Raw genomic sequence first — 115,343 nt, forward strand, 5'->3', positions numbered from 1 at the left:
GTCCCGGTGAGCGTATTGCGATCGAGCTCCAGCGGCTTGCGCGTGTGCACGATCACGGTGCCGCCGATCGAACCTTCGTCGATGCGCGCTTCGGGGGTCTTGTAGACCTCCATCAGCCCCACCACTTCCGGTGCCAGGGTGCTGTAGTTGAACGAGCGGCTATCCGGGTCGTTGGGATCGCCGCCCCAGCTGGTGGAGGCAATGGTCTGGCCGTTGAGCAGCACGCGGTTGAGCGCCGGATCGGTTCCCAGGATGCTGACCTTCTCGCCTTCACCGAATTGGCGATCCACGGTAATGCCGGAGAGCCGCGACAGGGATTCGGCCACATTGGTATCGGGGAACTTGCCGATGTCTTCGGCACTGATCGCATCCACGATCGCATCGGCATTGCGCTTGACGTTGAGCGCCTTGCCCAGGCTGGCCTGGTAGCCAACGACCTTGATTTCGTCCAGCGTGGACACCGATGGATTGGTCGGCGGCTGTTGCTGCGTGGATGCGGAAACGGGCGGTTGCTGGGCGGCGGAGGATGCCGGCGACTGTTGCGCAAGTGCCGGAAACGCCGCCGCGCCAGTCAGGGCAGCGCCACCGAGCAGCAGCGTGCGCACCGCCGCGCTCAAGCGGGCGTGTCGTGGCGAGCGCCGCCACGCGACCTCGCCCGACCGGGCATTGCATGGCTGTACCGTGCTGGCGACAACGTTGCCCGGCGAGCGCCGTGCAGGGGCGCGCTGTGTCGCGGCACAGAGGCGACCGGATGCAGCGCAAAGGATGGAGTTTGCAGAGACAGACAGCGGTAGCAGGCAGGGAAGCGGCATTGCATTGACCTCGTGGCAAAGACGTCAGGTCGCAACCGTCCGGTTGCGCTGGCGCGCGCGTTGCGCGCCACGCTGCGATCCGCCCCCTGTGCCAGACCGCAAGCAACGATCCGCATGACCCCATCGGTACACGGATCCAAACGCAAGGCCGATCATGGTCGGCCAGCGAGATGTGATCGAACGGAAGAGATTTCCTATTCGTTGACAACGTTATCAGCGAAGGTGCCTTCCGCCAGTGCGGCTGTCAACCCGGAAACGAGCGCGTATCCACGTTGTGCGGAAAACGCCGTCCTGCACGACGACAATGGAATGACCACGTGATCGCGATCGCATTCACTGACACAGGTGTGCAGTGCACTGCGCCTGAAACGTCGCCCCCGTAAGGCTGCGCACTGAAATGTTTCGCCGCGTGGTGCAGACAATCCCTTCTTCACGAGGTCCCTTCCGTTCCCCATGCCCAGCGCACACCTTGCCTGCGTCAGCTGCTCTCAGTCGCGCTGCCCGGCCACCCAGGTGTTCAAGACCTGCACGTCGTCATCCACCAGCACCAGATCGGCCTGATAGCCGGGCGCGATGCGGCCCAGGCGCTTGCCCAGGCCAATGCATTGCGCCGGATACGTGGACGCCATGCGCGCGGCTTCGGCCAGGTCCACGCCCAGCCAGCGCACGCTGTTGCGCACGGCGGTGGCCATGTCCAGCGCCGAGCCGGCCAGAGCGCCGTCGGCATTGCGTACCACGCCATCGACGGCGGTGATGGTTTCGCCGTACAGATCGAAGCTGGGGCTGTCGCTGCCGACCATCGGCATGGCATCGGTGACCAGCAACAGCTTGCCGCGCGGCTTGGCCGCCAGGGCCACGCGCAGGCTGGCCGGATGCACGTGCACGCCATCGACGATGACGCCGCACCACACATTGGGATCTTCCAGCGCCGCGCCCACGGCGTTGGGCTCACGCCCGGCCAGCTGTGACATCGCGTTGAAAAGATGCGTGAAGCCGCATACGCCGGCGGCGATGCCATCGCGCGCCTGTTCGTAGCTCGCAGCGGTATGCCCGGCGAACACGATCGCGCCGCCAGCGACGAAGGCACGGATATCGTCCAGAGGCACGCGCTCGGGCGCCAGCGTGATCAGGGTGACGCCGTTGTCCAGCGAGGTATCCACCGCGATTTCGTGCGCATCCGGCAGGCGAAACTTGCGCGCATCGTGCGTGCCCTTGCGTGCAGGACTCAGGTAGGGCCCTTCCAGATGGATGCCAAGCACGCCGGGCACGCCTTGTGCGATGGCCTGCCGCGTCGCCTCGATCGCTTCGGCCATCACCTGCGCGGTATCGCTGATCAGGGTCGGCAGCAGGCCGGTGGTGCCGAAGCGGCGGTGGGCCGCTGCGATCGTGGCCAGCGCCTGCGGATCGCGTGCGTTGTTGAACAACACCCCGCCGCCGCCGTTGACCTGGATGTCGATGAAACCCGGCAGCAAGGTGGCACCGCCCAGATCCACGCGCGTGTGCGCCTGCGCCACGCATGCATCGTCGGCTGCCACGACGGCCTGGATCTGCGCACCGTCCAGCAACACGGCCAGACCGTCCTGCAGACCATCGTCGGTCAATACGCGCGCATTGCACAGCGCCTGAATCGGGGAAGCATCCATGTTCAAACGGTTTCCGTGACCTTGTTCAAGTGCGGCGGCAGATCGGGATTATGGCCGCGCTGCAGGGCCAATGCATTGATCGCGCGGTAGAAGCTCTGCACGGTCAGCAGCGGTGCGCAGGCCGGATGCGTGGCATCGACCAACGGCAGATCGCCATCGGGAGCCGCCAGCCACACCCGCGCACCACGCGCGCGGAATTCGGCCGCCAGGGCACGCGTGCCGGCACCGGTTTCGTCCGGCTGCGCGAACGCCAGCACCGGAAAGCCCGGGCCCACCAGCGCCATCGGGCCGTGCTTGACCTCGGCCGAGCTGTAGGCTTCGGCATGCAGGCCACAGGTTTCCTTGAACTTCAATGCCGCTTCCTGCGCCGCGCCCAGGCCCAGGCCGCGGCCGAGCACGAACAGGTTGTGCGCGGGCACCAGACCCGCAGTGAGTGCGGACCAATCGGCCTGCCAGGCGCTGCGCAACTGCTGCGGCAAGGCCTCCACTGCGGCGAGCAGTGCGGGGTCGTTCTTCCACACTGCACCCAGCTGCAGCACTGCCGCCAGCGAAGCGAGATAGCTCTTGGTCGCGGCCACGCTCTGTTCCGGACCTGCGCCGAGCGGAATCACCACCTCGGCCAGCTGCGCCAGTGGCGAATCTTCCACGTTGACCAGCGCCACCACGCGCGCGCCGGCAGCCTTGGCGGCTTCGGCATTGCGCAACAGGTCCGGGCTCTTGCCCGATTGCGAGATCACGATGTACAGCGCCCCGCGCAACTGCAGCGGCGCCGCATACACCGAGCCCACCGACGGTGAGGCGGAGGCGGTGACGATGCCTAGCTGCGTTTCGAACAGGTATTTGGCATAGGTGGCCGCGTGGTCGGAACTGCCGCGCGCGCAGGTCACCACGAACGGCGGCGGGTTCTCGCGCAGCGACTGCGCCAGCGCGGCGATGGTGTCGGCGTTGCGTGCGAACTGTGCGGCGACCACGTCGGCGGTCTGTGCCGCCTCGCGGAACATCAGGGTCTCGGTTTCGAGGGGGAGGCTCATCTGGACTCAGGCGGATTCGGGGGGAAGGGGTTTGCCGGTGGACGCGGGTGCCGGCGCAGTGGAGCCACGCACTACCAGCTGCGGCACGAAACCGCGGTTCTGCAGTTGCGCCGGCTGGTCGTCGTAGGCATCGCTGCGCAGCTGGCTGATCAACAGGCGTGCGGCGTGCCGTGCGATGTCGTCGGTGGCCTGCTTGGCGGTGGTCAGCGCCGGCCACGACTGGCGCGAGAACGGGCTGTCTTCGAAACCGGCGATCGACAGCTGATACGGCACGTTCATACCGGTGGACTTGGCCGCTGCCAGCACGCCGGCGGCGATCTCATCGTTGCTACCGAAGATGGCGGTGGGCGGTTCGCGCAGCGACAACAACCGGCGCGCGCCACGGAAACCGTCGTCGAAGGTGTAGTCGCCGGGGATCACCAGATGCTTGTCCAGGGTGATGCCGTAATCCTTCAACGCCGCCTCGTAGCCGGCATAGCGTTCGCCACTGGAGCGATGCTGCGGACCGCCCCACAGGAAGCCGATGCGCTGGTGGCCGAGCTGGATCAGATGCTCGGTGATCTCATAGGCCGCATCGCGGTCGTCGATGTAGACGCACGGGCCATCGCCGGGATCGTCGGTGGCGGCGATGATGCGCACGCTCTTGATGCCGCGCGCAGCCAGGCCGGCCAGCAATTCGGGGCGTTCGGACATCGGCGCGGTCAGCACCACCCCGGCCAGACGCGAGCGCTGCACCCATTCGGCCAGTTCTTCGGCCAGCAACGGCGAGGTGGAATCGCAGGGATGGATCTGCAGACCGAAGCCGGTTTCACGGCACGCGGCCAGCACGCCGTTCTGGATGCCGATGATGTGGTACGGATTGGGGTTGTCGTACACCAGGCCGATCACGAACGGCGTGCCGCTGCGTAGATTGCGTGCGGAAGGATCGGGTTCGTAGTCGAGATCGGCGATGGCGCGCAGCACGCGCGCGCGCGTGGCCTGCATGACCGAGGGCTCGTTGTTGATCACCCGCGACACGGTCTTCAACGAGACCTTGGCGCGCTCGGCGACGTCTTTGATGGTGGGCCTGCGCATGGAAGTGCCTTGGTCGTCGGATCGCGTCATGCCGGCGCGCTCACTTGGCCTGGGCCGGCAGGCCCACGCGGTGACCGCGCAGCGAATAGAACAGGATGTACAGATAGCACGGCACCATCAGCGCAGCGAACACGACCTGGAAGTCGTAATGCTGCTTGAGGATGGCGAACAGCTGCGGAATGATCGCGCCGCCTGCAATGCCCATCACCAAGAGTGCCGAGCCGATTTCGGTGAACCGGCCCAGTCCGCGAATGGCCAGCGGAAAGATCGCCGGCCACATCATTGCATTGGCGAAGCCAAGCGCGGCGACGAAGCCCACCGACACGTAGCCAGGCCACATCATTGGGTTGGCGATGCCGAAAGAGGCGACAAGGTCCACCGACACGTAGCTTGGGGCGAACAAGGCACCCAGCGAGAACAGCACGCCCAGCACCGCCGACACGCTCAGGTAGCGCGCCTGCGAAATGACGCGCGGAATCAACACCAGGCCGGCGATGTAGCCCAGCAGCATCGCGCCCAGGGTGTAGGAGGTGAAGATCTTGGTGCTGTCCAACGGCAGATTGAGGCTGTGGCCATAGGTACCGATGGCATCGCCGGCCATCACCTCCACGCCGACATAGACGAACAGGCACAACACGCCCAGCCACAGGTGCGGGAACTGGAAGATGCTGGATTTCTGCACGCCACCGGTCGCGCCCGGCGTGGCGTTGGCCTCGGAGGGCTTGAGCTCGGGCAACGGCGAGAACAGCACGCCAATGGCCAGCAGCAGCAGGACGCCCGACATCACCAGATACGGCGCGTGAATCTTGGCGGCGAAGGCGGTGAGCAAGGCTTCCTTGGTCGCCGCATCGGCGCTGGCCACCTGTTCGGACAGGTCACCAATGCCGTGCAGCACCAGCGAGCCGATCAGGATCGGCGCCAGGATGCCTGCAATCTTGTTGCAGATGCCCATCAAGGCGATGCGGCGCGCGGCGCTTTCGATCGGCCCAAGAATGCTGATGTACGGGTTGATCGCCGTCTGCAGCAAGGCCAGGCCGCTGCCGATGACAAACAGGCCGCCCAACGCGCCCGGATACCAGCGCTGCGTGGCGAACTGGCCAAAGCCTGCTGCGCCCACGGCCATCACCACCAGGCTCAGCGCCAGGCCTTTCTTCATGCCGGTGCGCTTGAGAATCCACGACGAGGGCAAGGCCAGAAAGAAGTACGACAGGTAGAACACCATCAGCACCAGGAACGCGTTGACCTCGTTGAGGTCGAACGCCAGCCGCACGAAGGTGATCAGCGGCCCGTTGATCCAGGTAAAAAAACCGATGATGAAGAACAGCACGCCGACGATGGCGATCGAGACAACGGGATTTGCGGGCCTGGCGGTAGTCATGAATCGGCGGGCTCTGAGGTTGTCGTAAGGAATGCCGTCGGCGTCAGCGGCGCAGTTCGGCGACGAAGTCGTAGAAGTCGTTATGGCAATAGGTGTCGGTCAGCTCGATCGCACTGCCGTCGCGGGCGTAGCCCACGCGCACCACGTGCAGGATCGCCTCGCCGGTCTTCATGCGCAGATGTTCGGCCAGCCGCGCGGGAAGATTGATGGCGCGGAAGTACTGCAGTGCGCGCACCACCGGCGTGCCCTGCGCATCCAGGTAGCTGTAGAGCGAATCGCCCACCTGCTGGGGGTCGGAGACGATACGCTGCGGCAGCACGGCGTGTTCGTAAGCCATGACGCGGTCATCGGCGCTGCGCAGACGCGTCAGCGAGGCCACCGCCGCATCCGGCGACAACCCCAGCCGCAGGATCTCCTCGCCATGTGCCGGGCGCAGACGCCGCTCAAGCCAGCGCGTGCCGGGCTCGTAGCCCTTGATGCGCAGCGTCTCGCTGAAGCTGGTAAGCCCGCTGAGCTGGTGCTGGATCTGGGTGGTGACGAAGGTGCCGGCGCCCTGCCGGCGCGACACCAGACCCTGTTCGACCAGCACGTCCACCGCCTGGCGCAGAGTCACCCGCGAAATCTGCAGCCGCTCGCACAACTGGCGCTCGGCCGGCAGGGCTTCGCCGGCCTTCCACTGACCACCGCGGATGGCATCGGTGAGCTTGGCGGCCAGTTGCAGGTACAGCGGGGTTGGCGCGGAGGCGTCCAGGTGCAGCTCGTCCAGTCGCTTGTCGGCGTCTGCCTTGGCCTTGGCCATCGTTGTCTCCGCCAGCCCAGATTCGATAGGTCCAATATAGTACCAATCGGCGGCCCTGCACCAGCCCCTGCCGCGTCGAACCAGCTGAAGCCGCGAATCGGCGGGTGCATGGCCGGCCGGAAGCGGGCGAACTGGTATGCATCGCCGCGACCGGCCGGCAGTGGTCTGCTTCGACGAGCGCAAGCACCTGCGGCGCGATCGTCCACCAAAACGCGGGCGCGAGCCGCGTGGCAGTACAGCCAGACCAATTCGGGTGCGGCAGGGACGCGCGCGTCGGGGTCGGCGCGCGGCGCGTCGTGGCCGCCATGCGGCGCCGCGGCTATAGCCGGCCTTCGTCGTGCCTGACCAGCCAGCGCTCGGGCGTCTGCGCAAAGCCCAGCAACTGCAGGCCCAGTCGCAAGCCGGTGTCGCTGCCCGGTTCGACCTGGGTACGCCATTGCCAATGGCCGCTGCGCTGCAGGCGCAGTTCGGCACGCAGTTGCACCCCATCCGGCAGTCCGCCATCGGGCACGAGTGCCAGCACCATCGCATCGTCCACGCAACGCGGGCTGCCGCGCAGCCGCAACGGCAGCAATCCCGCAGCCTCGCCCGCTTCGCTGGGCAGCACCTGCACGACCACATTGCCGCCCGCCTGCCTGCACCGCGTGGCGTCGAAGATCGTCTGTACATCGCGCAGGTCGATCGACAGATCCATCAGCGTCGCTCCGCCAGGCTGGCGTAGCAACAAGCGGCCGCTGGCCTGCTCCACTCCCTGTCGTGCGCCTTGCACGGCGATGGCCTGCACGTCGGCCGAGCGCAATTGCACCTGGCGTTCGCCACGCAACAGCGGCAAGGCCCGCAGGCGCACGCCGACATCGCCCAGCTGCAGGCTGTTCCAGCGCACGTCGCGCAGGGTGCCGTTCCAGATCGAACCCTGCGCTTCCAGTGCGGAAAACGGCAGGTCCTCCGTCGACAACAGCAGACGCAGCGGAAAGGTGGCGATCACGCCAGTGGCGAGCAGCAGCATGCCCAGCAGCGCCAAGCGCAAGGCCCTCATGGCGCGACACCCGTCATCGTGCAGCGCACCTGCAGCTGGCCGTCGCGACGGCTGATCTCGAGCCGGCTCGGCGCCAGGTTCTCGCGCCGATCCAACTGCTCCAGCCAGGCGAACAGGCTGGCACTGGCAACGGCATCGATCTGCAGCTCGAGCGTTCCTGCCGGATTGCGGCGGTGATGGGTGATGGCGATATTGGCCTCGCGCGCACTGCGCAGGATGCGATCCAGCGGAACCGCCGCCACTGTACTGGCGCGTTGTGAAGCGCGCGCAGTCAGCAGCGCGTCGGCGGCCTGGTCATAGCGGGCCTGTGCGCTGGACGTCCAGTGCCGCAAGGGCACCCACAGGGCGTACCACGCAACGAAGGCGGCCACTGCCACCGACATGGTCGCCAGCATGATCCGCTCACGCGACGCGCGCGCCTGCCACCAGGTCCGCAAGGCGTGGTTCATCGCGGCGGCTCCAGCTGCACGATGGTGCGTATGCGCGCGTCGTCGGGCTGGCTCGGCGAAGGCCGCGGCTGCCAGCCGGCGTCGCGCAAGCGCGCGGCCAGGTGCTGCAGCTGTGCCGCATCGGCATGCAGCAAGGTGAGCCGCATCGCGCCGCTTTGCTGGTACGTCAGCGCATCCAGCTCCACGCCAGGCGTCGCTTCGACGGCGGAAAAGACGGCCGCCAGGCGCGGGGCGAACGCGTCCGGGATCGCGCCAGCAGGTGCCGCGGCCGCATCGGATGCGCCGCGCGCGTCGCGGGCGCCGGGCAGCGCGGCGGTGCGCCGTTGCAGCAGCTGCGCAGCGATCTCGTAGCGCAGGGTCTGCGCCAGCGACAGCACTACCGGCGACAGCAGCAACAACGCAAACAGCAGTGTCAACCGGCGTGTCGGCATGCCGGCGCGTGGGCGGGAAGTTGGCGCGAACGCCTTCTGGCGCAGGTCGAGGGGCGCGGCAACGGCCTGCCGGGCGAACTGCGCGATTGCCTGTTGCGGATCCGGATCCGGCGGCAGTGCCGGCGCCATGGGGAGCGTGGCGATCAACAGCTGCGCGAGCGGCGGCTCCAGGCTGCAGGCGATCTGCGAGCCGCGCAGCAGCCAGCGCCCATCCCATTGCAGCAGTGCGGGCGGCTGGTCGGCGGCCGGCTCGGGCAGCAACAGACAGTCCGGCACCACGGCATCGGGCACGATGCCCAGGCTCGCCGCACGTTCCAGCCACCGTTGCATCACTGCCGTGTCCACCGCCGCCACCAGCCGCGTGCCGTCGGCATCGGCGTGCGTGGCGATCGCCACGTGCAGGGTCTGCACAGCCACGGCCAGGTGTTCGGCCAGCTGCAGCCGCGCAGCGGCCACCGATTGCGCCATGCTGCGCCCGGGCAATGCCATCCAGCGCAGGTGCACATCGACCCCGGGCACCACCAGCACGTTGCGCGCATCCGGCACGGTCCGCGCGCTGCAATCGCCTCGCCACACCACCTGCCCCTGCGCATCCACGCGCACGGCTGTCGGTGGCGTTGTGGTCTCGGCCGGCAACAGCACCAGCGTGGTCATCATGTATCCGAACTCCATTGACTTGCCACCAGCCGCACGCGGCCGGCCGGGTCTTGCTGCAACAAGGCTTCCAGCAAGACCTGCGCACCGGCATGCTCGACCTCGCTGTAGAGGGAAAAATACCCGGTGCGTAACTGCACCTGCTGCAACATCGCATCCGATGGCGCGGCCTGCAGCAGGGCCGGCGTGTTGAAGAACACCGCCGGATCGCGCCACCCGCCTGCCGGGCGCGCGGCGATCACCCGGCGTGCCGAGGGCAGCTGCAGCCTGCCTTCGGTCAGCGCCACCAATACCGGCGCATCCTGCAGGCGCAACGTGTTGATATTCACCGGCGACAGCCGCCCTTCCGGCAATGCGCAGACATACGGCTGCAGCAAGGCGATGCGTTCGCCCGTGTAACCGGCGATGGCGCGTAACTCGCTGACGCCGGCCAGCAGGGTGGCGCCGGTCCGCGAGGGCAGCGCCGATTGCAGATACCGATCGTCTTCGGCGCCGTGTGCGCCGGGTCGGTCGTCGCTGTCGATCCAATCCACCAGCGCATCGGTCAATGCCTGCGCCTGTGGCGACGCGATGCCCAGTGCCTCGAGCAATGCCTGGTACTGGCGCGCACCGTCGTCGCTGCGCTGCCATTGCTCGGGCGCTCCGGCGACCACGCTATTGAGGTTGAAGCAGCTACCGCGATCGCGCAGCCGCACGCTGACCATGCCATCGTCCAACGGGAACGCCACCGGCCGATCGTTCCATCCCCCGTCCAGCGTGGTGCGCAACGGGTCGCGCCTGGCCAGCGCCTGCAGCCGCTGACGTGCCACCGTCTCGCTGCCCAGCGCATACCACTGCGCCTGCGTCATCGCCTCGCCATTGCCGCTGCGGCGCAGGCCAAAGCGCAGATCGTCCAGCACCGCGACCATCAGCAAGGTCATCACCGCCACCAGCAACATCACCGTCAACAGCGCGGCGCCGCATTGCCGCGGGGGTGCATGCACCGGTTTCATGCACGGCCCTCCGGCAGCAGGAACAACTGACGCACGCGCCCCCATTGCTCCAGGTCCAGTTCCAGCGCGATCGCATCCGGCAACGCTTCCAGCCCGCCGCTCCAGCCATCGCTCCACTGCGCGCGGTAGTGAAACGCCACCACGGCCGAGCGCACGCCACGCATCAGCACCTGCGGCGCGCCGGCCGCGGCGCCATCCAGTGCCGGGCGGGCGCTGCGCTCCAGGCGCCCTTCCACCACGCGGTACTCCACATACTGCAGCGCCGCGCGTGGTGCCTGATCCGGATTGCTCCAGCCGCGCCGTACGAATCCGAACAACGGCCCCTGCGTCCCCGGCGCAGTGGCGATGAAGGCTGCGCGCGCGGCGCTGCCTTCGCCGTTGCGCGTGCGCCGCACCGCGGCCTGTTGCAGATCGCTGCGCAGCAGGCCATGGGCCAGCTGGAACTCGCGCACCTGCTGCAGCCGCTCGCGGACGGCAGTGCGCTGATCGATGCTCTGGCGCATCGCCACCACCGCGGCGGCCGCCACCAACGCGAACACCGACAGCGCGACCAGCAGTTCGATCAGGGTGAAACCGGCTGCGCGGCGCGAAGGAGTCATTGCACGCTCCGCAACGCGCTCAGGCCGGCGATCTGCTGGCTCTGGCCGGCCGCATGCACGCGCACCTCGATGCGCACCATGCCGGCGCTGGCCGGAACGGCCTGGCGCTGCCAGTCCCAGCGGCGGCCGCCGAGCGTCTCCTGCCCGCGCGCCGGTGCCAATGCTGCGGCAGTGGGCGCCAGCATGGCGTCGATCATCTGGTTCTCCGCCACCACCGCGGCCAGCGCACGTTCTTCCAGTACCGCTGTCGTGCGCGCACTCTCGCCCGAAAGATTCAGCAGGCCGACCACCGCCATGCCGAAGATTGCCAATGCGACCATCAACTCCAGCAGCGAAAAACCGGCGACGACCTGGCGGTTACGGACGCGGTGCATCGACCCGTACTCCACCGGCGGCATCCACCAGCACCTGCACCTGTTGCTGCTCATCGGCCAACGCAATACGTTGCGGCGTGGCCGCGCCGGTGGGGTCGAAGCGCACGCTGAGCTGTGTGCTGCCAGCCGGCAATACGGTCTGCACACCGCCCGGCCAGAGCGTTGCGGAAAATGGCGTTTCTTCCAGCGCCACCCACTGCTGCCGCGCCTGGCGCCGAAACCTGTAGCCCCTCGTATCGATGATCACCTCGACCATGCGCAGGCTCAGGATCGCCTCGTCGCGTGCATGGATCAACGCACTGGCCAGCGTATCGGCCTGATCGTGCAGATCGCGCCGCGCATCGGGCAGGGTCATCGCCACCAGCGTGCTGGCCAGCGCGGTGATCACCAGCACCGCCAGGACTTCCAGCAAGGTGAACCCACGCATGCCCGCGCGCGGGTGGCGTGGTGCGCATCGCGGCGCACTGGCGGGGACGGCCGGCACGCTCCGGACTCAGCGCCAGTTGCCGATATCGGCGTTGTCGGCATCGCCGCCTTCGCCACCATCGGCACCGAAGGAATAGACATCGAAGCCGCCGTTACGTCCTGGACGCCGATATTGGTAGGCGTGACCCCACGGATCTTCCGGCAGACGCCGAATATAGCCGCCCTGCCGGTAGCGCTCGGGCCGTGCCAGGCCGGTTGGTGGGTTGAGCAAGGCCTGCAAGCCTTGCTCGGTGCTGGGATAAGTGAGGTTGTCCAGGCGATAGGTTTCCAGCGCCTGCTCCAGCACCGCGACATCGGCACGGGCCTTCTCGGCCATCGCGCGATCCTGGCTGGGCATGACGTTGATCATCACCACGGTGGCGAGCAGGCCGATGATGACGATGACCACCATCAGTTCGACCAGGGTGAAACCGCGGCTGCGTCGAGAGGCGGTGCGCGAGCCGGCGCAGCTGCGAGCGTGGGTGGACTGCATGATGATCTCCGGGAAACGGCTGCGCTCAACCAAGCGCCAGGGTGTTGAATTGCAGGATGGGCAACAGGATCGACAACACGATCACCGCCACCACGCCACCGAGCAGCACGATGATGGCCGGCTCCAGCAGGCTCATCGCGGCGGTGGTGAAGGATTCGAACTCGCGCTCCAGATAGTCGGCAGCGCGCTCCAGCATCGGCGCCAGCTGCCCGCTGTTCTCGCCGCTGGACGCCATGTACAGCAACGTCGGCGGAAACACCCCCGCACGCCGCAGCGCCGCCGCCAGGCTGCCGCCTTCGCGGATCGCGGTGACCATGCTGTCGGTGGCCAGCCGCAGGGCGCGGTTGTCCACGGTACGCGCGGCGATCATCAGCCCTTCCATCAACGGCAGGCCGCTGTTGACCATGATCGCCAGCGTGCGTGCCATGCGTGCGGCATGCAGGTCGCGAATCAGCCGGCCCAGCAGGGGTGCACGCAGGATGGCGCGATCTACCGCCAGCCGCGGCGTCGGTCGCCTGAGCAGGCGCACCGCAACCAGTACACCGATCACCGCGACGATCAGCAGCGGAATGCCTGCATGCAGCAGGCCGTTGGACACGCCGATCACCACACGCGTCAGCCAGGGCAAGGCGCGGCCCATCGAATCGAATTGGTCCACCACCTTGGGCACCACGAAGGTCATCAGCACGATGACCACGGCACCGGCGGTCAACGCCAACGCCGCCGGATAGACCAGCGCGGACTGCAGCTTGCTGCGCACCTGCGCCTGACGTTCGAGCAGATCGGCCAGCCGCTCCAGTACCTGTGGCAGGGCCCCCGCACTTTCGCCGGCGGCCACCATGGCGCGATACAGCGGCGGGAACGCGTTGCCCTGCCGCGCCATGGCATCGGACAGGCGGAACCCTTCCACCACCAACGCATGGGTCTGGCCGGTGACGCGACGCACGCCACGCCGCTCGGACTGGCTGCCGATGGTGCGCAACGCCTCTTCCAGCGGCGCGGTTTCGACCAGCGTGGCAAGCTGGCGGGTGAACAGCACCAGATCCTTGCCGCTGAAGCGCGCAGCGCGCACCGCGACCGTGGTTGCCCTGGCGGCATCGATGCGCACCGGCAGCCACTGGCGCTGCTCCAGCTGCGCACGCGCGCCCTGCGCACTGTCGGCGCTGATCGTGCCCTGCCGGCTGCGCCCGTGCAGGTCGAGCACCGTGTAGTCAAATCGCGGCATGCGCATCGTCCTGCTGGCGGGTGACGCGCAGCGCTTCTTCCAGCGTGGTCAGGCCTTGCAGCACGGCAGTGCGCGCGGCATCGCCCAGCCGCGGCGCGCGTGCGAAGGCGACTGCTGCCAAGGCGTCCTCGTCGGCGTTTTCACCGATCAACCGGCGCATGGCATCGTCCACCGCAATGGCTTCGTAGATGCCCACGCGCCCGGCGTAGCCGCTGTGATGGCAGGCGCTGCAACCCACGGCCGCATACACGGTGGCGGTGTCCTCGCCCTGCGTCAGCGCGCGCGTGGTCGCGTCCAAGGGGCGCGGCGTGCGGCAGTGCGTGCACAGCCGCCGCACCAGCCGTTGCGCCAGGATCAGCCGCAGGCTGGAAGCGAGCAGAAACGGCTCGATGCCCATGTCACGCAGACGGGTGACCGCGCCGACCGCATCGTTGGTGTGCACGGTGGACAGCACCAGATGGCCGGTGAGGCTGGCCTGCACCGCGATCTGCGCGGTCTCGGTGTCGCGGATCTCGCCGATCATCACCACGTCCGGGTCCTGGCGCAGGATGGCGCGCAGGCCGGCCGCGAAGGTCATGCCCACGCGCGCATTGACCTGGGTCTGGCCAACGCCATCGATGGCATATTCCACCGGATCCTCGACGGTGAGGATGTTGCGCGAGCCGTCGTTGAGCAGGCTCAGCGCTGCATACAACGTGGTGGTCTTGCCAGAGCCGGTGGGGCCGGTGACCAGCACGATGCCGTTGGGCACCTGCAAGGCCCGCTGCACGGTGTGCATCGCCGCCGGCGGCATGCCCAACTGCGCCAACGACAGGCTGCCCTGCTCCTTGTCCAGCAGACGCAGCACCACCCGCTCGCTGCCACGGGTGGGCAAGGTGGAGACGCGTACGTCCAGCGCCCTGGCGCCCATCACCAGTGACACGCGGCCGTCCTGCGGGATGCGCTTTTCGGCGATATCCAGCCGCGCCATCACCTTGACCCGCGACACCAGCAATGGCGCGATGCGGCCAGGCAGCGTGGCGGCCTCGCGCATCACCCCATCCACGCGCAGGCGCACGCGCAGGCGCGATTCATAGGATTCCAGGTGCACGTCCGAGGCACCCAGCCGCGCGGCCTCGGCGATGATGCCGTTGATCAGGCGGATGATCGGTGCATCGTCCTGGCTGTCGAGCAGATCGGCGGTAGGGATGTCGTCGATCAACGCGTCCAGGCTGCCGTGCAGGTCCAGCGCCTCGACCTGCATGCCCTGCTCCAGCCCGGCGTCGGCATAGATCTCCGACATCCGCCGATCGAACACCGCCGGCGCCAGGGTGCGCACCTGCAGCGGCATGCCCAGCGCACGACGCAATTCGATCAGCGCCTGCACGTCGCCGCCTTCGCGCAGACCGATCTGCGCGATGCCGTCGGTTTCGAGCAGCACGGCGCCATGGCGCTTGGCGAATGCGTACGAGATCGTGGTGCGTGGCGTGCTCATGGCCTCAGCGCTGCACGGGACGGGTGGCGGGCATGGGCGTGGCGGCCGGTGTCGGCGGCACGGACGTTGCGGCCGGCAGCCGTGGCGGCTGCGTGCGCAGGTAGTCGCGCACCAGCGCATCCAGCGCCGCTTCCGGGTCGCCATCGGCCAGCTGGCGATCGCGCAGGTAGCTGTAGCGCGGTGCGGTCATCCGCTGGGCGTCGGCCGCATCGCGAATGATGGTGGGGCGAATGAACACCATCAGGTTGGTCTTGTCGCGGTTGCGCGACCTGTGCCGGAACAACGCACCCAACCCTGGCACATCGCCAAGCAAGGGCACCTTCTCCACGGTCTGGCGATCGTTCTGATCCAGCAGCCCACCGAGCGCGACGATCGCGCCGTTTTCCACCACCACGCGCGTTTCGATCTGGCGCTTGTTGAACACCAGCTCGGAGGACTGCGCGCTCACCGGCCCGGCGATGGCCGAGACTTCCTGCTTGATCGCCAGCGTGATGCCGCCGGCGGTGTTGATCTGCGGGCGCACTTCCAGCTCCACACCCACGTCCTGACGCTGGATGGTGCGGAAGGGATTGTCGTTGGCCGCGCCCAGCACTTCGCCGGTGGTGATCGGCACTTCCTGCCCTACCAGGATCCGCGCCTGTTCGTTGTCCAGGGTCATGATCGACGGGGTGGACAGCAGATTGGAGCCGGTGTCGCTCTTGACCGCGTCGATGATCATGCCGAACACCGCATCGTTGCTTTGCCCGGCCAGGCCGATCAGGCCACCGCTGAGGCCCAGCAAGGATTGCGCGGCCGCGTTGCGTGCCTGTTCCAACACCGAATCGTCATCGTCTTCGCCGCTGCGCGCACCGGCCGCTGCCGCCGCCAGCGGTACGATGCCCGGCGCTGCTCCCCGGTATTGGGTGGCGATCAAGGGCACGGTGCCGTTGCGGCCGGCCAGCAACAGCTGCACACCCAGCCGCTTGGCGGCGTTGTCGGAAATCTCCACCACGATCGCCTCCACCAGCACCTGTTCGCGGTGTACATCCAGTTGCCGGATCACCTCCATCAGGGCGCGCTGGGTTTCCGGATCGGCATTGATGATCAAGGCATTGGAGCCGGGATAGCGCACGATCACCGGGCGCTTGCCTGTAGCCGGTGTGATCACCTGCGTCTGCGCAGCGCCGGCAGCTGCGGCCACGTCTACCGCGTTGGAGCGCGTGTCCTGTGCTGCCTGCACCTCGGTTCCCGGGCTTTGGCCGACCAATTGCTGCAGCACCGGCAGCAGCTGTTCGGCACTGGCGTGCTGCAAGCGCACCACACTGACATCGCCACGGCGCTCGGCCCGCCCATCGAGATCGACCGCCGTGCGCACCACGCGCTGCACCAACGCAGGATCGCCGCGCACGATCAACGAATTGCTGCTCTCCACCGGCAGCACCGACAGCACATTGCTGCGTTCGCCACCTTGCCCGAACAGCGAGGTCAGGGTGCGCGCCAGCTCCTGCGCCGAGCTGTTGCGCAGCGTCACCGTATCGATCGCCGCGCGGTCGGTATCGATCTGCGCGACCAACGTGCGGATACGGCGCAGGTTATCGGCATAGTCGGCGATCAACAGGCTATTGCCTTGCGGCATCGCCATGATCACGCCGCCGCGCCCAACCAGCGGCTTGAGGATCTCTGCCGCGCTGCGTGCATCCACGCGCTGCAGCGTGAATACCTGGGTCGCAAACCCCAGGTTGGCGTTGGCAGCGCTGCCGGGCTGTTGCGCGGCGGTATCGTCGGGAACGATGCGATAGGTGGATGGCCCGCTGGAGACGGCAATCAATCCGTTGGCCCGCAGCACTGCCAACAGCATGCCCAGCAAGTCGGCCTCGGACATCGCCTGCGCGCGTGCCACGTTCACCGTGCCCTGCACGCGCGTGTCCACGATGAAGGTGATGCCGGTGGCCCGCGAGACATCCTGGATGAAGGCGCGCAGCTCCACGTCCTGCAACCGTACCGCCGGAGCATCGGCCGCATGCAGCGATGCGGCAGGCATGACCGGAAGCACAAACAGCACTGCGGCCCAGATCAGCCAGAGAGGACGGACGGAACTCATTGCGGGCGCTTCAGTGTCATGGTGTGGGTCTGGCCATTGCGGCGATAGGTCAACGTGGCCGCCTGGCCATCGCGCAGTTCGTCCTGCAGCTCGCGCAGGTGTTCGGCATCGAGCGTGCGGCCATTGATCTGGGTCAGCACATCGCCGGGAGCCAGACCGGCTTGCCGCAGCAGCGCGCCATCGCCGCGCGGCATCACGGTCAAGCCGCTGCCGTCCTCGCTTGCGCGCAAGCCGGCAGTGCTCAGCAACTGTTGCGGATCGACAGCCGCCGCAGCAGTCGCCTCACTCGCGCTCGCCACGTTCGACACCGCTGCCGCCGCGCCTGCGGTTCGAGTGCCCGCCGCTGGCGGCGCAGGTGCCTGCGGCGCGGCGTCGGCCAGCACCAGACGGCGCACCCCGCTGCCGGCACGCAGCAGCACATGATCGGCGGCGATCGCCTGGACCAGCACACCTGGCAGCACCGCGTCGCCAACGCGGTAGGCGCCTTGCCCAGCATCGCCATCACTCAGATAGGCCGCAGCGTGGTCACCGCCGGCACGCACACCATGCAGCATGATCCCGTCGCTGCGGGCGTCGTCGACGTTGCGATAGAACACATCGCGGCGGAGCGCGGACACCTCCGCGTTCGCATCGATCACCGGCTGGCGTGTGCCCAGCGGCCCGATCGGCGTGACGACCAGCCACACCAGGCGTAGCGCCTGCACGACCAGCAACACGGCCAGCACACCGAGCCCGACCGCGCGTGCAACGCGCAGTGACATGAAGGCAGGCAACGAGGGCGACACGTGCAGCAAAGCGGTTGTCCGTCCGAGGAATTGCGATCGGATGACAGAATGCGGCAGCAATGTGTCAGTTCGGAGAAACGCATGACACAAGGCGACATGAAGCGATCTGCGGCAGAACGCAAACGCCCGCCATGCGCGGCATGGCGGGCGTTTGCAGCGGTTCCTGAGGCCGATGGATCAGAAGCGCGCTGTCACACTGATGTCATAACTGATACCGGGCTGGTAGCTGTAGAGGTCCACCCGGTTGCTGCCCACCTTCTGGAATTCCTGGTACCTGGTCTTGAGCAGGTTGCGTGCAGCGAAGTTCACCGACAAGGTATCGCCAGACCACACCAGGCCCTTCCTGATCACCAGATCCAGCGAAGTCCCTGGCTTGTCGACGTAGTCCGGCTGGCCTGGGCGGCCGCGCGCGGAGATTCGCTCGCCGACGTAGTTGGCGATCAAGGTCGCCTGGCTGTTGGTGCTCTGGCTTTCCACACCGATCTGCAGATTGGCGATGTCGTCCGACTGCCCCTGCAGCGCAGACCCATCACGAATGAACAGATTGGCCTGTACCGGGGCACTGAAGCCGAACGGTTGCACGGTGTCACTGGCGCTGGCACTCACCTCGGACTTGGCCCGGGTGTAGTTGCCGGACACGAACAGGCGCTTGTCGCCCCACCAGTCGGCGGCGATCGGCAGATCCAGGTATTTCTTGGCCTCCAGTTCGACACCATAGAGCGTGGCCTTGGGTGCGTTGATGAAACTCTGCACGATGCCGCCACCGGGTGCATCGTTGACGATGGCTTCGATCGGCTTGTCGATGTCCTTGTAGAACGCACCGACGGTGACGTACTGGCCCGGTTCGAAGAACCATTCGTAACGTGCATCCAGATTGACCAGCTCGCTGTCGACCAGGAACGGGTTGCCGAAGAACTGGCGGTCGATGTCCGGATCCAGATACTGCTGGGGCGCCATCTCGCGGAACTGCGGGCGCGCGATGGTCTTGGATGCGCCGAAGCGCAGCTGCTGGTTGTCGGCGAAGTTCCAGGTCATGGTGGCCGACGGTAGCGCGTAGCTGTTGTCCAACGGTGCCACGCTGTCCTGGCGCGTACCGCTGAAGATGTCGTACGGGTGCACCGCCTGGGTGGCATCTTCGTACCGCACGCCGACCGTGGCACGCAGGGTCGGCACGATCTCGCCCTCCATCTGCAGATACGCCGCCTTGACCTTCAAGGTCGCGTCGTAAGCGGCCGCACCGAAGCTGCCGGTGGTCTCGCGCAAGCGCAACAGGTCGTTGCTGAGGTTGTAGTCGGAGAGCAGATAATCCACGCGCTGGTACTGGTTGAGGAACGGCAGCGGACCGTCCAGCGCCAGGAAGCGGAACTCGCGGCTCCACGCGGTGCGGTCGTTGTCCAGGTACGCCAGGCCGCCCTTGACGGTGAGGTCGCGCTCAATCGGCAGGCGCCAGGTCACATCCACGCCACCGCTGGCGACGGTGTCGTCGACCTTGCTGAAACGGGTGTAGTTCTGCACACGCGAGGCATCGTGCGCCCAGTAACCATCCAGCAGCTCGTAGCGAATGCCGGTCTCGTACGGTACATCGCGGCTGGCGTTGGCCACCGCAGCACGCCACTCCACCTTGAGATCGTCGTACTCACCGAAGGCATGCGAGCCCAGCAGCTGGTTGTTGATCAGCTGGCGCTCGTACCACTCGGTGTTGTCGTCGCGCACGTCGAAACCGGCCAGCTCGTCGCGCCCGGCACGGCTGCGCGCCACCTTCAATGCATCGTGCACGTACAAGGTTGTCCAACCAATCTTGTGGCGACCATACTCCCAACCCAGCCCCAACATGCCGTTGGTACGCACATTGTTGCGGGTGGTGGCGAAATCGTAGTTCGAATTGAACTCCACGCTATCGCCGACGAAGATGCCGTCCTGCTGCTTGCCGGTGCGCGTACGCCATTCGTTGTCGTAACTGGCTACCGCAAGAATGCCGAGTTTGGCCTCGCCGATCTCCAGGCCGTAGCCGGCGCTGCCGCCGACATTGACGTCCGGGGCGATGCTGTCCCTTTCCTGCAGCACGTACAGGTTCGCGTTGTTCATGCTGCGGCCGATGCGGCGGATGTCCTCGCGCGAGAAATTCCCCAGATCCACGCGGCGCCCGCTGGCGATGGCATCGCGCAATGCACCCGGCTGCTTGCGGGTGCCATCATCAACGCCCCATTCGTCGTCGCCCGAGCCATAGTAGGTCAGGCCCTTCTCGCCGGTGCTGACGCTGTTGGCGCCACCGCCCAGAGTGAGCGAGAAGAACGGCTTTTCCGGAACGATCATCGATTGCAGATCGATCACGCCGCCGCCGAATTCGCCCGGATAATCGGCCGAATAGGTCTTCTGCACGGTCACGCTGGCCAGCACGTCGCTGGGAAACAGATCCAGCGGCACCACGCGCTGCATCGGCTCGGGGCTGGGCAATGGCGAGCCATTGAACAGCGCCGACGAATAGCGCTCGCCCAGCCCGCGTACATAAACATACTTGCCACGCGACAGGCTCAAGCCGGTCACGCGCGTCAGCGCCACCGCCGCGCTGCTGTCGCCGGTGCGCTCCATGTCCTCACGGGTGACGAACGAGGCTACCTCCGAGGTCTGCAGCATCGGTTCGGGAATGTACTCGCCACGCACCACGACCTGGTCGAGTTGTTTGGGCGCACTGGTGGCGGCGCTGGAGCTGATGCCACCGCTGGCATCGTTGCTGGCCGACTGTGCCAACGCGGTGCCGGACATCAGCAAGGTGGAAATGGAAAGAGACAGGCCCGTCCGCGAGAGACGGGCAACAGTGGAGGTTCGCATCGTGGGAGCCCTGGCAACAGAAAGATGAAGCGGGACGCATCGCGCGGCGGCATCGGGCCGCCGCGCGATGCCGTGCCTCAGCAGGGACGATCGGCGGTCAGACCGCAGGTCCAGCCCTGCCACCAGGTGTCGTTGGCATCACGCACGCCACCGATGTAGTTCACCTGCTGGAAGAAGCTGCTCACCCCGTTCAAGCCCTGGAACGCCGGCACGGCGCTTTCATTGGCACCATTGACGAAGGTGTTCTGCAGCGTGGACACGCCGTTGGCGACGTTGTTGGTACCGGCCGCAAACTGGCTGGCCGCGCGCGGGTCGCTACCGAATGCGGTCGGACAGGCGAAGAACACCGAGTTGAAGGTACCGAGCGTGTCGGTATCGGCCAGGTTGAAGCACACCAGACCATCACCGGTGCCTCCGGCCGGACGCGTGACCACCGAATTGTAGAACGCTGCCTGCGTGCCCTGGTTGAGCATGATCGCTGCACCGGCGCGGGCATTGCCCACATAGGTGAAGTTGGCCACCTTCGGACGCGAATACGGCTGGCGACGCAGGCTGCTCCACTCGTTCATGCGATCGCCGCCACCGGCGCGCTGCACCACGATGCCGAACTGCAGTGCACCGCTCCAGCCGGCGTCGGTATCCAGCGAATCGTCGTCGGCACCGGTGATGACAATGTGGCCGCCGTTGACGGTACCGCCGAACCATTCGATACCATCGTCGGAGCTGTTGTGGATCTGCACGTAATCCAGGCGCATGCCGCTGCCCACGCCGGCAAGCGTGATGCCCTGCAGTTCGTTGTTGGGCGAGATTTCGAAGCCCGAGTACATCACACGCAGGTAGCGCAGCGCGCCGCTGTTGTCGGTGGCGCTGTTGCCGCCGTAGAACGCGTTGGTGCCCTCCACCTGCGCCTGGCATTCCGGCGTGCCGGACACCGTGGCGCCCGGGCAGTTGTTGATCGCCGCACGCCCCAGCACCACGATGCCGCCCCACAGGCCGATGGTGTTGGCGCTGACCTGGCCTTCCAGTGCCTGCCGCGCGGTGAACACGATCGGTGCGGTGGCACTACCCTCGGCGAAGATCTGCGAACCGCGGTTGACCACGATGTAGTCGCTGCCCGACGAGCCGTACAGGGTCACGCCCGGCTCGACGGTCAGGATGCCCTGGGTGCTGCCTGCGGCCGGCGCGCTGGCATTGCCGCCGCGGTCGGTCCCCACGTTGACGCGCCCGCTGATCGAATACGCGGTGCCCGCGCGTGCGGGCACCACCAGATTGCCGGTGATGGTTTCCGGCAACTGGCAGGCACGCAGCGTGTTGTTGGCGATGGTGCCGACGTTGGAAAAGCCGGTCGGGCAATCGGCGGCCGGGCCGCTTGGTGCAGGCGCCGGCGTCGGAGCGGGCGTGGGCGCTGGTGTCGGCACGGGCGCTGGCGCCGGCGGAAACGCGCCTTCGCCCGGCGAAGCGACACGATCGGCACCGCCACCGCAGGCCGACAGCGCCAGTGCGGTTCCAAACGTCATCAGAAGTGTCTTGCTGCTATTGCGAACGGACATGCGGCTGATCTCCAGGTCAAAAGGTCCGGTATGAAGAGGAGTCGTCAAGAATGGTTGCGTTCCGCTCACTGCAGTGGCGAGCACGTTCAAGATCCCCGTCACCTTTATAGGGAGCGTCTGTTGCATTTGTCTTACCGCGACACATTTGACACATCACTGACACACGTCCGCATGCACTGTAGAGCGATGACATCCATCGCTATCCCCGACACGTTGGCCGACTGGATCGTGGCGCAAGCCATGGCCGGACGCCCGCCCGAGCAGGCGCTACAGCCGCTGCTGGAGCGAGGCTGGAACGAGCAGGACGCCATCGACGCAGTCGAAGCGCTGCTGCGCGACCACATCGAGCGGCATGCACGAGCGAACGACTTGCCGCTGCCGGTGCGCGTGCCCGCGGTGCTGCAACACGACGATGCCTCGCTGCTGGACCTGGGTGATCGTCAGGTGCGCGTGCTGGTCAGCCTGTTGTTGCCCCGCGTCGTGGTGCTGGGCAGCTTTCTCTCCGAGGCCGAATGCGATGCATTGATCGCCATGGCGTATCCATACCTGGCGCGCTCGCGCACCGTGGACAACGGCAGCGGCGCGCAGATCGTCCATGCCGCGCGCACCAGCGACAGCATGTGCCTGCGAGTTGGGCAGGACACGCTATGCCAACGGATCGAAGCGCGCATCGCACGCCTGCTCGACTGGCCGGTGGAGCACGGCGAGGGCCTGCAGGTCCTGCGCTACGCCACCGGCGCCGAGTATCAACCCCATTACGATTACTTCGACCCGGATGCGGCCGGCACGCCCGTGCTGCTGCGCGCTGGCGGCCAGCGCGTGGCCTCGTTGGTGATGTACCTCAACACGCCCGAACGTGGCGGCGCCACGCGCTTTCCGGAGGCGCACCTGGACGTGGCCGCGGTGAAAGGCAATGCGGTGTTTTTCAGCTACGACCGCCCACACCCGATGACGCGCAGCCTGCACGCCGGCGCACCGGTGCTGGCCGGGGAAAAGTGGGTGGCCACCAAGTGGCTGCGCGAGCGCGCAGTGCATATGCCCGGCTGAACGCGGAGCTCAATGCTTACGCAGCCCCCAGGTGCACGACGATCGTCCTGGATGACCCACCCAACTGGTCGGATCGGCTCCTCGCGACAGGGGCGTTGCGTCGTGGCGGGGTTCGGATACCGTCTAAAGCCGAGCGGGCCGGGCGCGGGGTGCCCTCGCCACTCGCGGGACACGCCGTGAACCCATCCATGGGGCTCGATGGCGGCATCCATGCCGCCAACGGTCCCGCAAGCGGCAAGGACACCGCACCAGAAAGTTGAATGGTCGTTTTATTGAAGAGCGAGGACACCGCGTCACGCGACTTTCTGGCTGCTGCATAGCGATCGGTGCACACGATGAACTCGACTGGTCCTTGCCCGCCCACCGTCGCGAGACCTTACGCGGCACGGATGCCGCATAAGAGCTACAAGGACGTACTTGCAGCGTGTCCCGCGATGGTGGGCGGGCAATGGCCCTGCAGTGAATCTGCAGTCCCAATCGCACCGCGTTGCCAAACAATCAGCGCGACCCAAACAAGCGCTTATCCATGCGCAACATCACCAATCGCAGCGGCGTCCACGCCAGGCACAGGCCGGCCAGGATCCCCAGCGTATCGGCCAGCGCATCGTACGGATCGGCGCTGCGATTGGTGGTCAGTGCATCCTGCGCGATCTCGATCCCGATACCCAGCAACACCAGACCGAATGCAGCCAGCAGCAGTGCGCGGCGGGTCGCGAACAATTGCACCGCCCCCCAGCTCAGCAGCGCGAAACTCAGGAAGTGCTCGGCCTTGTCGCTATTGGACGGCAGCTCGGGGAACTCCGGCGGCGGCCCCAGGCATACCGCTATCAGCGCCACGATTGCGGCGATCCACAGCCCCACCCACACGCTCGGCCGATGGAACGGCCGCAGCGCCGCGGTCACAGCCGCCACGTGAGATCGCCGGCCAGAAAGGCCGGGGCGAAATCCACATCGCGCGCAAACCCCATCACCTGGAAGCGCTCGCCCATCTCGCTGGGCAAGGTGAGCTGCTTGACCTGCTGCCGCAGACGCATGCGGCCGACCTCGTCGGTACGCGCATCGGCCTGCGTCAGCAACGCATCCATGCCATTGCCGAGCAGGAAGCTGGCCTGCGTGCAGTAACCCGCCAACTCGAAGCCAGCCCCGGTACCGGCTTCGGCCAGCGCGGTGAAGTCCACCGAGGCAGTGAGATCCTGCAAACCGGGCCACAGGTACAGGTCCTCGTGCATGCGATGCCGGTAGAACGCGCGCAAGGTGCCGTCTTCGCGCTGCGGGCGGTAGAACTCGCCACGCGGGTAGCCGTAATCGACGAACAGCATCGCACCACGCTTCAACCCGCCGGCCACCGCCTGCACCCAGTACGGCAGTTGCGGCAGCAACTCGGAGCGATAGCCTTCGGCGAACGGCTGCTCCAGATAGCGCTCCAGATGCCGCACGGCCGCGCTCAACAAGGCATCGGCAGGCTGCTCGCCGCGCGCGAACCGCTGCTGTGCATCCAGCACCACCGTCTCTTCGTAGACCTGCCCGTCGCGTATCGCAAAACGCGGCGTCGGCAAGGCATCGATGACCTCGTTGGCGAACAGCACGCCGTCCCAATCGTCCGGGAACGGTGCATCCAGCCACTCGACCAGATCGAACACCGGCGGAATCAGACTACGGCCCAGCCGCTCGCGCTGACGCTCGCGCAGATCCGCACTGGGCTCGAGAATGGCATAGCGCTCCGGCAACGCATCCAGCTCCAGCAGCCGCTTGAGCATGACTTCGGCGAACGCGCCGCTGCCGCCGCCCACCTCCAGCACCCGCGCCTGTGGCCCAAGCTGCTGCAGCACCGGCGCCAGCGCGCCGGAGACGGTGGCCGCGAACAGCGGCCCGAGTTCGGGCGCGGTGACGAAATCGCCGCTGTCGCCGAACTTGCTCGATCCGGCGCTGTAATAGCCCAGGCCCGGCGCATACAACGCCAGCTCCATGAAGCGCGAGAACGGGATCGCCCCGCCGGCCGCCTGGATTTCGGCGCGCAGGTGAGCGGCCAACCGATCGCTATGCGCCAGTGCGTCCGAATCGGGGGTGGGAAGGTCGGCGTGCATGCGGGCACCGGTTGCGAAGACAATGCACAGCATAGCCGAGCCCTCCGCGACGCCGAGCGAGTACGCCATGACAGACAGTTCCAAGGTGGTGCTGATCACCGGTGCAGGCCGCCGCATCGGCGCACAGATTGCCACCACCCTGCACGCCGCCGGCTACCGCGTCGCGCTGCATGCGCACAGCTCCGGCCAGGCGCTGAGCGCGCGCGTGGCCGAGCTGTGCGCGCAACGCCCCGCCAGCGCACACGCCCTGCACGCGGACCTGCGTCTGCCGCAGGCGCCGGCGCAACTGGTCGCCGACTGTCTTGCCGCCTTCGGCCGCCTGGACGCCGTGGTCAACAATGCCTCGGCGTTCTATCCCACCGCGCTGGGCGAGGCCACGCCGGCGCAGTGGGACGACTTGTTCGCGGTCAATGCGCGAGCCCCGTTCTTCATCGCCCAGGCCGCCGCCGCGCAACTGCGCCAGCACCGCGGCGCCATCGTCAACCTCACCGACCTGCATGCGCAGCAGCCGATGCGCCATCATCCGTTGTATGGCGCCTCCAAGAGCGCGCTGGAAATGCTGACCCGTTCGCTCGCGCTGGAACTGGCGCCGGATGTGCGCGTCAACGCGGTGGCGCCCGGCGCGATCCTGTGGCCGGAAGAAGGCAAGGCCGCCGATGCCAAGCAGGCGCTGCTCGCACGCACCCCATTGGCGCGCACCGGCACGCCGGAAGAGATCGCCGAAGCGGTGCGCTGGTTGCTGGCCGATGCCGGTTTCGTCACCGGGCAGACCCTGCACGTGGATGGCGGCCGCCAACTGAGCTAGCGCGTCCATGCACGGAAGGCCGCGCCGTTTTTGCGCCGCCAACGCGACGTCCCCGGTCGTGTCCGGACAGCGTCCCGCAGGTGCAGAGCCCAGCGGCGCAACACGAGGCGCTACTGCGCCATACCCAGCGCTGCGGGCGCAGCGGCCAGTTCCACCGTCGTGAACGCGTCGGCGTGCTGCGGGTGCGCCTTCCATAGCGCGGCCAGCGTCTGGCCGCTCAACGGGTCGACGAACTCCGGCGCGATATCGGCCAGCGGCTTGAGCACGAAGGCATGCTTGAGCTCGGGGCGCGGAATACGCAACTGCCCCGGCCCTTGGACGATGCGATCGCCGAAGAACACCACGTCCACGTCCAGCGTGCGGTCGCTGAAGCGCGGCCCGCTACGATCGCGCCCGTGCGCATCTTCCAGCGCGTGCAGCCAACGGTCCAGCGCATGCAGGTCCAGCTCGGTCTGCAAGGCGACCGCATTGTTGACGAAGTCCGGCCCATCGAACCCGACGGCCGGCGTTCGATAGGCAGGGGATACCAGGAGCGGGCCGAAGCGCGCGCGCAAGGCCGCCACGGCCAGGTGCAGATAGTGGGTCGGCTGGACGTTGCTGCCCAGGCTGAGGAGCACGGTGGTCATGCGGTATTCGCGCATGCAGCCGGCATCAGCGTCAACTGTTGCAGATGCGCCGGTCCGCGCCTGCACGTTCCGGCAGGGGCGTCAGGCCGCTTCCAGCGCGTGCGCCACCGCGCGGAACACCCGCCGCATTTCCAGCGGTTTGCGCAGCACGTGCACCGGGATATCCGGCGGAAAATGCGCACGCTGGAGCGGCGAGCCGACATCTTCCAGCACGATCGCCGGTCCCTGGTAGCCCAGCTCCTGCATGCTCAGCAGCACGCTCACTGCAGACAGCATGATGATGTCGCTGTCGATGATCACCAGGTCCGGCATGGCGTGCTGCTGCACCAGCTGCAGCGCCGCCGCGCCATCGGTCGCCAACTGCGGCTGGTAGCCCTGGCTGGACAAGGCATTGCCGAGCAGCGACAGCCGCGTGGCCTCGCCATCCACCAGCAGGATGCGCTGGCCATGACCCAGCGCGAGCGGCAGTTCGGCATCGGCGACCGGCGCCGGTGCCGCGCGCATCGGCACGATCATGTCGAAACGCGTGCCCTTGCCCAGCTGGCTGTCCACCTGGATGCTGCCGCCGTAGCTTTCCACGATGCGCTTGCACGAGATCAAGCCCAGGCCGGTGCCATCGGCCTTGGTGGTGAAGAACGGACTGAACAGACGTGCGCGGGTCTCATCGCTCATGCCCATGCCGGTGTCGGCCACGCTCATGCGCACGCGTGTGGAATCGTAGCGATCGGCGGCCAGCAGCAGGCTGCCGCCGCCGGGCATCGCCTGGATCGCGTTCAGCCCCAGATTGAGCAGACATTGCTGCAGCTCGGTGTAATTGGCTTCGATGGTCAGATCCGCCGGGATCGGATCCATCTGCAGGCGCACGCCATCGGGCAGGCTGCTCCTGAGCAGCATCTGCACCGCCTGGAAAAGGTTGGCGATGGAGACCTGTTCGCGCGGCTTGTTGGAACCGCGCACGAACGACAGCATCGACTCGGCCATCTCGTGCCCGCGGCGGCCGCATTCGGCCACCACATTGGCGAGCTGACGCAACTGCGGGTCGTCGGTGCGCCCGGCCAGCAGGTCGGGAACGATCAGCAATGGCTGCAGGATGTTGCGCAGGTCGTGGCTCAACCCGGCCGCCAGCATGGCCAGGCTCTCCAACCGCTGCGCCCGCATCAGTTCGCTTTCCACCCGCTGGCGCTCCAGCTCGGCGCGCGCTTCGCGGATTGCCCGCGTCACCGCGCTCGGGAGGCGGGTGGGGTTGTGCTTGATGATGTAATCGTTGGCGCCATCCTGCAGCGCCTTGACCGCGGTTTCTTCGCCCATGGTGCCGGAGACGAAGATGAAGGGGGTTGCACCGTTCTGGCGCACCAGGCGTAACGCCTGATGCCCGGAAAAGCCGGGCATGCTCAGGTCCGACAGCACGATATCCGGCGCAAACGTCTCCAGCGCACTGCGCAGCGACGGCTCGCTGTCCACGCGCTCGAATGCCGCGTCGATGCCGGCATCCAGCAACTGATCGGACAACAGCTCGGCGTCCTCCGGTGAATCTTCCACCAGAAGGATCTTCAGCTGCTCCAGTTTGCCCCCCTCATGCGGCATGGTTCAGTCCAGCTCCGGTGCCTGGTTGATGACTGCCCAGAAGGTACCCAGCGTCTTGACCGCGTTGAAGAACTGATCCACATCCACCGGCTTGACGACATAGGCATTGACGCCCAGATCCCAGCTGCGCGCAAGATCGCTCTCTTCGCGCGAAGAGGACAGGATCACCACCGGCAGGCGTTTGAGCGCCTCGTCGCTGCGCACCTGCTTGAGCACCTCGAGCCCGTCCAGGCGCGGCATCTTGATGTCCAGCAGCAGGACGGCGGGCAGCCCTTCCTCGCGGTCGGCGAACGCGCCACGGCGCAACAGATAGTCCATCGCCTCCACGCCGTCCTCGACATGCACGATGGGATTGGCCAGGCGGGCTTCGCGCAGCGCGTCGACGGCCATTTCCGCGTCGGCCGGGCTGTCTTCTGCCAGAAGGATGGTACGAATGGCGGTCATACGGTGAACTCTTGGTTGGGCGCTTCAGGCGCAGGGGGAAGCTCGAAATAGAACGTAGCACCTTCATCGACGGCGCCTTCGGCCCAGATGCGGCCGCCATGACGCGCCAGCACGCGGCGCACGCTGGCCAGGCCGATGCCGGTACCGGCGTACTCGCTGGCCTTGTGCAGCCGCTGGAACACGCCGAACAGCTTGGCGCTGTACTCCATGTCGAAGCCGGCACCGTTGTCGCTCACGCTGAACTGGTGGCCGCCTTCCTGGGTCAGCGTATAGGTGACCTCGATCCGGGCCACCTCGCGCCTGGCGCTGTACTTGACCGCATTGCCCAGCAGGTTCATCCACAGCTGGCGCATCATGTTCTCGTCGGCCACCAGCACCGGCAGCGGTGCGATATGCCAGTCCACACGGTGGCCGGTGTTTTCGCTCTGCACGTTCGAATCCAGGATCGCACGCGTTTCGGCCACCAGCGACTGCATGTCCACCGCCTGCAGGCGCAGCGCACTGCGGCCCAGGCGCGAATACACCAGCAGATCGTCGATCAGCGACGCCATGCGCCGCGCCGAGCTGCTGATGACTTCCATGTAATGGCGCGATTTCTCGTCCGCCGCATCGCCCAGATGGCGCGCCAGCTTGTCCGAGAAACCGGCCACATGGCGCAAGGGAGCGCGCAGGTCGTGCGAGACCGAATAGCTGAAGGCTTCCAGCTCGCGGTTGACCTCCGACACCTGCTCCACCTTGCCTTCCATCTGCCGGTTGAGTTCCTGGATGCGCAGCTGCGTAGCCTTCTGCACGCTGATATCGCTGACCGTCATCAGCACCACATCCTCATCGACCGTATCGGGCAAGGGCATGCGCCGCGCGTTGATCAACATGGTGCGCAGCACGCCATCGGCTGCGCGCTGTTCGTGCTCGAAATCCCAAAGCTCACGGTCGCGCAGCAGCACGTCGGCCAGCCGCTGGTGAATCTGCGCATCGCGCCAGACCCCGTCGCCCACGTCCTCCAGCGCCATCAGCTCGTTGCCGCGCTCCTCCAGTCCGTACAGATCGGCGAACGCAGGGTTGTGCAGCACGATGCGCCTGCGCGAATCCAGCAGCACGATCGGTTCGCGCACGGTCTGCAGCACCGAGCCGGCGCGGCCGTTGGCACGCAGGTACTCCTGCTCGGCCGCCAGGCGACGCCGGATCTGACGTTGCAACAGCCAGATCACCGAGGTGAGCAGCAGCAGCTGTACTGCCAGCGCCGCCCAGCTCAGCACCGCGAAATGCACGCGTTCGGTCTCCGCCCGCGCATTGCGAAACTCCAGCATCCGGCCTTCGGCGCCCTGCAGTTCGTCGATCAACACCCGGATCGGGTTGTTCACGGTCATATCTTCGATCAGCGCGCGGATCTGCGCCGGCTCGGTGGTTGCGGCGATGCGTTCGGCCAGCAGCAGGCGGCGCTCGATGGTGCTCTGGATGCGCCCCATGCGCACCTGCTGGGCCGGGTTGTCGCTGGTCAGTTCGATCAGTTGCCTTACCGCGGCCAGGGCCTCGCGTCGGCCGCGGCGCATGCGTTCATCCAGCGCCGGATGGTGCATCCCGTGCGAGCGCATCAGTGCGGCCGACTCGGTGTCGCGCATCGCCGCTTCCAGGCGCTGCGCAGTCTCCTGCACCTCGTGACTATGGGTAACCCGCACCGCCGCCTGGTTGGCGTTGCGCGCCATCTGCTGCAACAGCAACGCCGGCACCACCACGATCAGGAACACGGCAGCCGCCAACGATGGCAGTCTCCAGCGATCCCATCTGTCTGCTTGGGACGTTGTCTGCATTGCTAGGTCTGTATCCGCTCGCTGCGTGTCGGGGCGAGCCGGCATTGTCTCCGATCGCGCCAACGATGAGATGAATGATTCAGGCCAGTCCATCCAACCATGACATGCCTGAATAGGCATATGATACGTGCAACGCTGGTGAAAACGGCGAGAGCGAACCTGCTCAGGTTGTCGCTCTCGGGCTGACGGTCTGGACCCAGCATCCATAAAAAAAGACGCACCCGCTAGGGTGCGCCTCGTGTCGGACCTGCCGCCTCGCCTCGGCAGGTCCGGCATTCGCAACGGCGTCAGGACCTCACTGCTTGGCAGTGACTTTCAGCCCGGTGGCCTTGACGCTCTTGACGCCTTCGATGCCCTTGGCCACGGCCACCGCCTTGTCATGCTCGGCCTGGGTGGCGACCGTACCGGTCAGCATGACGATGCCGTTCTTGGTTTCGACCTTGACGTCGGTGCCGGACACGTTGTCGGTGGCCAGCAGGTCGGCCTTCACCTTGGTGGTGATCCAGGTGTCGGTCACCGGCTTCTTGGACTCGTTCATGCCGGCCGCGTGATCCTTGGCCGCGTGATCCTTGTGCGCTCCCATGTCCTGCGGCGCGGCAAACGCCTGCGTGGCGCCCAGGGTCAGGCCCAGCGACAACGACAGCGCGAGCAATTTACGTGCATGCATCATCTTCTTCATCTCAGCCACTCCTGTTGAACGTGGCGGCAAGCTTGCGGCCGCGCCCGTCGAGCAGACGTGACCGCAGCATGCAAGAGCTGTGAACCCGGCGCACACAGGTGGGTGCAATACCATGCAGGCCTCCTCCGTCGTTGCAATGAACCGTTTTCAATGCCTAAACCGTTCAATCTGGCCGTCGTCGGCTACGGCTATGTCGGCCGCACCTTCCATGCACCCCTGATCGCGGCCACGCCCGGCCTGCATTTGCACAGCGTGGTGTCGTCCAAGCCACAACTGGCGCAGGCCGATTTTCCCGACGTCACCGTCATCGCCGATCTCGACACTGCGCTGGCCGATCCCGCGCTGGACGCGGTGGTGCTGGCCACTCCCAACCAGACCCACGCGCCTTTCGCATTGCAGGCCCTGGCGGCCGGCAAACATGTGCTGGTGGACAAGCCATTCACGCTGGATGCCGATCAGGCGCGTGCAGTGATGCAGGCGGCAGCAACCGCCGGGCGCATCGTCAGCGTGTTCCAGAATCGTCGCTGGGACGCGGACTTCCTGACCGTGCGCCGATTGATCGACGAAGGCCTGCTGGGCGAGGTGGTGGAATTCCATTCGCACTTCGATCGGTATCGCCCACAGGTACGCGACCGTTGGCGCGAAAGCGATATTCCCGGCGCCGGGCTGTGGTACGACCTCGGCCCGCATCTGCTCGACCAGGCAGTGCAGCTGTTCGGAGCACCACAGGCGATCGCTGCCGACCTGCTGCCTCAACGCAGCCAGGCGCGTAGCGACGATTATTTCCACGTCACCCTGCACTACCCGCGGTTACGGGCGATCCTGCACGCCGGCTCCCTGGTGGCCGACAACCGGCTGCGCTTTGCGGTGCACGGCAGCCGCGGCAGCTATCTCAAGCACGGACTGGATACGCAGGAAGACCAGCTGCGTGCGGGCCGCCGACCCGGCACCGTCGGCTGGGGCGTGGATCCGTTGCCCGGCACGCTGACCCGCGTGGATGAGGAAGGCCGCATGCACACCCACCAGCCGGACAATCAGCCCGGCGACTACCGGCAGTGCTATGCCGCATTCCGCGATGCGCTGGCCGGCAATGGCCCCGCACCGGTCAGCGCGACCGATGCCGTGCAGCTGATGCAGTTACTGGAGTTGGCCCGACGCAGCGCCACCACCGGCCAGGTGCAGTGGCTGGGTGATTCACCTGGCCGATAACGGCTGACAGCCGTATCCGTTGCGCAAGCCGCGCCTGTACGCTGCACACTTGCGTGCCGGTGCGCTGGCCATCCCCTGACGCAGCCGCCTCCGCGGGACGTGCAAGCGGGCCAGGCACGCGCATTGCCGCGTGCCCGATGACAGTGCTGTTGCGAGCCGACAGCGGAATATCCCTGCGCGAACCTTCGCTCGCCGCTGTCCTGCCATCGCTGTTCGCGGCGGGGCAGCGTCGAACTCCGATCACAAGCCCCGCCCCACGCGACGCACGCGCTCACGCGCGCGCGCGCAGCTGCCAGCCGCGCTCAGGCGTCCTTGCTGCCGCTCGCCGGCGCCGTTGTGACGGCCGACATCACCGCGTGACCACCGAACTGGTTGCGCATCGCCGCCAGCAGCTTGTCGGTGAACGAATCCTTGTCGCGCGAGCGCAGGCGTTCCATCAACGACAACGTGATGACCGGCGCCGAGACTTCCAGATCGATCGCCTCGGCCACCGTCCAGCGCCCTTCGCCGGAATCGGCCACGAAGGGCGCGATACCTCCCATGGTCGGGTTGTGTAGCAGCGCATCGGCCGTCAGGTCCAGCAGCCAGGAGCGCACCACGCTGCCGTCGCGCCAGATCTCCGAGACCTGATGCAGATCCAGCGCAAAATCGGTCTTGTGCTGCAGCAGCGCGAAGCCCTCGGCATAGGCCTGCATCATTCCGTATTCGATGCCGTTGTGGACCATCTTGGTGAAGTGACCGGCGCCGCTCGGGCCCACCCGCCCCCACCCCTTGTCCGGAGCAGGCGCCAGCGTGGCCAGGATCGGATGCAACGTGGTCACCACCGCCTCGTCGCCACCGACCATCAGGCTGTAGCCTTCCTGCAGGCCCCAGACGCCCCCACTGGTGCCGCAGTCGACGAAGGCGATGCCGCTGGCCTGCAGCTGCTCGGCGCGGCGCTGCGAATCCTTGTAATACGAGTTGCCGCCATCGATCACGATGTCGCCGGCCTGCAGCAGCGGTACCAGTTGCGCCAGGGTGTCATCGACGATCTTGCCGGCGGGCACCATCAACCACACCACCTTTGGCTGCGGCAATGCGGACACCAGCGTTTCCAGCGCCTCGGAGGTGACGATGCCCTTGGCCTGTGCGCTGCTGCGCGCGCTCGCGCCCGGATCGTAACCATGCACACGATGCCCGCCACGCACCAGACGCTCGGCCATGTTGGCGCCCATCCGGCCCAAGCCCACCATACCCAGTTCCATGAATCGCTCCTCGTGTTCTGATCAGTGCAGGGTGCCATGCCCGCTGTAGATTGGTGTGTTGGAATTCTCAATGGATTGTTCCGTCACGGCGTTGCCGCTGCACTGCTGCAGCTGCCAGTCGATCCATCGCCGGTACAGGCTGCTGTGCAGGTTGTGCAGGGTCAGATCGATCGCGTACGGCGTGCGTGGGTTGCGGTCGAGCAACCGCGCCACGTGGTAGCCGATCGGCTTGACTCCCTTGGGATGCACGTAGACCTGGAATTGGCGATAGAACGGATCGTCCAGCAGCTCCTGCACCTGTTGCAGTCGTGTCTGCTGCTGCGGATCGAGACTGACGCGCAGGCGCGCATCGCGCTCGTAGAGCAGCCGCTCGAATCTGCGCTTGCCCGGCCCGCGCAACGACCTGGCCAGTTCCCAGATCCTGCGGTTGAGTGCGTCGTAGTAGGCGAACCCGCCATGCCGCGCCAGCGCCTGTGCCGCCGCATCGCCCACATCCACCACCACGAAGTTCTCGGCCTGGTTATGGATATCGTCCAGATAGCGCTTGTCGAAGACGTGCGCGATGAAACCCGGTGCGCCTACGAAGGCTTGCCGCCCCAGTTGCGAGGTCTTGACCGCCTTGCCGTCGGCGAAGAATTCGCCAGCGTGCGCGCCGAGCAGGATGCTGTCGGTGTCGTGCAAGGTCAGGAACGTGCCGATCGACAGCTCGCCAGGCGTGAACGCGCGATCGAATCCCGCATCGCCATACAGCTCGCGCTGGGTGGCGAGCTGGGCCACTTGCCGCCCCACCCCGCACTCGGAACGCACGTGACCGCGATAGAACGCATCCAGCGCCCGCGCATTGCTGGCGGCCGGCTGATAGCCTCGGCCGAAGCTACGGAATCGGCTCCATCCCTGTGCGGCAGCACCGCGCCAGCCGAAGCCGATCCAGCCCAGTTGCAGCGCGGAGAAACGGTAATGCGGATTGTCCTGCAGCCGGTTGACGGCGCGGCGGGTGGCCGCGCCGAGTTCGAACCCGTAAGCGCACAGCGTTGCGGGGTCGTCCAGCAACCTCTCGAACATCACATGGCGCTGCCCGGCGCTCCAGCCGACGGGCAGGCTGATCTGCAGATCGCCAGCCGCCTGCGCCTGCGCGAGCGAGGCGCGCGTGCATGGCGCTCCGCGCTGGATCGCCACGGTGTCGATCGCGGCATGCTGGATCCGCCAACCCAGCCGGCGCAGCAACAGCTCCACGCAGTCGCTCCCTGCGGCATCGGTCACCGGCGCCGACGTGATGGCAGCCGCGTGCGGAACCTGCACGATGAGCAGGAGCGTGGCGCACAGCAGTGCCTGGACGCGAGGCCGCATCGCGGCAGCGGGCCTCACCACCGCACCGCATGCCGGATCCATCCATCCGACAAGGTGCAATTGCTGATTGCCATGGACTTGCTGTGACGCATCGTTATGTCGTGGACAGGGCAGCGGTGCTGCCGGCTGGATTGAAAAAGCCCCGGCATGGCCGGGGCTCGCAGACATCGGTGCAGACCGCTCTTCAGCGGCGGATCGGCGCTCAGCGGCGTTCGCAGACGCGCTCGACCTGGCGGTTGCCGTTGGCCTGTTGGCGATTGCCCTGAATGGCGCGCCCCGCCATGCCGCCGCCCACTGCACCCGCCACCGTGGCGAGCTTCTTGCCGTTGCCGCCGCCGACCTGGTTACCGAGCAAGCCGCCGATGGCAGCACCGGCCAGCGTACCGCCGATCCGGTTCGGGTCGGTGGAATTCTTCTGCACTTCGACGTTTCTGCAACGCACGCGCGTGCCGTCGGAGAACCTGCGGCCTTCGTCGGCTTCCGAGTAGCGGCCCTGGTCCGAATACCGCTGCGCCTGCGCAAACGTGCTCGTGGCCATCAGGCCGATCATGGTCATGCCCAGCAGGGAAGTACGCATCTTCATCGTCGATCTCCATCATCCTCGCCCACTCGGCGAGCCATGGCCGGCACTCTGTTCGCGGGTTCGAGAACGTAACGTGAAACGTGCCGATCGTTATTCAGCCCACGGAGCGATGCATGAACTCCGCGTCACGGCGTGGCGGGTTCGCTGCGCGGCTCCTGGGCCGGCGCAGGCGGCGGGTCCTGCGCCTCCACTGGCAGCGGCGCTACCGGCGGCTGCGCCACGGCCGCAGGGGTGGGCGCTGCGGCAGGCGGCGCGGCGGGTGCAGGAGTAGGCGAGGCTGCCGGACGCGCCACCGGTGCCGGTGCCGGTGCAGCGGTCGCCGAGGGCGGCGCCTCGGTCACCTTCGGCAGATACGAATTCAGGCGTTCGAAGAAGCGCTTGTAGAAGGCCGCATCCTGCACGGTGGTGCTGGAGACGCGCACCAGCGAATCGCCGCTGCTACCCACCGGCAGCGACAACGACCCCAGCACGCCCACCCCGACGCTGGCCGACGTCGAACTCTTCTTGAGCGCATAGCGGTCCTGCAGCGCGCTGACGAACACCTGCGCCTTGCCGTCGTCCTGGCTGGCGCAGGAAATGCGCAGGTTGAGCTGCTCACTCTGCTCGGCTTCCTTGAGCTGGAAGTTCTTGCTGCCTTCCACACCGGCCGCATCCGCGCGCGTCACCGCGTAACCCTGACTCAACAGGACGCGCCGGGCCGCTTCGCAGGCCTGCGGCGAGGTTGCGGCAACATTGCGCGAATAGGTGTCGTCGGAATTGAACGACTCGCGCATCAGCATGCTGTCGCCCTTGCTGCCGCCGCAGCCGGCCAGGGTCGCGAGGGTGCCGAGCAGCGCGCCGCGCGCAATCAGGGAAATACGAGACATGGCAAGATTCCATCATCCAGAACCGCGCAGAGGATAGCCGCAACCCATGTGGCCGCGGCGTCGCGCCGCCGCTCAGGGCATCGGCGGTTCATCCCCCGGCAGTTGCAGGTCCACCTGCAGCCGGCTGCCATCGGCACCGATGCGTTCGGCGCGCAGATAGTGATGCGCACGCACCGCCGCCAGCGCCACCGGCGCCTGGCAGGGCTCGCCCCACAGGCTCAGGGCGAAGCCCTGCGCCTGCAGCCAACTGGTCAGGCGGTCCCACACTGGCTGCTCCGGACCCAGCATCAGGTCCAGGTCGGCCGGCCCGTCCGGCACCGACGCGGGCAACTGCAGCCAGCGCGCGTAGCTGCCGTGCACCACCACCGGCAACCCCAGCGCCTGCACGGCCTGCAGCAGCTGCGCCGCCTGCGCCGGATCCAGACGCGCCCGGCAGTGCTGGAAGATCAGCGCGTATTCGTGGCTACGGTTGCTGTCGGTGCATGCGTGCTCCACGCCGCCAGCCGGGCGCTGGTAGCACAGCACGCGCTCCTCGCGCAGCGTGAACAGGCTGCCCAGGATCCGGCCCAGATCCCAGGCCTGCGGAATCATGCGTCCGCCCAGCTGGACGTTCTCGATCATGACCACGCCGAATCCATCCGGCTTCAAGCGCCGCCGCAAGGCATGGAACACTGCGCGCATGCCTGCCAGATAGCCGGCGTAATCGGCGCTGTCGTACAACTGGCCCTGGGTTGCCGCGCCACGCCACTGGCAGCCGAAGTACGGCACGTTGGTCAGGCACAGATCGATCGCGGCGGCCGGTGACGTGTGCGCCAGACTGCCGACCCTGACCGGCGCATCCACTCCCAGCCGCCGCAGACGCGTGCGCGCCGTCCGCGCCCGCTCCGCATCGACCTCCATGCCGTGCGCGTGGCGACCTTCGATGGCAGCGGCCAGCAGTGTGGTGCCGAAGCCACAGAACGGATCGAACACCTGCTCGCCGGGCGAACTGAAGTGGCGCACGAACGGGCGCATCTGGTTGACCCACCCGCGGTCGCGGCCATGCAGAGGATCGGTGGCGCGCAGATCGTCCGGCAGGACCCAGCGCGCATCGTCGACACTGGGCACCCACCAGCTACGCCGATCGAACTCATCCACCGTCCGCCTCCCACAGCACGTCGGCATCCGGATCCCAACCGGCGCACAGACGGCCGTTGGCGAAGAACACCAGCTTGTAGATATCGCCGGTGGCATGACGCGCATGCATGGCCGCATAGTCGGCGCTTTCGAACACCACCTGCATGCCGTCGTCGGCGCGCAGGCGTACATTCCAGAAGTAATACCCTTCGGTCATGCCGTCGAGCTGCCAGTGCGTCCACCACGGCTGCTGCATGCAGTCGGCCAGCAACGGCTCCACCCCGACGCGCTGCTGTTCGATGTAGCGCCACGTGCCGTTGCTGCGATATGCCTCGTCCAGGCGCGACAGCTCGCGGAAGATCACCTGGCTGGCACCGCAGCGGCGTGCCCACCCGATGTACTGTGCGATGTCCTCGGCGCTGCAGATGCCATCGCGCTGCACGATGCAGACCAGCCGCACCGGCAGGCGTTCGGCGATGCGGCGCGCGGTGTGCTCGAAGGTCGCCGCATCGGCGATGGGCTCGTCCGCTCGAAAGCGCATGATGGCATCGTTGCGCGCCTGCAGCGGATGGTGGCGCGACAACTCGATCCACGAAAGTCCAAAATCGCTCAGCGCATCGAGCAGGCGCACTCCCTGCGCACGCGCCAGACCGGCACCGTTGCTGTAGAGCACACGCTGCTCGACCTGCGGGCCAGCAGCGGTAGCCGACAAGGTCTGCAGCAGGGCCTGCAGCCACTGCGCGTCGTCGGTCATCTCCAGGCCGGACAACGAATACGACAACGGCACCGCATGCAGCACCTGCAACGCAGCACGCAGCTGGTCGAAGTAGGCTGGGCCTGGCCGCAGCATGGACCCAGTCGGACCGCCGCCGTGCTGACGCAGGTTTTCCGAACAGAACCCGCAGCGCGCCGAGCATGGCCGCACCGACGCATAGGGAGTGAACGTGACCGGCAGCGCGACGCGGTAGCCGCGTTCGCCGATCTGCAACCGATGCCAGCGGCCGCACTCGTCCTGCAGTGGTACCCGACGCTGCAGGCTGGGCACTGTGGCACGCAACCGCGCCAACAGCGGCGACGTGGACAGCGACGATGCGTCGTCGATGGAGGCGGACACGGTCATGCCGGCCTGCTGCCGATCAACGGCGCGCGGCATCGGCGCGCGCACGCACCTGCTCCAGCGTCCATTCCCGCTGCATGACGCCGTTCTCCCACACCGTCACCAGGGCATCCTCGCAGCCGCTGCTTGCGGCCGCCTCGTCGAGCAAGGCACTGCGGTAACTGCCGTCGCGTCGATCGCGCAGCAAGGTCAGGCGGCCGCGCTTGCTCTGCTTGCCCTGGTCGGTGATCGGATCCTTGTAGACATCGATCCACTGCCCGTCCACGCGCACTGCCGAGCACTTGAGCGCGAACTTCTGCGTGTCGCGATCCACCTTCTGCAGCAACGCACCGCCCATGCCGAAAGCGACGTTGTCGGTGGCGTAACCGGCAGCGGTGATGCGCTCCAGAATCGCGCGCAGCGATAGCGGGTTGATGCCATCGCCCTGGATCACGCGCACGTGGTTGAGCACCTTGTAGCCCTTGCCGTTGAGCCGGTGGCCGAACGCCTCGTCCAGCAGCACCAGGCACTGTTCGACCACGTCCACCGGATCGCCCGAATCGGGGCGGACCACCACCGTGGCGCCGGAGGCGATGATCTGCTCGCGCAAGCTGGTGCCCCAATGCTCGCGGATGGCGCGATAGATGTCGTAGCTGTCAGACACCACCGCCACCACGGAGCCGGGGCGCGCGAACTGGGTCAGCATGTTGCGATACGCATCGACCTCGCGCTCGCGGCCCCAGCTGGTGATGGTGCTGTGCTCGGCCGCCGGAATCGAAAAGCCTGCCACCGGTGTGTGGTAATGCGCACGTGCCAGCAACAGCGCCGACAAGGTATCGGTACCGAGGAAATTGACCAGGTGCGCCGCGCCGCCCAAGGCTGCGGAGCCGAGGCTGGACACGCCGCGCGCACCGAAGTCGTGCAGCTTGAACGGCAGCTGCCCTTCCGGATCGTCGCTGGTGAGCTCCAGGTAATCGCGCACGGTCTGCTTCACCTGCCAGCTCACCGTGGCCACCGTCACCGGATACCACACGCGCAGCAGCAGGGTCTCCAGATACGATGGCACCCAGAATGCCCTGGCGTCGGTCGATTCGATCGTCATCAACACGTTATGCGTGGGCACCACCGTGCCTTCAGGCACCGCGCGGATGCGGATCGGCAACTGCCCGCCCAGGCGATCGACGATGTCGCGCCAACCGGCTTCGTTGAAGGGCTCGCCGTGCGCGGCCAGCAAGGCCTTCGCATCGTCGATGTCGGCATGCGTCACCGGCCGGTTGATCGCTTCCTTCAGGATCGACTGCAACCCGAAGAACACGGTCTGGTCGTAGAGGCCGCCACGCGATTCGACGTAGAAGAACGAGGCGTCGGTACCGGGCGGGTATTGCAGCCAGTGGCTGGCCTTGTAGCTGTCGGTATTGAGCAGCAGGTTATCGAGGTAATGCATGACGGAAGCTCCTTCGCGTCGAGTGAACCGGCGGTCTGTCCGCCGGTGGAAGGTCACACTGCAGGCAAGGGATGGACGGGCGGCCGTTCTGCATCGGTGGCGACCCGCACGCGCCCTCGCTCTCAGCCGCGACCCAGGAAGAATTCGAGAATATGCAGGTGGTCTTCGTACAGGCGTGGGCCCATCGCCATGACTTCGGCGATCGGAATCCAGCGCGCCTTGTCGGCGTCGTCGCCGCCGCGTACTGCAGGCAACTCGCCGGCGGGGAATTCGAAGTGGAAGGCATGGGTAATGGTGCGCCCGCGCAGGCTACGCTCGGGGTGATCGAACACCTGACGACCGCGCAGCGAGCCCTTGAGTACCGGCACCGGCACCTTGAGCCGGGTTTCCTCGCGCAGCTCGCGCAGACAGCCATCCAGCAGGCCCTCGTCCTGGCCAACGAAGCCGCCCGGCAGTGCCCATAGCCCCTTGCCCGGCTCGGCACGCCGCCGCACCAGCAGCACGTGCCCCGAATGCACGACCACTGCATCGGTGGTGACGAAGGTCGGTGGATACGGCGCGTCCTTCCACGCCGCACGGTAGTGCTCGATGAAGCGGTATTCGGCCACCAGCTGCGCGTAGCTGGGCGAATTGCGCCGGAACGCTTCCAGCATGTCGTACACCGGCGTCGGCACATTGCCGCGCAACATCAACAGTCCGCCATGGAAACCGATGTCGCCCGCCTCGAACAGATAACGGCGCAGTTCGGTGGCCGACAAGGTCGCGGTGTGCTGCACGTCTTCCAGTGGCCACTGCGGAAACTCGCGCAGGTAATAGCTGCTGGCATCCTTGTCCATGCCGATCAGGCCGATGCGCGCGTCGGTTGCGCCCCCGTCGGCCTGTATCGCCTCGGCGACCTGGCGCTGCACCTCGGCGATCCACAGGCTTTCGTTGTAGAGGTGATCGCGCAGCGGGCGCAGGATCAGTCGCTGACGTTGCTCGGGCAACGCGGACTCGATCATCACCGCGCGCTCTGCGACGGTCCAGGGATTGCGGATGGTACGCGGCGTGTCGGCGGAGCCGATCAGCACGATGAGTTTGTTGGCCAGACCCAGCGCGTGTTGGGCAACGGCGGCGTGGCCGTTATGAAAGGGCTCGAAACGCCCGATGAACACGAGATAGTCGTACGGTACTGCCATGAGAATCCCTCACGGTTGATTGGTTCGCCAACGGTCTGTCCGAAGGCTTGATGCGCATGCTACGCCGATGCACAGCGACGTCAAGCCGGCGCGCAGTCGTCAACATCCCGGTCATCCGCACGCCTTAGACTGGCGCGCAGGCCACCTGTGTGCTGCCCACATGTCTCGTCTATCGCTCCGTGTCGTCATGCACTTCCTGTGCGCTGCCGTCGTCGCGCTATGCATCGCACTGCCGACATCGGCAGCACCTGCTCCAGCACCGCTGCGGGCGATGTCGTTCAATGTCCGCGTACCGGTCGACACCGACGGCGACAAGCGTTGGACGGCACGCCGCGACGCGATGGTCGCACTGATCAGACAGACCCACCCCGATGTGATCGGCACACAGGAATTGGTGCGCGAACAGGCGAACTATCTCGCATCGCAGTTGCCCGACTATCGCTGGTTCGGCAGAGGGCGTCGCGCCGACGGCAGCGACGAACACATGGGGGTGTTCTATGACACCCGCGCGCTATCGGTGGTCGAATCGGGCGACTTCTGGCTGTCGGAAACGCCCGAGGTGCCGGGCAGCAGCAGTTGGGAGACGGACCTGCCACGCATGGTGACCTGGGCGCTGTTCGAGCGTCGGCGCGACAAACGCCGCTTCTACCTGTTGAACACGCACCTGCCGCACCGCGATCAGGACGAGCCAGCACGCGAACAGGGCGCACGACTGATCCTGTCGCGCATCGCACGGTTGCCTGCGGACATTCCGGTGGTGCTGACCGGCGACTTCAACAGCGATCCGGCCCATGGCACCTACGCATTGCTCACGGCGGTGCTGGACGATGCGCGCGTCAAGGCGCCCAGGCGCAACGGTCCGGACAATACCTTCCAGGACTTCAGCACCGCGCCCACTCGCCGTATCGACTGGATCCTGTCTCGCGGGCTGACACCCACGCAGTTCAGCACCCTGGATTCCCGGCCCGGCGGCGTACTGCCGTCCGATCATTACCCGGTGCTGGCCGAATTCGTCTGGCCTCGCTGAGCGGCGGCGCATGGCCACGACGCCGTGCCGGGCCTGCCATCACACCGCCGGGAGATCCGCCCCGACCGCGCTGGCCTGCAACCAGTCCAGCAATGACTGCAGGGTCGGAGAGCAGTCGCGCCAGACGATGGACAAGCTGCGGCTGGCCCAGGCTTCGTCCAGCGGAATCGCCACCAGCGCCTGCCCGACACTGGAACGCACCAACGCGACCTGCGGCACGATCGCCGCGCCCACGCCACGGGCCAGCATGCGGCAAAGCGTCTCGATGCCGGGCACACGCGCACGCACCCGCAACTGCACACCGGCCCTGGCCAGATGCGTGCGCAAGTGGCGTTGCAAGGCGTTGTCGGCCGACAGCGCCAACAGCTGCAGATCGGCGATATCGGCCAGACGCACGCTGTCCGCAGCGGCCAGCGGATGCCCGGCCGACACCGCCACGACCAGGCGATCGGCGCGGAACGGGCGTCGCTGCAGGCCGGTGAAATCGGCATGTCCGGCCACCATGGCCAGATCCGCACGCTCGTCGCGCACCGCATCCGCCGCCTCTTCGCTGCCCTGCTCGGCCAGGGTGAGATCCACCCGTGGATGGGCGACCAGGAAATCGGCCAGACATTCGGGCAAGCCTTCCGACAACGCGGCGGTATTGGCGGCCAGGCGCAAGGTGACCTGCCCGCCCGGCCCGTAGTCGCCCAGTTCGCTGCGCATCGCCTGCTCTTGCCGCGCCAGCACCCGCGCGTGCCGCAGCAGCACCTGGCCGGCAGCGGTCAGCGTCACGCCCCGCCGACCGCGCTCGAACAGGGCCGCCCCGACCTGCAGCTCAAGCGCGCGAATGCGCGCGCTGACCGCCGCCAGCGACAGTGACGCCCGATCGGCGCCAGCGGTGATGCTGCCGGCCTCGGCCACCGCCACGAAGATCCGCAGATCGACCAGCTCCACCTGCATGTTTATCCCTCAGCCTTCGGCCTGGCCGAAGTCTGCCTCAAACAAACACAGCTTGTCCGGAAGCCGGTGGCCGCCGGATCCTGGCCGGCATGCATGCACACATGTCTCAGTGGATCCTGGTCGCCGCGGTGTTTCTGCTGGCCGGCGCGGTCAAGGGCGTTGCCGGAATGGGGCTGCCGACGGTCGCCATGGGCCTGCTCGGGCTCTGGCTGCCGCCGACCCAGGCCGCCGCGCTGCTGGTGTTGCCTTCGCTGGTGACGAATCTGCAGCAGGCCTGGGGGCCCGCACCCGGCGCCCTGCTGCGGCGGCTCTGGCCGCTGCTGACCATGATCGTGGTCGGCACCTGGCTCAGCGTGGACGTGATGATCGGCGGCGACCCCAGGCACCTGCGCGCCGGCCTGGGCATCTTGCTGGTGCTGTACGCCTTTCTGGGACTCGCGCGCTGGCAGTGGACGCTGCCCGCGCGCCACGAGCGCTGGGCCGGACCGCTGGCGGGACTGGCCAGCGGCCTGCTCAGCGGCGCGACCGGCGTGCTGGTACTGCCGGCGCTGCCGTACCTGTCCTCGCTCGCGTTGCCGCGCGACATCCTGATCCGCGCACTGGCGTGTTGCTTCGGAACCGCCACGCTGGCGCTGGCGATCGCACTGGTCTGGCGCGGCGGTGCGCCGTTGTCGGCCGGCCTGCCGTCGCTGCTGGCGCTGCTCCCGACCGCGCTGGGGCTGTGGGCAGGCACCCGGGTGCGTCGCCGCATCTCTGCCGAGACGTTCCGGCGGGTATTCTTCGGCACCTTGCTGGCGCTTGGCCTGCAGGCCTGCTGGCAGGCGCTGGGGTGAGGGTCCGACCGCAGCGATGCCCGGCACAGGCATCGCCAGCCGGCGCTTGCCCGATCGGGCCCCGGCGCACGCTCCTGGCCCTACGAAAAACGCCACCGGCAAGCGGTGGCGTCGACGTCGAGCGCAGCGCGGGGATCAGTCCGCCCAGCTTCCCGGCGCAGTGGACTGCGGCAGCACCTGCGCCGACAACGGCCGGTCCTGCGACAGCAGCCCCAGCGCATCGGCCAGGATCGCCGCCGATTCGTGCAACAGTGGATCGGGGCGCTTCTCGGCAGCCTTCTCGCGTGCGGTGTCCTTGACGATGTCGCGCTCGTTGCCGGTCAGCCCGTCGTCGGCGTCATCGGCCAGCGGATCCAGCGGCAGCCCCAATTGCTTGCGGATCTGCTGACGGTCCTTGCGCTGCTGATCCTGCTTCTTGCGCTCGGCCACGCGCTCGGCCTCGTTCAACGAAATGTACTTCTTGGCCTTCTCGTCACGGAACTGTTTGACGTCCTCCTCCCACCACTGGAACTCCTTGTCGTTGGCAATGCGCGTGGAGTGCAGCATCTGCAGCTTGGGCAGCAAGGGGGCGAAATTGCCATATTGGGTATGCGGCACGGCAGCGATGCGCGTCCACGGCAAGGCATTGTCGTAGGTGCTTTCGCCGAACTCGGTGGCATCCACGCTGGCCGGGAACGCGATGTCGGGCACCACGCCCTTGTGCTGGGTACTGGAACCGCTGATCCGGAAGAACTGCGCAATCGTCAGCTTGACCTGCCCATAGCGCTGACCTTCGGCGGCCGGCCAACGGTCCAGATCGACGATGTTCTGTACGGTGCCCTTGCCGAAGCTGGTTTCACCGATCACCAGGCCACGACCGTAATCCTGGATGGCGCCGGCGAAGATCTCCGACGCCGAGGCCGAGCCACGATTGATCAACACGCCCAATGGGCCATCCCAGGCGACCTTGGGATTGCTGTCGCCGTTGACGGTGACACGGCCGCCGGATTCGCGCACCTGCACCACCGGACCCTGCTCGATGAACAGGCCGGTCAGCTCGATGGCTTCGTCCAGCGAGCCGCCACCGTTGTTGCGCAGGTCCAGCACCACGCCGTCGACCTTGTCGGTCTTGAAGCCGGCCAGCAGCTTGGCGACATCGCGCGTTGCCGAGGCGTAATCGGCCGCGTTGCGGCGACGCCCCTCGAAATCCTGGTAGAAGCCCGGCAACTTGATGATGCCGATGCGGCGTTCCGGCTCGCTGCCCTTGGCAGGCAAGGTGATGGTTTCGCCCTTGGCAGCCTGTTCGGCCAGGCGGACCTTCTGCCGGGTCAAGGTCAGGGTGCGGTGCGCGCCATCGATGCCCAGCTCGGCCGGAATGTATTCCAGGCGCACCTGGGTGTCCTTGCTGCCCTTGATCTTCTCGACCACGTCATCGATGCGCCAACCGATGACGTCTTCGATCACGCCATTCTTGCCCTGCCCCACGCCCACGATGCGGTCGCCGGGCTTGAGCGTCCCGTTCACGGCAGCCGGACCGCCCGGTATCACCTCGCGGATCACCACCATGTCTTCCTGCTTCTGCAGCTGCGCGCCGATTCCTTCCAGCGACAGCGACATCTGCTGGTTGAACCGTTCGGCGGTACGCGGGGTGAAGTAATCGGTGTGCGGGTCCACCGCATTGGTATAGGCGTTGACGAAGAACTGGAACACGTCCTCGCCCTTGAGCTCGTTGACCGAGTCGGCGAGCGTGGCGTACCGCTTGTCCAGGGTCTTGCGAATGTCTTCCGGCTTCTTGCCAGCCAGCTTCAGACGCAGCCAGTCGTTCATCACCGACTGCCGCCACAGCACATCGAGCTGCTTGTCGTCTGCCGCCCACGGCACGTCCTTGCGGTCGTACTCGAACTTGTCGCTGCCGGTGAAATCGAAATCCTGCTTGAGCAGGTCGCGCGCGTACTTGACGCGCTGGTCGACGCGCTTCTTGTACACCGAGAACACCTGGAACGCCGGTTCCAGCTTGCCGCCCCGCAAGGCATCGCTCACGCCGGCCTTCAGCGGTGCGAAACTGTCGACATCGGCCTGGGTGAAAAACTGCTTGCCGCCATCGAGCGTTTCCAGATACCGCTTGAACACGTCCTGGGCCATCGCCTCGTCCAGCGTACGCGGACGGTAGGCGTAACGGCTGTCCGACAGCAGCCCGTAGACGAGTTTGGTCGCGGTCGCCTGCTCGGGCGTGGCAGCCGCGGGCAACGCGGTATCGGCACGGGCGAGCAACGCCATCGGAGTGGTCAACACCAGCGCCAGCAGGCCGGCCTTCATGGACGCAGAAACGTTGTAGGTCATCGAATGGCTCTCGGCGCAAGGCCGACGAAAAGGCGGTGAACGGATCGGACAGCATGACAGTGCCGAAAGTTGCTGGCGTTGTCATCCACTGGCTGAATCAGCCTAGCGCCGGGCCTGTAGCGGATTGTGAACGCGGCCGTACCCTGGGCAACGGAAGCCGCCGGCAGATACGACACGGCCCCGCGCTGGGCGGGGCCGTGTTCCGATCCATTAGCTGACGCACAGACCGCTTTGCGTACGCGCGGGCTCGATGTCTCAGGCAGCGACGCCGGCGCCGGCTGCCTGCCGGTCGGCGTGATACGACGAGCGCACCATCGGGCCCGACGCCACATGGCTGAAGCCCAGCGCGTTACCGTACTCCTCCAGCGCCTTGTATTCCTCCGGCGTCCAGTAGCGCATCACCGGGTGGTGGTGCGGCGTCGGCTGCAGATACTGGCCGATGGTGATCATGTCCACGTCGTGCGCTCGCAGGTCGCGCAAGGTGGCCTGCACCTGCTCCATGGTTTCGCCCAAGCCAAGCATGATGCCGGACTTGGTGGCGATGGACGGGTGCTGCGCCTTGAAGCGCTGCAGCAGGGTCAGCGACCACTGGTAATCCGCGCCGGGACGCACGTTGGGGTACAGGTCCGGCACCGTTTCGATGTTGTGATTGAACACGTCCGGCGGGCTCAGCGCCAGGATCTCCAGCGCGCGGTCCATGCGGCCCTTGCCGCGGAAATCCGGGGTCAGGATCTCGATGCGGGTCTTGGGCGAACTGGCGCGAATGGCCGAAATGCAGTCGACGAAGTGCTGGGCACCGCCGTCGCGCAGGTCGTCGCGGTCCACGCTGGTCACCACCACGTATTTCAGGCCCATGTCGGCCACGGTGGTGGCCAGGCTGGCGGGCTCGTTGGCATCGGGCGGCTTGGGCCGGCCGTGCGCCACATCGCAGAACGAGCAGCGCCGCGTACACACCTCGCCCAGGATCATGAAGGTGGCGGTGCCGTGGCTGAAGCACTCGTGGATGTTCGGGCAGCTGGCCTCCTCGCACACCGTGACCAGGCGGTTTTCGCGCAGCTTGGCCTTGAGGTTCTGCACCGCATTGCCGGACGGAATGCGCACGCGGATCCACGACGGCTTGCGCAGCACCGGGGCATCGACGAACTGCACCGGCGAGCGATTGATCTTGTCGCCGCCGATCTGCTTGACGCCGGTCTGCAGCGGCGCAGGCGCGGCGGTGTCGCCGGAGACGACCTGCAGGGGAATGGAACGGGCGATAGGCTGGGTCATGACGGTACGGGCGCTCAGGCCGGAAGCGAAAGGTCGGGCAATGCGGAAGTGTGCTGCAACACGAGGCCGAACTGGCGCGCCAGCTGATCGAGCAGCACCGCCTTGACGGCGTCCATCCCGGAAGGGCCGCCCAAGTCTAGCACCGAGGTCACCTGCAGACCCTGGTAGCCGCACGGGTTGATGCGCTGGAACGGTTCCAGGTCCATCGCCACGTTGAACGAGAGCCCATGGAAGGTGCAGCCCCGCCGCACCCGGATGCCCAGTGCGGCGATCTTGGCCCCGCCGACGTAGACGCCGGGCGCGCCGTCGCGGCGTTCGGCGCCGATGTTCCACTCATCCAGCGTGTCGATCAGCGCCTGCTCGATCTTGCAGACGTAGTCGCGCACGCCGATCTTGAGCCGACGCAGATCCAGCAGCGGGTAGACCACCAGTTGCCCGGGGCCGTGATAGGTCACCTGCCCGCCGCGATCGACCTGCAGCACCGGAATATCGCCCGGCGCCAAGACGTGCTCGGGCTTGCCGGCCTGGCCCAGGGTGAAGACCGGCGCGTGCTCGACCACCCAGAGCTGATCGGCGCTGTGTTCATCGCGCGCATCGGTGAAACGCTGCATTGCACGCCACACCGGCACGTAGTCCTGCCGACCGAGTTCGCACAGCTGTGCCGGCGGGATGGCGACGGGCACCGCAGCGGATTCGGCCACTACAGCGTCCACTTCACTTCCGGGTGCTCGCGCAGCGCCTGATGCGCAGCGTCGAACTGCGCGCGGTTCTCGGCACGGAATCCGATCTTGACCGACACGTATTTGCCGCTGGAGGAATGCTTCCAGCTGATGCTTTCCTGCAGCAGCTCCACACCGGTGGCGGCGAGCAGGCGCGGCAATTCCACCTCCAGGCCACGATCGGCGGCGCCCATGGCGCTGAGCTCGAAGGTGCCGGGGAATTGAAAGCCGTGGTCGGGATTGTCAGAGCTGATGTCCATGCGCCCATTATCGGGTCGGCCGCAGGCAAACCCAAGTGCGCAGTGCCCGAACTGCACCCACACAGCCCCGACGCGTGCGCACGGTTCGCGCGATCGAACGCCGCTCGCAACGCCGAAGCAGGCTCGGCAATCGTTCTGTCACAGGCCGGGAATGTTCACGCGGCGCAGCGCCGCACCAGGGCATCTTTGACGGACAAGATACCTTTACCCACAGGCCTCCCATGCTCCGACCGCGTGCCTTGTCCGCAGCCCTGCTGCTTTCTCTCACCGGGCTGTCGGCGTCGGCCGTCGCGGCGGACCAATGCGATTCCAGCCGACTTGGGCGCACGCCGCCGGCGGTCAACTTCCGGGTCGACAATGACCTGTTCGGCGGCGAGGACCAGGACCAGGGATATTCCAACGGCGCGGTGCTGACCCTGGTATCGCCCAACCTGGTGGACTACACCGACGATCCCTGCCTGCCGCGCACGGCGCGCTGGGTCAACAGCTATCTGGAACGCCTGCATCCGGGCGAGTTCGATCAGCAGAACATGGTGTTTTCGATCGGGCAGGCGATCTTCACCCCAACCGACTTCACCCGCCGCGATGTGATCCCCGACGACCGGCCCTACGCCGGCATCCTGCTGGCGAGCTTCGGCTACAACGCGCGTAACGACGCGCATTTGCGCACGACCCAGCTGCAGATCGGCGTGGTCGGTCCGTGGGCGTTCGCGCAGGAGGCCCAGGATGCGATCCACGATGTGCTGGGCGACGAGAAATTCCAGGGTTGGGACAACCAGTTGCACAACGAACCGCTGATCAACCTGGTGCACGAGCGCATGCACCGCTGGCCAGCCGATGCCAGCGGCAACGCCGATGGGTTCGGTTGGGACGTCATTTCGCACTGGGGCGGCGCGCTAGGCAACATGGCCACGCATCTGAACGCGGGCGGCGAGGCCCGCTTCGGCTGGAAACTGCCGGACGATTTCGGCAGCACCCCGACCCGCCCGGCGGGCGAGAACACCGCTCCGAGCCGGTTGAGCCGCGCCCGCGGCTGGTCGGGACACCTGTTCGTGACCTCCGACGCACGTTGGGTGCTGCGCGACATCACCCTGGACGGCAATACCTTCCGCAACAGCCATAGCGTGGACAAGCGGCCGTTCGTGGCCGATGTCGGCTACGGGCTCGCGGTGATGTACGGCCGCTGGAAATTCGCGCTCGCCCGCTACCACCGCACCCGCGAATTCGACACCCAGCGCGAGACACCGGTGTATGGGAGTTTCACCATTAGCCGGATGCTTTGAGGGCTGGGATTGGGGATGGGGGATGGGGGATTCGTGAGCGGGCTGTTGGGGCTTTGCAGCTGCAGTGGCTGTTGCGAATCCCTAATCCCAAATTTCCAATCCCCGCCAATAAAAAAGCCGGCTTTCGCCGGCTTTTTTGTTACTCCGATTCCCACCACATCCAGAAGGAATCCCAGAGGCGCTTGAAGAAACCGCCTTCTTCCACTGCATTGATGGCCACCAGCGGCGCCTGGGCGATGATCTTGCCGTCCAGGCTGACCTTCACGGTGCCGACCTGCTGGCCCTTCTTGATCGGCGCCTGCAGGTTCTTGGCCACGTCCATGCTGGGCTTGAGGTCGTTGTAGCGACCGCGCTGCAGGCTGACCGACAGCGGCTGGGCCACGCCCAGCTGCACTTCGTCCTGCGCGCCCTTCCAGACCTTCTGCTTGGTGACGACCTTGCCCGGCGCATACAGGCTGTGGGTCTCGAAGAAACGGAACCCCCAGTTGAGCAGCGCCAGGCTGTCGTCGGCGCGCTGGCGCTCGGAGCTGTCGCCCATGACCACCGCAACCAGACGCTGGTCGCCACGCTTGGCCGAGCTCAGCAGGCAATAACCGGCTTCGGAAGTGTGGCCGGTCTTGATGCCATCCACGGCAGGGTCGCGCCACAACAGCAGGTTGCGGTTGTTCTGCTTGATGCTGCCGACCTGGAATTCCTTGATCTTGTTGTAGGCGTAGGTTTCCGGGTAATCGCGCACCATCGCGCGACCCAGCAGGGCCAGATCGTAGGCGGTGGAGTGGTGGCCTTCGGCGCTGAGACCGTGTGCGTTGACGAAGTACGAGTTCTTCATGCCGATCTTGGCAGCGTAGCTGTTCATCAGCGAGGCGAAGGCCTCTTCGCTGCCGGCCACATGCTCGGCCAGGGCAATCGCGGCATCGTTGCCGGACTGGATCGCCATGCCCTTTTCCATGTCTTCCAGACGCGCGGTCTGGTTGACCGGGAAGCCGCTATAGCTGCCGTCGGTGCCGGCTCCGCCCTCGCGCCAGGCGCGCTCGCTCATCATGACCTGGTCGTCGCGGGTGACCTTGCCGTTCTTGATCTCGGCGGCCACCACGTAGGAGGTCATCACTTTGGTGATGGAGGCCGGCGCCAGTTGCTGATGGATGTTCTCGCCGGCCAGTACCTGGCCGGTGGCGTAGTCCATCAGGATCCAGGACTTGGACACGGCCGGTGCGGGCGCGGGCGGAACCGGCAATGCCGCCGGGGCAGCGGGCGCGGCGGCCGCAGCAGGCGTGGGCTGCGGCGCGGGTGTCTGGGCGCAGACCAGGCCGAAGGCGAACGTGGCCACGGCAGCGGCGGCGAAGCGGAATTTCATCGAAGAACGACTCCTGACAGGCCCGAAGGCTGGGTGATCGGAAATTGTAAAGTGCGACGGCGATCGGGGCGACGTACACCGCCGGGCGCGCAGCCGTGCAGTTCAGCGACCGCGGCGCGCAGGCGGCCGCGGCCCTCGCTGCGCGATGCCTGCATGGCGCCGACCGTGCCTGACCGACCTTGCCCGGAGCAGCCGCCGGGACAAGGCAGCCGGCGGGCAGGTCAGACCCTAGTTTGCGGCTCCGCCCCTGCCGTCCACAGCTGCTCGTGCGTGGCTGCATCTGGCCGACGGTGGCGCATCCGCCGCTGCAGACTCTCGTCAGTTGGCAACGATCTGCGGGTTGCCGAACCCGAGCCCGGCGATCCGTTGTGCGATCTCGGAGGCATTGGCGTGATCGCGTGCATTCACGCGCAGCCGCCATAGCGTGCGCCCGCCGCTGACGATATCGCTGACGCTGGCGCCGGCGATGCCGGCCGATGCCAGTTGCGACAGCGCGCGGTTGGCATTTTCGCGGCTGGCGAAACTGGCGACCTGCAGCAGGATGTTGCCAAGTGCCGTTTCGGCCGCGCTCGGGGCCTTGGCCGGTGCCGGATCGGCCGCAGGCGGGCGTGCCGGGGCGCGATCGGCAGTCTTGATTGCGGCAACCGCCGGCGAAGCAGGCCGGGGAGCCACGGCCGCCGGCTTGCCGGTGGCCACGCGCACGCCCTGCGTCTTCATCCAGGCATCGAAGTTGTCGGCATTACCGGGCTGGCGCGAATCGGCCACCCGGTAGCGCCAGCGCTCGCCCGCCGTATTGATCGCTACGCCTGTGGTCGCCACTGCGGCCGTGGCCGCCGGCGTACCCACGCTCGCCGCCGCACGTGGCGGCACGGTGCGCGTGGGCAGTCGCTGCACCAGGCCGTCGATCTGGCTGCCGGCGACAGGCCGCGCCGTGGCAACGGACGTGGTGACCGGCTGGCCACTGCGGCGCTTGGCCAGCAAGGTGCCGTTGTCGGCTTCGGTCAACCCACGCACTTCGACATTGCCGGTGCCCCTGCCGGTGATGCCCAACTTGACCGCAGCGGCGTAGCTCAGATCGATCACGCGCCCATCGTGGAACGGGCCGCGGTCGTTGACGCGCACGACGACCGAATCGCCGGTATCGGTATTGGTCACCAGCGCGAAGCTCGGCAGCGGCAAGGTCTTGTGCGCGGCGGTGAAGGCGTACATGTCGTAGACCTCCTTGTTGGAGGTCAGCCGGCCATGGAACTTGCTGCCGTAGTAGGAGGCGGTGCCGCGTTCGACATAGTCGCCGGGGCTGTCCATCACCACGTAGCGCTTGCCCAGCACTTCGTAGGGCGAGCGATTGCCGACGGCAGAGCGCGGCTCGTCGGTGACCAAGGGCTCGGGAATGCAGGCCACGTTGGGCACGTGATCGGGCGTGCTGTCCTTGATGCCGGGCTTGTACAGACCGCCGGCGGTGTAGTCGCCGCGCGTGGACGGGTCTTCCCTGGCCGGCGCATAAGGCGATGTCGAGGGGCATCCGGTGGCGACGTGCGCAGGCCCCCTTCCCTCGACCTTGATGCCCTTGACGGCACCGCTGCCATTGCCGCCTGCACTCTTCTTCGGCGCGCTGCTGCAGGCCGCCAGGCCCAGCATCAGCGCCATCGGGATCAGCCACTTGGGGCCTGTCATAGTGTTCATGCCGGAGGTAACTCCTTGCCGGCAATGGCCTCGGACAGCTGGAACACGGCCATCGCGTACATCTTGGAAATGTTGTATCGGGTGATCGCGTAGTAGTTCTGGAAGCCGAGCCAGTACTGCTTGCCGTTGGCATCGTCCAGGTTGATCGGGGTGGCCGTGCTGCCGGCCACGACTGGCGCGCTGGGGTGATAGCCACGCGCGGACAGATCGGCCAGCGTGTACACCGGCGTCCAGTCGGTGGGATTGAATTCTTCGTGCCCGGCGGCCAGCGTGGCCGGCACCGCGACCTGCCCGCCGCGCACCCAGCCACCTTTCTTGACGAAGTAGTTGGCGATCGAGGCGAACACGTCGTTGTAGTCGGTGAACAGATTGCGCTTGCCGTCGGCATCGCCGTCAACGCCGAACTGGCGATAACTGGACGGCATGAACTGGCCCATGCCCATCGCACCGGCGTAGCTGCCGATCAGCGTGGTGACATCCAGTTGCTCTTCCTTGCCTAGCGCGAACAGCTGGCCGAGTTCATCGCGGAAGAACAGCTCGCGCCGCACCTCGCGTTCGAGCTTGGCCGGATCGCCGCTGCGCGGATAGCGGAACGCCAGCGTGTACAGCGCATCCAGCACGCGGTGCTTGCCGGCGTTGCTGCCGTAACTGGTCTCCACCCCGATGATGGCCACGATCACCTGCGCCGGCACGCCGGTGGCCGCTTCGACCTTGCTGAGTTCGGCACGGTGTTCGGCCAGGAACGTGCGGCCGCCATCGATGCGCGCCTGGGTGATGAACATCGGCCGGTATTCGTTCCACGGCTTGACCCGCTCGGCCGGGCGCGACATCGCGGTGATGATCGCGTCCTTGAATTGCGCCTGCGCCAGGGTCGCCTCGATCTGCGCCGCATCGATGCCGTACCTGGCGGCGGTGTCGCGCACGAAGTTGGCGCGGGCGATCTCGAACGGCACCGGAGTCAGATCCACCGGCGGCAAGGTCGGCGCTTCGGCAGCGGCACTGGCAGGCGTGGCGGACGCTGCCGGCGAGCCCGGCGGTTTGGCCGGCGGGGCGCTGGCGGCCGGCGGCGGGGACGGAGGGCTGGGCTGGGTCGCGCAGGCGACAAGGCCGAGGGTGAGCAGGCAGGTCAGGGTGCGTCGAATCATCGGCCGAGGGTAACAGACATCAGATGAACTTCTGGCAATAAGACCATGAAACGAAAAGACTTTAGGCAAAGTCAAGGGCAGGCGCAGCAGTGGCGCTGGTTTTTCCTTCGGGAATCCGGGTCAGGTCCATGTGGCGCGTGCGCAGAGCCGGGACCCGGAGATTGAAAGCGGAGCCGGTACGCCGCGACAGCAGTGCCCCCCCCCTTGCGGATAAACCGGGCCGCAGCTGCAGTCCCAGCCGTCGCCGCACCCTCGACCTGGCGCGGCAACAGCGGGTGCGGTCACAACGCTGGAAAACGCGGCGCTCCCGAACAAGTGGGCACGGCGCCTTCGATTTGCACGGCACCGGTGGTGACGCCGGGACCGGTGGGCGTCAGTGCGCTATTGCTCAACCCGATCTTCGCGTTGCTCGCAGTGACCGACGTGTTTCCGGTCGCCACATTGGCAAGCACCAGGTCCAACGGCGTCTGTGCGTCGTAACCGCGCAGGATCCAGCCCTTGCCACCTGCATCGTTCGCGCTGCGCAATCCATCCACGACGATGGCGCTGAAGGTCGGCTTGGTACCGCTGCTGCCACTGGCGTAGAACGGATTGATCACGACCGGGCTGGTCACGCCGTACAGGCAGGTGTTGCGATAGGTGACCTGGCTGACCGCACCGCCCTTGACGATGCTGGTCTTGATGCGCAGGCCGTTGTTGTCGGTGCTGCGGTTGCCTGCGTCGTCGGTGGACACCAACGCGTTGTTCTCCACCAGCACGTTGCTGACGCCGAACATCACCTCGCTGCCGATCGAGATGCCATGGGTGCCGTAGAACCGCGAGTTGCGCACGGTGATATCGGCCGACCTGGAATTGATGGTCTTGATCGCTACGCCGTCGTCGCCGCCCATCACGTCGCTGTCGTGGATGGTGGCATCGACCACGCTGTCCAGATCCAGCCCGTCGGTATTGGGGCTGGTGGCCGGCGACTTCACCCGCACGCCCCAGATGGTGAGTCCGTTGACGATGTGCGAGAAGAAATGGAAGTACGGCGCGTTGATCAGATTGATGTGGTAGAGGGTGAACGCATTGGAATTCTGCACCTTGATCAGGTCCGGGCTGTTCTGCATCTGACCTGCGGCCTTGGCGTTCTCGCCGAATTGCCACCAGCTGGTGTTCTTGCCCAGCATGGTCAGATCGCCGCGCCCGTCGATAGTGCCCTGGCGATCGCCCCGACGAATCCCCATGACGCCGGTGTTGTTGCCCTTGACGCTGATCAGCGGCAAGCAGCCACCGCTCTTGGAGCCGGCCACGCCGCAGCCACTGCCGTAATCTGCCGGATTGCGCGAGCCGTACAAGGTGACGCCTTGATCGACGACCAGGGTGACATTGGCCGGAATCGACAGCGGGCCCGTCAGGAACGCGTTCCCACTGCCGCTGGTCAACAGCACGCTTCCGCTCTTGCAGGCATTGAGCGCGTCCTGGATGGCCTTGGTATCGGGTGGCGCGCCTTCCAGTACGGCGTCGAACACGCGCCCGCTCGGCGTGTGGCTGGCTCTCACCGGCTGGCAGGTTGCAGGAATCGTCGGCTCGGAGACGGCACGCGTATCGCCGGTGGCGAAGGTGACGGCGCCGGCCTGTGTGGCAAGCGTCAGACAAACGCCACCAATGGTAGCGGGGAGCAGTTTCATAGAAGGATAGTCCGTGAGGAAGAGAGTGCGCGAATCTGCAGGCGATGCGGCGCGGCCGTCATCGCTGCAGCGGCGTGGCGGACTCTACGCAGAGCGGCATGTGGCCGTGCAGCGCTGGCGAATCGTCCACCGTGCGAACGAAGCGGCGCCATGAGGGCATGTGCGCACTGCAAAGCAGTGCGTAGAACATGCGATGTGTCGCAGCGCGGCAACACGGCAACGGACCGCTGTGACAACCGCAAACGATGCAGCGTGCAGGCGCGACGCCCGCGTCTGCCGATCGGCGCGACGCAATCAAGTGCAACCACGCGCGCAGACACCGGGACTGACACGATGGCGATGCGTGGTCGCGATCGTGCGGGTCAGTATCCGTGCACCGGTCGATGCGACTTCACCGCCATCACCAACCCCAGGCCTGCCAGCAGCGACACCGCCGAGGTGCCGCCATAACTCATCAGCGGCATCGGCACGCCCACCACCGGCAGCAGGCCGGAGATCATGCCGCCGTTGACCAGCACATAGACGAAGAAGGCCAGACCGGTGGCGCCGGCGATCAGGCGTGAATAGGTATCGCGCGCCTGGGCGGCGATCCACAGGCAGCGGCCGATGACGATCAGGTACAGGCTCAGCACGGTGGCCACGCCGATCCAGCCGAACTCCTCGCTCAGCACCGAGAACGCGAAGTCGGTGGTCTGCTCGGGAATGAAGTTCAGATGCGATTGCGAGCCCAGCCCCCAGCCCTTGCCGTCCAACCCGCCCGAGCCAATCGCGATCTTGGACTGGATGATGTTCCAGCCGGCGCCGAGCGCGTCGTTCTCGGGATTGAGGAACATCATGATGCGGTCCTTCTGGTAGGGGCGCAGCAGCCAGAACCAGGCCACCGGCGCCGCTGCCGCCACACCGCTCACGCCCACCGCCACCCACCACCACGGCAATCCGGCCAGCAGCAGCACGAACACGCCGCTGGCAGCGATCAGCACGCCGGTGCCGAAGTCCGGCTGCAACATGATCAACGCGGTCGGCACGCCGATGATCATGCAGGTGACCAGCACGGTGGAAATGCGTGGCGGCAGCGGCATGCGGTGCAGATACCAGGCGGCCATCATCGGCAGGCTGATCTTGAGCAGTTCGGCCGGCTGCAGGTAGAACACTTTCAGGTCCAGCCACTGGCGGCCGTACTTGCCGGTGCCCAGCACGAACACCGCCAGCAGCGGCAGCATCGACAGACCATAGATCCACGGCGTCCATGCCCGCAGGCGCAGCACCGACATGCGCGAGATGCACCACATCGCGCCGGTGCCGATGACGAAGCGCACGCCCTGCGCCATCACCAGGTGATCGCCCTCGGCAGTGCCGCCTGCGCTCTTGAGCACCGACAGGCCGATCGCCATCAAGCTGCCGAGCGCCAGGCACAGCACCCAGTCCAGGCTGCGCGTGAAGCGCGCAGCCATGTCCACCAGCCAGCGCAGGATGTCGCTCAATGGTCGGTCTCCTGCACCGTATCCGGGACATCCGGCACCACCGGTTGCGCCGGCGTGGTGGGGTCCAGCGCAACGGCGGTCTGGCCGATCATCACCGGCAGTTCTTCCAGCGCGGCGGCGGCCGTGTCGCCGGCCTGGCGCGCGTCGGTGGCACCGGCCTCGAACTGGTTGATGCCCACCGCGGTCATGCCGAGTTCGCTATCCAGCGGTTCCAGTCCGGCCGGCATCTTGCCCAGCAACCAGGCGTCGAAGATCTTGCGTGCGATCGGTGCCGCCGAACTGGTACCGAAGCCGCCGCCTTCCACCGCCACCGCCACCGCAATGACCGGATTGTCGGCGGGCGCAAAGCCGACGAACAGGCCACGGTGGCGCAGATGCAGCGGCAGGCTGCGCGGGTCCACCGCCGCCACGCCCTTGCGGCTGACCACCTGTGCGGTACCGGTCTTGCCGGCCATCTGGTACGGCGCGCCGGGGGTGATGGCATAACCGGTACCGCCCGGTCGCATGGTGTCCATCATGCCCTCGCGCACCACCTGCAGATGCGCCGGGCTCGGGCTCAGCGGCTTGCCCGGCGGCTGGATCATCGGTTGCCAGGGGTGATCGAAACCGGTGCGCTGCTCCAGCACCAGATGCGGGCGCAGCAGCAGGCCGCTGGCGATCGCCGAGACCCCGCGCACCAGCTGCAGCGGAGTCACCTTCCAGTCGCCCTGGCCGATGGCGATGTTGACCGTATCGCCGGGATACCAGCGTTCCTTGCGGGTCTTGTACTTGTAGGCAGGCGACGGCAGGATGCCGCCGATCTCGCCCAGCAGGTCCACCCCGGTGGGCTGGCCGAAGCCGTAGTCGGACATGTAACGGTCGAAGCGCTCGATCCCCATGTCCACCGCCAGGCGGTAGTAATACGTATTGACCGACTGCGCGATCGACTTGCGCAGATCGGTCCAGCCATGCCCGCCACGGTGCGAATCGCCCCAGCCGCGGCTGACCCCGGGCAGATAGAACATGCCCGTGGACAACACCCGGTCCTCCGGACGCCGCAGGCCGCTGTCCAGCCCCGCCAGCGCGATCAGCGGCTTGAGCGTGGAGCCCGGCGCCACGCCACCCAGCACCAGCCGGTTGAACTGCGGCCGCGACGGGTTGTCGTTGAGCATGCGGAAATCGCTGTGCGAGATGCCGTTCACGAACAGATTGGGATCGTAGCTGGGCAGGCTGACCATGCCCAGGATCTCGCCGGTACGAGGGTCCATTGCGATCGCCGCGCCTTCGTGCTCGCCGAACGCGGCCACCATCGCGCGCTGCAGGTCGGCGTCGACCGACAGCCGCAGATCGGCGCCGGACTGCGGTGCGACCCGGCCCACGGTGCGGATGGCGCGGCCCTGTACATTGGTCTCGACCTGCTCGTAGCCGACCTGCCCGCGCAGGTCCTGCTCGTAGTAGCGTTCCAGCCCGGATTTGCCCATGTGGGTGAGCGCAGCGTTGCCCTCGCCGAGGACCGCCAGATCCTTTTCGTCGATGCGGCCGACGTAGCCGATGATGTGCGCGAACAACGGCCCGAACGGATAGCGCCGGGTCAGGTACGGTTCCAGCTCCACGCCCGGGAAGCGCCAGCGCTCCACCGCGAAGCGCGCCATTTCCTCGTCGCTCATGCGCAGCTTCAGCGTCACCGGCAGGAAGCTGCGGCGCGCGCGGCGTTCGCGCTTGAAGCGCTCCAGATCCTCCGGCGCGATCGGGATCACCTTGCCCAGTGCAGCCAGCATGGCGTCCATGTCGGCCACCTTGTCCGGGGTCACGTCCAGGCGGAACGCCGGCACGTTCTCGGCCAGCAACCGGCCGCTGCGGTCGTAGATCATGCCGCGCCCGGGGACCACCGGCTTGGGCTTGATGCGGTTGGCTTCCGAGCGGGTGGCGTAGACCTCGTGGTCGAGCACCTGCAGCTTGAAGTACCACCCGCCCAGGCCGACCAGGCAGACGACCACCATCGCAAAGCCCAGCACCGCGCGGCGGCGGAACTGCTCGGCTTCGGCGTGCGGATTCTTGGCCTGGCGACGACCGTGCATGGGCTACTTCTTGCTCCGCTTGCCCAGCCGCACCGCATCCAGCAGCACGAACAGCGGCGGCCACAGCGCCATGCCCAGCAGCGGCGCCCACCAGTAGCTCCACGGCAGGGTCGGCTCGCCCACCGCCAGATGCACGGCCGAGGACACGATGCGGTCGTTCAGCAGCAATCCCCCGATGGCCAGCGCCTGCTGGGAGAGCGGAAAGAACCGCATCCGCGCGCGGAAGCGCTGCAGGATGAAGGTCATGATCACCAGCCGCAGCGCCTGCTCGCCGAGCAGCCCGCCATACAGCAGATCGGCCAGCACCCCGGCCACGAAAGCCACGCCCAGCCCGACCCGGTCGGGCGCTTCGATCACCCAATAGGCCAGCACCAGCGCCAGCCAGTACGGACGCAGCGGCTGTACCAGCGCCGGCAACGGCAGTAGCCCCAGCACCAGCGCAACGAAGATGCTGACCGGCAGGATCCAGGTATTGCGCATGCGGGTCATTGGTCCGTCTCCTGTGGAGACGGACGGGATTGGGGATTCGGGATTGGGGATTCGTTTGAAGCAGCGCCCCGCTGCGGGGACGGGCGGGAATCGGGAATTGGGCCGTTGGACGCGGGAAGGCGGGCGGGCGTGCTGGACGGGCGGCCGGATGCTGGAGCGCTGGACGGCTGCGCGCCGGGCGCGGCAGGTGCCGCTGCGGACTGTGCAGGCGGTGCGGTACCGGCCCCCGATGCCTCGGAGGCAGTGGGGCGTGCCGGATCAATCGCTACATTGGAAACTCCGCCCGCCGGCGTACGTGGTGTGGCGGTCACCGGCGCGCTGGCCGCCGCCGCCGCGACACTGTTGCTGTTGCTGTTGCCAATCCCCACTCCCGAATCCCCAATCCCGCCCCCAGGAACTACCCGCAACGGCTTGCCCGCCCGCAGCAACAACACATCCCGGCCCCGATCCAGCTTGGCCGCCGGGGTCAGTTCGCCGACCAGGAAGGCGTGGGTGTCGTCCGGATGCAGTTCGGAGACCTTGCCGACCGGGAAGCCGGCCGGGAAGCGGCCGCCCAGGCCGGAGGTGACGATCTCGTCGCCCACCTGCACGCCGGCACTGAGCGGGATGTCGCGCAGTTCCAGGCGGTCGCCGCGGCCGTAGACGATCAGGCGCACGCCATTGCGCGCAACGCTGACCGGCACCGCATGATCGGGGTCGGTCAGCAGCAGCACGGTGGAATGCAGCGGGGTCACTTCGATCACCTGGCCCATCAAGCCGCCAGCATCGATCACCGCCTGGCCCAACCGCACGCCGTCGCGGCTGCCGGCATCCAGCAGCAGGCGCTGGCGGGTGGGGTCCAGGTCGATGTCCAGGATCGGCGCCAGCTGCACGTCCAGGCCGCGGCGCTCGGCCACGTTGAGCAGTTCGCGCAACTGCGCGTTGTCCAGCGCGGCGGTCTGCAGCCGGGTCAGGCGGGCATTGGCCACCAGCAGCTGATTGCGCAGGTCGCGGGTTTCCTCCACCAACTGCGCATGGGTGGCAGCGTTGTCGCGCACCTGCGAGCCGATCCGCCCCGGCAGCCCGGCCACCGCCCAGATCGGCTGGATCAGCAGATTGGCCTGCAAACGCAGCTGGCTCAGCCAGCCACCACGGCTATCGAGTCCGATCAGCACGACCGCCAGCACCAGATAGACCAGCAACCGCAGTGTGGAGGTGACTTCGCCCGGACGGGAGGCGACGGGAGGACCGGCGTAGGAGGGCACGTTCAGGGCCGGGATTGGGGATTCGGAATTGGGGATTCGGGGAGCGGTTGGCTGCCCCCGAGACGAATGCGGCTAACACGTGAATCAGCGGAACTGCGCGGCAATCCCGCCGCGCCGTAGGCAGGAACCGCTGTTGCGAATCCCCAATGCCGACTCCCGACTCCCGAACGCCTCACTCCGGCGCGAAGAACTCGTTGCCATGCATGTCCACCAGCTCCAGCGCGCGACCACCGCCGCGGGCCACGCAGGTGAGCGGGTCGTCGGCCACCTGCACATGCAGGCCGGTTTCCTCGGAGATCAACCGGTCCAGGTCGCGCAGCAGCGCGCCGCCGCCGGTGAGCACGATGCCGCGCTCGGCCACGTCGGCGCACAGTTCCGGCGGGGTCTGCTCCAGCGCCAGCTTGACTGCGGAAACAATGCCCGACAGCGGCTCGTGCAGCGCTTCCAGCACTTCGTTGGAGTTGATCTTGATCATCTTGGGCACGCCCTCGGCCAGGTTTCGGCCGGAGATCTCCATCTCCTGCACCTCGTCCTGCGGGTAGGCGCAGCCGATCTGCAGCTTGATGCGCTCGGCGGTGGCTTCGCCGATCAGCATGCCGTGGTTGCGGCGCACGTAGTTGGTGATCGACTCGTCGAAGCGGTCGCCGCCCACCCGCACCGACTGCGAGTAGACGATGCCGTTGAGCGAGATCACCGCCACCTCGGTGGTGCCTCCGCCGATATCGATGACCATCGAACCGCGCGCCTCGGTCACCGGCATGCCGGCACCGATCGCCGCGGCCATCGGCTCTTCGATCAGGTAGACGTCGCGCGCACCGGCCTCTTCCGCCGATTCCTTGATGGCGCGGCGCTCGACCTGGGTGGAGCCAGCCGGCACGCAGACCAGCACGCGCGGGCTGGGACGCAGCACGCGCGACTTGTGCACCTTCTTGATGAAGTGCTTCAGCATCGCCTCGGTGTAGGTGAAGTCGGCGATCACGCCATCCTTCATCGGGCGGATGGTGGTGATATGGCCGGGAGTCCTGCCGAGCATCTGCTTGGCCTCGGCGCCGACCGCCGCCACCGAGCGCGTACCGCCGATCGCACGGTCCTGACGCACCGCCACCACCGATGGCTCGTTCAGCACGATGCCCTGCCCGCGCACGTAGATCAGCGTATTGGCCGTGCCCAGATCGATGGACAGGTCGTTGGAGAACATGCCGCGCAGTTTCTTGAACATCGAGGGAGTTGTTCCTGGGTGAGTCGCGCGCCCTACCGCCAGAGTGGCGAAAATTTGGGCAGAAAACGAAGTCGGCTAGCCTAGCAATCCCCCCCGGGGTGAGCAAGGAAAAATCGGCCGTCCCGGCCCCGTTTTCATGTGCCGGTCACGCCAGCCATGGCATGCGGTTGTGGCCCTGATCGGTCGCAGCCGTTACCCTTTGCGCCGCGGCGCACGCGCCGTCCCGCTGCCATGCCCGGCAACTGGCGGGTATTTCCCTACGCAAAGGCCTGATTCGATGTCCGCACTGATCTGTGGTTCCCTCGCCTACGACACCATCATGGTGTTTCCGGACCAGTTCAAGAACCACATCCTGCCGGACAAGGTGCACATCCTGAACGTTTCGTTCCTGGTGCCGCGCATGCGCCGCGAGTTCGGCGGCTGTGCCGGCAACATCGCCTACAACCTGCACCTGCTCGGCGGCGCACCGATTCCGATGGGCACCGTCGGCCAGGATTTCGGCCCCTACCGCGAGCACTTCGAGGCCCTGGGCATCGACCTGTCGCGCGTGAAGATCATCGACGACCTGTTCACCCCGCAGGCGTTCATCACCACCGACCACGACAACAACCAGATCACCGCCTTCCACCCGGGCGCGATGATGCGCAGCTACGAGAACCACGTGAAGGACGTGCCGGGGGTGACCCTGGGCCTGGTCGGCCCGGACGGGCGCGAAGGCATGATCCAGAACGCGGAAGAGTTCGCTACCGGCGGCGTCCCCTTCATCTTCGACCCCGGCCAGGCCATGCCGCTGTTCAACGGCCCGGAGCTGCGCCAGTTCATCGAGCAGGCCGACTACGTGGTGGTCAACGACTACGAGTCCAATTTGCTGCAGGAACGCACCGGCTGGGACGAAAAGGACATCGTCTCGCGCGTGCAGGCCTACATCACCACCCAGGGTCCCAAGGGCGCACTGGTGCACACCCCGGAGAAGACCTACGACATTCCGCCGGCGCACGAGCGCCGCGTGGTCGATCCCACCGGCTGCGGCGATGCGTTCCGCGCCGGGCTGATCTACGGCATCCAGCACAACTACGACTGGCTGACCATCGGCCGCATGGGCAACCTGATGGGCGCGCTGAAGGTGGAGCACCCGGGTACGCAGAACCAGCGCTTCGACTTCGCCGAATTCAACGACCAGTTCAAGCAGCAGTTCGGTTACGCGCTCTGACGCGCACCGCCGCTGATCAGCGCTTGCCCTTCTTCCCTTGGGAGAAGGTGTCCCGCAGGGGCGGATGAGGGTGCGCCTCGGAGATCTACCATCACCTGTCATGACAAACGCGTCGCCACGCGCCATCAGACCTGAATCACCGACTGCTCCACTGCCTCGCCCCGTACCCTCTCCCCAACCCCTCTCCCGGCGGGAGAGGGGCTTTATGCCGACAGCGCGGCATCGTCAGCGGCGACAGCGCACTTTGCTGCAATGCAGTTTGAGCATCACCACGGTTTGTGTCTCTACTGACGCCTCGCGCCCACTGAGGAACGCTGGCCCATGTCAGAGCCAAGCGTTATCGCCGATTCCCAGGTTTCTCCGGAGTTCGAGCCCGACCTGCTACGGCAGATCCGACGGTTGCGCGACATCGCGCCACTGGCGCCGCCGCTGACGCGCTCGTGGCGGCGCTGCCTGGACGACTACGCGCTGCTGCCCGAGGCCACGCCCGCTCCGCTGGTCCATGACGCCCTGCACCTGCGCGAGCGCCAGCAGCGCCTCGGCGAGGTGCTGCGTATCGCCAAGGTGGAAATGGAAAACCTGTACGAGCAGATCGCCGGCAGCGGCTATGCGGTGATCTTTGCCGATGCCCAGGCCACGGTATTGCACAGCGTGCACGATGCCACGCTGGTGCACGAGTTCCGCCAGGCCGGCTTGCTGTGCGGCGCCAGTTGGGACGAATGCCATCAGGGCACCAACGGGCTGGGCACGTGCGCGACCGAGCGCACGCCGGTGAGCGTGCACCGCGGCGAGCATTACCTGACCCGGCACCTGCCGCTCTCCTGCAGCGGCGCGCCCATCCTGGATCCGCACGGCGGCCTGCTGGCGGTGCTGGACGCCTCCACGCCCAATGCGCAGGACAGCAAACAGATCCAGCGCCATACCATGGCGTTGGTGAGCATGTCCGCCGCGCAGATCTCGCGCTCGCATTTTCTCAACGAGTTCGCCCACGCCTACATCCTGCGCTTCCACAGCCGCCCGGAATTCGCCGGCCTGCTGCACGAAGCCTTGATCGCCATCGGCACCGACGGCCGCGTGCTGGCGGTGAACGAAGCGGTGCTCGAGCAGCTGGGCAAGATCGATCGCAGCCTATTGGTGGGGCGCGACATCTCGCAGGTGATGCAACTGGACTTCGACACCCTCGAACACCGCGCCGGCAGCGACGCCGGCACGGTGTGGTCGATCCGCTGCGCCTGCCACGGGCGCCGCTTCTACGCGCTGGTACGCCCGCCCCGTGCGCGTCCGTCGCCGTCGGGCGTGGGCGGAGCCGCGGCGGCGGTGCCGGACACTGCCGCCGCACCGGGCGAGCACATCGGCTCCGATCCGCGGATGCGCCATAACCTGGCCAATGCATTGAAGCTGGCGGCGCACCGGGTCTCCATCCTGCTGCGCGGCGACACCGGCACCGGCAAGGAAGAATTCGCCAAGGCCGTGCATCGCGGCTCGCCCTGGTCCAGCGGGGCGTTCGTGGCGATCAACTGCGCCGCGATTCCGGAGGCGCTGATCGAAAGCGAACTGTTCGGCTATGCGCGCGGGGCGTTCACCGACGCTGCGCGCGAAGGACGTCACGGCAAACTGTTGCAGGCCAGCGGTGGCACCTTGTTCCTGGACGAAATCGGCGACATGCCGCTGCCGTTGCAGAGCCGCCTGCTGCGCGTACTGGAAGACCAGTGCGTCACGCCGCTGGGCAGCGAGCGCACGGTCGCGCTGGAACTGCACGTCATCAGCGCCAGCCATCGCGATCTGGCCCAGCGCGTGGCCGCAGGGGAGTTCCGCGAAGACCTGTATTACCGACTCAACGGCGTGGTCATGCACCTGCCGCCGCTGCGCGAACGCAGCGACAAGGCCGAGTTGATCCGCACCCTGCTGCACGAGGAAAACCCCGAACGCAGCGTGCGCATCAGCGAGGAGGCCATGCACAAGCTGCTCAGCTACGCATGGCCGGGCAACCTGCGCCAGTTGCGCAATGTGCTGCGCACCGCGGCGGTGCTGTGCAGCGGTGGCGTGATCCGCCTGCCCAACCTGCCGCAGGAGATCGTCGACGCCGGAAGCGCCCCCTGCCTGGTGGATGGCCGCGCGGTGGCCGCCGACGACATGCCGGGCCGCGTCGCGCTGGATCAGGCCGAACGCATGGTGCTGCAGCAACAACTCGAACGCCACCGCTGGAATGTCAGCCGCACCGCCGATGCGCTGGGCATCAGCCGCAATACGCTGTATCGCAAGCTGCGCAAGCATGGTCTGGCTACTGGATGAATCGGGGGCCGGGATTCGGGATTGGGGATTGGCAACAGCTAGCAGTCGGCGCCGCCGGTGCATCGGCGTTTACGAATCACGAATCCCGAATTCCGAATCCCCGCCTCAAAGCGCCCAACGCAGCCCGACCACATACTGCCTGGGTACGCCGGGTGCGAGAAAACGCGCCGGGCCGGTTTCTACCGGTGCATCTTGCGGGCGGGCCAGCTCGCCGTCGGGGAACACGTCTTCGGCCACGGCGGCATAGGTGGCGTAGTGGCGGTCGAACACATTGTCGATCCGCGCGAATAACGACACGCGTGGAGTAATGGCCCAACGCGCCTGCAGGTCGACCAGGGCATAGCCGGCAGTGCCGATGTCGATGCGCTCGGGCGCGGCTTCGCCCGCTTCGGCATTGTCGACCTGACCGTCCTCGTTGCCGCTGGCCACGCGCCCGGACACCGCGCGCACGCCGGCGCCCAGGGTCAGCGCATCGCGCTGCCATTCCACCGCGGCCTTGAGGTTGTGCCGCGGCAGTGCGGCAATGCGCAGGCCAGGCCGCAGCGCGATCACGCGCTCGCCGGACAACAATTCGCCGCTGCTGCGGTAGGTCGCGTCCAGGTAGCTGTAGCCGGCCGACCACTGCCAGCGACCGCTGCGCTGCTGCAGCGCCAGATCGGCGCCCTGGTAGCGGGTACGGCCGACGTTGTCGAAGTACCCCAGCTGGGTATCGGGCGCGCGCAGGAACAGGATGTCGTCGCGGTTGTCGGCCCGGTACAGCGACAGCGTCGCCTGGGTGTCGGCCGATGGCGCCCAGCGCGCGCCCACTTCGACCGTGCGCGAGACGATCTGCTCCAGCGGTGGATCGGCCTGCAGGCCGGTGGGGAGGCGGCACGGCTGGGTCGGATCGGCACAGCCCAGCTCGATGGCGGTGGGCGCGCGCGTGTTCTGCGCCACCGAGCCGTACACGGTCAGCCCGGAAGCGAGCCGATGGGTCAGCCCCAGCGAGGGATTGGCCTTGACGTAGACGAAGCGCTCGCGCGGGCGGTCGCCGTCCTCGGCAGTGGAGAGGATGTTGTCCACCACCACCCGATTCCAGCGCACTGCCGCAGTGAGATGGGTCGCCTGGTCGATCGCCCAGGTATCGGCGACGAAGGCGCCCAGCGTCTTGGTGCTGCCGCGCACGCCGGAAAAGAACGTCCGCTCGGCATCGGGATCGGCCCACACCGAGCGGTCCGGCTGTACCCAGCCATCGCGGGCGAACTGCCGATACCGCACGTAGCCGCGATCGAAGGTCACGCCGGTGCTGAGCGCATGCGCCCCCCACTGCCCGGTCAGGTTGAGCGCCAGCCCCTGCGCATCCTGGCGCATCCAGGTGGTGTTCAGTGCCCCGGTCGGCAGCGCATCGGCATCGGCGCGCGCGGTCCCGCAATCGGCATCCAGCGCGGTGCCATCTGCGGCATAGCCGGACGCACACTCTTCGACGAACTCTTCGTAGTCTTCGCCGATGTCGCCGTTGACGGTGTCGCGCCGGCCCACGCGCGAATAGGCCAGCGCGTGCAATGCGGTGTCGGCATCGAAGCGATGATCCAGCTGCGCGGTCAGCAGCGTGTTGCGATTGCGGGTGAGGTCCGGCGAGGTGTATACCGCGCGGCGGTCGGCGCGATACAGCCCGGGCTCAGGCCCTTCGTCGGTGTAACGCGTCTGCGGCAGCAGGCCGTTGCCGATCAGGCGGCTGCGCCCGTGCAGCAGCGACAGGCTCCAGTCGGTCTGCTCGCCCTGCCGACCGAGCTTGCCGAACAGCGTGCCCAGCCGGCCTTCGGACGCATCGCGCCAGCCGTTCTCGTCGAAACCGGTCACTGCGATGAACCCATGCCAGCCGTCCGCGCCGGCGACGCCATAGCTGGCATCCAGGCGCCTGCGCGCGCCGCTGCCCAGACTCAACTCGCCCTGCACGCCCGGTGCGGTGAGTCCGGAGGCAGTGGACAACACCACCGCGCCCCCCAGCGTGTTCGGACCGAACAGCGGGTTGGAACCGGGCATCAGGGTCACCGCCGTGATCGCCGCTTCGGGCAGCATGTCCCAGCTGACGATGTCGGCGAACGGTTCGTTGAGGCGTACGCCATCCAGATACACCGATACCCCCTGCGAGGCGCCCGGCAAGGCCGAGGCGCGGAAGCCGTGGAAGGTGAGGTCGTTCTGGAACGCGCTGCCCTGCACATCGTTGCCATCCACGCCGACGAAGCGCCGCTGCAGCAGATCGCCGAGATTGTTGCTGCGCCCGCGCGACAGGTCGGCCGTGTTGGCCGACTGCACCATGTACGGCAGCTGCCCCGCATCGATGGTGGTGCCGGGGATCGGCGTGGCGGTGACCTCGACGCGATCCAGCCAGGTGACCTGCGCCGCCTCTGCCGCCAGCGCCCTGGCAGCGCCGGCCAGCGATGCCAGGGCACAGGCGCCCACCAATGCGTGGCGCCCCAACGGCGCGTTCCTGCGTGTGGCTGCTGTCATGTCGCGTCTCCGTCAATAAAGCACGATCGATTTGATGCCGCGCGCGGCGCGCAGATCCGCCAACCCCTGGTTGATCTCGTCCAGCGCCAGCGTGCGGGTGATCAGTGGTGCCAACCGGATTTCGCCGCGCAGGCAGCGCTCCACATAGCCGGGCAACTCGCTGCGCCCTTTCACCCCGCCGAATGCGCTGCCGCGCCACACCCGCCCGGTGACCAGCTGGAACGGGCGGGTACTGATTTCCTGCGCAGCGTCGGCCAGGCCGAGAATGACGCTCTCGCCCCAGCCCTTGTGGCAACACTCCAGCGCCGCCCGCATCGTGCCCACATCGCCGACGCATTCGAAACTGTGGTCGGCGCCACCGTCGGTGAGATCCACGATGACCTGCTGGATCGGCGCGCCGTAGTCGCGTGGATCCAGGCAATCGGTGGCGCCCAGCGCGCGCGCCAGCGCGAACTTGCCCGGATCGATATCCACTCCCACGATGCGCCCGGCCTGCGCCAGCACCGCCCCCTGCACCACCGACAGCCCGATGCCGCCCAGGCCGAACACCGCCACGCTATCGCCGGGACGCACGTGCGCGCCGGTGAGGACCGCGCCCACCCCCGTGGTGACCGTGCAGCCGAGCAGACAGACCTGCTCCAGCGCGGCCTCGCGCGGGATGCGCGCCACCGCGATCTCGGGCAGCACGGTGTACTCGGAAAAGGTGCTGGTGCCCATGTGATGCAGGATCGGGCGCCCGTGCAGCGAGAACCGGCTGCTGCCATCGGGCATCAGCCCACGCTCCTGGCTGCTGCGAATCGCCTGGCACAGGTTGGTACGGCCGGAACGGCAGAACTTGCAGACCCCGCATTCGGGCATGTACAGCGGGATGACATGATCGCCGGCCTGCACGCTGGTGACGCCGATACCCACCGCTTCCACCACACCGGCGCCTTCCTGCCCCAGGATCGCCGGGAAGCTGGCCGCATGCCCGTGGGCCAGCGCGTGCACATCGCCATGGCAGATGCCGGTGGCGACCAGCCGCACCAGGACCTCGCCGGGGCGCGGCGGCTGCAGCTCCACTTCTTCGATGGTCAGCGGCTGATGCGGGCCCCAGGCCACCGCAGCGCGTGTCTTCATCCCGCCTCCCTGGCGCGCGTGGGCATGGCGGCCACTCAGCGCGCGATGACCACGCCCCACGGCAGTTCGCCGACAGGGATCTGTTTGCGTTCGCGCAGGCTGGCGGTGTCGATCACGCTCACCGTATTGGAGCGCCCGTTCGCCACGTACAGCTTGTCGCCGGCCGGGGTCAGCGCCGGGTTCCATGGCCGCAACCCGACCGGGATCTCGGCCAGGCGGCGTGCGCTGCGGGTGTCGATCACGCTGACCGTCCCGGCGCCACCATTGGAGGCATACAGGCGCGCGCCGTCCGCAGACAGGGCAACCCCGGCGGTGCGCACGCCAGCCGGCAGACTGGCGCGGCGGGTGCGGGTCTGCAGGTCGATCACATCCACCACGTCGGCCGTTTCCTGCGCGATGTAGACGCGATGACCATCCGGCGCGAAGGCCATGCCGCGTGGGTGGCCGCTGGTGGCCACCACGCCGATCGAGCGCTGCGTGGTCAGATCGATCAGGTCCATGTCGTTGGAGCCTTCGTTGCTGGTCAGCAGCCACTTGCCATCGGGTGTATACGCGCAGTGCTCCGGTGCCTGCCCACGCGTGGCGATGACCTGCTGCACCGCGAAGCGTGCGGCATCGATCAGCATCACCTGGTTCTGCCCCTCCACGCACACCGCGAACTGTCTGCCATCGGGCGAGCGCGCGATGCCTTCGGCGTTCTCGCCGATCTGCACGCTGCGCAGCACGCTGTCCTTGGCGATGTCCAGCTCGATCAATCGGTGGTGTTGCGCATCGATCAGGTACAGATGGCCCTGTGCCCCGGGCAACAGTTGCTGCAGGCGATTGCCCAACTGGCCTTGTCCGGTGAGGGTACGCACCACCGTATCGCTGCGGGTATCGATCACCGACACCGTGCCGCTGCGCTGATTGGGCACGTACGCAAACACCGGCGCAGTCGCAGGCGCGGGCGTTGCATCGGTGGAGAGCGGCGGCGCGAGGGGAGCGGACCTCGCCGTGGAGGCAGTCACCGCCGCATCGCGCTGGCAGCCGGCCAGCAGCACCAGCGCGCCGAGTGCAGCCACCGCACGCAGGCGCAGCCAGGTGCCGCAAACCGCTTTGAAGACGCCAGGCCTCATTGCGCCTTGCCTGCGGTCTTGTTGATGGAATGGATGAAGGCGAGCAGCTTTTCGGTATCGCCGGGCTTGAGCACCGGTGCGAACGGCGGCATCTGCCCCACCACTTTTTCGTGGCCGATCCGGGTCTTGCCATGGGTGATCATCGCGGCGGTGCCTTCGCTGATCAGCGCACGCAAGGTGTCGTCGTCGCTGCCATAGACCCAGATGTCGTTGGTCAACGGCGGGCACATGCCACCACCCCCGGTACCGCCGTGGCAGGCATTGCAGCCGGCGGAAAAATAGATCTTCTTGCCTTCGGCCACCAGTTCCGGCGTGACCTTGACTTCCGGCCCCTTGGGAATCGGAACCACCGTGGCTGGAGGCGTGGGCGGCGTAGCCGGATCCGGCGCCGGCCCGGCCGCGAGATTGGGCATGGCCGCCGGCGCGGCAGCGGGTGGCGGCGCTGCGGTCGCCGCTGCCGGCGTGCTGGCGGCGGGAGGGGCGGCCGCATCACGCGCCGGGCCAGGCGGCGCTTCCTCCTTGCCGCATGCCGCCAACATTGCACTGAGCAGCACGCTGCATAACGCTGCACGAACGGAACGATCGAGACAACCCACGATGGTCTTGCGCATGGACGAACCTTTCTGATCGGAGGGAACGCCACGCACAGATGCGCGCGGCGGAAGAAGCGGTCAGTGTCTGGAGGGGTGGGCGGTATCGCTCAGCAGGGTGGCCAGCGCGGTATCGCCACGGTCCTGTGCCAGCGCCGCCGCCGTCTTGCCTTCGCGATTGCGCACCGCCGGATCGGCACCGGCAGCCAGCAGGCGTCTGGCGACCTGCTCGCGGCCGGCCGCGGCTGCCAGCATCAAGGCAGTGACGCCGGCCCGATTGGCGTGCCCCGCGTCGGCTCCGCGTGCGAGCACCGCATCGAGAATGGCCGGATCGTCGCGCGCCACCGCAAACATCACCGGCGTGAACCCGGTGGCGTTGGCGCGCCGCGCATCCGCTCCGGCGGTCAGCAACGACCGCACCACCTCCACATCGGCGTACGCCACTGCCAGTTCCAGTGCGCTCCAGCCATCGCCGGACACCGCGTCCACCGGCGCACGCTTGCGCAGTAGCCGGTCGACGCTGTCGGCATCGCTGGCCCAGGCGGCCTTCATCAGCGCGGTCCATCCACCGGCATCGCGGGCGTCCAGCCGCGCGCCGGCATCCAGCAGCAGACCCACCAGGTCGGGTTCCTGGTTACGGATGGCCTGATGCAGCGGCGGCTCGCCGAGCAGATTCGGCCGGTTGGCATCGGCGCCATGCCGCAGCAACCAGGCCGCGCGCACCGCATCGCCGGCATCCAGCGCATGCGCAAGCTCCTGATTCGGGTCGGCGCCGCCGGCGATGCGCAGTTGCAACTGCGCCAGCTCCTGCGACGACGCGGCCTGGCTGGGCGACTTCGGCGCCGGTGTCGGTGTGGCGTAGGGCCCATGCGACGGCAGATCGCCGGCCACGACGCAGTCGCTGCACCGTACCAGCGGCACCCGGTAATCGCGAAGGATGGCCTCGATCTTGCCGGCGCTGCGTTCGAATGCCGTGTTCAACGCATCGCGCAGCTCGGCATTCTTGCGCGCCACCGCCCATGCCATCGAATACTCCAGCACGGCATCGTCGACGGTGTTGAGCGGCACCAGGCCCAAGTCTGCGGGCGCAGCGTAATAGCCGGCGACCGGGCCCCAGGATTCGGCGGCATCCAGCTCGCCTGCGGCGACGCGCTGCACCAGCTTGCCAGGGTGTTCTTCCGGCGCGGTGGCCGAATCGTAGAACAGGTACTGCACCTCGCCAGTGACGCCGTGTTCGTACAGCGCCTGGCGCGCGGGCGAACTCTGGAACACGCCCAGCCTGATCGATTTCAGCGCCGGGTCGTCCAGGGTGCGGGGCGCCAGCTGCAGGCCTTTGCGCGCCACCAGCACATAGCTGGAGCGATAGAGCGGCACCGTGGTGAGCCCCTGTTCGAAATCGCTGTTGAGATCCATCAGCACATCGCAGCGGCCGGCATTGATGGTGCTGCGCGCCAGCCCGCGCTGGTAGTAGGTGCGCCATTCGTAGTCCAGCCGCCGCCCCATGGCTTCGGCCACCACCTGCGCGATCCTGTTCTGGAATCCCTCGCCGGCCTTGTTGGACAGCGGCATGTTGCCCGGATCGGCGCACACCCGCAGCACCGTGGAATCGGGTGGCGGTGGCGGTGCGGCAGCTGCCGCTGTAGGTGTGGCCGGCGTCACCGCGGCGGGCGCGGTGGCAGAAGCGCGAGCCGTCGGTGAGGACGGCTCGCGTGTGCAGCCGCCGGCGACGAGTCCGAGGCTGCAAACCAGTAGCACCCTGCGCAGCTGCGCAACCATGTCGTGCGCGCCGGCAGCCCGCTGCCGCCGCCCACGCCCCACGCCTTGCATCGACATCATCGCGCCGTTTTCGCTGCGGCATTGGCGGTACCGCCACCCGCGACGGACGCCGTAGCGGTCGCCGTGGTGGATATGGTCTTACCGGCGCCGTCGATGCGGAAGGTATGCACCATGCCGCCCAGCGGGATCTTGTCGAAACCGGCACCGAAGGCCAGTCCGGCCGCACCCAGCGCACCGTAAGGATCGCTCGGGTCCAGGCCGCCGGTGACCGGCAGGCCGATCCAGCCGCCGATGCCGGAGAACACCGCGATGTACTGGTGACCATTGGCCTTGTAGGCGATCGGGTTGCCGATGATGCCGGAGGGCAACTTCATCTCCCACAATTTCTTGCCGGTGTCCTTGTCCACCGCGCGGAACCAGCCATCCAGCGTGCCGTAGAACACCAGCCCGCCGTCGGTGACCAGGGTGCCGCTCCATACCGGGAACTTCTCCTTGATCTCCCATTTGGACTTGCCTTCCACCACGTCGAAGGCCTTGACGATGCCCAGCGCGCCTGGCTCGTTGGGCTTCATCATCACGTTGGCGAACACATATGGCAGACCCATCATGGTGTTGCCGCGTTCCTGCGGTTCCAGCTCCATGTGCCAGTTGTTGGTACCGCAGAAGAACACCGCCGCATTGGCCGGATCCACCGAGCAGGGCTGCTGGTCCTTGCCGCCCATCGCCGAAGGGAACGCCTGCACCTTCTTGCCACGTTCCAGCGGCGAATGCGCGGCCACCTTCACCGGCCGGCCGGTCTTCATGTCGATGCGTTCGGCCCAGTTGGCCGGCACGAACTTGTGCGCGCGCAGCAGCGTTCCGTCACGGCGATCCAGCACGTAGGCAAAGCCGTTGCGATCGAATTGCACCACCGAGGGCACCTGCTTGCCGTCGATGCTCAGATCCACCAGGATCGGTTCGTTGATGCCGTCGTAATCCCATTGGTCGAACGGGGTCTTCTGATAGCCCCACACCGCTTCGCCAGTATCGATCTTGCGCGCGAACAGCGTCATCGACCACTTGTTGTCGTGCTCCCCGTTGTTGCACTCCTCCTGCGTGGTCTTGCCGCAGCGATACGAGGGACTCCACAGACCGGGATTGCCGGTTCCGTAGTACACCAGCTTCAACTTGGGATCGTAGCTGTACCAACCCCAGGCCGCGCCGCCGCCGCGCTTCCATTCGTCGTTGGGGAAGGTCTTCACGCCCAGATCGCCGAGCTGGCCGTATTGCGGATTGGCCTTGTTGAAGTCCGGGCCCAGACAGATCGCCTTGTCGGTGCCGGCCGCATCGCAGGACCAGGCCTGCTTGCCATCGGACAGGTTGTAGGCCGCCACGCGACCGAGCACGCCGAACTCGTTGCCGCTGATGCCGGCCACCACCTTGCCGTCGGCGATGATCGGCGCCATGGTGATCGTCTCGCCCTTGTCCGGGTGTGCGAGCTTCTGCTTCCACACTTCCTTGCCGGTCTTGGCATCGAGCGCGATCACATCGCCGCTGAGGCTGCCGAACACCAGCTTGCCATCGGCATAGGATGCGCCGCGGTTGACGGTGTCGCAGCAGGCCACCGCCACCGAACGCTCGTCCTGTTGCGGGGTGTACTTCCACAGCACCTTGCCGCCATCGTCCTGCGCGGCCAGGTCGATCGCGAACACGTTGTTCGGGTATGCGCTGACCATGTACATGATGTTGCCGATCACCAGCGGCTGCCCTTCGTGACCGCGGGTGGCATCGGTCTTCATTTCCCACGACATCTTCAGATTCTTGACGTTGTCGCGGTTGATCTCGGCCAGCGGGCTGTGGCGGGTCAAGGCGAAGTCGCGGCCGATCCCGCCCCAGTTGTCCGGGTTGCCTGCATTGCTGGCGAATTCGCCATCGGTATCGACCACGGCGGCGGCCGGTGCAGCGGCGGGAGCCGCGCCAGGCGTGGGTGCTGCGGTCTGCGCCGGCGTGTCCTTCTTGCAGCCGGACAACACGGCGCTCAGCGCAAGCATCAGCAGCGCGCCGCGGCGAAGGCTGCTGCAGGAAGATTGGTGCATATGCGTCTACCCCTCTCGGTGAAGAATCCAATCGAACGAAGCCACTGGCGTTTGATGCACGCGACGACGGCGCAAACGGGTGGGCACCGCCGGAAGACTCAGCACAGCGCGTGCCAGCGGGCTGTTGCGGCGCAGCACCTTGTCGTGCAAAGGCCTTGTCTTGGCTGCGTCTACATGGCGCGCAAGGTGTAACGGTTCTGGCACACTTTGCGCCGCACGCGCTGTCGCAGCGCCGGTACAGCGCTACCTGGCGGGGCTGCACGCTGCCGGACAGTGTTTTGATGGATACATGGCTACACCCGGCGTGTCGGGCAGGCTTGCCGCAGGCACTGGCATGCTCAATCGTTGAGGAACCTGCGCGGCGCGACAGCTGCAGGGATCAGGGCACGCGATGCTTTCGTTGCGGCGGCATTGCGACGCCGCCGACCCGCTCGACGCTTACCGACCGAGGCGCTCGCACTGGCTGCGTGGACGCGGACAGCACACGGCTGCGCGGGCGTGCACTGACCACGTGCGAGCCGGTGTCAGAGACCCGGCTGCCGGATCGCAGTCTTCCCGACCGGGCGCAAGTGGTGGTGGATCCATCGATGGCTGCATCGGATGGCGCGCTGGAGCATGGCGTTCTCTTCGATGCGGATACGGCGCGCTAACCAGCCGGCGCGCGCCAGTGCTGCAGGAGCCCGGCGCAATCCTGCAGGCGCCAGTCGGCCAGGCCGGACCAGCGGTCGCCCACGACGTTGACCAGCACGGTGGCGGTGCCGGCGGCGCGGCCGCATGCCAGATCGTTGCGATGGTCGCCCACCATCACCAGTGCCGCCGCGGGCACGTTCCAGCGCCGCTGGAAGTACTGCAGCCCATCCGGTGCCGGCTTGGGCGCGGCCTCGTCGCGACCGACGATATCGTCCCAGGCGAAGGCATCGCCGACGCCGATCGCGCGTAATGTCACCTGCGCCAGCTCGCGCGCGTTGCGCGTCAGCAGGCCCAGGCGACAGCCATCGCCCTGCAGTGCACGGACCAGCTCCAGCGCACCCGCAGCGGGTTGCGCAGCCTCGGCCAGCGCACGTTCGTGTTCCAGCAGCCAAGCGTGTTTCGCACGCGACTGCGCAGCCGGCAGCGCGGCCAGGTGATGCAGGATGTCGTGTTCGGGCGGAATGTCCAGCTCGCGCCGGATCAGCGCGAAGTCGTGTACCGGCCGGGTCAGCGTGCCGTCCATGTCGAACACCCAATGCCGGTACGCCGACAACGGCAGGCGTGCGGCGATCGCGCCCTCCATGCGCTTACTTCCAGCCCGGCATCTGGGTGGTATCCAGGCCGCCGACCTCGAACTCCGCAGTGCGCGTACCGCCGGCCTTGACCGGAAACGCGATGCTGATGCGTTTGGCAGTGCGCACCAACTTCCACAAGGCCTTGTCGTCGTCGATGAACATCGCGATCGCCTCGTCGGTATCCGGGCGATGCGCCGCCATCGCGCGCGGTGCGCCGCCATCGACCGCCACCTGCACCTTGCAGCCGCGATAGCAATCGAAATCGCCGGCCTTGAGAACGAGATAGCTATGCCGCTTCCATTGCGGGTGGTCGCGAAACACCAGGCTGACCGGTTTCGGCCCGCTGCCATCCACGTCCACGCGCGATCTGGCCTCGATCATCGCCGAGCGCTGCGCACCGCCCTTGGCCGGCACCTGCGAGTACGCCCAGAGCGCCTGCATGCGCCGCAGTTCGCGGGCCTGCTCGCCCTTGGCCTTGATGTCGGCATAACCGGGCTCGATGCGCGTCGCGGCGGGGGTACCGGCATAGCCTTCGAGCAGGGCGGCCCCATGCGCACGCGCCATGTCCCAGTTCTGTGCCGCGACAGCCTCGTCGTATTGCTTGGCCAGCGCATCGGCCTCGCGTTGCTTGACCTGCGCCTGTGCAGCTTCCTGCGCCTGGCGCTGCGCCTGGCGATCGGTACAGGCGGTCAGGACGGCGACGCACAGGGCGGCGCTCAACAGATACTTCATCGTCGACTCCAGGGCAGATTCAACGGCAACCATACCAGCCCACCGATGCGCGGTTGATCAACGGAAGGAGCTGTCTCGTCGCGACGCGGCATTCCCGCCGAAGCCGGCTGAGACACGACACGCATCATTATCAAGCACCGTAGAACGCACCCGGGCGCGATGGGGGCGTGACCGACAAAGCCCCATCGCGCCCGGGTGCGTTCCTGCGCGGCGCGATGCGCGACGCAGGATACACGCCCTCCCAGGCTGTTACGGCTGCGCCGGCGGCGCTGCCTTGGCCTTGGCGATCATCTCGGCCACCGACGCGGTGGTGATCGGGTGATAGCTCGGCTTGGCCTTTTCGAAGGCCTGCTCGGCGAACGCGATGCCGTCGGGCGTCTTCAACAGTTCTGCATAGATCGGCAGCACCAGCTTGCGCCGCCCCACCCGCTCGATGAACTCGCCCGCGGCCGCGCGTGCCTCGGTATAGCCGCTGCGGATCGCCAGCGGATACCAGCGCATGGCGATCTCGCCATTCGGCGTGCCGGTGAAGTGGTAGGCCTCGTCCAGCTGCTTGAGCTGCTCCGGCTTGAGCGTGGCGCCCATTCCGCTGAGGAAATGCACCCACTCCTGCGTACCCCACTCGCCGGTGACCTGCTTGCTGGGCAGCGTACCGCTGCCGCTCCAGGCGATGCGCGCGGTGTCGACGATGGAGAAGCTGCGCGAGCGCGCCTTGGCGGCGAAAGCCGGGATGCCCGGCTGCTTCAACCACGCATCCACTTCGGCCGCGGTGACCGTGGTGGGATGCTTGGCGAGCAGATTCTTCTGAAGGTAATCGACGAACTGGTCGGTGGTCGCGCTCTGGAAGGCGTGATCGTCGAACCAGCCACGCAGGAACGGGTCGAACACCTCACGGCCGAAGCGCTGCTCCAGGAACTGCAGGAACCAGGCGCCCTTGACGTAGGCCACCTGGCTCAGTGCCTCGTCCGGGTCACGTTGCGCCAGCGGCGGCAGTGCCAGGGTCTGGTCGGCCGGCGTCATGTCCTTCACTTCGGCCAGCAGATCGCCCTGGTCGATCTCGCGCTCCATCTCGGCCATCTCCGCGCCATACAGCGCCTCGGTGATGCGGCCCTGCACGTAGGTGGTAAAGCCCTCGTTGAGCCAGATGTCCTTCCAGCTGGCGTTGGTCACCAGGTTGCCGGACCAGCTATGTGCCAGCTCGTGCGCGACCAGCGACACCAGCGACTTGTCGCCGACGATGACGGTGGGCGTGGCGAAGGTCAGGCGCGGGTTCTCCATGCCGCCGAACGGGAACGACGGCGGCAGCACCAGCATGTCGTAGCGACCCCAGCGATACGGGCCATACAGCTTTTCGGCCGCACCGATCATCTTCTCGGTGTCTTCGAACTCCTTGGCAGCCTTGTCCGCCATCGCCGGCTCGGCCCACACGCCCGAGCGCGCGGAGATCGGCTTGAACACCACATCGCCAGCCGCGATCGCCAGCAGGTACGACGGAATCGGCTCGGGCATCTTGAAGCTGTAATCGCCATCGCGCGCGGCCTGGGGGTCGTTGTCGGCGCTCATCAGCACCATCACGTCCGGGCGCGAGGTCACATGCGCGCTATAGGTGAAGCGCACGCTCGGAGTGTCCTGCAACGGCACCCAGCTACGCGCGTGGATCGCCTGCGACTGGCTGAACATGAAGGGCAACTGCTTGCCTTCGGTCATCGACGGCTCCAGCCACTGCAGGCCCGAAGCGGTAGGTGCGGTGTGATAGGTGATGACCACCTTGGCGGGCTGGTTCGGCGCTTCGATGGTGAGCTTGCTGCCGAAGGTCTTGTCGGCCGGTGCCAGTGCGAATTGCAGCGGCGACAGGCCGCCCTTGCCATCGTCGGCCTGCACCTGGGCGATGCTCAGCTCGCGGGTGTCCAGCACCAGCTGCTTTGCGGCCTTGTCCTTCCACTCCAGGGTGTAGGTGGCGGTGCCGCCGATCTGCTTGCTGTCGAAATCCAGCTTCAGATCCAGCGCCAGATCCTTGATCATCACCAGCTGCGGCTGGGCATAGGAACTCTCGTCGTGGTTGCGGGCGTCTGCTTTCACGGGGGCCTTGGCAGTGGTGGCTGGCGCGGCGGTGGTGGACGCCGGCGGCGTGGAGTCATTGGAACAGCCGGCCAGCGCGATGGACACGGCCAGGGACAGCGACAGGAGCGGGAAGCGCATCGACGGCACCACAACGAGGGAATCGGGCATTTTAGCGCTACGCGGCAGGGACTGCCCGCGCCGCTGCCGGCGCAGGGCGATCAGTCGAACAGGGCAGCGGGGATAAAGGCCGCGCTCGCTTGCCGCAGGGCGATGGCGCTGCGCGCCTGCTGGCTGGGGGCGAGCCGGCGCATTCATGGGAACCCCGCGATGCGCACCGTGGCGACGCAGCCGCACCGGCCGGGCGAACACGCTGGAGACGAAAACGAGGACCGTGCGCAATGCGAAGCAGCGCGCTGGCGAACTGCATCGGCCACATCCGCACCGGCAGCGCGCCTGCTGGCGCAGCTGCTGCTCAGGCCACCGGATGATCGCGCGGCATGTCGTGCCCGTCGCGGACCAGGCGCCGGCCGCCGGAGAACTTGGCGCGATACATCGCTGCATCCGCACGCCGATACAGCTCGGTGGCGTCCAGACCCTGCGCACACACCGCGCTGCCGGCGCTCAGGTGCAGTGGCGCTTCCTCGCCATCTTCGCGTTCGAGCATGGACAGCCATTGATTGAGCTTGAGCGTGGCCTCGTCCTCGCTGGCATGCACGCCGATCAGGAATTCATCGCCGCCCCAGCGGCCGATCCAGTCCTGCGCGCCCAGCCAGCCGTAGGCCGATTCCACCAACCGCACCAGCACGCGGTCGCCGGCCAGATGCCCGAAGCGGTCGTTGATCGGCTTGAGGTTGTCCATGTCCAGCACGAACAGCACGAACGGCCAGCCCTCGCGCTGCGCGGCAGCCACCGAATCGCGCATCGCCTGTTCGCAGCCGCGCCGGTTCAGCGCTTCGGTGAGCGGGTCGAACAAGGCATGCTTCTTCAGATCGCGCATGCCCGCGTCGATACCGCGCAGGCTGCGGTTGATTCCGCGCAACAAGCGGCCAAGCTCGTCGTCGCCATGCTCGGGCAAGCTGGGCAGGCGTTGATCGGCGTAATAGGTATCCAGTGCATCGGCCGCAATGCGCAGCGGTGCCAGGAGTCGATACAGGGCCGACAGCGTCAGCGCGGTGCCCGCCAAGGTGGCCAGCAGCGCCACGATGACCACCGACCACAGCAGGCGCCCGCCCAACTCACTCTGGGCGGCCAACCACGCGATCAACAGCAGCAACGGCAGATGGATGCCGACAAATGTCACCGCCAGCAGCTTGGCGCTGAAGGAACGGGGAAACACGCGCGAGAGCCCGGCGTACAAGCGCATCCAACTCTCCGACAGAAGTAGCGCCTAGTGTGGCCGACCGCCCGTGGAGCCAACGCGACGGAGTTCGCAGAACTCCGTCAGTGCGCACGCTCTTGCAAGGAAGCGATGGTGCGCCAAGCGAACGCAGCCGACCCGCGGTGGACGGCGCGCGTGGGCGCGCCGCATCGGCCCCGTTGGCGCCGCGTCAGATCTTGTAGCCGGAGTGGATGGCCACGATGCCGCCGGTGAGATTCTTGTAATGGCAACGCGCAAATCCGGCCTCGCCCATCATGCCCCTGAGCGACTCCTGCGGCGGATGCTTGCGGATGCTCTCGGCCAGGTACTGATAGCTGTCGGCATCGCGTGCGAACAGCTGGCCCAGCTTCGGCAGGATCTTGAAGGAATGAAAGTCGTAGATCGGCTTGAACCAGTCCGCGGTGACCTCGGAGAACTCCAGCACCCGCGCCTGGCCGCCGACCTTCAGCACGCGATACATCTCGCGCAGTGCAGCGTCCTTGTCGGTGACATTGCGCAAACCGAAGGAAATGGTCACCAGATCGAAACTCTGGTCGGGAAACGGCAGCGCTTCGGCATTGCACTGCACATAGTCGAATCCTGCCACCAGACCGCGATTGGTCAGGCGGTCGCGGCCAACCGACAGCATGCCGGCATTGATGTCACCCAGCACCACCGCGCCTTCCTCGCCCACGCGCTCCTTGAGCAACACGGCGATGTCGCCGGTGCCGCCAGCCAGATCCAGGACCCGGTCGCCCGGCTTCACCTGCGCGGTGGCCACGAAGTAGCGTTTCCAAGCACGATGGATGCCCAGGCTCATCAGATCGTTCATCAGGTCGTAATTGCGCGCGACCGAGGTGAAGACTTCGCCAACCAGCTTCTGCTTGTCCTTGGCAGCGACGTCGCGAAAGCCGAAATGGGTGGTACCGGAGGTATAGGGGGATTCGCTCATGGGCGGATTATCGCACTGCTGACGCCACCATGACTGCAACCGGACCACAATCGCGAACTCTTCCACTACCGGCCCTGCGAGCATCGCGTGCGCGACAAGTACGCCCAACGCGACTGGCAGCCTCACGAGCGGCCCACCCTGCCGGGCTCGGCCTCCACGCCGTTGCACCCGACCCGGCGCCGTATTCAGTACGGGCTGGTGGGCGTGGTGGTGGCGCTGACCGGGGGGCTGAGCAATGCGCTGGTCACCGCCAACCTGCCGTACCTGCAAGGCGTATTGGGCGCCTACAGCACCGAAATGGCCTGGCTGCCAGCCGCCTATGTGATGACCAACATCTCGGCCAACCTGCTGCTGGTGAAATTTCGCCAGCAGTTCGGGCTGCGCCGTTTCACCGAGATTTTCCTGGCGCTGTATGCGGCCATCGCCTTCGCGCACCTGTTCGTGCACAGCCTGGGTTCGGCAATCACCGTGCGTGCGGCGCATGGGCTGGTGGGGGCGGCGCTCAGCTCGCTGGGGCTGTACTACGTGATCCAGGCCTTCCCCAATGCATACCGTCTCAAGGCGGTGGTGCTGGGGCTGGGCCTCACCCAGCTGGCCTTGCCGCTGGCACGGGTGTTTTCCACCGACCTGCTCGAATTCGGGCAATGGCAGGGGCTGTACCTGTTCGAGTTCGGCCTGGCGGTGTTTGCGCTGGCCTGCGTACTCGCACTCAAACTGCCGCCCGGCGACCGCTACCGGGTGTTCGAACCCCTGGATTTCCTCACCTTCGGCCTGTTCGCCACCGGGGCGGCGGGCCTGGCCGCGGTACTGTCGCTGGGCCGGCTGCTGTGGTGGACCAGCACCCCGTGGCTGGGCATGGTGCTGGCGTCCTCGATCGTGCTGCTGTGCGCGGCCACCTGGATCGAGCACAACCGCCGCAACCCGATGATCAACACGCGCTGGCTGGCCAGCGGCGACATGCTGCGGCTGGGCCTGGCGATCTTGCTGATCCGGCTGGTGCTGTCGGAGCAGAGCACCGGAGCGATCGGCTTCTTCCAGACCCTGGGCCTGGCCAACACCCAGTTGCAGACCCTGTTTGCGCTGATGCTGCTGGGCGCGGTGCTGGGCGTCGCCGCCAGTGCCTGGCTGATCAATCCGGCGCGCATCGCCGAACACCTGATCATCGCGGTGGCCGCCATCTGCATCGGCTGCTTCATGGACGCCGATGCCACCAGCCTCACCCGTCCCGAACAGATGTACGTCAGCCAGTTCCTGCTCGCCTTCGGCAGCACCTTCTTCATCGGCCCGGCGATGGTGGCCGGTATCGGCCGAGTGATTGCGCAACCCGGCAACCTGATCAGTTTCATCGTGCTGTTCGGCATGGCGCAGAACATGGGCGGACTACTGGGCAGCGCGCTGCTGGGTACCGTGCAGGTGGTGCGCGAGAAATACCACTCCAGCCAGTTGGTGGAGCACCTGGTGCTGACCGACCCGCAGGTGGCCGCACGCGTGCAGGCCTATGCGAGCGCGTACGGCCACACCATTGGCGATCCCGCTCTGCGCCAGGCGCAGGGGGTGCGTGCGCTGGGCAGCGTAGCCACCCGCGAAGCCAATGTACTGGCCTATAACGATGTGTTTCTGCTGATCGGCTGCATTGCCATCGCCACCGGGCTGTGGATCCTGTCCGTGCTGGTGTGGCGGCGCTACCTGCGTCCTGCCGTCTCGCCTCCCTTCCCTGCTTCCAGCGCACGCCCATGAATACACCCGCAGAACCCTCCCCCGTCGCCGAGCGGCAACGCCGTCGTCGCCGTCGCATCACCGGCGCCATTGGATTCGGCGGCCTGGCACTGCTCGGCGTGGCGCTGGTGCTGTATGCATGGCGGCTGCCGCCCTTCGTCAGCGCCATCGAACGCACCGAGAACGCCCTGGTGCATGGGCAGATCACTGTGATCGCACCGCAGGTCAGCGGCTATGTCACGCAGGTACTGGTGCAGGATTTCGCACATGTCAGACGCGGCCAGTTGCTGGCCACCATCGACGACCGCATCTACGCCCAGCAGTTGGAACAGGCCAAGGCGCAGGTGCAGACCGCGCAGGCCAATCTCGCCAACTGGGAGCAACAGCGGCATGGCGCACAGGCCACCATTGCCGAACAGCGCGCGGCATTGCGCAGTACGCAGGCCCAGCGCGAACGCACCCGTTCTGCCTATGCCCGCGCACAGCAGCTGGCCAACCAGAAGCTGGTGTCCGAGCAGGACCGCGACACGGCCTTCGCTGCGCGTGCGCAGGCCGAGGCGGGTGTGACGCAGGCCCGCGCTGCAGTGCAGGCAGCTGAAGAAAACGCCCGCAGCGTCACCGTCAATCGCGCTGCGCTGGAGGCTGCAGTTGCCAATGCGCATGCCGCGCAGCAACTGGCGCAGATCAACCTGGACAACACCCGCATCCTGGCCCCGCGCGATGGCCAGCTCGGCCAGCTCGGCGTGCGCCAGGGCGCTTACGTCACCAACGGCACGCAGCTGATGGCGCTGGTGCCGGACACGCTATGGGTGGTAGCCAATTTCAAGGAAACCCAGATGGCGAAGATCCGCATCGGGCAGCGCGCCAGCTTCACCGTGGATGCGTTGAACAACGCGACCCTGCGCGGCCGCGTGCAGGAGATCTCGCCGGCCGCCGGCTCGGAATTCAGCGTACTGCCGGCCGACAACGCCACCGGCAACTTCGTCAAGATCGCCCAGCGCATCCCGCTGCGGATCGATGTCGATCCCAACCAGCCTCTGGCGGCACGGCTGCGCCCGGGCATGTCGGTGGTGGTGGCCGTGGATACCGCCAGCGCTGCGGACTGAGCGCAGCATCGGCACACTACACCTCGCGTACTCGCGCGCCGATGCAGCCGCTATCATGCGGCAATGCCCTCTACCGCACGCGTCCACCTGCAGTGGCACTCACTGCGTTTTTCCCAACTCGACAGCGCCCAGCTGTATGCGTTGCTCAAACTGTGCACCGACGTGTTCGTGGTGGAGCAGCAGTGCCCCTATCCCGAGCTGGATGGCAAGGATACCGAGCCGGATGTGCTGCATCTGCTTGGAATAGCCGATACCGCCGAGCTGGCCGCCTATCTGCGCGTGTTGCCACCCGGGCTGAGTTATCCCGAGCCCAGCATCGGACGGGTGGTGATCGGCTCGCCATTTCGCGGCAGCGGGCTGGCGCACGCGCTGCTGCGCGAAGGCATACGCCTGGCCCACGCGCATTGGCCGGGCAGCGCCATTCAACTCGGCGCGCAAGCGCATCTGCAATCGTTTTACGCCACGCACGGATTCGCACCGGCGTCCGCGCCCTATCTGGAAGACGGCATTCCCCACCTCGACATGCTGCGCCCTGCCGGCGCAGCGCCCATGGAGCCTGCATGATCACGACCCCCGACTATCGCGCCCTGCTCGACACCGCCATCGCCGAAGCCCGCCAGGGGCTTGCCGAAGGCGGCATTCCGATCGGTGCGGCGCTGTATCACAACGATGGGCGCCTGCTGGGCTGCGGCCACAATCGCCGCGTGCAGGAAAACGACCCTTCCGTGCACGGCGAAACCGACGCCTTTCGCAAGGCCGGCCGCCAGCGGCGTTACAAGGACACCATCATGGTCACTACGCTGGCTCCGTGCTGGTACTGCAGCGGGCTGGTGCGCCAGTTCAATATCGGCACCGTGGTGGTGGGCGAGTCGGTGACCTTCCAGGGTGGTATCGCCTGGTTGCGCGAGCACGGCGTCAATGTGATCGACCTGCAAAGCCAGGAATGCATCGATCTGCTCGGCGGCTACATCTCCGCCAATCCGGATGTATGGAACGAAGACATCGGCGAGGACTGAGGCATCGGGCAGGCGCCAGCAGCTCCGGCAGCAATTGCGAGGGCTGCTCGCGTCTTGCGACACGCTGTCGATGTCCCCCGCCGGGTGTCAACGCGCGTTGACGCGGACGGCGCTAGTCTCGCGCTTTGCCCAGGGGGGGACCGCTTCAATGGCAGTGGTGGACATCGTGATACCCGGCCGCGCCACCGCGCCGCCGGTGATGGAAGCGGCAGGCGATGTACAGGACGTGGGTTCGCTGGCGCTGGAAGAAGCGCATTGCCCTCATCCGCCCTTCGGGCACCTTCTCCCGCTGGCGGGAGAAGGAGACCCGCCGGTGGAATCGACTCCGCCCTTCGGGCACCTCCCTGCGCTGGCGGGAGAAGGAGACCTGCCGGTGGAATCGACTCCGCCCTTCGGGCACCTTCTTGCGCTGGCGGGAGAAGGAGACCTGCCGGTGGAATCGCCGGGGGCCACGAGCCTCGCTGGCCCGGAGACCGCATTGCAGACGCAGGCTCCTTGTTCGAACATGATCCCGAGCCGGCTGACACGGCCGCGGTGGCCCGCACTCGCCGATACGGCCGCCAGTGCGAACGCGCAACTGGGCGCGCTCCTGCTCCAACGCTATAGCGCCAGCCTTCGCGGTAGCCAGCGCTGATCTCGAGGCCCTTCGCATCGGCGTGCGCGTGAACTCGATGCAAGAGCTGCGCACGCGCGGTGACGCAGCCCTTGCCTGGCTTCCCAACGTAGGGCGTCAGAGGATGTAGCGGCTCAGGTCCGGATCCTGCACCAGCTCGCCGAGCTGCGCGTCCACATAGGCCGCGTCCACCGTCACGCTCTGGCCGTCGCGGTCGGGCGCCTCGTAGCTCAAGCCGTCCAGCAGGCGTTCGAGTACCGTGTGCAGGCGGCGGGCGCCAATGTTTTCCTGGCGTTCGTTGACCTGTGCGGCGATCTCGGCCAGGCGTTCCACTGCATCGGCGCCAAAACTCAGCGACACACCTTCGGTCTGCAACAGCGCTTCGTACTGTTTGATCAATGCAGCCTTCGGCTCGGTGAGAATGCGCACGAAATCGGCCTTGGTCAGTGCGGTCAGCTCCACCCGGATCGGGAAGCGGCCCTGCAGCTCGGGAATCAGGTCGCTGGGCTTGGCGAGATGGAAGGCGCCAGAGGCGATGAACAGGATGTGGTCGGTCTTGACCGTGCCGTACTTGGTCGACACGTTGGAGCCTTCCACCAGAGGCAGCAGATCGCGCTGTACGCCTTCGCGGCTGACATCGCCCCCACTGGATCCGGCCTCGCCGCGCTTGGCGACCTTGTCGATCTCGTCGATGAACACGATGCCGTGTTGCTCGCAGGCCTCGATCGCCGCCGCGCGCACATCGTCCTCGTTGACCAGCTTGCCGGCTTCTTCCTCGATCAACAGCGGGCGCGCCGCCTTGATGGTGAGCTTGCGCTTCTGCGACTTGCCTCCACCGATGTTGGCGAACATCTGCCGCAACTGCTGACCCATTTCTTCCATGCCCGGCGGGGTCATGATGTCCATGCTGGCATTGACCGCGACCTCCAGTTCGATCTCGCGTTCGTCCAGCTCGCCATTGCGCAACATGCGGCGGAACTTGATGCGGGTCTCGTTGTCCTGCGACGACGGCTCGTTGCGCGCGGCTTCGGGGTCGAAACCGATTCCGGCGGTACGGCGCGGCAGCAGTGCATCCAGGATGCGGTCTTCGGCGCGCTCTTCGGCCTGGTTGCGCACCCGTACCTTGGCCTGTTCGCGGTACAGCTTGACCGAGGTGTCGGCCAGGTCGCGGATGATCTGCTCCACGTCCTTGCCGACATAACCCACCTCGGTGAAGCGCGTGGCTTCCACCTTGACGAACGGCGCATTGGCCAGGGTGGCCAGACGACGCGCGATCTCGGTCTTGCCGACGCCGGTGGGACCGATCATCAGGATGTTCTTGGGCATCACCTCGTTGCGCAGCTCTTCGGGCAGCTGCATGCGTCGCCAGCGGTTGCGCAACGCGATCGCCACTGCACGCTTGGCATCGTGCTGCCCCACGATATGACGGTCGAGTTCCTGCACGATTTCGCGCGGAGTCATGGTTGAAGTATCGGGATTTGGCATTGGGGATTGGGGATTCGTAAAAGCGGAGTAGGAACGATCGATGCATGTCCGGGCGCAGGGAAAGGAGTGCGGTTGCCAATCTCCAATCCCACATCCCGAATCACAGTTCTTCGACCACCACGTTGCGATTGGTATAGATGCAGATGTCGCCGGCGATGTTGATCGCTTCGGTGGCGATGGTCCTGGCGTCCAGCTCGGTGTGCGCCAGCAGTGCGCGTGCGGCAGACAGGGCATACGAACCACCCGAACCGATGGCGATGATGCCGTCTTCGGGTTCGATCACATCGCCGGTGCCGCTGATGATCAGCGAGGTCTCCTTGTCGGCCACCGCCAGCAAGGCTTCGAGCTTGCCCAGGCGGCGCTCGGTGCGCCAATCCTTGGCCAGTTCCACCGCAGCACGCGTCAGCTGACCATGCTTGTCGAGCTTGGCTTCGAACAGCTCGAACAGCGTGAACGCATCGGCCGCAGCACCTGCGAATCCGGCCAGCACCTGACCCTCGCGACCGAGCCGGCGCACCTTGCGCGCATTGCCCTTCATGACCGTATGGCCCAGGGTGACCTGGCCATCGCCAGCGACGGCGACGTGTCCACCACGCCGCACCGAAATGATGGTGGTGGCGTGAACGATGTTGGGGTTCTGGCTGGGGTCCATGGATCCTCCGGGGGTTTCCAAGGAGGTGGGGACGGCCCCGCCGGGTTCAAGCGCGCTGCGATGGAAGCGACGCGGGGACGCGACGCAAGGCCCCGCTAACGCGTCAGCCATCTGGCCCCTCTCTCCCACCGGGGGAGGGGTTGGGGTGAGGGTCCCTGTGCCGACATTGAATCCAACGCCCGTAGACACTCTCTAGACTGCAATTTTTTTTGGAAATGTAAGGGCAGGAGACGCTGTGCTGATCACAGTCTTTGACCATGACATTGGCGCATGCGCGTTTCAGCCTCACAGCGTTCGAAAGAAATTAGCCGTAGAAATCGAGGCTACTAGCGCACGTACCCTCGCCCCAACCCCTCTCCCGAGGGGAGAGGTGCTTTGAGCACCTCCACAGAACGCGCCCATCGCTGCATCGGTTGCATCATGCGGCGATATCGCTGACATCACGCACACGCGAGCTCACTCGGTCGATTTCTTGCGCCTGGCGCGTGGATGCGCGGCGTCGTAGACCTTGGCCAGATGCTGGAAGTCCAGATGCGTGTAGATCTGGGTGGTGGCGATATCTGAATGACCGAGCAACTCCTGTACGCCGCGCAGATCGCCGGACGACTCGAGGATATGGCTGGCAAAACTGTGTCGCAGCATATGCGGATGTACGTCCTTGAACATGCCCTGCCGCACGCCGAGCTGCTTGATGCGGATCTGCACGGCGCGCTGCGAGATCGCGCCGCCGTCGCGGCCCGGGAATACATGCGCCTCGGCATGTCCGCCACTGTCGCGCTGCCACGCACGCAAGGCCGCGATCGCATGCGAACCCACCGGCACCAACCGCTGCTTGCCGCCCTTGCCCAGCACCGTCACCAGGCCGCTGGCCAGATCCAGGTCGCGCCAGCGCAGGGCGCACAACTCGCTCAGGCGCAGGCCGGATGAATACACCAGTTCCAGCAAGGCGCGGTCACGCAGGCCCAGCGGGGCATCGGTGGGCACTTCGACCAGGCGCACGGCCTCATCGGCATCGAGCACCTGCGGCAACTTGCGCGGCGCCTTGGGCGCACGCAATGCCGCCGCGGGGCTGACCGCGATATGACCGTGCTTGAGCAACCAGGCGTAGTAGCTGCGGCACGCAGACAGGCGCCGCTGCAGGCTCTTGGCCGACAGCCCGCGCCGGTGTTCGTCAGCGACGAACTGGCGCAGCCGTGCACTCTCCAGTTGCGCTACCTGCAGCGGCGCGCCGTCGCGCGTCGCCTGTGCGCCCACCCAGCTCGACAGCGCGGCAAGATCGCGCCGATACGCATCCAGGGTGTGCGCCGACACCTGACGTTCGACCTGCAGATAGGCCAGGAAGTCATCGACCGACGACATCGACATCGCGCGCGCCTACGCTTGCGCCGCTGCCGGACGCAGGCACCGCAACCGGGCCGGCAGCGTTCGCGTTGTTTGCATCACGTGTCGAAGCGCTGCAGCGCCACGCTCAGCGATTCGCCCATCATGCGCAGAAACAAGGTGCCCATGCCCGGATAGAAACGGTTGGCGTCACCGCTGCCCACCGCGATCAGGCCGATGCCGGGCAGCGGCAGCAGTGCGGTGGATTGCACCTCACCCGCGCGCTCGGCGTACAGCAATGCATGCTTGTCGGCCTGCAGGCGGCCGCAGATCGGCTCGCCATCGCTCAGGCAATCGCGAAACGGCGCCAGCCGCGCATCGTCGGCAGGCAGGGTCTGCAGCCAGTCCGCGTCCAGACCGGGCGCGGGCGCCAGCAGCACCAGGCGCACCAGATCGCCATTGAAATCTTCCGCCAGCGAAGCCGCCATGGCCTTGAGCGTGTCGGCTGCGGTGCGTTGGCGCATCAACGCCAGCGTCAGCTGATGCGTACGCACCGCAAGGCGCTCGTTGACCTGGGCGTTGCTGCCCAGGTCGTGCAGTCGCCGCGACAGCTCGCGATTCTTGTCGCGCAATACTTCCAGTTGGTAGGTCGCCAGCGACGCGGTGGGGCCGTCGTCGCGCGGCACCAGCAGGCTGACCGCCAGATCCGGGAACTGCTTGAGGAAGGTGGGATGGCGGCGCAACCATGTCGCCACATCGTGCGCGCCCAGTTTGTCGGCGGTGTCGCTCATCAGATCCATTCTCCATCGAAGACGAACACGGCCGGGCCGGACATCACCACGTCCTGCCCGTCGCCGGGCCAGCGAATACGCAACTCGCCACCCGGCAGCGACACGCGCACGTCGCGCTCGACGCGGCCACGCTGCATCAACACCACCGCCGCCGCGCAGGCGCCGCTGCCGCACGCCAGGGTCTCGCCGACACCGCGCTCGAACACGCGCAATTGCACATGCGCAGCATCCACCACCTGGGCAAAGCCGACGTTGACCGAATCGGGAAATGCGGCGTTCTGCTGCAACAGGCTGCCGACACGCTCCACCGGCGCGGCGTCCACACGCCCCACCTCGACCACTGCGTGCGGGTTGCCCATCGACACCGCGCCGAAACGCACCGTTTCGCCGTGCACGGGCAAGGCGTATTCCTCGCGTGCATGCGCAAAGCCGGCCAGCGGGATCTGCGCCGGCTCGAAGCGCGGCACGCCCATGGCGACCGCATAGGTTCCGGCATCCACCTGCTCCACCGCATGCGCGCCAACCGGGCTGTCGATGACGAAGCGCTCGGCGTGCGCAACACCCTCGCGCACCAGCCAGGCTGCAACACAACGCGCGCCATTGCCGCACTGGCGCGCGGCCGAACCGTCGGAATTCCAGATGCCGTAAGCGGCCACCGCAGCATCGCTGCGTGGGGCTTCGATGGTCAGGATCTGATCGCAGCCCACCCCGAAATGCCGGTCGGCCAGCCGGGCCGCCAGGGCGGCGTCCGGCGGCGGCGCGCCGTCGCGCAGGTCCAGCACCACGAAATCGTTGCCGGCACCGTGCATCTTGGTGAAACGCAGGCGCTCGGCGCGGCCGTCAGCGCTCATTGCCGCTGCTGGCGGGCTGGTCGTCGGTGGTGGAGGCAGGCGGGCCATCGGTCTGCTCCGGCTCGGTCTGCGGTTGCGCCGCATCCGGCGCCGGCGGCACCGGCTGGGCTTCCACCGGCACCGGCTTCTGCGGCATCACCAGCGGGCCTTTGTTGCCGCAGGCGGCAAGCAGGACAAGGGTCGCACCAACCAGTGCGAGACGAACGGAAGGTCGGGACATGAGGCTCATGACCCGAGTATAGCCAGAACGTCCTGACTGCCGTGCGCTCAGTGCGGCATGGGCAACGAGCGCGGCGGCGGCTCGGGACGCAGCCACAGCCAGATCGCCACCACCGCCATGCTGCCGATCGACAGACACTTCACCCACAGGATCGGCACGCACCACAGCATGATGGCTGCACACACGCTCATGGTGAGCGTGGCCATCCACTTGGCCTTGCGGCTGACCGCCCGGTAGGTCTGCCATTCCACGATGGCCGGGCCAAAGCGCGGATGCGACAGCAGCCAGCGATGCAGGCGCTCGGACCCGCGCGAGGCGGCCCAGGCCGAGATCAGGATGAACACGGTGGTCGGCAAGCCGGGGACGAAGATTCCGACAATGCCGGTCGCCAGGCTGGCATAGGCCAGCAACCACCAGGCCAAGCGGAATCGGTTCGGTCGCGTCATGGACGAATGATACGGCCAGCGGGCGTCGAGATGATCCGGGCATCCCCTTCTCGCACCGCGACAAGGGGCCCGAAGGGCGGAGGGAGACGTCTGCACGCAGGGAAGGGAGATCTTGCCTTTCCCAATCCCCAATCCCGACTCCCCAATCCCCGCCCCTCAGCTACTTGATCCCAAGCTGATCCAGCACAAACGCATACGACTCGGCCAGTTCGCGGTAGCGACGGAACCGGCCGGATTTGCCGCCATGGCCGGCTTCCATGTTGGTGCGGAACACGATCGGCAATTCACCCGTATTGTCGTCGCGCAACTTGGCCACCCACTTGGCCGGCTCCCAGTACTGCACCTGCGAATCCCACAGGCCGGTACCGACGAACATCGCCGGATACGCCTGCTTGCGCACGTTGTCGTACGGCGAGTACGACAGCATGTAGTCGTAATACTCCTTGTTTTCCGGGTTGCCCCACTCGTCGTATTCGTTGGTGGTCAGCGGAATACTGGCATCGAGCATGGTGGTGACCACATCCACGAACGGCACCTGCGCCACCAGCACGCGGTAGTCCTGCGGCGCCATGTTGGCTACCGCGCCCATCAACAGCCCCCCGGCGCTGCCGCCGGATCCTGCCACGCGCTCCCTGGATGCATAGCCCTGCGCCACCAGCCCGCGGGTGACATCGACAAAATCGTTGAAGGTGTTCTTCTTGTGCAGCAGCTTGCCGTCGTCATACCACTGACGTCCCATCTCCTGGCCGCCGCGGATGTGTGCGATGGCATACACCACGCCACGATCGAGCAGGCTGATGGCGGGCAGGTTGAACGCCGGATCCATCGACATGCCGTAGCTGCCGTAGGCGTACTGGAACAGCGCTGCCGTGCCATCTTTCTTGAAGCCCCGCTTGTACACCAGCGACACCGGCACCTTGACCCCATCGCGCGCGGTCACCCAGACCCGCTCGGTCACGTACTTGGTGGGGTCGTAGCCGATCACCGGCTGCTGCTTGAGCGTTTTGCGTTCGCCGGTCTGGGTATTGAGTTCGTACGTGGTGGCCGGCGTGGTCAGCGAGGTGTAGCTATAGCGCAGCCACGCGGTGTCCGGCTCCGAGTTGACCGACAGGCCCATCGAATAGGCGGGTTCATCGGCCTTGACGTACTCATGGCTGCCATCGCGCTTGAGCAGACGCACGCGCTCCAGCCCGCCGGAGCGTTCTTCGATGGCGGTGAATCCATCGAACAGCTCGAAATTCTCGATGTATACGCCTTCGTCGTGCGCCACCCAATCGGTCCACTGCTTGCGGGTGGTCGCATCCGTCGGGGCGGTCACCAGCTTGAAATTCCTGGCGCCATCGGCATTGGTGCGAATCACCCAGCGGCCATCGAAATGCTCGGCGTGGTATTCCAGGTCGCGTTCCCGCGTGGCCAGCACCGTGAATTTCTCCGGTTTGGCGGCGGAGGCATAGCGCGTTTCCGACGAGACCGTGCTTTCCACGTCGATGGTGATGTACTTGTCGTCGCGGGTGCGCCCCACGCCCATGTAGAAGCTGTCGTCCTTCTCTTCGTAGACCAGCACGTCGTCCTTGGAAGGCGTGCCGAGCACGTGCTTTTTCACGCGCACGGTAAGCAGCGTTTCCGGATCGTTTTCGACATAGAACAGCGTCTTGTTGTCGTCGGCCCAGACCATGTTCGGAGACACGCCTTCGACGGTGTCTGGATAGATTTCGCCGGTCTCCAGATTCTTGAAACGGATCGTGTACTGGCGGCGGCCGATCGCATCGTCGGCCCAGGCCAGAATGCGGTTGTCCTGACTGACCTCGGCCTCGCCCACGCTGAAATAGCCCTTGCCCTGCGCCATCTGGTTGACGTCCAGCAGGATCTCTTCCGGCGCCTCCATGCTGCCCTTACGGCGCGCCTGGATCGGGTAGTCCTTGCCGGCTTCGAAGCGCGTGTAATACCAGTAGCCGCGCTCGCGGTACGGCACGCTGGCGTCGTCCTGCTTGATGCGCCCCACGATCTCGGAGTAGAGCGTGTCCTCCAACGGCTTGAGGGGCGCCATCACCGTGTCGGTGTAGGCATTCTCGGCGTTGAGATAGGCCAGCATCGCCTTGTCTTCGCGTTTGTCGTCGCGCAGCCAGTAATAGGCGTCGTTGCGGTTGGCACCGAAGGGCGCCTTGACCACGTGCGGGCGCTTGGCGACCTCTGGCGGCTTGGGAGATGCGGCGAAGGCGGGGGATGTGGTCATCAGGCTGGCGATCAATAAGGTCAGGGCGGACTTCATCAGATTGGGATCCGTTGGATGAACGCAATGCCATCGCGGCGCCCGAGTGTGGAAGAGCCCGTCGTGCAGCGTCATGTGTCCTAGGTCATGCTGGTCTATCATCTTCGCAATGGACTCATCGATTTCGCCCGCGTCCGGCTATAGCCGCCGCAGCCAGGACATCGCCCCATTCCATGTGATGTCGCTGCTGGCCCGTGCCAATGCGCTCGAGCAGGCCGGTCACGACGTGATCCACTTGGAGATCGGCGAGCCCGATTTCACCACCGCCGCGCCGATCGTGGCGGCCGGGCAAGCCGCCCTGGCCGCCGGCCACACCCGCTATACCGCTGCGCGCGGGCTGCCCGCGCTACGCGAGGCGATCGCCGGCTTCTATGCGCAGCGTTACCGCTGCACCGTGGATCCGGAGCGGATCCTGATCACGCCGGGCGGCTCGGGCGCGCTGCTCTTGGCCAGCAGTTTGCTAGTGGACCCCGGCAGGCACTGGCTGCTGGCCGACCCCGGCTATCCGTGCAACCGCCACTTCCTGCGCCTGGTCGAGGGCGCCGCGCAATTGGTGCCGGTCGGGCCCGACAGCGATTACCAACTCACCCCAACGCTGGTGGAAACGCACTGGAATGCCGACAGCGTTGGCGCGCTGGTCGCCTCGCCCGCCAATCCCACCGGCAGCGTGCTATCGCGCGATCAGCTGGCCGGGCTGTCCCACGCGCTGCATGCCCACGGCGGGCATCTGGTGGTGGACGAGATCTATCACGGCCTGACCTATGGCCTGGATGCCCCAAGCGTACTGGAAGTGGACGACAGCGCCTTCGTGCTGAACAGTTTCTCAAAGTACTTCGGCATGACCGGCTGGCGTCTTGGCTGGCTGATCGCCCCGCCTGCAGCGGTGCCGGAGCTGGAAAAGCTGGCGCAGAATCTTTATATCAGCGCCTCGAGCATTGCGCAGCATGCCGCACTGGCTTGCTTCACGTCCGAGAGCATGGCCATCTTCGAAGCCCGACGCTGCGAGTTCCAGCAACGCCGCGACTATCTGCTGCCGGCACTGCGCCAGCTCGGTTTCACTATCGCCGTCGAACCGCAGGGCGCGTTCTACCTCTACGTCGACATCAGCGCGTTCTCCAACGATGCCCAGGCGTTCTGCGCGCATTTCCTGGAAACCGAGCATGTCGCATTCACCCCCGGCATCGACTTCGGCCACCACCGCGCCAACCAGCACGTGCGTATCGCGTACACGCAAAGTCTGCCGCGCCTGGAGCAGGCGGTGGAGCGGATTGCGCGTGGGCTGAAGACCATCGGAGCGGCGGCAAGACGCCCGCCCCCGCCATCCCTCTGACACCAGGCTTAGTCGGTCGACCCGCCTTCGCCTGCGCCGCGGCGCTCCCCCGCCGCAGGCCCGATGTGGCCAACGGCACGCTTTGCGAGCAGCGCCCGCAACTGCGCCCAGTTTCCCTCCTGCGGCCAGCCGGAGAATCGGTCAACCACGTTGCCATCGTGCATCAGATAGAAGGTCGGTGTACTCCAGCCATCGATCATCGGCCAGTCTGCCGCATGACGTGACAGCACGATGGATTGGTCCGCATGCGCCTTGTTCCATGTTCGAAGGACCTCGTCATCCAGATGCAATCCGACAGGCGCCAGCCAGACGAGGGTGATGCCGCGCAGCAGCGGATGATTCCTCAGATCGCCCATGGCGCTCGCCGAAAATCTGCAGTGCGGGTGCACGATCGCCACCAGCGTGTCTGCGCGCAGAGGCACCTGGATTTCGCGCAGCCGCCGCTTGCCCTGATCGATGGCATAGGCATTGGGCCGCACAGTGGGCTCGGCGCTGACCACATCGGGGACCGATTCGAATGCGATGCCGGGATGGTGCCGCGCCAAGTGACGTGCGTCGGCGAAGCGGCGAAACTGCAGCAGCGTCTGATGATAACGCTGCAGCGCATCAGGCCCTGCGGAGGAACCCAGTGCATCCATGACCTTGATCAGTTGCTGCAGATAGCGCGCATCGTCGGTGTAATAGGCAAGGCGCTGACTCGCCCGCAACAAGGTTTCCAGGCCTGCCGGCGGGACATCGGCAAGGCGAGGCGAATCGACCACCGGCGCAAACTCGGCATCGTAGGCATCCGCCAGGCGCTGCAGCCGCTGCTCGCGGGGCAGGCTCAGGGTCGCATCGTCCAGCGCCACCAGACGATCGTAAGCGGCGTTCAGCGACTCGACCTGGGGATGCGCCCCTGCCCCACAAGCAGCGACGAACACCAACACGGCGAGAACCCAGCGCCATCGTTCAAGGCCAATCGACATGGCATCGCCCTCCAGAGCGATGGAGCGGGACCGCAAGCTACTTTCCCGTTGATTCCTTTACAGACAACAGGCTCGGGACGCGGCGTATCGCCCGCTTCTTCTGTACTCCCGTGCACTCGATCACGCAACACTTTTGATTTCCGTACGTGTCCAATGACTTCGTGTTTGCCGAGGTCAAACCGCTGAGCGCAAACACCACCGTCAAGGCCGACATCGGCCGCGCCCCGTTGCGTCAGTTCCGAATTTTCGACCCCAAACGACACGAGGCCGCTGCATCGTGCCGGCGGCCTCGCGTGGGTGGTGCCTCATGCCGCATGCGGCCTGCGCATCAGTCGGCCAACCGCTCCCACAGGAAGCTGTAGGCCAGGGCCGCCATATGCGCGGCCTGTGCGTTGTTGGCCGCGCCGCCGTGGCCGCCTTCGATGTTCTCGTAGTAGGTCACGTCCTTGCCGGCGTCGATCATCCTGGCGGCCATCTTGCGGGCGTGGCCCGGATGCACGCGGTCGTCGCGCGTGGAGGTGAGGAAGATCGTCGGCGGGTAGGTCTTGTTCGGATCGAACAGGTGGTACGGCGAGAAGGTCTGGATGAAGTTCCAGTCGTCGGTGTCCGGGTTGCCATACTCGGCCATCCACGAGGCGCCGGCCAGCAAATGGCTGTAGCGCTTCATGTCCAGCAGCGGCACCTGCACCACCACCGCACCGAACAGCTCCGGATACTGGGTAAGCATGTTGCCCGTCATCAGGCCGCCATTACTGCCACCCTGCACGCCCAGATGCCTGGCCGAGGTGATCTTGCGCGCGACCAGATCCTTGGCTACGGCGGCCATGTCCTCGTAGGCCTTGTGGCGATTCTGCTTGAGCGCGGCCTGATGCCAGCGCGGACCATACTCGCCGCCGCCGCGGATGTTGGCAACGGCATAGACGCCGCCCTTCTCCAGCCAGGCACGCCCCAGGCCACCGGAATAGTTCGGCGTCATCGAGATCTCGAACCCACCATAGCCGTACAGCAGCGTCGGCGCGCTGCCATCGAGCTTCAGGTCCTTCGGACGCACCAGGAAGTACGGCACGCGGGTACCGTCCTTGCTGGTGGCGAAGTGCTGCTCGATGCTGTCCTGGCCGGCATCGAAGAACGCTGGCATCGTCTTGAGCGGCTGCGGCGCGCTGCCGACATCCACCCACGACAGCGTGGTCGGGGTCAGGTAATCGGTGACGGTCAGCCACAGCGCGTCGCTATCGTTGCTGTCCACCGCCTCCACGCCCACGGTACCGAAGGCCGGCGCCCCAACGAAGGCGCTCTTCTTCCAGCCAGCCTGCGACGGCGTCAGCACGCTCAGCCGGTTCTTGACGTCGTCCAGCACGTTCAGCACCAGATGCGACCTGGTCCACGCCATTCCTGCCAGCGAGGTGGTTGCGGTGGGTTCGAACAACACCTCGAAACTGCGCTTGCCGGCCGTGAAGTCGTCCAGGCGCGTGGCCAGCAGCGAGCCGGCCTTGTAGCTCTTGCCGCCCACCGTCCACGGCTCGCGCAGCTCCAGCGTCAGCCACTGGCGCTTGACCGACTTGCTGGCCGAGTTGGGCACATCCACCTTGGCCAGCGTGCCGTCGGCGCCCTTCAGGTACAGCTCGTCGTTGTAGAAGGCCAGCGTGCGGCTGACGTAATCGCGTTCGAAGCCGGGCGTGTCGTCGTGCACCGCGGCGATGTACATGTCGGTCGGCTTGCCTTCGTAGACCACCGTGGCGGCACTGAGCGGCGTACCCCGCTTCCATTGCTTGGCAATGCGCGGATAACCGGAAGTGGTCATCGTTCCGGGGCCGAAATCGCTGAACACATACACCGTGTCCTCATCGATCCAGCCCAGCCCACCCTTGGCTTCCGGGCGGAAGAAGCCGTCCTTGACCCACTGCTTGCTGGTCAAGTCGAACTCGCGCGTGACATCGGCATCGGCACCGCCGCGCGACAGTGCGATCAGGCAGCGCTCGTAGTCCGGGCGCAGGCAGTCGGCGCCGTGCCAGACCCAGTTTTCGCCCTCGGCCTTGTTGAGCGCATCCAGGTCCAACACCGTTTCCCATTTGGGCGCCGGCTTGCGGTATTCGTCCAGGGTGGTGCGCCGCCACAGGCCGCGCTCGTGCTGCTTGTCCTTCCAGAAGTTGTAGTAGAACGCGCCGATCTTCTGCACGGCGGGAATCTTGGCATCCGAATCGAGCACTTCGCGGATGCTGGTCTCCATCTGCTTGAACGCCGGGGTGGACGCCAGGCGGGCTTCGGTCCGGGCGTTCTGGGTCTTGACCCAGTCCAGCGGCTTGGCGCCGGTGACTTCCTCCAGCCAGGCGTACGGATCGTTGGACACGGCAGTTTCCTCTGCGCAGACGGCGCCAGCGGTGATCAAGCCTGCAGCCAGGCAGACGGAGGCGAACTTGGACATGGAGTTTCCGGGAGTAAACCAACCCCGGAAACTACCACGACGCTTCGCCGGCCCCACCCTGCCAAAGGTCAGGCCGCACTGGCCCGCGCTGGTGCCGTCAGTCGCGCGCTGGCGCGGCGACGCTGCGCCTGCGGCCGGCGCCGACGCGCCACGGCGCGCCGCGTGCCTGGCCATCGCAACACAGGCAAGGCAAACCGGTACAGGCTCCACCAGGCCAGCATCGGCATGCCGACCAGCCACAGCGGCAGCCAGCCGATCCATTCGCTGTCCCCGCGTGCGGCCGGCCATACCAGCACCAGCGCAAGTCCAGCCAGGGCGATCTGTCGAACCGGGCGCAGCACGCGCGGATCGGGACGTTCGGAACGACTGTTGGGGCGATGCGACATGACGGCACTCCGTGGCGGGAAGATCGGGACAGGCCGCCAGGATTGCCTGCGCGCATCTCACCGACTGCGACCCATGCGACGCAGACCGATACCGGCGCTTCGGCGACTGCCAGCGCGGGCCGCACGGCGGGCCCTGCCCGGTTCGCGCCGTCCCCGCCAGGTGTGCCGACCGGGCGCATGCGGCTATCGACAGGCCTTCAGCGCGGCGACTGCACGCGCAGCAGGTCGATCAGCGCTGCTGCGCCCAAGGCCCACACCGCGGCCGCGACGTCGCGTGCCCCGCAACGCCCTCCCAAACCCGACCGTTGACGCAAACTTGCCCCCCGCATGCGGTAGTGTGCTGAACCTCTTGCCCTTTGTGATGTTGCGATGCGCCTGACCGTTACGATCGCCCTCGCCGTCCTGCTCGTGCTCGGCCTGCCCGCCGCGCATGCCAAGGATCCGCCCAGCACCGCGCCGGCGATCGATCTGTCCAAGATCATGGGCACCTGGTACGTGATCGCACGCATGCCCAACCCGGTCGAGCGCGGGCATGTGACCAGCCGTGACGAATACACCCTGGTCGAAGACGGCAAGGTGGCCGTGCGCTATCTGTATCGCGATGGCTTCAACGCGCCGGAAAAGGAAGTCAAGGCGCGCGCCTCGGTGGATGCGGACAGCGGCAATCGCGACTGGAGGGTCTGGTTCTACAAGGTGATCCCGACCAAGCAGCGCATCCTGGAGATCGCCCCGGATGGCTCGTGGATGCTGATCTCCTATCCGGGCCGGGATCTGGCGTGGATCTTTTCGCGCAAGCAGGACATGAGCCGCGACCAGTACCGCACCCTGGTCAACAAGATGCGCGACGATTACGGCATCTACACCGACAAACTCAAACGCGTGCCGCAGCTGCGCGAGCAGGTGGACCGGCTGGGGTTCGAAGTACCGAACGAGCGTTGATCCCCGCACCGCGATGACCCGGAGGTCGCCACCTGGCGGCCCGAAAGGCAGATGCCGGTGCCGATCACGAGCACGCGGTGGGCCGCGAAGCACAGGTCGGCCCGCTGCGCAGGCGGCTGACACCACCGCTGCAATACACCTCACGCAGTGGCGATGACCTCGCCCGCTGGCCATGGAGGTGGGCGGCTCCAGGCGAGCCTACGGACGTCGGGCCCGCCTCATGGCGCTCACGGGGGCGCGAGCATCCGCGGCGCCCGCACGGTCGGCAAGATCCCGCCAGAGGCGGCGGCCCGAGACTGCGGCAACCTGGCTCAGTCGTAATTGCTCAACGCCAGCGAGAGCAGGGCCTTGGCCTGCTCGCGCAACGACATCGGCTCGACGATCTCCGCATCCGAACCGTAATGCAGTACGTCCATCAGCAGCTCGCGCGAATTGCTGTAGGGCAATTTGAGCTCGTAGCGGCCGTCGGCGAGAAAACGGCCCTGCTGCTTGGAGTGCCAGTGTTCGTCGGCCACCCAGCGCGCGGCCTTGGCGCTGAAGACGATGGTCGCCCAGCCCTTGGGCGCACCGGAGAAAATGCCGTAGCTGGCGGCCAGTTGCTCGTCCAGTTCGCTGTCGGGTACGTCGCGCGGCGCCGCATCCAGCAGCCGTGCGTGATTGATGCGGTCCACCGCGAAACTGCGCACGCCATCGCGGCCGTGGTCCCAGGCGTCCAGGTACCAGTTGTCGCGGTAGTGGGTGATGCGCTGCGGCGAGACGGTGCGCTTGGTCGATTCGTCGGTGGAGCGGGCGCGGTAATCGAAGCTCAGCTGCTTGCGCTCCAGCACGCCTGAGGCCACGGTGCGGAAACTGGCTTCGTCCAGCTTGCGGCCGCGATGCGGAATCACCCGCACCCGGTCCACCGGCCACTGCGAGACGCCGGCCTGGGCGGCCAGCAGGCCTTCGATGCGCTGCTGCAGCGGCGCCAGCATCGACGACAACACCCCGCCGCCGGTGCGTGCCAGCAACTGTTGGGAGGCCAGCAACGCATGCAGCTCTTCCGAACTCAGCCACAGTCCTGGTAGCTCGAAACGGTCGCTTTCGCCGGACAGATAGCGAAAGCCGGACTCGCCATCGCCTTCCACCGGCGCCATCAGCGCATCGCGCAGGAACGCCAGGTCGCGGTACACGGTGGCGCGGGAACAGCTCAGCTCATCCTGCAGCCGCGCCACCGTGACCGGGTAGCGTGCCGACTTGAGCAAGCGATGCAGTGCATTGATGCGTTCATAGCGGTCCATGCGCCGATTATGTCCGGTTCTTCGTGCCGCGGGGTGAGCGTGCGCCGTTTCCTCGCGAGGGGTACCGCCTGTCCGGCCGCGCTGCCGGCACTGCGGCAGCGATGGGGTGGAGGGTTTGGCGGCTGGCGGATTCAGCCTGCCTTTCCGGCTCGTCGGCGGCCGTCTTCGGGCACCGCAGCCGAACCGCCACTAAAGCAGGGCGTTCACCTGGTCATGACGGAGCGCACAGTCCGTTATCATGAAACCGCTTTCACCTCTCCCACTCCCGTTACGTCCTTCAAGCGAGCCGCCCATGTCCCGCCGTGCCCCGTTGTCTGCCCTGTTGCCACTGCTGTTGATCGCACCTGCCGCATGGGCTCAGTCGATCGCGGTTGCACCGACACCGGTCGACCCCGCGGCAGCGTTGGTGCCCTCGCCCTGGAGCGGCAGCAGCGGCGAGCTGGGTTACGCCTCGGCACACGGCAACAGCACCACCGACAGCCTCAACGGCCGCGTCCGCCTGCGTTACACCGACGGCGACTGGATCCACAGCCTGGACGCCACCGCGCTGCGCTCGAGCTCGGAATACACCAATACCAACGACGACGGCACCACCACGCGCGAGCGCCAGACCACCGCCGAGCGTTACACCGGCAGCGCCGGCAGCGCGCTGCAGTTGGGCGAGCATCGCCAGCTCACTGCCACGGGTCGTTACGAACACGACGATTTCGCTACCTACGATCGCCTGGCGACCTTCGGTATCGGTTATGGCACGCGCCTGATCGATGCGGATCGGTTCTATCTGGACGCGCAGGTGGGTCCGGGTATCCGCCGTGCGCACAACAGCGAGGACGACCGCAACGAGACCGGGCTGATCGGGCGCGGCCTGTTCGATCTGAAGTACACCGTGACCGACAACACCGATCTGATCAACACGCTGCTGGTGGAGTCGGGCGAATACAACACCTATGCGCAGAACGATTTCGGCGTGCAGGTCAGCATGAACTCGCACTTCGCGCTCAAGGCCGCCTGGCAGATGCGCCGCAATAGCGACGTCAGCGAAGGCGACAAGAAGACCGACACGCTGACCACGGTGAATCTGGTCTACACCTTCAAGTAAGCGCGCGCACTCGACCGCAGGCTTGGGAGACAGGCGATCCGATGCGCCGACCGGCGCTGCGCTGGTCGACAGGTCGCTCGCGTAGAAGCGCATCCGGGCGCGGCGGGTTCCGGGTAAGGCCCATCGCGGCCGGTTCCGTTCCTACGGGACGCGGGCATCGGGCGATTGTCCGGCAAGGCGCCGCCACCGGGTCGTTGCTGCCGCTGCAGCAGGATTTCTCGGGCCGGCGGGCCCGTGCGCAGCGCTACAGCTCGGCCAGCAGTTGCGCGGCGCCCTTGTCGAACAGCCCCTGCGCGACGCGGCGGCCGAGCGCTTCGGTATCGTCGGCACTGCCGTGCGCGTCGGCGTGGATCAGCCGGCCATCGCTGGCGCTGCCGACCATGCCTTGCAGGTACAGGCCCTGCCCCTCCCAACGCGCGAAGGCGGCCACCGGCACATGGCAGCTGCCGTGCAGCGCACGATTCATGGCGCGCTCGGCTTCCACGCAGGCGCGGGTGCTGGACGCATCCAGCACCGCCAGCAGCGCATGGATGCGCGCATCGTCGCCGCGGCACTCCACCGCCACCGCGCCCTGCGCCGGCGCCGGCAGCCATTCCGGCGCGTCCAATCGCGCGCTGATGCGTGCGTCCAGGCCCAGCCGCTGCAGGCCGGCGCAGGCCAGCACGATGGCGTCGTAGCCGCCGTTGTCGAGTTTGGCCAGGCGGGTGTTGACGTTGCCGCGCAGATCGATCAGTTCCAGATCCGGGCGCGCGGCACGCAGCTGCGCCTGACGTCGCAACGAAGAGGTGCCCACGCGCGCTCCCAGCGGCAGCGCCTGCAGGCTGGCATAGAGGTTGGAGACCAGCGCGTCGGCGGGATCGCCACGGGTCAGGATCGCCGGCAGCACGAACGGCGCATCCAGTTCCATCGGCACGTCCTTGAGCGAATGCACTGCGCAATCGGCCTCCCCGCGCAGCATCGCCAGCTCCAGTTCCTTCAGGAACAGGCCCTTGCCACCGATCGCCGCCAGCGAACGGTCCAGCACTTCGTCGCCACGCGTGCTCATCGGCACCAGCACGACTTCCAGGCCGGGGTGCTGCTGGCGCAACGCTGCGGCGACGTGTTCGCTCTGCCAGAGGGCAAGCGGGCTTTTACGGGTAGCGATGCGGAGCGTGGTCATCCCGCCATTATCGCGGAGCGGGCCGGTAACTCATACATGGCGGAGCTGGTCGCGCAGGCTGGCCACGCAGCGACGGCTCACTTCCAGGGTCTGCGGCACGTTGCGCAGCACCGCATGCACCTGGCCATCGCTGCCGCGACGCAGTTCCACCAGCTCGTCGCGGGCGACCAGGCAATTGCGGTGGATGCGCACCAGACGATCGGAAAATTCGTCTTCCAGCGATTTGAGCGACTCTTCGATCAGGTCCTCGCCACGGGTGTGGTGGACGATGACGTATTTCTCTTCGGCCTGCAGGTAGCGGATGTCGCCGATGGCAATCAGCCGCAGGCTGCCGCGCAGGCGGGCGCACAGATGGGTGCGCAGCGGGGTCGGCGCGGCGCTGGGGACGCGCCCGGCCAGAAAGGTCGCCACGCGCTCCAGCGCGGCGGCCAGACGCTCCGGGCGTACCGGCTTCATCAGGTAATCCAGCGCGGCCGCATCGAACGCCGACAGCGCATGCTGGTCGTAGGCGGTGCAGAACACCACCGCCGGTTGCGGCTGGCACTGCCGTAGCAGCCGCGCGGTCTCCAGCCCGTCCACGCCGGGCATGGCGATATCCAGCAGCACCAGGTCCGGGTGCCACTGCTCGCACTGCTGCAGCACCTGCTGGCCGTTTTCGGCCTCGCCGATCACCTGTACCTGCGGATGTTCGCCCAACAGCATGCGCAGGCGCTCGCGCGCCAGGGGCTCGTCATCGGCGATCAACACCCGCACTCGCATGGCCGTCATGGACATCCCCCTCGCTGCGGCGACTCTCCCTCACGGCAGCGGCAATGTGATCTCGCAGGCATAGTAGCCTTCGGCCCAGCTGGCCGCCATCCGTGCCCCGGCGCCGAACTGGAACGCCAGCCGGTGCGAGATGCTGGCCTGGGCGTGCCCTGCACCGGCCAGCAGTGGCGCCAGGGTCCCCGGCTGCGGAGCCGGATTGACGATGCGGATCTGCAACTGGTTGCCGCGCTGGCGCAGCGACAGGTACAGCGTGCCGCCCTCGGGCATGCGCGAGACCCCGTGCAGCACCGCGTTTTCCACCAGCGGCTGCAGCACCAGGCGCGGCATCGGCAAGTCCCAGGGCAAGGGCTCCTGGCGATGCCAGCGCACCTGCAAACGCTCGCCCAGGCGCAGCGATTCGATCGCCAGATAGCGCTCGGCCAGCTCACATTCGGCACGCAGGGTGGAGCCACCTTCGCCGGCGCCCAACGCGGCGCGGAACAGGTCCGACAGGTCCAGCACCGCCTGCTCGGCGACCACGGGGTCGCGCCGCAGCAGGCTGGCGATCAGGTTCATGCTGTTGAACAGGAAGTGCGGGCGGATGCGCGCCTGCAGTGCATCGGCCTCGGCGCGGGCATTGGCCTGCACCTGCGCCTCCCAGCGGTCGCTGACATAAAAATAGCGCAGCGCCAGCGCGGTGATCAGCACCACCGTCGCCGCGCTGCCCAGGGTGAAGCGCCAGAAGCCGACCAGGGGCCCCAGCGGTGCCTGCCCGAGCACGGCGTACAGCCCATGCACGATGCCGGCGCCCAGCATCGCCACCACCGCGGCGATCAGCAGCGCGCTCAGCCCGCCCAATCGGGGCGGCAGCCGCGACAGCGCGGGCCGCAGCACGCACAGCAACACGCTGACCGCCAACGCCAGCCACAGCGCCAGGCCGCTGGCCGAGACGAAGCGCGACAGGGTGATGCTGCGCGCCGCGCCGGCGTCGGGCACCAGGGTCACCACCAGCACCACCAGTTCGGCCAGCCCCAGCATCGCTCCCAGCCGCGGCAGCCGGCACAGGTCCGGCATCCAGGCGATCTGGGAGGAGCTGGCGGCCATCGGCTCAGGCGGCGGTGAAGCGCGCCTGCATCCAGTCGCGCAGGGCGTCGATCTCTTCCAGGCAGACCTGGTGCCCCATCGGATAGGTGTGCCAGTCCAGCGCGAAGCCGAGCGTGCGCAGCGCCTGCATGCTGGCCTGGCCGGCCGCGAACGGCACCACCGGGTCGGCCGTGCCGTGGGCCATGAACAGCGGTTGGACGGTGGCGGCCGACTGCAGCTGGCTGGCGGCAGCGGCCGGGTCCGGCAGATAGGTCGACAGCGCGATCAGCCCGGCCAGCGGCACGCTGCGCTGCAGACCCACCGCCAGGGTCACCGCCCCGCCCTGCGAAAACCCGGCCAGCAGGATGCGCTCGGGCGCGATGCCGCGACGCTGCTCCTGGGCGATCAGGGCTTCGACCTGGGCCACCGACTCGGCGATCCCGGCCTTGTCGGCGCGCTGGGAGAAGTCCATGCCGACGATGTCGTACCACCCGCGCATGCGCACGCCGTTGTTGATGGTGATCGGACGGATCGGCGCATGCGGGAACACGAAGCGCAGCGCCGGCCACTGCGGGCGCACCAGCTCCGGCACCAGCGGGGCGAAGTCGCTGCCGTCGGCGCCCAGGCCATGCAGCCACAGCACGGTCCACTGCGGGTTCGGTCCAGTCTCGCGTTCGATCACGTCCAGCATCATCCAGCTCCGCTTGCGGGCTGGGCATTATGCCCTGCGCGACAGGCAGGGCCGATCACCTGGCACCGGATGCGGCGATCCGTCGCTGCCGTGGCGGCCGGCAGCCGTCAGCCGAAGACGCATCGGCCGGCAAGGCTAGCGCCGCCGCGCACTCAGACCAACGGCGGTTCCTGCGCGGCGGCGCGGCGCAGTTCGGAGGCGCGCACCAGCACCTTGGGCGGGTCGAGTTCTTCGGGGATGCAGAAGATGCCGGCGCGGCGCAGCGCCAGGCCGGAGCGCCGCAGCGAGGTCAGCGCCACCACCGGAATCGACAACGCCATGCCGACGACCACCGGCGCCATCCAGGCGGCCAGCGACGGCGACACCAGATAGGCCAGCGTCCCCATGAACACGCCGAACAGGGTCAGCCCGCCGTAGCTGCGCAGCAGCGCCGGCCACGACAGCTTGCCGTCGTCGCGCACCTGCGCGTCCCAGCCCGAATCCTTGCCGGCCAGCACTTCGAACACGCCGCGCGACTGCAGGTACATCACCACCGGCGCCATCAGCGCAGCCAGCACGGTCTCCAGCAGGATGCTCAGTGCCGCACGGATGGCGCCGCCGCAGGCGCGCAGTTCGCGCGGATTGAGCAGCAGGGCGATGTAGCCGAGCAGCTTTGGCGCCAGGAGCACGAACATGGTGCAGATGAAGATCCAGATCGCATTGCCCTGGCTGCTGCCATGCCAGTAACGCGCGGGAGAAAACGGCAGGTCGCCGGCCAGATCGATACCGCCGCCGGCCAGCGGGATGCCGATGCCGATCAGCATCAGCAGGCCCCACATCGGCGCGGTGAAGTAATGCCCGATGCCGATCAGCATGTGCATGCGGCTGATCCAGTGCAGCCCCTTGGCGCTCACCACCTTGGCGTGCTGCAGGTTGCCCTGGCACCAGCGGCGGTCGCGGATCAGCAGGTCGGTCAGCGTGGGCGGGCCTTCCTCATAGCTGCCCTGCAGGTAGGGCACCATGTGCATGGCCCAGCCGCCGCGCCGCATCAGCGCCGCTTCCACGAAGTCGTGACTGAGCACATGCCCGCCGAACGGCTTGCGTCCGCGTAGCGACGGCAGGCCGGCGTGATCGGCGAAGGCCTGGGTGCGGATGATGGCGTTGTGGCCCCAGTAATTGCTCTCGGCGCCGTGCCACCAGGCCACGCCGAAGGCGATGATCGGCCCATACACGCGCCCGCCGAACTGCTGCATGCGGGCGAACAGGGTCTGCCCGTTGACCACCGCCGGCAGGGTCTGGATCAGGCCCACGTCCGGATTGCTTTCCATGCCGGCAACCAGCCGCACGATGGTGTCGCCGGTCATCACGCTGTCGGCGTCCAGGATCAGCATCTGCGGGTAGCTGCCGCCGAAACGGCGCACCCAGTCGGCCACGTTGCCGGCCTTGCGCGCGGCATTGTCGGCGCGGCGGCGGTAGAAGATGCGCCCATGCCCGCCGACGCGGTCGCACAGCTCCTGGTAGACCAGCTCTTCGGCGCGGCCGATATGCTCGCGGGTGGTGTCGCTGAGTACGAAGAAGTCGAAGTGCTCCAGTTGCCCGGTCTCGGCCACCGATTCGTAGATGGCCTGCAGGCCGGCCAGCAGCCGGCGCGGGTCTTCGTTGTAGGTCGGCATCAGCAGCGCGGTACGCGAGCGCAGCGTGGGCAGCGGCTGTTCCGGGTCGATGCCGAGCTTGCGCCCGGCACGCGCCACCACGGTAACGAAACCGGCCACCGCGCTGGCGAAGGACATCGCGATCCAGGCGAACAGCAGCACGAACAGGCCGAGCAGGCAGCCCTCCAGCACGCTGACGCCATCGGGCCACAGCACGCTGAGCATCACCCACACCGCGACCGCGGTGGTGGCCAGGGTGCCGCCGATCAGATAGAAGCGGCGCAGGCCGATGCCGGGCGGCGAGGTCCGTTGATGCGGCACCTGCAAGCGACCCTCGCGCAGCGACTGTTCGGGCATCGCCAACGGCGCTTCCGGTGGCAGCGTGGGCTGGCCGGCATCCAGCGGGGAGACGCGAGGCACGTCGGTTGGTGCGGGGGAAAGGGTCACGGTACCGTCCATCAGGGCTGCCCGTCGCATTGGCGCGAGAGTGTGGGCGGAAACGAAAGATGCCTGCCAGCGCTGCGACGCGGCGGCGCCACGCCTGCGGCGACAGCAACGGGGCCGGCGCGATGCGGACACGACGCGGGATTGGCAGGTGTTGAACCACTCCGATGCACAAACTCTCCTGGCGGCGACGCGACGTCGCGGCTCATCCTAAAGAATCGACCGTTAAAGGAAGCGAAGGCCCTGCTGCAGTCGTTGCCCCTCCCGACAAGGACCGCGCGGCAGACTACGCCGTGACAACCGAACGCAACCCCAACAGATTGCAGGCTGCCACACGCGTTGTCACGGACCGCTGGCCGGGCTGTCGTGCGTAACGGGTGCAAGTGGTGTGCCATAAGGTGCATTCGGCTGCGTTGGTTTGTTAGGTCTTTTGATGCAGCCAAGGCTCGGAGCGACAGCCTGGCTGGTCGAGGGCGCGATGCCCTCACCGCTCGCGGGACACGCCGTTAACCCGTCCATGGGGGCTCGATGGCGGCATCCATGCCGCCAACGGTCCCGCAATCGGTGAGGACACCGCGCCAGCCAGTTGGCTGGTGGCTTCATTAAGAACGAAATCTGCGCACCAGACCGTTTGCTGGCTGTTTATTGCAGGCTCTGCACACCGACCAACTCCACTGGTCCTTGCCCGCTCACCGTCGCGGGACCTTACGCGGCATGGATGCCGCGTAAGAGCTTACAAGGACGTACTTGCAGCGTGTCCCGCGATGGTGGGCGGGCAAGGGCCCTGCAGCAAACGCAAAGAAGCCAAGGGCGCGGTGCTCTGCGCAGCGAACACCGCAACGCGCGCCCGACAGTGGCGCAAAAACGTTGCCAGACGTTGTTACTTGCGCGCCGCCTCGCTGGCATCGCGGGTGGCGCGGAACTCCGAATCTTGGCTCCAGTTCGGCCACTGCTGCGAATCGGCCAGCTGGCGGCCCAGTGCGTACAGCACGCCCAGATCGCGCGCGGCACCGGCAAAGCTCCAGTCCGGCTTCCACTCGTCGCCCTGCTGGTGATAGCGCTTGGCGGTGTAGTCGTCGGCCGCGGCCTTGCCGGCGGCCACGCCGCCCACTTCCCAGTCCTGTCCGGCCGCATACGACAGCGCCGGCACGCCACGCTTGGCGAAGGAGAAATGATCGGAACGGAAGAAGTAGCCGGCCTGCGGCTTGGGATCGGGCGTGTAGCGCAGCTTTGATTGCGCGGCCACGGTCTTGAGCTGGTCGAGCAGTTCGAGCTTGGCGGTGCCGTAGATGCCGAAGTCGCGCGAGGGCACGAACGGATTCATGCCGTCCATGTTGATCACCGCCACCGTGGTGTCCAGCGGATACAGCGGCTTGGAGGCGTAGAACTCCGAACCCAGCAAACCTTTCTCTTCGGCGGTCACCGCCAGGAACACCACCGAGCGCTCCGGCCTGGGCGCCTTGGCGAAGCCGCGCGCCAGCTCCAGCAATGCGGCCGTGCCGCTGGCGTTGTCCAGCGCGCCGTTGAAGATGGTGTCGCCACGCGCATCCGGCTTGCCCACGCCGATGTGGTCCCAGTGCGCGCTGTAGATCAGCGTCTGGTTCGGGCGTTTGCTGCCTTCCAGCCGCGCCACCACGTTGTGCGAGGTGATCACGTCGGAGGCGACCTGATAGCTGGCGCTCAACCGCTGGCCCTCGAGTTCGACCGGCCTGAACGCGCGCGTCTGCGCCTGCTTATTCAAGGTGTCGAAATCCAGCCCGGCGCGTTTGAACAGATCGGCGGCCAGATCGCGCTGGATCCAGCCCTCCACCGTGGGATGCGCGCTGCGCGGGTTGTCGCGCACCACGTCGAACATGGTGTTGGTATTGGAGCTGGCCACGGTGTCCCAGCCGTAGGAGGCCGGCGCGGTTTCATGCACTACCAGCACGCCAAGCGCACCCTGGCGCGCGCCTTCTTCGTACTTGTAGGTCCAACGGCCGTAGTAGGTCATGCCGGCGCCGTCGAAGGCGCCCTTGCCGGTTTCGAAGTCCGGGTCGTTGATCAGCACCACCGCGATCTTGCCCTTCAGGTCCACGCCCTTGAAGTCGTCCCAGTCGCGCTCGGGCGCCTTGACGCCGTAGCCGACGAACACCAGCGGCGCGTTGGCGATCTCCACCTTGGACGAGCCATCGAGCGCGGCGCGGATGGCGATCTGCTTGCCCTGGGTCAGCGGCTGCGACTTGCCGGCATCGGCCAGCGCGATGGTCGGCGTACCGACGATATCGGCGCGCCGCAGCGGCACCGCCTGGGTCCACAGGCGCTTGCCATCCTTCAGGTCGCCGCCAGGCTGCAGGCCGGCGGCGGCGAACTGCTGGCTCAGGTAGGCCACGGTCTTGTCTTCGCCTGCGGTGGCAGGGCCTCGGCCCTCATAGGCGTCCGAAGCCAGCTCCTTGACGTCGCGCGAGATGCGCGCACCGTCGAACGTCGGCGTCTGCGCCATCACCACGGTCGAGATCGCCGTCGCCAGCAGCCCCACCGCACCTCGCTTCATCAGCGCACGCTTGATCACAACTCGCTTCACCGCAACCCCCAGGGTCGTCCGAACAGCCCCCGAGTGTAGCCACTGCCGCCGGGACCTGCTGACGCTAAGGCGCGGACGCGGGCTGCGGACACCGTTCGCTGCGACGCGGGCTGGCCGGCGGCGCGTTGCCCGCAGCGCGCAGGCCAGCGCGCAGGCAGGAAGAACACTTTGTGCCCGGCGATTTTGCGAGGCGGAACACGGGCGCGACGGCCGGGCCGCACACTCGCCCGATCGCCGTGCTCAGAACAGATCGACGCTGCCCACCTGCTGAGGCTGCTGCTGCAGCTGCCCGCTGGCGATCAGTTCGGCATACACCGCGGCGCGGTTGCGGCCGTGCTGCTTGGCCCAGTACAGCGCCTTATCGGCTTCGTCGAGCATCTGGCTGATCAACCGACCGTGGGTCAGTTCCACGATGCCGGCACTGAGGGTGACCTGACCCACCTGCGGGAAATCATGCCCGGCCACCGCCGTACGGAAGCGTTCGAACAGGCCGACGGCGATATCGCGATCCACGCCGCGCAGCACGATCACGAATTCCTCGCCGCCGAAACGGAACAGCAGGTCGTCCTGACGGAACGCGCGCTGCATCAGCTGCGCCACCAGCAGCAGCACCTCGTCGCCATACAGGTGCCCGAAGGTGTCGTTGACGCGTTTGAAGTGATCGATGTCCACGATCCCCAGCCACACGCCCTGGCTCTCCGCCGCCGCAGGGTCGCCACCGAACAGCCGCAGAATCACATCGTCGAAGGTCTTGCGGTTACGCAGGCCGGTCAACGCATCGCGCTGGGCATCGTCGAGCAGGCTGCGGTAATTCTGGAAGAATCGCGCAAAGCCCTGCAGCATCGCCTGCTCGGCCGCTCCGGGCGCACGTGCCCCGCCCACCCGCAGGCAGGTGCGGATGCCGCGCGTCTCCATCATCGGGTAGACCAGCAGGGCGCGCCCGTCCTGGTGCAGCTGCAGCACCTCGCCCGGACCGTGCAGCTCGGCCAGTTGTGCGCGCATCTGCGCATCGTGCAGCTCGGCCACGGTCAACGACAGGCGCCCGTCCTCGCGCAGCCGGCTTTCGGCCATGGTGCGGCCGTCCGGGGCGATGCGCAGCAGCGACAGCTCTTCGGCGGCGCAGACCTCGCGCATGGTACGCAGCAGGCTCAGATCGAGCAGCTCCGCATCGCGGATGGCGCTCATGTCCACCATGCGTTCGAGCAACGGCGACACGCTCATCGGCGCTTCCGTATGACGCATGCGGGCCGGCCGCCGGAGAGGCGGCCTGCGGGCAGACAACTGGGACGGCAACGCAAAGGCTTCACGACGGCGACCGGCAATCAGGTTGCCGGTTCATCGGCGCTGCGGCCGCAAACTTGAGACCGCTCGCTGCCCCGCGCCCGGCACGGGGCAGGCCTGGTGCGGCCGGCGGGCCCGCGCCCGATGGCCGTCCCGGCCACGGGGTTCAGGGCAATGCGGACTCCAGGGCATCTTCGCCCAGCGCGTGCCGTTGCATCAGCCGCCGGCTGCCGGCATTCAGGCCGCGCACCTGCACCTGCAACTCGTGATGGCGCAGCCGCTGCACCACCTTGTCCAGCGCCGCCACGGCGGTGATGTCCCAGAAATGTGCACGGCTGACATCGATCACCACGCTGCGGCCGGGGACCTCGCGCGCATCGAACGCGTCGATGAACACATCGGCCGAGGCGAAGAACACCTGTCCGCGCACGCGGTAGGTGCGCACGCCGTCTGCGCCATCGACATGCGCGATCTGCAGCAGCCCGGCCACCTTGAAGGTGAAGAACACCCCGCTCAGCACCACGCCCACCGCGACCCCGGCCGCCAGGTTGTGCGTTGCCAGCGTCACCGCCACGGTGGCCAGCATCACCACGCTGGAGGTGCGCGGATGGGTGACCACGGTCCGCAACGAGCGCCAATCGAAGGTCTCCACCGACACCATCACCATGATGGCCACCAGCGCCACCACCGGGACCTGCGACACCCAGGGCTTGAGCAACACCATCAGCACCAGCAGGAACACGCCGGCGAACAGGGTCGACAGCCGGCCGCGGCCGCCATACTTCACGTTGCCCACGGTCTGCCCGATCATGCCGCACCCGGCGATGCCGCCGAACAGGCTGGCTGCCGCGTTGGCGATGCCCAGCCCGGTGCACTCGCGGTTCTTGTCGCTGGGAGTGTCGGTGAGCTCGTCGACCACGCGTGCGGTCATCAACGATTCGAGCAGGCCGACCATGGCGATGGCCAGCGCCGGCAACGCGATGATGCGCAGGGTCTCCAGCGTCATCGGCACCGCCGGCCAGTGCAGCACCGGCAGCGCGTTGGGCAGTCTGCCCAGATCGGCCACGGTCTTCAGCGGTAGCTGCAGCGCACTGCCGGCCACGGTCAGCAGCAGGATGCACAGCAACGGCGAGGGAATCGCCGCCAGCCCCGGGATGCGCAGGCGCGGCAGCCCGTAGATGATCGCCAGGCCCACCCCCAGCATGGCCCAGGTGGCCAGGTTGGCGCCCAGCAGATGCGGCAGCTGCGCGGCGAAGATCAGCACCGCCAAGGCGTTGACGAAGCCGGTGCGCACCGAGCTGCTGACGAACCGCATCAGCACGCCCAGCCGCAACAGCCCGAACAGGATCTGCACGGCACCGGCCAGCAACCCGGCGGCCAGCAGGTACGGCAAGCCGTGCGCTGCGACCAGGGGCGCGGCCACCAGGGCCACCGAACCGGCGGCCGCCGAAATCATGGCCGGCCGCCCACCGCAGAAGGCGATGACGATGCCGATCACGAAGGATGCGAACAGTCCCACCTGCGGGTCCACGCCCGCCACGAAGGCGAATGCGATCACTTCGGGAATCAGGGCGAACGTGGCGACCGCGCCGGCCATCACTTCGCGCGCGGGCGACGCGCGCCATTGCGCCAGTTCGGCGCGCAACAGGGACATTTATGGACACTCCAGGGACAAAAAGGACAGCAAGTGGCCATCCGTTACGCAAATAGTGTGGTGCAAACGAACGCTTCGGGTGTGACTGGTGCGGCAATGCATTCTTTTGTGGAAGCGATCACGTCCCGTTCTGAGGCCTGGGACCAAGATGCCCCCCTCACCGGGCTCGGGTGTCGAGCTCGGTCATCCAGGGAGATCCTCATGTCCATCTTCAGGACCGCAAGTACCCTTGCGCTGGCCACCGCGCTGGCCTTGGCCGCCGCACCGGCGCACAGCTATTCCATCAGCAACAACCGCGTCGTCGACGACAGCGGCAAGGTCGTGCAGCTCAAGGGCGTCAACGTGTTCGGCTTCGAGACCGGCAACCATGTCATGCACGGTCTGTGGGCACGCAACTGGAAAGACATGATCAACCAGATGCAGGGCCTGGGCTTCAACGCCGTGCGCCTGCCGTTCTGCCCGGCCACGCTGCGCAGCACCACCATGCCGACCAGCATCGACTACAGCCGCAACGCCGACCTGCAGGGCCTGACCTCGCTGCAGATCCTGGACAAGGTGATCAACGAGTTCAATGCGCGCGGCATGTATGTGCTGCTGGATCACCACACTCCCGACTGCGCGGCCATCTCCGAACTCTGGTACACCGGCTCCTACTCCGAAGCGCAGTGGCTGACCGACCTGCGTTTCGTGGCCAACCGCTACAAGAACGTGCCGTACGTGATCGGCGTGGACCTGAAGAACGAACCGCATGGCGCCGCGACCTGGGGCACCGGCAACGCCGCCACCGATTGGAACAAGGCCGCCGAACGCGCCTCGGCCGCGGTGCTGGCAGTGGCGCCGAAGTGGATCATTGCGGTGGAAGGCATCGGCGACAACCCGGTGTGCTCGATCAACGGCGGCATCTTCTGGGGCGGCAACCTGCAGCCGCTGGCCTGCACCCCGCTGAACATCCCCGCCAACCGCCTGCTGCTGGCGCCGCATGTCTACGGCCCGGACGTGTACGTGCAGTCGTATTTCAACGACAGCAACTTCCCCAACAACATGCCGGCCATCTGGGACCGCCACTTCGGCCAGTTCATCGGCAAGTACGCCCTGTTGTTGGGCGAGTTCGGCGGCAAGTACGGCGAAGGCGATGCGCGCGACAAGACCTGGCAGGACGCGCTGGTGCGCTACCTGCGCAGCAAGGGAATCAACGAGGGCTTCTACTGGTCCTGGAATCCAAACAGCGGCGACACCGGCGGCATCCTGCGCGACGACTGGACCACGGTCCGCCAGGACAAGATGACGCTGCTGCGCACCCTGTGGGGCACTGCAGGCGGCACGACGCCGACGCCGACTCCAACGCCCACTCCGACACCCACTCCCACTCCCACGCCCACTCCCACACCCACACCGACGCCGACTCCGACTCCGACGCCGGGAACCGGCAGCTTCAGCACCAGGGTGATCGTGGACAGCAGCTGGGCCGGCGGATCGTGCAGCCGCGTGCAGGTCACCAATACCGGCACCGCCAGCGGCGCCTGGACCGTTTCGGTGCCCGTGACAGGCAGGGTCAACAATGCCTGGAACGCGACCTGGTCGCAGAGCGGCAGCACGCTCAAGGCCAGCGGCGTGGACTTCAACCGCACGCTGGCGGCCGGTGCGACCGCCGAATTCGGCTTCTGCGCGGCGAGCTGATCATCGTACTGGCGGGTACGCCCGCCATGCCGCATGAGGCGATCGGCCGATCGCCTCATGCAACCGGGTAACGCCGTGGGCCGCCGCCCGGCGTCCCGTCACCCCTTCTCTCGCCGCGAGGCCGGCCGCGACGTCTCGCTACCCGCGTCTGC

98 protein-coding genes (2 of these 98 cut by a window edge) are annotated in these 115,343 nt (G+C 66.9%); 17 read left to right on the top strand and 81 right to left on the bottom strand.

All coding sequences use genetic code 11. The features are described 5' to 3' along the window. From LL964_RS12390 to LL964_RS12485, 20 genes are all read right to left on the bottom strand, one after another. A protein-coding gene (locus LL964_RS12390; RefSeq protein WP_425478135.1) for a TonB-dependent receptor crosses the window boundary here: on the bottom strand, positions 1-617 show its 5' end (the start). Its footprint begins 2,002 nt before the window's first position; the window shows 617 of its 2,619 coding nt (coding positions 1-617); it begins with the start codon at positions 615-617; the stop codon falls past the left edge of the window. A gap of 683 nt (positions 618-1,300) precedes the next feature. Continuing rightward, positions 1,301-2,455 (bottom strand): N-acetylglucosamine-6-phosphate deacetylase, encoded by a 1,155-nt coding sequence (nagA, locus tag LL964_RS12395; protein WP_104585723.1) that lies wholly within the window; start codon positions 2,453-2,455, stop codon positions 1,301-1,303. Between the two features lie 2 nt (positions 2,456-2,457). Next, positions 2,458-3,486 (bottom strand): SIS domain-containing protein, encoded by a 1,029-nt coding sequence (locus tag LL964_RS12400; RefSeq protein WP_104585724.1) that lies wholly within the window; start codon positions 3,484-3,486, stop codon positions 2,458-2,460. Between the two features lie 6 nt (positions 3,487-3,492). Then, positions 3,493-4,560 carry a LacI family DNA-binding transcriptional regulator gene (locus tag LL964_RS12405; protein WP_104585726.1) on the bottom strand — a complete coding sequence of 356 codons (1,068 nt, stop codon included), beginning with the start codon at positions 4,558-4,560 and terminating at the stop codon, positions 3,493-3,495. 40 nt (positions 4,561-4,600) lie between these two features. After that, positions 4,601-5,938 (bottom strand): sugar MFS transporter, encoded by a 1,338-nt coding sequence (locus LL964_RS12410; protein WP_104585727.1) that lies wholly within the window; start codon positions 5,936-5,938, stop codon positions 4,601-4,603. A 43-nt stretch (positions 5,939-5,981) separates the two neighbouring features. Then, positions 5,982-6,704, bottom strand: coding sequence for a GntR family transcriptional regulator (locus LL964_RS12415; RefSeq protein WP_208621397.1), 723 nt, complete (start codon positions 6,702-6,704; stop codon positions 5,982-5,984). Positions 6,705-7,056: 352 nt separating this feature from the next. Continuing rightward, entirely contained in the window at positions 7,057-7,764 is a 708-nt protein-coding gene (gene gspN, locus LL964_RS12420; protein ID WP_425478142.1) for a type II secretion system protein N, read from the bottom strand. A gap of 5 nt (positions 7,765-7,769) precedes the next feature. After that, on the bottom strand, positions 7,770-8,222 hold the full coding sequence (gene gspM, locus LL964_RS12425) for a type II secretion system protein GspM (protein ID WP_104585732.1): 453 nt from the start codon (positions 8,220-8,222) through the stop codon (positions 7,770-7,772). Beyond that, entirely contained in the window at positions 8,219-9,310 is a 1,092-nt protein-coding gene (gspL, locus tag LL964_RS12430; protein ID WP_104585733.1) for a type II secretion system protein GspL, read from the bottom strand. The genes gspM and gspL overlap by 4 nt, the downstream gene beginning before the upstream one ends. Then, positions 9,307-10,299: a type II secretion system minor pseudopilin GspK gene (gene gspK, locus LL964_RS12435; RefSeq protein WP_104585735.1), complete on the bottom strand. Its 993-nt coding sequence runs from the start codon at positions 10,297-10,299 to the stop codon at positions 9,307-9,309. Before gspK ends, gspL begins: the two co-directional genes overlap by 4 nt. Further along, entirely contained in the window at positions 10,296-10,898 is a 603-nt protein-coding gene (gene gspJ, locus LL964_RS12440; RefSeq protein ID WP_104585736.1) for a type II secretion system minor pseudopilin GspJ, read from the bottom strand. The genes gspK and gspJ overlap by 4 nt, the downstream gene beginning before the upstream one ends. Then, a complete protein-coding gene (gspI, locus tag LL964_RS12445; protein WP_104585738.1) occupies positions 10,895-11,272 on the bottom strand; it encodes a type II secretion system minor pseudopilin GspI in 378 nt (125 codons plus the stop codon). The genes gspJ and gspI overlap by 4 nt, the downstream gene beginning before the upstream one ends. Further along, positions 11,256-11,699: a GspH/FimT family pseudopilin gene (locus LL964_RS12450; protein ID WP_104585739.1), complete on the bottom strand. Its 444-nt coding sequence runs from the start codon at positions 11,697-11,699 to the stop codon at positions 11,256-11,258. The genes gspI and LL964_RS12450 overlap by 17 nt, the downstream gene beginning before the upstream one ends. 66 nt (positions 11,700-11,765) lie before the next feature. Next, complete coding sequence (gene gspG, locus LL964_RS12455) at positions 11,766-12,230, bottom strand: type II secretion system major pseudopilin GspG (protein WP_104586449.1); 465 nt, start codon at positions 12,228-12,230, stop codon at positions 11,766-11,768. A 25-nt stretch (positions 12,231-12,255) separates the two neighbouring features. Then, positions 12,256-13,455 (bottom strand): type II secretion system inner membrane protein GspF, encoded by a 1,200-nt coding sequence (gene gspF / locus LL964_RS12460; RefSeq protein ID WP_104585740.1) that lies wholly within the window; start codon positions 13,453-13,455, stop codon positions 12,256-12,258. Next, positions 13,442-14,929, bottom strand: coding sequence for a type II secretion system ATPase GspE (gene gspE, locus LL964_RS12465; protein ID WP_104585742.1), 1,488 nt, complete (start codon positions 14,927-14,929; stop codon positions 13,442-13,444). Before gspE ends, gspF begins: the two co-directional genes overlap by 14 nt. Before the next feature lie 4 nt (positions 14,930-14,933). Beyond that, the gene (gene gspD / locus LL964_RS12470; RefSeq protein ID WP_104585743.1) at positions 14,934-17,009 is read right to left on the bottom strand and encodes a type II secretion system secretin GspD; all 2,076 of its coding nucleotides are present in this window, start codon (positions 17,007-17,009) and stop codon (positions 14,934-14,936) included. After that, positions 17,006-17,770: a PDZ domain-containing protein gene (locus LL964_RS12475; RefSeq protein ID WP_104586450.1), complete on the bottom strand. Its 765-nt coding sequence runs from the start codon at positions 17,768-17,770 to the stop codon at positions 17,006-17,008. Before LL964_RS12475 ends, gspD begins: the two co-directional genes overlap by 4 nt. Before the next feature lie 201 nt (positions 17,771-17,971). Continuing rightward, positions 17,972-20,623, bottom strand: coding sequence for a TonB-dependent receptor domain-containing protein (locus LL964_RS12480; protein WP_104585744.1), 2,652 nt, complete (start codon positions 20,621-20,623; stop codon positions 17,972-17,974). 77 nt (positions 20,624-20,700) lie between these two features. After that, positions 20,701-22,173: a hypothetical protein gene (locus LL964_RS12485; protein ID WP_167395206.1), complete on the bottom strand. Its 1,473-nt coding sequence runs from the start codon at positions 22,171-22,173 to the stop codon at positions 20,701-20,703. 186 nt (positions 22,174-22,359) lie between these two features. On the opposite strand from LL964_RS12485, the gene LL964_RS12490 reads away from it, so the two are divergent. Then, a complete protein-coding gene (locus LL964_RS12490; RefSeq protein ID WP_104585746.1) occupies positions 22,360-23,220 on the top strand; it encodes a 2OG-Fe(II) oxygenase in 861 nt (286 codons plus the stop codon). A gap of 498 nt (positions 23,221-23,718) precedes the next feature. Here the strand turns inward: LL964_RS12490 and LL964_RS12495 are convergent, their stop codons facing one another. Both LL964_RS12495 and LL964_RS12500 read right to left on the bottom strand, forming a co-directional pair. Further along, positions 23,719-24,132, bottom strand: a complete 414-nt coding sequence (locus tag LL964_RS12495) for a VanZ family protein (RefSeq protein ID WP_104585747.1) — start codon at positions 24,130-24,132, stop codon at positions 23,719-23,721. Next, complete coding sequence (locus tag LL964_RS12500) at positions 24,120-25,373, bottom strand: class I SAM-dependent methyltransferase (protein WP_208621392.1); 1,254 nt, start codon at positions 25,371-25,373, stop codon at positions 24,120-24,122. The genes LL964_RS12495 and LL964_RS12500 overlap by 13 nt, the downstream gene beginning before the upstream one ends. Here LL964_RS12500 and LL964_RS12505 point away from each other — a divergent pair. Then, on the top strand, positions 25,372-26,109 hold the full coding sequence (locus LL964_RS12505; RefSeq protein ID WP_104585748.1) for a pteridine reductase: 738 nt from the start codon (positions 25,372-25,374) through the stop codon (positions 26,107-26,109). The genes LL964_RS12500 and LL964_RS12505 overlap by 2 nt on opposite strands. A 110-nt stretch (positions 26,110-26,219) precedes the next feature. Here the strand turns inward: LL964_RS12505 and folK are convergent, their stop codons facing one another. The 5 genes from folK to LL964_RS12530 all read right to left on the bottom strand — a co-directional run bounded on the left by folK (position 26,220) and on the right by LL964_RS12530 (position 31,250). Further along, positions 26,220-26,735, bottom strand: coding sequence for a 2-amino-4-hydroxy-6-hydroxymethyldihydropteridine diphosphokinase (folK, locus tag LL964_RS12510; protein ID WP_104586453.1), 516 nt, complete (start codon positions 26,733-26,735; stop codon positions 26,220-26,222). A gap of 81 nt (positions 26,736-26,816) precedes the next feature. Further along, positions 26,817-28,319, bottom strand: a complete 1,503-nt coding sequence (locus LL964_RS12515; RefSeq protein WP_104585750.1) for an ATP-binding response regulator — start codon at positions 28,317-28,319, stop codon at positions 26,817-26,819. A gap of 3 nt (positions 28,320-28,322) precedes the next feature. Further along, positions 28,323-28,763 carry a response regulator gene (locus LL964_RS12520; protein ID WP_104585751.1) on the bottom strand — a complete coding sequence of 147 codons (441 nt, stop codon included), beginning with the start codon at positions 28,761-28,763 and terminating at the stop codon, positions 28,323-28,325. Beyond that, positions 28,760-30,571, bottom strand: a complete 1,812-nt coding sequence (locus tag LL964_RS12525) for a sensor histidine kinase (RefSeq protein WP_104585753.1) — start codon at positions 30,569-30,571, stop codon at positions 28,760-28,762. The genes LL964_RS12520 and LL964_RS12525 overlap by 4 nt, the downstream gene beginning before the upstream one ends. A 295-nt stretch (positions 30,572-30,866) precedes the next feature. Then, on the bottom strand, positions 30,867-31,250 hold the full coding sequence (locus LL964_RS12530; protein ID WP_167395207.1) for a BON domain-containing protein: 384 nt from the start codon (positions 31,248-31,250) through the stop codon (positions 30,867-30,869). A gap of 150 nt (positions 31,251-31,400) precedes the next feature. Here LL964_RS12530 and LL964_RS12535 point away from each other — a divergent pair, with 150 nt between their 5' ends. Further along, on the top strand, positions 31,401-32,459 hold the full coding sequence (locus LL964_RS12535) for an oxidoreductase (protein ID WP_104585754.1): 1,059 nt from the start codon (positions 31,401-31,403) through the stop codon (positions 32,457-32,459). A gap of 302 nt (positions 32,460-32,761) precedes the next feature. Here LL964_RS12535 and gnd read toward each other — a convergent pair whose 3' ends face one another. From gnd to LL964_RS12575, 8 genes are all read right to left on the bottom strand, one after another. Continuing rightward, positions 32,762-33,703: a phosphogluconate dehydrogenase (NAD(+)-dependent, decarboxylating) gene (gene gnd / locus LL964_RS12540; protein WP_104585756.1), complete on the bottom strand. Its 942-nt coding sequence runs from the start codon at positions 33,701-33,703 to the stop codon at positions 32,762-32,764. 21 nt (positions 33,704-33,724) lie between these two features. Further along, entirely contained in the window at positions 33,725-35,050 is a 1,326-nt protein-coding gene (locus tag LL964_RS12545; RefSeq protein WP_104586455.1) for a hypothetical protein, read from the bottom strand. Positions 35,051-35,252: 202 nt separating this feature from the next. Continuing rightward, positions 35,253-35,633 (bottom strand): glycine zipper 2TM domain-containing protein, encoded by a 381-nt coding sequence (locus LL964_RS12550; RefSeq protein WP_104585757.1) that lies wholly within the window; start codon positions 35,631-35,633, stop codon positions 35,253-35,255. A 125-nt stretch (positions 35,634-35,758) separates the two neighbouring features. Beyond that, on the bottom strand, positions 35,759-36,499 hold the full coding sequence (locus LL964_RS12555) for a DUF2242 domain-containing protein (RefSeq protein ID WP_104585759.1): 741 nt from the start codon (positions 36,497-36,499) through the stop codon (positions 35,759-35,761). 72 nt (positions 36,500-36,571) lie between these two features. After that, a complete protein-coding gene (locus tag LL964_RS12560; protein ID WP_104585761.1) occupies positions 36,572-37,636 on the bottom strand; it encodes a DNA methyltransferase in 1,065 nt (354 codons plus the stop codon). Next, complete coding sequence (locus LL964_RS12565) at positions 37,629-38,729, bottom strand: hypothetical protein (protein ID WP_104586456.1); 1,101 nt, start codon at positions 38,727-38,729, stop codon at positions 37,629-37,631. Before LL964_RS12565 ends, LL964_RS12560 begins: the two co-directional genes overlap by 8 nt. 22 nt (positions 38,730-38,751) lie before the next feature. Continuing rightward, positions 38,752-40,155 (bottom strand): nicotinate phosphoribosyltransferase, encoded by a 1,404-nt coding sequence (locus LL964_RS12570; RefSeq protein ID WP_104585762.1) that lies wholly within the window; start codon positions 40,153-40,155, stop codon positions 38,752-38,754. Between the two features lie 122 nt (positions 40,156-40,277). After that, on the bottom strand, positions 40,278-41,333 hold the full coding sequence (locus LL964_RS12575; protein ID WP_104585764.1) for a bifunctional nicotinamide-nucleotide adenylyltransferase/Nudix hydroxylase: 1,056 nt from the start codon (positions 41,331-41,333) through the stop codon (positions 40,278-40,280). 160 nt (positions 41,334-41,493) lie between these two features. On the opposite strand from LL964_RS12575, the gene LL964_RS12580 reads away from it, so the two are divergent. Continuing rightward, positions 41,494-42,360 carry an endonuclease/exonuclease/phosphatase family protein gene (locus LL964_RS12580; RefSeq protein WP_104585766.1) on the top strand — a complete coding sequence of 289 codons (867 nt, stop codon included), beginning with the start codon at positions 41,494-41,496 and terminating at the stop codon, positions 42,358-42,360. A gap of 39 nt (positions 42,361-42,399) precedes the next feature. Here LL964_RS12580 and LL964_RS12585 read toward each other — a convergent pair whose 3' ends face one another. Further along, the gene (locus LL964_RS12585; RefSeq protein WP_104585768.1) at positions 42,400-43,302 is read right to left on the bottom strand and encodes a LysR family transcriptional regulator; all 903 of its coding nucleotides are present in this window, start codon (positions 43,300-43,302) and stop codon (positions 42,400-42,402) included. Between the two features lie 89 nt (positions 43,303-43,391). Between LL964_RS12585 and LL964_RS12590 the strand changes: the two genes are divergently transcribed. After that, positions 43,392-44,135, top strand: a complete 744-nt coding sequence (locus LL964_RS12590; protein WP_104585770.1) for a sulfite exporter TauE/SafE family protein — start codon at positions 43,392-43,394, stop codon at positions 44,133-44,135. A 135-nt stretch (positions 44,136-44,270) separates the two neighbouring features. Here LL964_RS12590 and LL964_RS12595 read toward each other — a convergent pair whose 3' ends face one another. The 4 genes from LL964_RS12595 to LL964_RS12610 form a co-directional block, all read right to left on the bottom strand. Next, complete coding sequence (locus tag LL964_RS12595; RefSeq protein ID WP_208621399.1) at positions 44,271-46,430, bottom strand: carboxy terminal-processing peptidase; 2,160 nt, start codon at positions 46,428-46,430, stop codon at positions 44,271-44,273. Positions 46,431-46,709: 279 nt separating this feature from the next. Next, positions 46,710-47,723: a lipoyl synthase gene (gene lipA, locus LL964_RS12600; protein ID WP_104585774.1), complete on the bottom strand. Its 1,014-nt coding sequence runs from the start codon at positions 47,721-47,723 to the stop codon at positions 46,710-46,712. Positions 47,724-47,737: 14 nt separating this feature from the next. Continuing rightward, the gene (lipB, locus tag LL964_RS12605; protein WP_104585776.1) at positions 47,738-48,436 is read right to left on the bottom strand and encodes a lipoyl(octanoyl) transferase LipB; all 699 of its coding nucleotides are present in this window, start codon (positions 48,434-48,436) and stop codon (positions 47,738-47,740) included. Beyond that, positions 48,424-48,702: a YbeD family protein gene (locus LL964_RS12610; protein ID WP_104585778.1), complete on the bottom strand. Its 279-nt coding sequence runs from the start codon at positions 48,700-48,702 to the stop codon at positions 48,424-48,426. The genes lipB and LL964_RS12610 overlap by 13 nt, the downstream gene beginning before the upstream one ends. Before the next feature lie 221 nt (positions 48,703-48,923). Here LL964_RS12610 and LL964_RS12615 point away from each other — a divergent pair, with 221 nt between their 5' ends. Next, positions 48,924-49,985, top strand: coding sequence for a lipid A deacylase LpxR family protein (locus LL964_RS12615; RefSeq protein WP_104585780.1), 1,062 nt, complete (start codon positions 48,924-48,926; stop codon positions 49,983-49,985). A gap of 139 nt (positions 49,986-50,124) precedes the next feature. On the opposite strand, the gene LL964_RS12620 is transcribed toward LL964_RS12615, so the two are convergent. From LL964_RS12620 to LL964_RS12660, 9 genes are all read right to left on the bottom strand, one after another. After that, complete coding sequence (locus LL964_RS12620) at positions 50,125-51,339, bottom strand: D-alanyl-D-alanine carboxypeptidase family protein (RefSeq protein ID WP_104585782.1); 1,215 nt, start codon at positions 51,337-51,339, stop codon at positions 50,125-50,127. A gap of 318 nt (positions 51,340-51,657) precedes the next feature. Then, a complete protein-coding gene (locus tag LL964_RS12625) occupies positions 51,658-53,022 on the bottom strand; it encodes a septal ring lytic transglycosylase RlpA family protein (RefSeq protein ID WP_104585784.1) in 1,365 nt (454 codons plus the stop codon). Further along, positions 53,019-54,167: a lytic murein transglycosylase B gene (gene mltB, locus LL964_RS12630; protein WP_104585786.1), complete on the bottom strand. Its 1,149-nt coding sequence runs from the start codon at positions 54,165-54,167 to the stop codon at positions 53,019-53,021. Before mltB ends, LL964_RS12625 begins: the two co-directional genes overlap by 4 nt. Positions 54,168-54,448: 281 nt before the next feature. Next, positions 54,449-55,837, bottom strand: a complete 1,389-nt coding sequence (locus LL964_RS12635) for a glycoside hydrolase family 28 protein (RefSeq protein ID WP_104585788.1) — start codon at positions 55,835-55,837, stop codon at positions 54,449-54,451. Positions 55,838-56,199: 362 nt separating this feature from the next. Then, a complete protein-coding gene (gene rodA / locus LL964_RS12640; protein ID WP_104585790.1) occupies positions 56,200-57,318 on the bottom strand; it encodes a rod shape-determining protein RodA in 1,119 nt (372 codons plus the stop codon). Beyond that, a complete protein-coding gene (gene mrdA / locus LL964_RS12645) occupies positions 57,315-59,375 on the bottom strand; it encodes a penicillin-binding protein 2 (protein WP_104585792.1) in 2,061 nt (686 codons plus the stop codon). Before mrdA ends, rodA begins: the two co-directional genes overlap by 4 nt. 3 nt (positions 59,376-59,378) lie before the next feature. Continuing rightward, positions 59,379-59,864, bottom strand: coding sequence for a rod shape-determining protein MreD (mreD, locus tag LL964_RS12650; protein WP_104585794.1), 486 nt, complete (start codon positions 59,862-59,864; stop codon positions 59,379-59,381). Then, a complete protein-coding gene (gene mreC, locus LL964_RS12655; protein WP_104585796.1) occupies positions 59,861-61,108 on the bottom strand; it encodes a rod shape-determining protein MreC in 1,248 nt (415 codons plus the stop codon). The genes mreD and mreC overlap by 4 nt, the downstream gene beginning before the upstream one ends. Before the next feature lie 172 nt (positions 61,109-61,280). Continuing rightward, positions 61,281-62,327, bottom strand: coding sequence for a rod shape-determining protein (locus LL964_RS12660; RefSeq protein ID WP_010368259.1), 1,047 nt, complete (start codon positions 62,325-62,327; stop codon positions 61,281-61,283). Positions 62,328-62,604: 277 nt separating this feature from the next. On the opposite strand from LL964_RS12660, the gene LL964_RS12665 reads away from it, so the two are divergent. Both LL964_RS12665 and LL964_RS12670 read left to right on the top strand, forming a co-directional pair. Then, a complete protein-coding gene (locus LL964_RS12665) occupies positions 62,605-63,537 on the top strand; it encodes a carbohydrate kinase family protein (protein ID WP_104585798.1) in 933 nt (310 codons plus the stop codon). A 321-nt stretch (positions 63,538-63,858) separates the two neighbouring features. Continuing rightward, on the top strand, positions 63,859-65,829 hold the full coding sequence (locus LL964_RS12670; protein ID WP_104585800.1) for a sigma-54-dependent Fis family transcriptional regulator: 1,971 nt from the start codon (positions 63,859-63,861) through the stop codon (positions 65,827-65,829). 105 nt (positions 65,830-65,934) lie between these two features. Here LL964_RS12670 and LL964_RS12675 read toward each other — a convergent pair whose 3' ends face one another. The 11 genes from LL964_RS12675 to ubiE all read right to left on the bottom strand — a co-directional run bounded on the left by LL964_RS12675 (position 65,935) and on the right by ubiE (position 81,361). Next, positions 65,935-68,319 (bottom strand): TonB-dependent receptor, encoded by a 2,385-nt coding sequence (locus LL964_RS12675; RefSeq protein ID WP_104585802.1) that lies wholly within the window; start codon positions 68,317-68,319, stop codon positions 65,935-65,937. A 12-nt stretch (positions 68,320-68,331) separates the two neighbouring features. After that, positions 68,332-69,438: an S-(hydroxymethyl)glutathione dehydrogenase/class III alcohol dehydrogenase gene (locus tag LL964_RS12680; protein ID WP_104585804.1), complete on the bottom strand. Its 1,107-nt coding sequence runs from the start codon at positions 69,436-69,438 to the stop codon at positions 68,332-68,334. Between the two features lie 35 nt (positions 69,439-69,473). Then, on the bottom strand, positions 69,474-70,553 hold the full coding sequence (locus tag LL964_RS12685) for a beta-propeller fold lactonase family protein (protein ID WP_104585806.1): 1,080 nt from the start codon (positions 70,551-70,553) through the stop codon (positions 69,474-69,476). After that, on the bottom strand, positions 70,550-71,200 hold the full coding sequence (locus tag LL964_RS12690; RefSeq protein ID WP_167395208.1) for a c-type cytochrome: 651 nt from the start codon (positions 71,198-71,200) through the stop codon (positions 70,550-70,552). Before LL964_RS12690 ends, LL964_RS12685 begins: the two co-directional genes overlap by 4 nt. A gap of 24 nt (positions 71,201-71,224) precedes the next feature. Then, a complete protein-coding gene (locus LL964_RS12695; protein ID WP_228329447.1) occupies positions 71,225-72,979 on the bottom strand; it encodes a quinoprotein dehydrogenase-associated putative ABC transporter substrate-binding protein in 1,755 nt (584 codons plus the stop codon). Then, complete coding sequence (locus LL964_RS12700; RefSeq protein ID WP_323132946.1) at positions 72,976-74,994, bottom strand: methanol/ethanol family PQQ-dependent dehydrogenase; 2,019 nt, start codon at positions 74,992-74,994, stop codon at positions 72,976-72,978. The genes LL964_RS12695 and LL964_RS12700 overlap by 4 nt, the downstream gene beginning before the upstream one ends. 646 nt (positions 74,995-75,640) lie before the next feature. After that, a complete protein-coding gene (locus tag LL964_RS12705) occupies positions 75,641-76,267 on the bottom strand; it encodes an HAD family hydrolase (RefSeq protein ID WP_167395209.1) in 627 nt (208 codons plus the stop codon). 4 nt (positions 76,268-76,271) lie between these two features. Further along, positions 76,272-76,991 carry a hypothetical protein gene (locus LL964_RS12710; protein ID WP_104585812.1) on the bottom strand — a complete coding sequence of 240 codons (720 nt, stop codon included), beginning with the start codon at positions 76,989-76,991 and terminating at the stop codon, positions 76,272-76,274. 249 nt (positions 76,992-77,240) lie between these two features. Next, positions 77,241-79,190, bottom strand: coding sequence for a M1 family metallopeptidase (locus tag LL964_RS12715; protein WP_167395210.1), 1,950 nt, complete (start codon positions 79,188-79,190; stop codon positions 77,241-77,243). Positions 79,191-79,524: 334 nt separating this feature from the next. Next, on the bottom strand, positions 79,525-80,415 hold the full coding sequence (locus LL964_RS12720) for a GGDEF domain-containing protein (protein ID WP_167395211.1): 891 nt from the start codon (positions 80,413-80,415) through the stop codon (positions 79,525-79,527). A 184-nt stretch (positions 80,416-80,599) separates the two neighbouring features. After that, positions 80,600-81,361, bottom strand: a complete 762-nt coding sequence (gene ubiE, locus LL964_RS12725; protein ID WP_104585818.1) for a bifunctional demethylmenaquinone methyltransferase/2-methoxy-6-polyprenyl-1,4-benzoquinol methylase UbiE — start codon at positions 81,359-81,361, stop codon at positions 80,600-80,602. A gap of 87 nt (positions 81,362-81,448) precedes the next feature. On the opposite strand from ubiE, the gene LL964_RS12730 reads away from it, so the two are divergent. The 5 genes from LL964_RS12730 to LL964_RS12750 all read left to right on the top strand — a co-directional run bounded on the left by LL964_RS12730 (position 81,449) and on the right by LL964_RS12750 (position 85,833). Then, entirely contained in the window at positions 81,449-83,098 is a 1,650-nt protein-coding gene (locus tag LL964_RS12730; RefSeq protein ID WP_104585820.1) for an MFS transporter, read from the top strand. Next, the gene (locus LL964_RS12735) at positions 83,095-84,183 is read left to right on the top strand and encodes an HlyD family secretion protein (RefSeq protein ID WP_104585822.1); all 1,089 of its coding nucleotides are present in this window, start codon (positions 83,095-83,097) and stop codon (positions 84,181-84,183) included. The genes LL964_RS12730 and LL964_RS12735 overlap by 4 nt, the downstream gene beginning before the upstream one ends. 63 nt (positions 84,184-84,246) lie before the next feature. Continuing rightward, positions 84,247-84,747 (top strand): GNAT family N-acetyltransferase, encoded by a 501-nt coding sequence (locus tag LL964_RS12740; protein WP_104585824.1) that lies wholly within the window; start codon positions 84,247-84,249, stop codon positions 84,745-84,747. After that, positions 84,744-85,199: a nucleoside deaminase gene (locus LL964_RS12745; protein WP_003482760.1), complete on the top strand. Its 456-nt coding sequence runs from the start codon at positions 84,744-84,746 to the stop codon at positions 85,197-85,199. Before LL964_RS12740 ends, LL964_RS12745 begins: the two co-directional genes overlap by 4 nt. Before the next feature lie 148 nt (positions 85,200-85,347). Then, the gene (locus LL964_RS12750) at positions 85,348-85,833 is read left to right on the top strand and encodes a hypothetical protein (protein WP_146092317.1); all 486 of its coding nucleotides are present in this window, start codon (positions 85,348-85,350) and stop codon (positions 85,831-85,833) included. A 96-nt stretch (positions 85,834-85,929) separates the two neighbouring features. Here LL964_RS12750 and hslU read toward each other — a convergent pair whose 3' ends face one another. From hslU to LL964_RS12790, 8 genes are all read right to left on the bottom strand, one after another. Beyond that, complete coding sequence (gene hslU / locus LL964_RS12755) at positions 85,930-87,297, bottom strand: ATP-dependent protease ATPase subunit HslU (protein WP_104585828.1); 1,368 nt, start codon at positions 87,295-87,297, stop codon at positions 85,930-85,932. A 100-nt stretch (positions 87,298-87,397) separates the two neighbouring features. Next, positions 87,398-87,949 carry an ATP-dependent protease subunit HslV gene (hslV, locus tag LL964_RS12760; RefSeq protein ID WP_026112384.1) on the bottom strand — a complete coding sequence of 184 codons (552 nt, stop codon included), beginning with the start codon at positions 87,947-87,949 and terminating at the stop codon, positions 87,398-87,400. Between the two features lie 456 nt (positions 87,950-88,405). Continuing rightward, entirely contained in the window at positions 88,406-89,308 is a 903-nt protein-coding gene (gene xerC / locus LL964_RS12765; RefSeq protein ID WP_104585830.1) for a tyrosine recombinase XerC, read from the bottom strand. An 80-nt stretch (positions 89,309-89,388) separates the two neighbouring features. Beyond that, positions 89,389-90,060: a DUF484 family protein gene (locus LL964_RS12770; protein ID WP_167395212.1), complete on the bottom strand. Its 672-nt coding sequence runs from the start codon at positions 90,058-90,060 to the stop codon at positions 89,389-89,391. Continuing rightward, positions 90,060-90,911 (bottom strand): diaminopimelate epimerase, encoded by an 852-nt coding sequence (gene dapF / locus LL964_RS12775; protein ID WP_104585834.1) that lies wholly within the window; start codon positions 90,909-90,911, stop codon positions 90,060-90,062. The genes LL964_RS12770 and dapF overlap by 1 nt, the downstream gene beginning before the upstream one ends. Then, positions 90,901-91,140: an LPS translocon maturation chaperone LptM gene (gene lptM / locus LL964_RS12780; protein ID WP_104585836.1), complete on the bottom strand. Its 240-nt coding sequence runs from the start codon at positions 91,138-91,140 to the stop codon at positions 90,901-90,903. The genes dapF and lptM overlap by 11 nt, the downstream gene beginning before the upstream one ends. 38 nt (positions 91,141-91,178) lie before the next feature. Further along, on the bottom strand, positions 91,179-91,577 hold the full coding sequence (locus tag LL964_RS12785) for a YbaN family protein (RefSeq protein WP_104585838.1): 399 nt from the start codon (positions 91,575-91,577) through the stop codon (positions 91,179-91,181). 160 nt (positions 91,578-91,737) lie between these two features. Beyond that, positions 91,738-93,846: a S9 family peptidase gene (locus LL964_RS12790; RefSeq protein WP_146092318.1), complete on the bottom strand. Its 2,109-nt coding sequence runs from the start codon at positions 93,844-93,846 to the stop codon at positions 91,738-91,740. A 109-nt stretch (positions 93,847-93,955) separates the two neighbouring features. Here LL964_RS12790 and LL964_RS12795 point away from each other — a divergent pair, with 109 nt between their 5' ends. After that, positions 93,956-95,176: a pyridoxal phosphate-dependent aminotransferase gene (locus LL964_RS12795; protein WP_104585842.1), complete on the top strand. Its 1,221-nt coding sequence runs from the start codon at positions 93,956-93,958 to the stop codon at positions 95,174-95,176. An 8-nt stretch (positions 95,177-95,184) separates the two neighbouring features. Here the strand turns inward: LL964_RS12795 and LL964_RS12800 are convergent, their stop codons facing one another. The 3 genes from LL964_RS12800 to LL964_RS12810 form a co-directional block, all read right to left on the bottom strand. Further along, positions 95,185-96,141: a YbbN family protein gene (locus LL964_RS12800; protein WP_104585844.1), complete on the bottom strand. Its 957-nt coding sequence runs from the start codon at positions 96,139-96,141 to the stop codon at positions 95,185-95,187. Positions 96,142-96,469: 328 nt separating this feature from the next. After that, the gene (locus LL964_RS12805; RefSeq protein WP_104585846.1) at positions 96,470-98,563 is read right to left on the bottom strand and encodes a prolyl oligopeptidase family serine peptidase; all 2,094 of its coding nucleotides are present in this window, start codon (positions 98,561-98,563) and stop codon (positions 96,470-96,472) included. A 68-nt stretch (positions 98,564-98,631) separates the two neighbouring features. Beyond that, the gene (locus LL964_RS12810) at positions 98,632-98,949 is read right to left on the bottom strand and encodes a hypothetical protein (protein ID WP_104585848.1); all 318 of its coding nucleotides are present in this window, start codon (positions 98,947-98,949) and stop codon (positions 98,632-98,634) included. Between the two features lie 369 nt (positions 98,950-99,318). On the opposite strand from LL964_RS12810, the gene LL964_RS12815 reads away from it, so the two are divergent. Further along, positions 99,319-99,888, top strand: a complete 570-nt coding sequence (locus tag LL964_RS12815) for a lipocalin family protein (protein WP_104585850.1) — start codon at positions 99,319-99,321, stop codon at positions 99,886-99,888. 311 nt (positions 99,889-100,199) lie between these two features. On the opposite strand, the gene LL964_RS12820 is transcribed toward LL964_RS12815, so the two are convergent. Continuing rightward, a complete protein-coding gene (locus LL964_RS12820) occupies positions 100,200-101,165 on the bottom strand; it encodes a helix-turn-helix transcriptional regulator (protein WP_104585852.1) in 966 nt (321 codons plus the stop codon). A gap of 292 nt (positions 101,166-101,457) precedes the next feature. Here LL964_RS12820 and LL964_RS12825 point away from each other — a divergent pair, with 292 nt between their 5' ends. Next, positions 101,458-102,264, top strand: coding sequence for a DUF481 domain-containing protein (locus LL964_RS12825; protein ID WP_104585854.1), 807 nt, complete (start codon positions 101,458-101,460; stop codon positions 102,262-102,264). A gap of 244 nt (positions 102,265-102,508) precedes the next feature. Here LL964_RS12825 and hemC read toward each other — a convergent pair whose 3' ends face one another. The 8 genes from hemC to LL964_RS12865 form a co-directional block, all read right to left on the bottom strand. Then, positions 102,509-103,423, bottom strand: a complete 915-nt coding sequence (hemC, locus tag LL964_RS12830) for a hydroxymethylbilane synthase (RefSeq protein WP_104585856.1) — start codon at positions 103,421-103,423, stop codon at positions 102,509-102,511. Positions 103,424-103,453: 30 nt separating this feature from the next. Beyond that, positions 103,454-104,191: a LytR/AlgR family response regulator transcription factor gene (locus LL964_RS12835; RefSeq protein WP_167395213.1), complete on the bottom strand. Its 738-nt coding sequence runs from the start codon at positions 104,189-104,191 to the stop codon at positions 103,454-103,456. 30 nt (positions 104,192-104,221) lie between these two features. Next, entirely contained in the window at positions 104,222-105,274 is a 1,053-nt protein-coding gene (locus LL964_RS12840) for a sensor histidine kinase (RefSeq protein ID WP_104585860.1), read from the bottom strand. A gap of 4 nt (positions 105,275-105,278) precedes the next feature. Further along, complete coding sequence (locus LL964_RS12845) at positions 105,279-105,947, bottom strand: alpha/beta hydrolase (protein ID WP_104585861.1); 669 nt, start codon at positions 105,945-105,947, stop codon at positions 105,279-105,281. A gap of 149 nt (positions 105,948-106,096) precedes the next feature. Beyond that, positions 106,097-108,034 carry a glucans biosynthesis glucosyltransferase MdoH gene (gene mdoH, locus LL964_RS12850; RefSeq protein WP_104585862.1) on the bottom strand — a complete coding sequence of 646 codons (1,938 nt, stop codon included), beginning with the start codon at positions 108,032-108,034 and terminating at the stop codon, positions 106,097-106,099. 865 nt (positions 108,035-108,899) lie between these two features. After that, on the bottom strand, positions 108,900-110,549 hold the full coding sequence (locus LL964_RS12855) for a M28 family metallopeptidase (RefSeq protein WP_104586459.1): 1,650 nt from the start codon (positions 110,547-110,549) through the stop codon (positions 108,900-108,902). A gap of 270 nt (positions 110,550-110,819) precedes the next feature. Continuing rightward, positions 110,820-111,800, bottom strand: coding sequence for a GGDEF domain-containing protein (locus LL964_RS12860; RefSeq protein WP_167395214.1), 981 nt, complete (start codon positions 111,798-111,800; stop codon positions 110,820-110,822). 226 nt (positions 111,801-112,026) lie between these two features. Continuing rightward, positions 112,027-113,514: a SulP family inorganic anion transporter gene (locus LL964_RS12865; RefSeq protein WP_104585864.1), complete on the bottom strand. Its 1,488-nt coding sequence runs from the start codon at positions 113,512-113,514 to the stop codon at positions 112,027-112,029. Positions 113,515-113,715: 201 nt separating this feature from the next. On the opposite strand from LL964_RS12865, the gene LL964_RS12870 reads away from it, so the two are divergent. Further along, positions 113,716-115,191, top strand: coding sequence for a cellulase family glycosylhydrolase (locus LL964_RS12870; protein ID WP_104585865.1), 1,476 nt, complete (start codon positions 113,716-113,718; stop codon positions 115,189-115,191). A 98-nt stretch (positions 115,192-115,289) separates the two neighbouring features. Here LL964_RS12870 and LL964_RS12875 read toward each other — a convergent pair whose 3' ends face one another. Beyond that, positions 115,290-115,343 carry the 3' portion of a PAS domain S-box protein gene (locus tag LL964_RS12875; RefSeq protein WP_104585867.1) on the bottom strand. 2,556 nt of this gene lie beyond the right edge of the window, so only the last 54 of its 2,610 coding nucleotides appear in the window; its start codon lies off the right edge, out of view; it ends in the stop codon at positions 115,290-115,292.

The sequence above is a fragment of the Xanthomonas melonis genome, assembly GCF_020783655.1.
Classification (GTDB): Bacteria; Pseudomonadota; Gammaproteobacteria; order Xanthomonadales; family Xanthomonadaceae; genus Xanthomonas; species Xanthomonas melonis.

Coding starts and splice junctions, on each gene's coding strand:
- LL964_RS12400 (WP_104585724.1), bottom strand. CDS start 3,486: ATGAGCCTCCCCCTCGAAACCGAGACCCTGATGTTCCGCGAGGCGGCA.
- LL964_RS12845 (WP_104585861.1), bottom strand. CDS start 105,947: ATGATGCTGGACGTGATCGAACGCGAGACTGGACCGAACCCGCAGTGG.
- LL964_RS12740 (WP_104585824.1), top strand. CDS start 84,247: ATGCCCTCTACCGCACGCGTCCACCTGCAGTGGCACTCACTGCGTTTT.
- lipA (WP_104585774.1), bottom strand. CDS start 47,723: ATGACCCAGCCTATCGCCCGTTCCATTCCCCTGCAGGTCGTCTCCGGC.
- LL964_RS12680 (WP_104585804.1), bottom strand. CDS start 69,438: ATGAAGACACGCGCTGCGGTGGCCTGGGGCCCGCATCAGCCGCTGACC.
- LL964_RS12710 (WP_104585812.1), bottom strand. CDS start 76,991: ATGAAGTATCTGTTGAGCGCCGCCCTGTGCGTCGCCGTCCTGACCGCC.
- LL964_RS12610 (WP_104585778.1), bottom strand. CDS start 48,702: ATGGACATCAGCTCTGACAATCCCGACCACGGCTTTCAATTCCCCGGC.
- LL964_RS12810 (WP_104585848.1), bottom strand. CDS start 98,949: ATGTCGCATCGCCCCAACAGTCGTTCCGAACGTCCCGATCCGCGCGTG.
- LL964_RS12795 (WP_104585842.1), top strand. CDS start 93,956: ATGGACTCATCGATTTCGCCCGCGTCCGGCTATAGCCGCCGCAGCCAG.
- LL964_RS12815 (WP_104585850.1), top strand. CDS start 99,319: ATGCGCCTGACCGTTACGATCGCCCTCGCCGTCCTGCTCGTGCTCGGC.
- LL964_RS12585 (WP_104585768.1), bottom strand. CDS start 43,302: ATGCAGGTGGAGCTGGTCGATCTGCGGATCTTCGTGGCGGTGGCCGAG.
- LL964_RS12590 (WP_104585770.1), top strand. CDS start 43,392: ATGCATGCACACATGTCTCAGTGGATCCTGGTCGCCGCGGTGTTTCTG.
- LL964_RS12530 (WP_167395207.1), bottom strand. CDS start 31,250: ATGAAGAAGATGATGCATGCACGTAAATTGCTCGCGCTGTCGTTGTCG.
- LL964_RS12865 (WP_104585864.1), bottom strand. CDS start 113,514: ATGTCCCTGTTGCGCGCCGAACTGGCGCAATGGCGCGCGTCGCCCGCG.
- LL964_RS12475 (WP_104586450.1), bottom strand. CDS start 17,770: ATGTCACTGCGCGTTGCACGCGCGGTCGGGCTCGGTGTGCTGGCCGTG.
- LL964_RS12860 (WP_167395214.1), bottom strand. CDS start 111,800: ATGAGCGTGTCGCCGTTGCTCGAACGCATGGTGGACATGAGCGCCATC.
- LL964_RS12405 (WP_104585726.1), bottom strand. CDS start 4,560: ATGCGCAGGCCCACCATCAAAGACGTCGCCGAGCGCGCCAAGGTCTCG.
- LL964_RS12715 (WP_167395210.1), bottom strand. CDS start 79,190: ATGCGCTTCCCGCTCCTGTCGCTGTCCCTGGCCGTGTCCATCGCGCTG.
- LL964_RS12835 (WP_167395213.1), bottom strand. CDS start 104,191: ATGACGGCCATGCGAGTGCGGGTGTTGATCGCCGATGACGAGCCCCTG.
- LL964_RS12665 (WP_104585798.1), top strand. CDS start 62,605: ATGTCCGCACTGATCTGTGGTTCCCTCGCCTACGACACCATCATGGTG.
- mdoH (WP_104585862.1), bottom strand. CDS start 108,034: ATGGACGGTACCGTGACCCTTTCCCCCGCACCAACCGACGTGCCTCGC.
- dapF (WP_104585834.1), bottom strand. CDS start 90,911: ATGAGCGCTGACGGCCGCGCCGAGCGCCTGCGTTTCACCAAGATGCAC.
- folK (WP_104586453.1), bottom strand. CDS start 26,735: ATGACCACCGTGCTCCTCAGCCTGGGCAGCAACGTCCAGCCGACCCAC.
- LL964_RS12635 (WP_104585788.1), bottom strand. CDS start 55,837: ATGAAACTGCTCCCCGCTACCATTGGTGGCGTTTGTCTGACGCTTGCC.
- LL964_RS12870 (WP_104585865.1), top strand. CDS start 113,716: ATGTCCATCTTCAGGACCGCAAGTACCCTTGCGCTGGCCACCGCGCTG.
- LL964_RS12575 (WP_104585764.1), bottom strand. CDS start 41,333: ATGGCAGTACCGTACGACTATCTCGTGTTCATCGGGCGTTTCGAGCCC.
- LL964_RS12750 (WP_146092317.1), top strand. CDS start 85,348: ATGGCAGTGGTGGACATCGTGATACCCGGCCGCGCCACCGCGCCGCCG.
- LL964_RS12670 (WP_104585800.1), top strand. CDS start 63,859: ATGTCAGAGCCAAGCGTTATCGCCGATTCCCAGGTTTCTCCGGAGTTC.
- gspM (WP_104585732.1), bottom strand. CDS start 8,222: ATGAACCACGCCTTGCGGACCTGGTGGCAGGCGCGCGCGTCGCGTGAG.
- mrdA (WP_104585792.1), bottom strand. CDS start 59,375: ATGCACGGTCGTCGCCAGGCCAAGAATCCGCACGCCGAAGCCGAGCAG.
- LL964_RS12550 (WP_104585757.1), bottom strand. CDS start 35,633: ATGAAGATGCGTACTTCCCTGCTGGGCATGACCATGATCGGCCTGATG.
- LL964_RS12615 (WP_104585780.1), top strand. CDS start 48,924: ATGCTCCGACCGCGTGCCTTGTCCGCAGCCCTGCTGCTTTCTCTCACC.
- LL964_RS12490 (WP_104585746.1), top strand. CDS start 22,360: ATGACATCCATCGCTATCCCCGACACGTTGGCCGACTGGATCGTGGCG.
- mltB (WP_104585786.1), bottom strand. CDS start 54,167: ATGATTCGACGCACCCTGACCTGCCTGCTCACCCTCGGCCTTGTCGCC.
- lptM (WP_104585836.1), bottom strand. CDS start 91,140: ATGAGCCTCATGTCCCGACCTTCCGTTCGTCTCGCACTGGTTGGTGCG.
- LL964_RS12785 (WP_104585838.1), bottom strand. CDS start 91,577: ATGACGCGACCGAACCGATTCCGCTTGGCCTGGTGGTTGCTGGCCTAT.
- mreD (WP_104585794.1), bottom strand. CDS start 59,864: ATGACCCGCATGCGCAATACCTGGATCCTGCCGGTCAGCATCTTCGTT.
- hemC (WP_104585856.1), bottom strand. CDS start 103,423: ATGACCACGCTCCGCATCGCTACCCGTAAAAGCCCGCTTGCCCTCTGG.
- LL964_RS12790 (WP_146092318.1), bottom strand. CDS start 93,846: ATGAAGTCCGCCCTGACCTTATTGATCGCCAGCCTGATGACCACATCC.
- LL964_RS12840 (WP_104585860.1), bottom strand. CDS start 105,274: ATGGCCGCCAGCTCCTCCCAGATCGCCTGGATGCCGGACCTGTGCCGG.
- hslV (WP_026112384.1), bottom strand. CDS start 87,949: ATGGACCCCAGCCAGAACCCCAACATCGTTCACGCCACCACCATCATT.
- LL964_RS12805 (WP_104585846.1), bottom strand. CDS start 98,563: ATGTCCAAGTTCGCCTCCGTCTGCCTGGCTGCAGGCTTGATCACCGCT.
- xerC (WP_104585830.1), bottom strand. CDS start 89,308: ATGTCGTCGGTCGATGACTTCCTGGCCTATCTGCAGGTCGAACGTCAG.
- gspJ (WP_104585736.1), bottom strand. CDS start 10,898: ATGACTCCTTCGCGCCGCGCAGCCGGTTTCACCCTGATCGAACTGCTG.
- LL964_RS12580 (WP_104585766.1), top strand. CDS start 41,494: ATGTCTCGTCTATCGCTCCGTGTCGTCATGCACTTCCTGTGCGCTGCC.
- LL964_RS12450 (WP_104585739.1), bottom strand. CDS start 11,699: ATGCGTGGGTTCACCTTGCTGGAAGTCCTGGCGGTGCTGGTGATCACC.
- LL964_RS12545 (WP_104586455.1), bottom strand. CDS start 35,050: ATGCGGCCTCGCGTCCAGGCACTGCTGTGCGCCACGCTCCTGCTCATC.
- LL964_RS12555 (WP_104585759.1), bottom strand. CDS start 36,499: ATGTCTCGTATTTCCCTGATTGCGCGCGGCGCGCTGCTCGGCACCCTC.
- LL964_RS12825 (WP_104585854.1), top strand. CDS start 101,458: ATGTCCCGCCGTGCCCCGTTGTCTGCCCTGTTGCCACTGCTGTTGATC.
- LL964_RS12700 (WP_323132946.1), bottom strand. CDS start 74,994: ATGCACCAATCTTCCTGCAGCAGCCTTCGCCGCGGCGCGCTGCTGATG.
- LL964_RS12485 (WP_167395206.1), bottom strand. CDS start 22,173: ATGTCCGTTCGCAATAGCAGCAAGACACTTCTGATGACGTTTGGAACC.
- LL964_RS12855 (WP_104586459.1), bottom strand. CDS start 110,549: ATGAAGCGAGGTGCGGTGGGGCTGCTGGCGACGGCGATCTCGACCGTG.
- nagA (WP_104585723.1), bottom strand. CDS start 2,455: ATGGATGCTTCCCCGATTCAGGCGCTGTGCAATGCGCGCGTATTGACC.
- gspE (WP_104585742.1), bottom strand. CDS start 14,929: ATGAGCACGCCACGCACCACGATCTCGTACGCATTCGCCAAGCGCCAT.
- LL964_RS12500 (WP_208621392.1), bottom strand. CDS start 25,373: ATGGCGTACTCGCTCGGCGTCGCGGAGGGCTCGGCTATGCTGTGCATT.
- LL964_RS12705 (WP_167395209.1), bottom strand. CDS start 76,267: ATGGAGGGCGCGATCGCCGCACGCCTGCCGTTGTCGGCGTACCGGCAT.
- LL964_RS12535 (WP_104585754.1), top strand. CDS start 31,401: ATGCCTAAACCGTTCAATCTGGCCGTCGTCGGCTACGGCTATGTCGGC.
- LL964_RS12620 (WP_104585782.1), bottom strand. CDS start 51,339: ATGAAATTCCGCTTCGCCGCCGCTGCCGTGGCCACGTTCGCCTTCGGC.
- LL964_RS12675 (WP_104585802.1), bottom strand. CDS start 68,319: ATGACAGCAGCCACACGCAGGAACGCGCCGTTGGGGCGCCACGCATTG.
- LL964_RS12800 (WP_104585844.1), bottom strand. CDS start 96,141: ATGTCGATTGGCCTTGAACGATGGCGCTGGGTTCTCGCCGTGTTGGTG.
- LL964_RS12410 (WP_104585727.1), bottom strand. CDS start 5,938: ATGACTACCGCCAGGCCCGCAAATCCCGTTGTCTCGATCGCCATCGTC.
- LL964_RS12735 (WP_104585822.1), top strand. CDS start 83,095: ATGAATACACCCGCAGAACCCTCCCCCGTCGCCGAGCGGCAACGCCGT.
- ubiE (WP_104585818.1), bottom strand. CDS start 81,361: ATGAGCGAATCCCCCTATACCTCCGGTACCACCCATTTCGGCTTTCGC.
- LL964_RS12515 (WP_104585750.1), bottom strand. CDS start 28,319: ATGCCGCATGAGGGGGGCAAACTGGAGCAGCTGAAGATCCTTCTGGTG.
- LL964_RS12745 (WP_003482760.1), top strand. CDS start 84,744: ATGATCACGACCCCCGACTATCGCGCCCTGCTCGACACCGCCATCGCC.
- LL964_RS12770 (WP_167395212.1), bottom strand. CDS start 90,060: ATGAGCGACACCGCCGACAAACTGGGCGCGCACGATGTGGCGACATGG.
- gspK (WP_104585735.1), bottom strand. CDS start 10,299: ATGAAACCGGTGCATGCACCCCCGCGGCAATGCGGCGCCGCGCTGTTG.
- LL964_RS12720 (WP_167395211.1), bottom strand. CDS start 80,415: ATGCGCTTGTACGCCGGGCTCTCGCGCGTGTTTCCCCGTTCCTTCAGC.
- LL964_RS12595 (WP_208621399.1), bottom strand. CDS start 46,430: ATGAAGGCCGGCCTGCTGGCGCTGGTGTTGACCACTCCGATGGCGTTG.
- LL964_RS12625 (WP_104585784.1), bottom strand. CDS start 53,022: ATGAACACTATGACAGGCCCCAAGTGGCTGATCCCGATGGCGCTGATG.
- LL964_RS12525 (WP_104585753.1), bottom strand. CDS start 30,571: ATGCAGACAACGTCCCAAGCAGACAGATGGGATCGCTGGAGACTGCCA.
- LL964_RS12505 (WP_104585748.1), top strand. CDS start 25,372: ATGACAGACAGTTCCAAGGTGGTGCTGATCACCGGTGCAGGCCGCCGC.
- gspG (WP_104586449.1), bottom strand. CDS start 12,230: ATGCAGTCCACCCACGCTCGCAGCTGCGCCGGCTCGCGCACCGCCTCT.
- LL964_RS12520 (WP_104585751.1), bottom strand. CDS start 28,763: ATGACCGCCATTCGTACCATCCTTCTGGCAGAAGACAGCCCGGCCGAC.
- gspD (WP_104585743.1), bottom strand. CDS start 17,009: ATGAGTTCCGTCCGTCCTCTCTGGCTGATCTGGGCCGCAGTGCTGTTT.
- LL964_RS12820 (WP_104585852.1), bottom strand. CDS start 101,165: ATGGACCGCTATGAACGCATCAATGCACTGCATCGCTTGCTCAAGTCG.
- gspF (WP_104585740.1), bottom strand. CDS start 13,455: ATGCCGCGATTTGACTACACGGTGCTCGACCTGCACGGGCGCAGCCGG.
- LL964_RS12695 (WP_228329447.1), bottom strand. CDS start 72,979: ATGATGTCGATGCAAGGCGTGGGGCGTGGGCGGCGGCAGCGGGCTGCC.
- gspL (WP_104585733.1), bottom strand. CDS start 9,310: ATGATGACCACGCTGGTGCTGTTGCCGGCCGAGACCACAACGCCACCG.
- LL964_RS12570 (WP_104585762.1), bottom strand. CDS start 40,155: ATGCATTACCTCGATAACCTGCTGCTCAATACCGACAGCTACAAGGCC.
- LL964_RS12660 (WP_010368259.1), bottom strand. CDS start 62,327: ATGTTCAAGAAACTGCGCGGCATGTTCTCCAACGACCTGTCCATCGAT.
- hslU (WP_104585828.1), bottom strand. CDS start 87,297: ATGCCAAATCCCGATACTTCAACCATGACTCCGCGCGAAATCGTGCAG.
- LL964_RS12685 (WP_104585806.1), bottom strand. CDS start 70,553: ATGAGGCCTGGCGTCTTCAAAGCGGTTTGCGGCACCTGGCTGCGCCTG.
- gspI (WP_104585738.1), bottom strand. CDS start 11,272: ATGCACCGCGTCCGTAACCGCCAGGTCGTCGCCGGTTTTTCGCTGCTG.
- gnd (WP_104585756.1), bottom strand. CDS start 33,703: ATGGAACTGGGTATGGTGGGCTTGGGCCGGATGGGCGCCAACATGGCC.
- LL964_RS12480 (WP_104585744.1), bottom strand. CDS start 20,623: ATGCGAACCTCCACTGTTGCCCGTCTCTCGCGGACGGGCCTGTCTCTT.